Here is a 115343-nt window from a genome sequence, read left to right on the forward strand (position 1 = left end):
CAGGGATCCGGCACATCAATGGCTGCGGCATACTATTAAACAGTACTTTTTAAATCGAGAGTGATTTTCTGTAGTGTTAGCTAATTAAGCATATCAATGAGTATTACTTTATATTTGATTTAGCCGTTTAACGTGATGACTTGGTTAGAAGCTCACCATAATACGATGAGCTTCTAGAGCCTATTTAATGAGTTATTCCAAAGTGCCTATTTCTTTTGGCAATGTATTGGCGACATCTGAAAAGCTTGGTAGATGGCTCCATACATCAGGATCACCAATTACAAAAATATATTTCTTGGCGCGTGTTAGAGCGACATTAACTAGGTTGGGCTTACTCGCTGCCCATTGTGCGCCACCCTATTCACCGATACTGCAACCGAGTACAAAAATAACGGTATCATTTTCTTTACCTTGTAAGGTATGCACGGCGCCAATCTTATGTTTGGCTCAATGGTTGACCTTTTCTGGTGTGATTTTAACCACGGGCTGTTGTATAGCTGGTAGATCTGTTTCCTTGAGTAATTCGATTAATGCAGTTTTAACCGCATTAAAAGGTGTGATCACATAAATAGATTGTAGCGTAATATTTTCCTGCATTAGGCGAGATAATAACATGAATAGGCCTTTGCCGTGGCTATCTCGGTATTGTTTATTACCCGTATTCCCCTTTGATACAACTTCATGGTTTTTGAACTTGTCATTGATGGAGAGGCTGAGAATGCCGTCCTTTGGATCCGCATGGGTCATACGGTCATTGTCAGTCCTATTATTGGCAAGGCTGAACATAGGTTCAATACAATGGCGGTGTACCCATAAAAGAATACCAATCCAAATCGGGTTATTCATGACTTCTAACTGACAGCCCCATGAATTGATGTGATCCGCAATTTGTTGGATTGAGAAAGTTTGTGGGTTCCAATGGCAAAGATGGTTACTTCTTCATTACTGAAACGTTGTTCGCACTCTTCTTTAGCTTGCCCTGTTTCTGAACCGACAATATCTTGAATGAGCGAATTACTTAGATTTTTATCAAACTCACCAAGGTAAAGAATAAATGCGGTTGTTTTAGGCATTTTATATTGCTCTCGGTATTTATCACAAAGCCAAGGTAATTGGTTGTTCTTGTTTTCTGTAAGCACTTTTCGGGATATAGATAATTTTTTCTTGTGATTAATATCGGACGAGTAAGGGTGAAAAAATGCTATACGTTGACAACTACTTAAAATATCTATTGGTAGAGGTTTCGAATGCCTATTTTTCCACCTGTCATTATTTAAAATATTTTAATAGTTATTAGGATTAACTTAAATTAAATGAATTTTATAGACTTCACGTTATGAATGCTCTCGGCCTAAAACTGTAGTGAGTGAGGGTATTTATAAAGAAGAGAGAAGGGAAATTGGTTACCCGTAGCGCTGGTGAGTATTTGAAATAAAACAGCTAACTAAGAGAAGTTATAGTTAGCTGTTAATTGAGGATTACTTAGCGATTAATTCGCCAATTTTTACTGCTGCCCAGCCCGCAGGTGTGGTTGCTCCACCCACGATATTGGTCATTTCTGAAATCCCTTCTGGTACTGGGATATTCGAATTCACCGCAGCTTGCGTATATTCCGTGGAAATATCGGTTCCCACATAGTAAATGGATGTTAGGACTAATGTGCCACAGATAAACATTCTAAACATATTACGCTTACAGAATGGTGTCACCATAGCTAATAAAAACATCAATGAAGCAAGGTCAACGAAAGGTAATACTTTGTTGCCCGGTAGAACGAAAGCTAACACAATCGCCATTGGGATCAGTAATAGCCCAGTTGCCAACACGGAAGGCTCACCAATTAACAGTGCAGTATCCATGCCAATATAGAAATCACGGTTAGGGAATTTCTTTTTCAATTTTGCTTCAACGGCATCGCGAACAATTAACAGACCTTGGACTAAAATTTCGATCATTTTAGGCAGGAGTAACATTGCCGCAGACACGGTCACGGCGAGTGCAACAGATTCACTGATAGGATAGCCTGCCATCAATGCTAATACCAAACCTAAAATAAAGCCTAATGTTAATGGTTCACCGAATACACCGAATTTTTTATTAATCGTTTCGGGTTCGAGGTTAATTTTATTTAACCCTGGAATTTTCTCGATAATATAGTTTGTCACGATGCCAAACGGTACATACATAATACAAGTCAGATGAGGGAAGGAAATGCCTTGTAAATTATAATTACGTTGTAGATAAGGTGCAGTAATATCTGCCGCAACCAAAGTGGCAATAAAGATCACATAAGTGATACCAATTGATAGCCAGTAGCTTTCAGTACCCGCATACACTACAGAACCGACTAATAAAAATATCCAATAGTTAAAGATATCAATATTAATGGTTTTTGTGAGCTTAAATAAAACCATCACTAAGTTGATCGCAATAAAGCCTAGTACAACTGGCACCATAATCGGTGAGCCCCAGCCAATGGTGGAGGCAGTAGGCCAACCCGTATCAACCACGGTAAGGTTTAAACCCATCTTTTCAACCATCGATTGCGAGGCGGGTCCTAAATTCGATAGTAATAAGTTGATGACTAAGCCAACACCAACAAAACCGATGCCGACTAACATACCCGCTTTAAAAGCGGTGCCTACGCGAACGCCAAAACATAATGCAATAATGAAAAATATTATTGGCATCATAACCGATGCGCCCAGCCCGATGATGTTGTTGATTATATCCATGTCTTTCTCCCAATACTCGTCATATTTCGCGCTGTGGCGTTGTTGGCTTCATTCACGAACCCTAGTCACATACTTTTGTATGCTCCTAGGGATCCGCTCAATCGCCGCCTAGCCACAACACGAACTATTTAGAGTATTTATATGCTCGTCATATTTCGCGCGGTGGCGTTGTTGGCTTCATTCACGAACCCTAGTCACATACTTTTGTATGCTCCTAGGGATCCGCTCAATCGCCGCCTAGCCACAACACGAACTATTTAGAGTATTTATATGCTCGTCATATTTCGCGCGGTGGCGTTACTATCTTCATTTACGAACCCTAGTCACATACTTTTGTATGCCCTAGCGACTCGTTTGCTTGTCGCCTAGCCACAACGCGAACTATTTAGAGTATTTATATGCTCGTCATATTTCGCGCGGTGGCGTTACTATCTTCATTTACGAACCCTAGTCACATACTTTTGTATGCCCTAGCGACTCGTTTGCTTGTCGCCTAGCCACAACGCGAACTATTTAGAGTATTTATATGCTCGTCATATTTCGCGCGGTGGCGTTACTATCTTCATTTACGAACCCTAGTTACATACTTATGTATGCCCTAGCGACTCGTTTGCTTGTCGCCTAGCCACAACGCGAACTATTTAGAGTATTTACCTACTGCGTATTGAATAAAAAAATAAGCCTGATAGTGAAATAAGTTGTGGTTTATAATTACTCAAAATACATAAGGTTGTTTTTGTAGGGTATAGGGTGGCCCTGACAGGTTTCACCCTATCGTTTATTTTTTATATTTTTTGCCGATGTTCTTTTCGTTAAATTAATTATTTTTGTTGTTTTAAAAATATCTCAGCAAATAGTTTTGGCGTATTGCTGAATGCATCTAAAGTACTACCTGCCATATGCGGTGTGATGGTCACATTGTCTAATAAATAAAATTCGCTCTCCTCTTTTAATGGTTCATCATCAAAGGTATCGATAGCGGCACCCATAATGCGTTTTTCTTTGAGTGCTTGCAGCAAATCACGCTCATTAATTAAACCTGAACGCGCGGTATTCACTATTACGGCGGTGGGTTTCATTAATTTAAAGTGTTTTTCGTTGATCAAGTTTTGTGTTTCTGGGGATAAACGTGCGTGTAGCGAAATAATGTCGGCAACTTTAACCAAATCTTCAAGTGAATCAACTTTGGTGTAACCGTCAACAGCGTCAACGTATTTATCGTAAAATATGACGTTGGTATCAAAGCCTTTAAGGAATTTAGCCACCAGTTGAGCAATATGGCCAAAGCCAACTAACCCAATGGTTTTTCCACCAATTTCTGGGATCACATCCGCGTTGACGAAATCTTTACGCCAATATTTATCCTTCAATGCATCATGTGCACGTGCAATATTACGTGTTTCAGCCAACATCATACCAACCGTAAATTCAGCCACACTGCGTGCATTACGCCCTGGTGTATTCATTACCTTAATGCCTTTGTTCTCGGCATATTCTTTATTGATATTTTCAATGCCACCACGCAATACACCGATATATTTCAGTTTTGGTAGTTTATCGATTACTGCTTTATTCACAGGGGCGAACTGGGTGATCACTAACTCAACATCTTGTAAATCCGCATATAAATCCGCTGGTAAAATCACCGCTTCCGCACCGTGTTGCTCAACTTGCAAGTTATCTTCTTGCAGTTTTTCAATAGAAGGGTGTGCCCACTGACGAACGATAACCTCATAACCTTGTTGGCGTAGCTTTTCTAGCCCAGCCTCCATGGTTGGTTTATCAATAAATAGATCCGCAATTGCCAGACATTTCATGTTGTTCTCCAAAATTTTTTGTTGCCCTATGGGCTTAGCGCATTAACATCCCACCAGTCACATCAATGGTTGCTCCCGTCATATAACTGGCTTTTTCTGAAACCAAGAACACCCCAATATCCGCGATTTCAGCAGGGGAGGCGACACGCCCAACAGGAATTCGGTTCAGATAATATTGTGGGTCTTTCTCTAGGTTGCCGCGGATCATTTCAGTATCCATAATGCCAACTGCAATGTTGTTAACATTAATGCCTTGTTTGGCAACCTCACGCGCCAGTGATATTGAAAAGGCGACTAAGCCCGCTTTACTGGCGGCGTAGTGTGAGTGACCAGTCGTTGAACCATGAAACGCTGCTTGCGAGGTAATGTTGAGCACTGAGCCAGTGATTTGCTTATTTGAACATTGATTGATAAATAATTGGCTTAAATGGAAAACGGATTTTAGGTTGATGTTCATCACGTTATCCCACTCTTCCAGTGTAATATCTGCGACCATCCCTGTCGGCCAAATACCTGCATTATTAATCAGGATGTCGAATTGTTTGAAATGGGTGAGCCCCTGCTCAAATAATGCATCAATCTCTTGGCTGTCGCCTAAGTTGGTTCGGATAGCAACTACCTCAGTCCCATCTAAACCATTTAGCGCCTCAACTAGCGCTAATGCGGCTTCTGGATGGCTACGATAAGTAAAGCAGACGTTAACGCCTTCTTTTACCAGCGATTGCACCAGCTCACGTCCTAGTCCAGTCGCCCCACCAGTGACCAGCGCATTTTTACCGTGTAAATTGAGTTCCATGATCAACTAACTCCTTATTTAAGCATCAATGGTTTGCTGGGGGTTATGTGATTTCCATGTCGGTTGCATATCATCTAACATGCGTTTGTACATGGCGTATTTTTTGGCATAAACCGCTTGTTTATCCGTTTGTGGATGGATCACTTCAGACACTTTTACCATCGCATCACAAGCCGCAAAAACATCGGGGAAATAGCCTTCCATCACCGCTGCGGTCATGGCGGCACCAAGGGTACCGTGCTCTTTCACATCGACGATTTCTAATTGGCTCTGGAAGATATCGGCAAAAATTTGTAGCCAAACGGGTGAGTGAGTAATACCGCCCGCGATGCGGATCACATTGCTCAACTGTGGATTAATACGGCGCAGCCGCTCGACATGATAAAGGTGACTGAATGCAACTCCTTCATAGATAGCACGGAGGAAGTGAGCGCGTTGATGGAAACTGGTGACACCAACAAAACCGGCAGTGGCATCTGGAATGGTGTTGGAACCAAAAACAAACGGGAAGAACATCAATTGGCTTTCATCTGGCGTGGTGGAAGCCACTAATTGGTTACACAGTTCATACACTGAACTGCCTTTGGCTTCTTCAAGCTGCTTATCTGCCGCCATAAATTGGGTGATAAACCACTCTAAATTACTGGCAGATGTCGGGCTGGCTTCAGTAATTTGCCAACGATTTTCCATCGGGTAAATCGACGTCATAAACAAATCTTTATCAACCACCGGTTTGTCGGTGACGTATTCGTTGATGCTCCAGGTTCCTGCAACAATCGCCAATTTGTTGATTTGGTTGATACCTGAAGCCAATGACGAAGCGGAAATATCAAAGATGCCACCTGAAACTGGCGTGCCTGCTTTAAGGCCAGTCAGTGCAGCGATTTCTTCTGTGATACGGCCACAACAATCAGTTGATAGCTTGATTGGCGGTAGTTTATCTTTCCACGATAGCCCACCCCAAAAAGCGAGTAGTTCATTGTCGTAGCAACGATCGCGTACGTTAATCAAGTTAGTACCTGAGATGTCGGTCAGCTCTTGTGTGGCTTCACCCGTCAAATAAAAGCGGATCAGATCTTTCACCATAAAGATGTAACGCGCCTTTTCTAGTGTTTCAGGTTCATTATCTTGCAGCCAAGTGAGTAGGGCGACAGGTTGGCCTGCCCAAATCGATTGCATGGTTTTAGGTAGAATTTCACTTTCGAATTTAGGTGATTGATACCATTGTTCAACATATTTTTTTGCACGATTATCTGTTGAAATAATGCCATTACGAGTGGGTTTTCCCTGCTCATCAACTAAATAGAGACCATTGCCATGACCGGTTACTGAGATGCCAATAATATCGGCAGCATCAATAACTGATTTTTTAAGTACCTCTTTGATAACGAGTAAATTAGATTGCCATAACTCCTCAATATCCCTTTCAGTAAAAAAGGGTTTTGGGGTGATCATCCGAGTGGTATTGGACGCAATAGCCAGTACTTGGCCTTCGAGGTTATAGATAGCAGCCTTGGTCACAGTGCCGCCATTATCAATTCCTAAGATATATTTTTTCATGGAACTCCTCTAACCCTTCATATTTCGCACCACAGCGTCGCTGGCTGTATTTGGCTACCTGAGTCACATACTTATGTATGCTCCCTGGGATATCCTCATTTACCGCCTAGCTGTAGCACGAACTATTTTGGGTGGCTGTTACACCACAGATATTTCATACAACAGCTCTATTGTTTTATGTTGAATCGCTGTAGAGCGTATATTTTGGGTTTATCATTATTTTAATTATTTGAGTTGTAATGGTGTTGGCGTAGGGTTTACAACTCAAACTTTAATTACCACAATGTATGTTCACTGGTGGTAATGCCGTTAAAACCGGTATAAAAAATCTTTTCAACTAAGTATTTTCGTTTAACAAAGCCACCTGCAATAAATTGCGTATTGGCTTGGTTAAAACTGCGTTTTAATAAATCAAAACAGGTACAAGCATATTCAGCAGGTAATAACTCGATGGCATCGACATCCACGGAATAGTTTTTGACCATATTACTGGCCTGTTCTAGTGAGCGTGAATCAACGAGTAATACGCGAAAGATGGTGTCTAACCCTTCTTTTTTTGCGTAACGTAGGGCGGTAAAATTTGATGAAATAACACCATCCACCTTATAAAAATTCTTTAATACGGTGACGCCAGCTTGGTCAGGTTTAAATCCACCTAATAACTCCAAATGGACTAACACCTTTTTTCCCGCTTTATGGCATTTCCCAATCATCGACTGTAAATTGCCGATATCGGCGTCCGGCAATAAGATATATTCAGAGTGGCTAGCAAGTGCGCGCTCGAAATATTTATAGTTGCGAACCGATGGGATGATGGTGTTATTTAAATTCATGCTAATAATTCCTAATTTTTATTTTGATAGAGCGCAAATGCCTCTTCAGGTGATGCACCGAGATGGATGATAGCGTTAAGGCCAGCCACCATCGCGACAGGGTTAGGGTCTTGAGTGATGTTACGGCCGACAGCAACGCCTTTGGCTCCCATCTTCATACAGTGTTCAACAAATTTGAAATAACTCAGTGTATCGGTTTTTGGTCCACCGAGTGCTAAAACCGGTACCATTGATGCTTCGACAATCAAATAGTCGTCTGGTGTGCCAGAAAAACGTGTTTTGATGATATCTGCCCCTAACTCAACCGCAATACGCGCAGAGTCAGCAATCACTTTGGCTTCATTGGATTCAGGGCTCGTGACTGCATAGCCGTATGGCAGTGATTCAACGATAAATGGCATATTCCATTGCTCAGCTTGTTTGACCAGTCTTGCCGTCATAGCGTGAGTTTTCTCTTCATTAAATGCGCCCGGGAAGGTCATGCATACCATGCCATCAGCACCCATTTTCAGTGCTTCTTCGGCACCAAAAACTTGTTGGGTATCAGGCACGCTGTTGTCATACACATTTACCGTAGAATCAACACGTAGCACGATTGAAACATCATTAAAGGCATCTGCATAGTTTCTTGCCATACCATAAGTGATTAAGGCGCAATCTAAACCGTTAGCAGCCAGTTCAGGCATTTTCTTGATAGTGTTATCGATGCCAGCAGTTTTGGTGGAGAAAAAATAACCGTCGAGTGCCAGTGTGACGGACTTACCATCTTTTGCAAAAATTTTGGATAAACGGCGTTGTTTAGACATAATATTTCCTTTATAAAAAATAAAAAAAGCCCTCAGAGACCGTTTTGATCTCTGAGGGCTTTCAGTTCACTGACCCTGTGGTTTTCTGTTTTTCTTTTCGGCTTAGAAAAATAGAAAACCTAATCGGTATTTGATGACTTCTTTTTCATACTGATAGGTAATTTTCTTATTAGATGATTTTAATCGGAAAATTAATCTGTCAGTCAGTTTATTAAAGTTAGCTGGGTGTAAATTAACTAAGTTTAATAAACTGGGTATGGTTATTATCTCTACCATACCCAAGTTTGCGTTGTCTAATGGATGTTGCAAAATTGTGATAAGTGTCGCGTTAAACTTTTTGACATATCATCAAAAATGGTGTGAAAGCCGTTGCTAAAGGGGCAAATATGCCAACAACCATCCCAGCTACAGAGCTTTTCCTGGAAGCGGGTGTATTGTTTGCGCTAGGTAAAGCGGCGAACACCGGTGGTGTTGCAACGTCAGGTTTAGAAATGGCGCAAAATGCGGCTCGTATGGGTTGGAAAGCTGAGAAAGTTGATGCGCGTTTGCATCATATTATGTTAGATATCCATAACCACTGCGTCGAGTTCGGTGGTGAAGCCAAACAAACTAATTATATGCAAGGCGCAAGTGCAAGGCGCAAACATTGCGGGCTTTGTTAAAGTCGCAGATGCAATGCTCGCACAGGGTATTTTGTAATTATTTAGTTTAAACATACTCGAAAGGGCGGAGATAACAGTAATATACGCCCTTCGTCGTTATGTTTTAATACAGGGATAAATATCGAATCGATGATTTTTGGTTATGACCGCGGAAGGGGCTTTTTGACCAGCAAGAGGCTCAGCATAATCAGGTCGCTTCACCACGACACGACGTTTAGCTAAGGCTAAAGCGGGAGCAAGTAAAGCGTCAGCATCCTCATCAGCACCGACTAATGATTGAAAAACCCGCATTTCCTTTTTGACTAATGCACTCTTTTGCCGATGAGGGTACATCGGATCGAGATAAACCACATCGGGGGATGTTGTGATATCTGTTAGTGCAGTAATACTCGAGGCATGGATCAGTGACATGCGTTGTTGTAGCCATTCTCCAATCTCACTGTCTTGATAGCCACGTTGCAGTCCATCGTCCAAAAGCGCAGCAACCACAGGATGGCGTTCAAACATTTTTACATGGCAGCCTAGTGCAGCGAGCACAAAAGCATCTCGGCCAAGCCCAGCCGTTGCATCAATGACATTGGGCAAATAGTCTTTTTTGATGCCAACCGCTTTTGCTACCGCTTCACCACGCCCTCCACCAAACTTACGTCGATGGGCCATGGCACCAGAAACAAAATCGACAAAAATTCCACCCAGTTTGGGTTCATCTAATTTGCGTAGTTGCAAATTTTCAGGCGTGAGAACGAGCGCCATAACGGCATCAGCGCAATGAGCAAGTTGCCATTTATCCGCAAGTTGAGAAAGGGTGCCTTGGTCGGCGCCCTCTTCACAGATCAACTGGATCTTGATGTGATCAGCCATCGATACCATAGCTCTTCAACATCGCATCTAATTCAGGTTTACGACCGCGGAAACGCTCAAACAGTACCATTGGCTCCTCTGAGCCACCACGGCTCAGAATATTATCGAGGAATGATTGCCCTGTTTCTCGGTTAAAAATACCTTCTTCTGCGAAGCGTGAATAAGCATCGGCTGCTAATACATCGGCCCATAGGTAGCTGTAATAACCCGCCGCATAACCTCCAGCAAAAATATGGCTAAAGGCATGTGGGAAACGGCTCCACTCAGGTGATGGTACAACCGCAACTTTTTCTTTGACCGCGTAAAGGGTTGGCATGACTTGCGCGCCTTTCGCAGGGTCATATTCAGCGTGTAAACGGAAATCAAACAAGCCAAATTCTAACTGGCGTAGTACAAACATTGCCGATTGATAGTTTTTGGCAGCTAACATGCTGTCGAGCATTTCACGTGGTAATGGTTCACCTGTTTCATAATGCCCAGAAATAAACTCTAGCGCTTCAGGTTCCCAGCACCAGTTTTCCATAAACTGACTAGGCAGTTCCACTGCATCCCATGGCACACCGTTAATACCCGCAACGTCAGCCACATCGATTTTTGTCATCATATGATGCAAACCATGACCAAATTCATGGAATAGGGTGATCACTTCATCATGGGTAAACAGAGCAGGTTTATCGCCAAGTGGTTTATTAAAGTTACAAGTTAAATAAGCAACAGGATTTTGCAATGAGCCATCTTTGTGAACCATTCTTCCTGCACAATCATCCATCCATGCCCCGCCACGTTTGTGTTCACGTGCATAGAGGTCTAGGTAGAAGCTACCGCGCAGGGTATGGGTATCATCATACAGTTCGAAGAAACGCACATCGGGATGCCATGTTTCAACGTCTTTGCGCTCTTTGGCGGTTAACCCATAAATACGATGAACGACTTCAAATAAGCCTTCAATCACACGTTGTTCAGGGAAATAGGGGCGCAGTTGCTCATCACTGAGAGAGAATTTGTATTGTTTCTGTTTTTCACTGTAATAAGCGAGATCCCAAGATTCCAGCTTCTCAACACCATAATGTTCTTTAGCGAATGCCGTTAATTCTGCTAATTCATTTTTACCTTGTTGATGTGCTCGATCAGCCAAATTCGTTAAGAAATCCAATACTTGTTCTGGCGATTCAGCCATTTTCGTTGCGAGTGATTTTTCAGCAAAGTTTTTAAAACCAAGTAATTGCGCAAGTTCATGACGTAGTGCCATCAACTCATCGATAAGTTCACTGTTATCCCATTTTCCCGCATTTGGGCCTTGATCTGATGCGCGAGTGCTGTAGGCATAACTCATTTCACGGCGTAATTCCGCGTTATCAGCATAAGTCATCACTGGCAAATAACTTGGCATATCTAGGGTGAGTAAATAGCCTTCTTCGCCCTTGGACTCCGCCATCGCTTTTGCTGCGGCAATAGCGCTTTCCGGCATACCAGCCAGTTCGTTTTGATCTTTAATTAATTTTGTCCAACCCATTGTCGCATCAAGGACATTGTTGCTGAATTTAGAGGCAATTTCTGACAAACGTGCCACGATTTCGCCATAGCGTTGTTGTTTCTCAGGCGGCAGACCAATACCCGATAACTCAAAATCGCGTAGGGTATTTTCAATTGATTTTTTCTGGGGTTGGCTGAGTGAAGCGAAATGAGCACTGTCTTTCAGTGATTTATATGCCTGATATAGCGGCTCATGTTGGCCCATCCAAGTACTAAACTCAGAGAGCAGCGGTAGACATTTTTCATAAGCTTCACGTAGCTCTGGGCTATTTTTAACAGAATGAAGGTGCCCAACGGGTGACCACACACGGGAAAGTTTATCGCTTGCTTCTTCAAGAGGCTGACATAGGTTATCCCAAGTGTATTGATTGTTAGCTGACAGGATATTTTCGACAGTTTGACGATATTCAGTCAGAACTTGTTGAACCGCAGGAAACACATGCTCAGGTTCAATTTTAGCAAAATGAGGTAGTACAGAATCGGTTAATAATGGGTTTGTCATATAAACATCCTGTGATAGCAGGCTTGCGCTCGTAGGCCAAGGCTTACTGTAGTGACAATAAGTTAAACGGCTGACCCTCAGCTTAACGAAAGCAGCACGCCACTGTGAATATGTAAAATTATATGGGGGCGGAAATGAAAACCTCAATACACGATAGCGTTTTTTGTGCTTAATATTTATCAATAAATGTGACTATTTTATTCACTAAGCTTTGGAAAACAGACTATTCGGGCTATAATCGAGCTTCTACAGAAAGGAAGATCGTCGTCTCCGGTGAGGCGGCTGGATTTCAAATCCAGTTGGGGCTGCCAGCAGTCCCGGGCAGGTTCGACTCCTGTGATCTTCCGCCAAATCTACAATAATTCAGATTTCCTCTAATAGTGCTATTTAATTCATCATCTTAAATCTGTTTAACTAACTTCACTGTGGTTGCTTGCACCTGCAATTAGAATTTAGTAAATTAAATTTAAAATTTACTAAATAATGGGTGTTTTATGTTCAGCGACGATTTAATTGCATTAGCTTTAAAACTACTTTCATGTACCCAAAAGGACTTGGCAAACAATTTAAATGTATCATCAACACAAATCAGTAAATGGAAGAAAGGTGAGTATATGTCTCAGGACATGGAGGGACTTATTAGACAAAAATTAGGAATTGGAGATCTAAATCCTTCATTTATTTTATTAGTTGGCAGCGTAGATAATGCAAAAAAATGGCAAAAACTTATTTCATTTATGGCTGATTTAGCTCAGGAAAATGTAGAAACTGGATATGTAACAGCACCACTATTTGAGGAAACTGAGCTTTTAGCTTATGAGGTTATGCAGCTCTTTGTTAGCATGGGAGCTAAAATACCAGATCAATTTCCTAAAGAGCTAGACATAGATTTTGATGATGCCGAAAAATATGAAGAAATTGATGACTTGCTTGATGATAATCAATATACGATTATAATCAAAAAAATATTTAATGCATGGAATGATGTATATGGATTTTATGTGGCTTATATTTATGATTTAATGATGAATGATTCATTAGAGCTTTATAATACCGATGCAGTTAACATAGAATCTGAATTATTGTCTCTAGCTGCCACTAAGGTGGATATCGATATCTCTTTTGCACCAAAACTTCGTGAATTTATTTTTCAAACGAACAATGATTATACAAATTGGATCAATATCGTTAAAAATAAGGCATTTCAAGCAGGTATACCTTTGAGAGCTGAACTACTAAATTTAGTGAATAAAGATCATAATGAGTTAGGTTGTGAGGCAGAGGCTGAAAGCCTTGGTTTTAATAACAATCGTATTCATCCTGATATTTATATGAATGAAATACTGATAGGAATACGTTTGATCCATCAAGTTTTACCCAAAATAATGGAAAAATTAGAAATTGATGATTTCGTCGTTGATAATTCAGATTTGAGACTTTGATTTACTGGCATCGCGATGATTTAATCATTATTTGTATCTCCTATTCATGCCGTTAATGAATGGGAGTGAAAATTAATTTATCGTTCTAGCTGACTTATTTATTTTTTATGCGTATGCTTGTTTTTTGTAAATTGGAATTTAAGAAATGTGAATAATAAAACTCCATTTTTTATTCTACTTAGATATATTTTTATTTTTGAAATAATATTTTTTATGTTTCCTTCGGAAGGAAAGAAAGCTGTAATTAATGCAAGCAGGAAGAATATCAAGCTTGTGATTTCTAATGATGATATATTTTCCATACAACTTTTCCCACATCCAGAGCCACTCGCAGAAATTCCTGGTGCAATAAGTGCTATAAAACCATTAAATATACCTATAACAATAAAGATTAAAACCAGTAATATTTTCATTACACCTCTCATTTTTAGTGAAAATAACCTAGAATAATAGTTTTTAAAATTAATGGATTATAATCACTAAATTACCTGTTAATCTTGTTTAATCTAATAGTATGCTGATAATTAATCTTTAAACTTGAATTTGCTGTAATAACAGTTGCGACTCATTTTGGTGAGTAATAAGGTTATAATGTGGGTATTCACACACTAACGACAGCACCACGACATGACGTGCTACACTGCCTTTGCCTAAAAGTGTATCAATGTCATAAAGGTGTTCTGATAAACGAGACACATTTTGTAGCGCATAATTTTTGATACATTTTCCTTTATCATTATCCTTCACGCTACTATGCCAAATTTTATCTAATTGTTCCCCTGAATATTGGAATTCACATTGCACTTTTAATGCTTCAGAAAAAGAGTCTATATCCGTCGAAATTGGGCGTAGGAATTTTGCTTGAATAGGCGCGCGTAACCGTTCATAGATACCTTGAGGGGCAAGTAATAAACTAGCAGCTTCCTCACTCGCCGTTGCGTCTAGCTGAAAAGCTAAAATAGCGTACAACTTGGGTTCAAAGGGATTTTCGTATAGTGCCAATAGCCATTCACTAAGTGACTTGTGTGGCAACACTTCAACAGACTCAAGCGTCAATGATAAGCGTTCGGCTTCCTGTTTAATAAGTTCCTGCCAATTAGCCTCATTATCTTCAGCTTGCCAATATAGGGTAATTGGCTGAGTGAGAGAATGCTGATGGTAATACTCGGCAATTGGTGCAAGCAATTTTTGTATCACCGTTTCTTGTTTTTCCCATGAAGCAAGCGATTTCAAGGCATTTAGTGTCAGTATATTGTCTTTATTGGTTGGCAATGAAGATAAAGAAACACTTTCTTTATCTTCATCAACGTGAGTTAATCGTGTATGCGTGAGTATCCCAAGGTGCTTGCCCGCCCAATAGCGCCATTCTTGGTGAGCATCCTCTAACATATTGGTAAACTGCTGATGGCGATAAGATGCCAGTGAATAAATAAAGAATCGGATAAAGCCCACCAGAAACGCAGGACAAATAACGAACACAATCATCAGCATTGTATTGCTGGTCGTTGGCGATAACATTTCATTTGTGGATAAATAAAGACTCAGACCAAATCCGATTGCACCGATAAGCACCATAATGAATACCCAAAGCGCCAACCGAGGGGCTTTGGGAGCTGGTGGATTTTTTAAGGAAGGTATTTTCCAGCTCATCATGACTGTTCACCCGACGATGATAAGCTTGCGATAAGGGTACAACCACATTCGGTTTGAAAGCCATTCAGTGCCGCCTGACGACCTAATATCATAATACGCGTTGAGCCGGGTAAAATCGCATTAACGCCGTGACCTTTTTTGGGGCAATTGACTTTGTCCCCTACTAAAGCAATGGCTTTGCCATACATGACAGAGCCTGATGCTGAAATCACTTCACCACCATGAGTTGTTTTGTCTCCTAAACGAACAAGCGCGCGCATATTAAACTCCTTTTATTGATGATTATTCTGTTGTTTTTTATACTCAAACGTGCCATCCCACTCAGGGAGTTCAGCAGGGGGGAGGGGTACGATTTTATCGATATCGGGGAACTTGGCGGTTTCGTCAGAAGCATCCATTTCTTTGACTATTGATTCATAACGGGCGGAGCGATCGAGATCTGGTTTAATAGGAATATAATACATCGAGTTTTCCTTTACGTTAGGCTTAAAACCTTCAGCTAATGCCGAAGCTGATGCTCGATAACCATTTCTTACAGCTAACTGATGATATTTCATTCCATTGTCGAACTCCTTATCTACATCTAAATAATATGTTGCTAAATAATATGCAGCCTTTCCATGTTGTTGCTGTACGGCACAATCTAGCATTTTTTTGCCAATTTCAGGGAAAAAAGCTGGATTGTCTTGCATATTGTCTAGCCTTTTTGAAAGGAAGATATCACCAATGACAAATTGAGCCTCAGGGCTACCTAAATCTGCGGCTTGACGAAAATAAGCTAACGCTTTAGTACGATCAGCGACGACTCCATAGCCTGTATCGAGGTAGTGTCCCATTTGGTAATAACCATAGCTGATGTCTAATTTTGCCATTTTTTGAATAATGTCCCACACCTCTTGTGCAGGACCTTTGCCTTCAACTGGGGGGACTTTGCCATAACTAATTAAATTACTTAAGTTAAGCATCGCTTTAGGATGGTTACGCTCAGCAGCTTTACGGTAAAGCTCACCAATTTGTGCATAATCACGTTGATATTTATTGACTTTTTCAAGTTCACGGGCTTGTTTAAACCAAACATCGGCTTCAGCGTCAACGGGAGGCAATGTGTCTTTTTCATACACGCAGGTGAAGGCTAAATCGGGTTCTGTTTTTTGAGTCACAGTGACGTCCTTTTTATCAATGGGTTTACAACCCATCAATAGCAAACCTAATACGACGACAGCATATTGACTGGCTAGATGGTTAGAGGATAAAAAGGAACAAGTCATGATTATTGTCCTTCAACCTGTTTTTTATATTCAAACGTACCGTCCCATTCCGGTAATTCAGCAGGTGGTAATGGGACAATCTTATTAATATCAGGGAATTTAGCGTAGGGGTTTTTATCTAATTCATCATAGATTTTCTGGTAGCGCTTAACGCGTTCTGGGTCGATTTTTTGCCCTAAATAATCTAATTGATTATTTGGGTCATTTGTATTGAAAATCTTAGCTAATTTGTAAGCACTTTTCTCATATCCATATTTGGTTGATAATTGAAAATAATATAAAGATTTATTATTGTCTTCATTTTTATAATCTAATGCGAGTTCATAGGCAGCTTTGGCATATCCTTGCTCAGCAGCGCACGCTAACATAGAACGTCCAAGATCCAATCTAAATGATGGGGTATTTCGATATAAAAATTTATCACCTATCACATACTGTCCATCAGGATTTCCCATCACGGCAGCTTTAAGCATGTACTGGAAGGCGGCTTCTGAGTCCTGTTCAACGCCATACCCTTGCTGTAAGTAAGTTCCCATAATGAAATAACCAAAGGGAATGCCCATTTTGATTAAACGTTCAACAAGCTCAATCACTTCCTGCTGTCTAAATTGCCCTTGCGCTGGAGCTACATCCCCCGCTGCTATCAGCGCTTGCAGATTTCCTATAGCTTTAACGTGGCTTTTCATGGCTGCTTGACGATACAGAGAACCTATTTTCACATAATCTTTTTTACCTTTCTGCTTTTCTAAACTCCGAGCTTCCTTAAACCACATGTCAGCTTCGGGATCGAAAGGGGGAAAACGATCTTTTTCTTGCGTACAGGTAAATTGAAAGTTTTTTAAATTGTCATTTATTTTGGTGTTAGTCGCACAGCCGGATAGCCATGCGACCATCAATATTCCACCCAATATTTGCCTATATTTCATGATATGGCTTTGCATTATTGTGGCTCTTTTTGATATTCAAACGTGCCATCCCATTCAGGGAGTTCAGCTGGTGGTAGTGGGACAATCTTATTGATATCAGGGAATTTAGCGTAGGGGTTTTTATCTAATTCATCATGGATTTTCTGGTAGCGCTTAACGCGCTCAGGATCGATTTTTTGCCCTAAATAATCTAATTTATTATTTGGGTCATTAGTATTAAAAGCATCGGCTAATGTATAAGCACCTCGTTCATCTCCATATTGAGTTGCTTGTTGAAAATATATAAGCGCTTTTGAATAGTTATTGTCTGCCACCCAATAATTCATACCTAGACGGTAGGCAGCATTAGCATATCCTTGCTCAGCAGAGCATGCCAACATAGAACGCCCTAAATCCAGTCGATAAGATTGTGGTTTAGTGGCATCCATAAAACGTTGTCCTATCACATATTGACCATCAGGATTACCCATCACTGCCGCTTTAAGCATGTACTGGAAGGCGGCTTCGGAGTTCTGCTCAACGCCATACCCTTGCTGTAAATAGGTGCCCATAATAAAGTAACCAAACGGGATGTCCATTTTGATTAAACGTTCAACAAGCTCAATCACTTCCTGCTGTCTAAATTGACCTTGTGATGGGGCTACATTACCCGCCGCTATCAGCGCTTGTAGATTCCCCATGGCTTTAACGTGATTTTTCATGGCAGCTTGACGATATAGCGTCCCAATACGGGCATAATCTTTTTTACCTTTCTGCTTTTCTAAATTTCGAGCTTCCTTAAACCACGCATCGGCTTCGGGCTCGAAAGGGGGAAAACGATCTTTTTCTTGCACACAGGTAAATTGAAAGTTTTTTAAATTGTCATTTATTTTGGTGTTAGTCGCACAGCCGGATAGCCATGCGACCATCAATATTCCACCCAATATTTGCCTATATTTCATGATATGGCTTTGCATTATTGTGGCTCTTTTTGATATTCAAACGTGCCATCCCATTCAGGGAGTTCAGCAGGTGGCAACGGGACAATCTTATTGATATCAGGGAATTTAGCGTAGGGATTATTACTCAATTCTTGTTCAATCAGTTTATAACGTCTAACGCGTTCAGGATCGATTTGTTGACCTGTATAATCGATTTCATTATTTGGGTCATTTGTACTAAAAATACTGGCTAATTTATAAGCCCCTATTTCATGGCTATATTCTGCAGATTTTTGGAAAAAATAAAGTGCTCGAGAGTAATTACCTTTGTTTTTATAGCTTACTCCTAGGGTATAAGCAGCTTTTGTATATCCCTGTTCCGCAGAGCACGACAGCATTGCTTGACCTAAATCTAGTCGATAAGATTGTGGCTTAGTGGCATCCATGAATCGTTCTCCAATGACATATTGTGCATCAGGGTTTCCCATCACAGCTGCTTTAAGCATGTATTGGAATGCGGCTTCAGTATCTTGTTCAACGCCATAGCCTCGCTGTAAATAGGTGCCCATGATGAAGTAGCCAAATGGAATATCCATTTTGATTAACCGTTCAACAAGGTCAATGACCTCTTGTTGCCTGAATTGACCTTGTGCTGGGGCTACATAACCCGCAGCTATTAGCGCTTGTAGATTCCCCATGGCTTTAATATGGTTTTTCATGGCTGCTTGACGATACAGGGAACCAATGCGAGCATAATCTTTTTTACCTTTCTGCTTTTCTAAACTCCGTGCTTCCTTAAACCACATATCAGCTTCAGGATCGAAAGGGGGAAAACGATCTTTTTCTTGCGTACAGATAAATTGAAAGTTTTTTAAATTATCATTCATTTTAGGTTTCGCTCCACAGCCGAAAAGAAAAAAAACAGTAACGCAAATGGTTAAAATACGGGTCGAATTCAATGATTGCCTTAATCTAATGCTGACCATGATGTGTTCTCATCTAAAAATTCAATTAAGGAAGAAATTGGTTTTAAGTTATTAAGTTTTTTATCTTTATTTTCACTGATAATACTATTCCAATATCTATATGTTTGCTCTGGATCATCCGTTGCCTTTCCTGTATGCAGTTGCCACAAGTGTCGGCGCATTGGGGGAATTAGCCCTATTGGATCACTGTCTTGCAGTACGATATTGAGCTCGCTGTCAAAGCGCATACTGCGCAAGTTGATATTGCTGGAGCCAAGGGTTAAAAAAACATCATCCACCATCATCACCTTACTGTGAACATACACCGGTTGCCATAATGACGGCTTTAATGGATCTGGCTTCGGTGAGACTAAGCTACACACATGTACTTTTAAGCCTTCAATGTGTTTGGCGTTTACCGGCGCTGTTTTTTCTAATTCTGGATGGGCTTTACGGTGGTAATTAGGCACCACATCAGGACGACCTAGGGCTTCTAACATGCGGTAGGTCATATAGCTTCCTGATTGCAAAGCCTTTTCTTCGGTCGAGTTGGTGATCACAAACAGATATAGAGGTTTGTCATACCCCCGAGCTTGGCGTTCCTCAATGGCTTTTTTGATTTTTGCCACAAACGGAGGGTAACGAAAATATTGGTTTTCCATGTAGATATATTTACGCGCTAAACACAGGGCATTGTTATACAAAGTTTCCACTTCAAAACAGTTGTTTTGAGGCTGGGTGCGGCAAATTTGAGCCATGGTCGGTTTTAAGGGAAAATTCGGGTCTAAATCTAATCGCTGGTTAAGCGCGTTCATTTTTTCTCGGCTGAAACAATGCTGTGCCGCACTCATGGTGCTGTACTGATTGAGTTCTGGCTCGGGCCCAATATTTTTTTCCCATGCTTCTACAAAGTTATGATAAAGATGGGAAACGACCCCACCACAGACACAGGATGAATTATCTTGCCACGGGGTTTCCCCATCCCGTCCTTCGGACGCTCTAACCTGAATACCTTGATGGTCATCTTTATCCCAATATGCCGAAAGCATATTGTGTCCCATCACAAACCCCACGGCATTTTCAGGCTCTTGATAATCAATCACCACCACTTTTTGGTGATGGGTGGGGTATCTTGAGAGTAGGAGTTTTTGAAGTGACGAAGGGTCAGGATAATGCTCTTTTAATTTATCGTTAGCTTGTTGTATCGCATCATCATTTTCTTGCTTACTCAGTGCTGCGATTAAATCATCAAGCTCTTTGTTATTATTTTCATTCTTCATCTGGTCAAAGCGCTGATTGGCTTCTTTTCGGTCTTTACCCCATGACATTTCACGGTGTTCAACAATCAGATTACCTTTGCCGATAAGCTTTTTCTTGACGTTATAATGCCACTCTTTATCGTATTCATAATCTGCATCGGTCAGCACACTGGTTTTAACGCCGTCCGCACCATAGCCTGGGACATAATCCCCAAAAATATCTTTTTCCGTTCTCTGAGTTTTAAAGGCGCCGTAGCCAGGAAAATTCGGGTCAGTGAGTTGCCCGAGTTGGGTAAACCACACCAGAACACGCACTTTGACGTTACGAACCTCCGCCGCTTCTTTGAGTAAATCCCCTAAGCGCTTGGGGGTTCCCCCGCGGGTAATGTACATGGAGGATTGAAATCCCCATGTAATGATATTGATGCTGTGCTTGGCTTGCTCGATGGCAGAGGCTAAGGCTTTAAACGCACGTTCACCGTTGATGAGTGGCGCAAATCCAGTTTGTTGCGGTGAGTATTCGCCACTGGCAAACCATTGGGGCGTTAAGACAACACAGGTTCCCACACGCGGGACAATATTGATGGTTTGAGTGGTCTTCTTCATGTTCACAATACGTTCCTTATTTTGTGGTGTCATCGGGATTGAGTAGCGGATTTAAAAGCCGATGGAAGACACTTTTATGCGGTAATCCAGCTTCGCTTTTATCCATCATGTTCAGTGGTGGTTCAATCACTCTAAACCCTTGTTGGGCCACATCCTCTTCATCAGGCTCATCCTTTTCTGGCTGTAGGTGAATATCAAAATTTTCACCATCCATCAGTTCAACACGGTATTTTGCTATCGAAACATCATGCTCAATCTGAATATTGCCATGTTCATCCGTGACGCCTTGCGTCAATAGTGCGCCATTGGCATAGAGTGTATAGGGCTCAAACGCACGGCTCATCATCGCACTCTGCGGTGATGCACTCAGTTGAAAGCGCAAGGTTTGTTTTGGCATTGATTGTGGAAATTGTGGATGGGTGACATCCATAGACGCAGGGCCTTCAACCACCCAGTTGGTCGCTTTCACCGTTTGATTACTGGGGCTGCCGTACTCAATTTGCCCGCCTTTTAAACGAATATACGCGCCACCGCAGGTCAGCAATAGCTCGTCTTTAGCCGCGACGACCGTTTTGCCGCCGGTACTGGTGACCGTCATGTCCTTGAGTGAGGTCAAATGCATTTCATCGCTTTGCGCTTGGATTTCTACCCTGCCTTTCGCGGTAAAGGCTTTGATTCCTAGGGTGTGAGCAAACAAGCTGATGGCTTTGCCTGCTGCTAAGGTGATTTTTTTACCGACTGAGATATCGGCCTGTTTATGGGCGGTCAAGGTGATATTTTCACCGCTGCTCGCCTGTACGGTCTTGGGGGAGGTTAATGCGATACCCGCGGGCGCACTGAGTAATAGCGCCGCTTGTTGCAGTTCTTGAATCGATTGGGTGAGTAAGGTTTGCTGGGCGTTTAAATCGGCCAGCTCTGCTTTTGCGACTTCGGCTGCTTCCCGTAGGGAGCTCACTAGGTTCAACGCATCATCCAGTTGTTGCTTGGCTTCGCGCATATCCAGTTGTTCTGAAGAGGCTTTAGTGCGTAAATCGGTGCTGATAAACAGCCCTTTCCCCGCACGTATCGCCCCCCAGCTGTCGGTTCGCAGCTCAAAGCCATCACCGCGCTTTTCACGCCCTTGATTAACCAGATGCCCTAAATTGAGTTGCGATTTACCGCCGTATTCCGTGCTGAGCTTGATGTGCTCTTCCCCGCGCTTATCTTCCATGCGAAGCTTATTATTCGCCGGAGTACGAATGACGTTGCGGGTATTGTTTTTGTCAGTGATGTGGTCGGGGCGGTGGGAATCATGCAACGCATGGGCGATATACGGTCTATCCGGGTCGCCCTCATGGAACGCGACTGCAACTTCAGTCCCTTGAATTAATGGGAAGTGCATCCCGTAGGTATCGCCCGCATAGGGTTTTGCTAGCCGCACGGGCATGCTTTCATATCCCGTGGGTTTTTCATCACGGTCGGCATCGAATTTGACCCAATAAAACCCGTGCTCATTTTGATGAGCGTAAATATCATGAGATTTGGCACTGGTAATGCGCGCCATCAAAGTCCCTGCAATTACAGGGCGCGGCTTCAAGGTCGGTCGCCAACACAATGCTTCGGTGTACGGCGCGGCATCAAACTGAATCACTAACGCGCTGCTGCGACTGCCTGAAAAGCGTAATCGCGTGATTAAAATTTCGGATTGAAAATCCGTGGGTAAGGTTGACGGCAACTGGCTATCGATGACTTTAAAAATCATCAACGGCGTTAAGCGTGGTGAATTGCTTTTGCCTCGCAGCAGTGTTTGACGTGCGAGAAAGCGTTCATGGTCTAGCCGTGACCAAAAATGGGCGGTTTCGGTCTCGGGTTGGTATTTCTCACCGCGCTCAAGGTGGCGGGGTTTATAGTGATACACATCCCCGTAGTTGATGTCATCCCCTTCACCTCGCGTCATGTCCGTTTCAATGGATTGCAAGGTTTGCATCGCTTGGCGGTGATTATAATCTTTGGTGGTCACACTGCGTTCCACCACTTGGTGGCATAGTGATAACTCCCACACACTTTCCACGCCATTGTCATTCATCCCTGATGGGCTATTGAGGGGCAGCTTGAGGTCATACACATAGGCACGCTGGCTATCCCCAAAATGAATAACTTCGGTTTTGGTATCCGGCTGCAAACTGAAGGAGTAGAAAATCCCCACTTCACTGAGTAAACGTTCAATAAACTGCCAATCACTCTCATTGATTTGGTTAATTTGCTCTCGCTTGGGGTATTGGCGTTGCAAATGAAACTCAAACTCCCAGCCTTTCATGTCATGCTCACGTAAAATGAGGTCAATGACATCCGGCACCGATTTATTGAGGAAAAAGCGGTGAGAGCGCATTTGATGGCGTAGTAGCGATACGAATGGCTCAATCACAATTTGGTATTGTGCTTCATCCGCTGAACCGGAAAGCCGTTTAAAATGGGTGACCACTCCATGAATATGCTTTTGTGGTTCATCCAGTGTATTTAAAGCCGTCAATGGGATGGTGGGAGATGAAAAAGTAAAATGGGCTGTACGACGAAGAAATTGTTGCGCTTGCAGGTTTTTCTCGGTGGAAGTAAAGGTAATTTGATAACGGTAAGTTTCACTAATCGCTTCTCGACCGATGAAGTGCTCAACATCCAGCGTAAATTGGCAATCTTGTATTTTTAAGTGATAACGATTATGAGATTGAAACGTGCGTTTAACTGTATCCATCAGGCTCATTGAATGTCCTTTTGAGGCTTTTCATGGCCTACGCTGGATAACCAAACTTCAAGCGCTGCCAAATCAAATGTGATATATTTAACTTAAGCTAACATTAAGGGTAGGCAAATAACAAACTAAATATAAAATAATTTGATGAATTCGACATAAAAAAGATTAATCTGAAATGACTGATGTTTTTCATGAATAAACTTTATTATGAGCGACTCATTTTCAAATACAGTATTTGATAGACTCGGACTTCACTTTCATTTGGTGTAACCAGAAAAATGAGAGTGAAGCGAGTTAGCCAGTTCTGATAATGTGATCACCAAAACTGCGACTAAAATTATTTTGCTAACGGCTGTTCGACCGCAAGAACTCCGCTTTGCCCATTGGCAGGATATTGATTTAGAAAAAGAGATTTGGGAGATACCTGCTGAAGTCATGAAAATGAAGCGAGCGCATGTTGTACCGTTATCAAAACAGCCGAACGAGCTATGTAATTCACTTAAGCCGTTATCAGAACATTATGAACTCGTATTTATAGGTCGTAACGACCATAGAAAGCCGATCAACAAAGAAAGCGTGAATCAGGTTATTGAGTTGCTGGGATATAAAGAAAGGCTAACAGGGTACGGCTTCCCGACACAATGAGTACGATTCTGCATGAAAAGGGATTTCATTCAGCATGGATTGAAACCTAGCTTGCACATATCGATAAGAATGCGATCCGTGGTACGTATAATCACGCTTAGTATATGAAAAGGTGCAGGGAAATGATGTAGTGGTATGCCGACTACATGGGGGGAGTTGGAGGGGAGTTTGATAATGTGGCCAGTGTGAGTTTTAAGTCATGATTGGTCGTCTTTACTTATGGATATAAAGACGACCATATTTATTAGAGATTGCAAATAATATTTAATATATTATTTATTCTTAACATTATGGTTTATTTATAATGTTGTTGAATCTTTTGCACAGTCGCAAACCCACGTTTTGCTTCTTTCTCGGCAATTTCAACAGACAAACCAATGTAAGCTCGAGGGTCTAACATTTCTTTGATTTCATCATTGCTAAATGTGGCTGAAATGATCTCATTCTTAGTTAAGTTCGTATAAAAATCCTCACCATCAGCAGCGGTTTTAATCGCTTCGTCATAGAGTAGTGAGTGAGCTTTATCTTTACCCAATTTTTCAGCCATTTTCATCATAACGTATTCAGTATTATCTAATCCTTTATTTCTGAGGGCGTTATGTAGCATTCTTTCTTCATGAGGCACAATAGTTCTAGACAGCTCTTCGGTTCTCAACAAGATCTCCGTAGTGAGCTCTAATGCTTCTTCAATTAGGCCATCAAACAGCATGTATGAACTGCTATCCCCTTCATATGGTCTTACCGCAGAGTACATACCCACACTTGGCAAGGAATACAATTTCTGTGAGTTAGCAATGATCCCTTTGGCTAATTTAGGGTTAATTTTATGTGGCATGGTACTGCTACCCACGGTGCCTTTAGTAAACCCTTCAGAAACCTCAGCGATTTCTTCCAATGTTGTGCTATAAACTTCTTCACCAATTTTATGACAGATGTTAGCCATCAACGCTAAGTTAGCCATATATTCTAATTTATGGGTACTAAGGTTTCTTGATGGTACTTCCATCGCTTCCATGCCCACTAACTCGGCAACCCTTTTTTGTACCTTTAAGCCGACACCCGGCATTGAGTTAAATGCCCCAACAGCACCACCCATCATGATAGTAAATACACGCTTTTCACATTCTTGCATGCGTTGATAACAATCAATGAAATCACTGATCCAGACAGAAACCTTATATCCATAGGTAATCGGGATCGCATGGCGGCCATGGGTTCTTCCTGGCATTACCATCGATTTGGTTTTCAATGCTAAATTAGATAAGTTTTCAATGATCTCGCCTAACAGCAACATAAACTTATGATGTACCGTCTTCATCATATACAGCTGTGAACTCTGCTGTATATTCTGCGTGGTAATTCCATAATGGATATATTTACCGCTCTCTTCGGAACAAGCATTTACCAGTACTTTTAAAAAAGGTACAAAGCCATGACCGATTTTTTGATAAATACGGTTCATTTCTTCGAAATCAATATTTTCGATAACGGCTTTTTCTTTAATTTCATCCGCTGCTGATTGAGGAATAAAACCAAGTTCGGCCTGAGCCTGAGCTAGCATTGATTCAAACATTAACCAAGTTGAATATTTGGCTTCATTCGATAACAGGTCTTTTATTCCACGGTCATCAATCGTTTTACTTTTAGAATCGTATAACGCTCTCATTTTGTATCCCTTCTTTATTTCTTCATTGCTTCATCAACAGCATTACGAACAAACTCAACTTTTGGACCATAGACAACATGGACATGGTTTGCCGATGGGAAGAAGAATGCAGTACAACCAGATTCCAACATTAACTCTTTATCAATTTGATTCACTTCTGCGACGTCAATACGCATACGGGTAATACAGTTATCAACATGACGAATATTTTGTTTACCGCCTAAAGCGTTAATCAGTTTTTCTGCAATCTCGCCATAGCGTTTTTCTTTAATTAAGGTATTTTTCAAATTACTTGATTCTTCTCTGCCTGGTGTTTTGATATCAAATTTGATGATCGCCCAGTAGAAGATAAAGTAAGTTACAACAGCTAAACAGCTTCCAATAATAACTAAGAAGATCCAGTTCGTGTGTTCATACAGCAAGCCAAAGATAGTAAAGTCAAACACCGTTCCTCGGATATAGCCGATTGCAACACCTGCTAAAGAGAGTAAAACTGCACCAATACCAACAATGATTGCATAAACTAAATATAAAAGAGGTGCGATAAAGACGAAGGTAAATTCTAATGGTTCGGTCACGTTACCTAACATGGCTGTTAAGACCATGGTCACCAGCATTGATTTAACTTCAGCACGGTTCTCTTTTTTGGATGTCTTATAGATGGCTAAGGCAATAGCAGGGAATAAGAACAAGGTCACTAACATCTGCTGTTGAGCCATAAAACGAGTCAGGCTTGGCATCATCGCCCAGTATTCACTGTTTGGTCCTTGTTTGAATAACACTTCCGTCATGGCAGGAACAACACCGACAAACGTCTGTCCATCAATAACGTAAGAACCACCTGCTTCTGTAAATCTAAATAAAACGTTCCAAACATGGTGTAAGCCAAATGGAATAAAGAGTCGTTCACCACCCGCAGTAAAGAATGGTCCGACAGGGCTGAGGATCACGGCGGATAATTTCATCAAGCCAAGAACCAAAATTTCCCAAATAAAAGGTAAGACAGCACCCACTGCGATCATTAAACCAATCATAATAATCGAGACAGATTTTTTACCTGAGAAGAAGGCAAATGCAGTCGGTAACTCAAGGTTATAGAATTTATCGGTCGCCCAAGCAGCAATTAATCCAGTGATTATCCCGCCTGCGGCGCTAATATTCATGGTTTGTATGCCTAACACCTTAATTTGTCCAACCTGAGTCATAATGGCAGGGTCAGCAAGCTTACCTGTCAGTACTAGCCAGACATTAATGGTTATGATTAATGTTAGGTAGCCAACGACAGAGGCAAAAACAGCAATGCCTTTATCTTTTAAGCTCATGCCATAAGCCACCCCCATTGCGAAAAGGAGCGGGATGTTGTCAAAAATAACACCTGCAATTGAACGAATACTGACTAATAACGCATTAACGGTCTCATTCCCCAGAAAAGGAAACCGAGCTATCATGTAGGTCTGAACTAAAGCACCGCTGATACCCAAAATCATACCAATGGGCGCCAAAACACCGATTGGAAGAAGTAAGGTTCTCCCAAAACGTTGAATTGATTCACCAAACTTTCTTTTGGCCATATTTTTTTCCTTATGACTTCGAATATGAAATATATTCTAAATAATTCGAGATGCAGTTAAGCGACAAGCAAAAAAATCGCTATGTGCTTAGAAAACGCTGCAACTAGAAGTATGACGAGTATAAAAGGGATACTAGCATCGGAGATCGAGTAAAATAAATGATGTTGCGGTTTTAAATATTATCTTAGGTCATTAATTATGACCTGGGTCATTTTATTTTTTACAATATGAAAAAAATTTACTTTAAATAGTCTAGGGATAATATTGTTGCTCAGATTAAATAATGGTTAAAATTATTTAAGTTAAGTAGATATAATAAAAAATACATAGGCAACTTCTGTAGATGAAAAAATTTTCGTTTAACTTTATTGATACTTTAGCAATTCGAGATGTCGATAAGTAACAAATCAACGTAGTCACTATATTTTAACGAAAAGCAGGATATTTTGAAATATGACAAGTGCAGCTTATTTTAAAGCAAATACTCTAATTCATTGATCAATAAGTCAACTAAAATAAAAAAGCCGGTTCTGGATTTAGTATCATCGATCTTCGTGTCATAACTATCTGAAAAACAAAATAGAGTATTATCTGCATAGCTAGTAAGCTCATTGGTATGAAATGCAGTCATACTAATGATATTTGCCTCTTTTAACTGCACAATCTTCGCGGTTTCAATGATTTTTTTTGTTCCCCCAGACAGAGAGATAAAAATCACTGTATCGTCCTTGGTCACTAAGCGTGTGAATGAATCAGAAAGGTTGTAATCATTAATAAAAAAGCAATGAAGTCCCAGTGCAAACAACATATGTTCAAGATAAAAACCTACCGCTTTACTTGTTCCCCTAGCAACAATAAAAATGTTCCTAGAATGACGCAACGTTTTGGCACAATTAGCAATTTGCTCCTCATTGATCAATGTAAAACTTTTATTAATGTTTCTTTCTAGTTGTTTTTTGTAAGATGACGGGGTTATTTTTTCTGTTTTATTCTTGCTGAGAATATAATTATTAATTTGAAATTTAAGCTCTTTAAAACCACTAAACCCTAATTTTTGCGATAAGTTAATGATCACCGTTTTTGAGACAAAGGTTTTAGCCACTAATTCATTAATATTTAAATAAGGGATATCAGTAATATTATCGGTAAGATATTTTAAGACTTTTTTTTCGCTAATTGTTAAGTTATCGTAATTTTTTAAAAATTCCAACATACCTTACCGCCCTATTCAGTATAAAAACAGCATCAAAAACCGGTTACTTAATCAATTTTACCGTTTCATCAATATCTATTTCATCTTCTGAGAAGATCAGCGTTGTGCCATGTAACGTGGTGATCGCCAATTTTTTTAATGAGCGCATATCACCCGCTTTAATCTCTGATTTTGGCCTAATACTATTCATTAAAGCACCTACAGATAATACGGTATTTTCTTTATTAATTCCTGTGTCAGCAGGGACTTCTTCACTGTAAACCTTATAAGACTTAATAGATGTCAGCTTAATACGTTCACCAGCAATATAAATATACTTGCTTTCAGGTATCACTTTAACAGCGTAAGCCGATAACCCTTTATTATTTGTTGTTGGCTCAAAGGTGACCGCTGCATTTTTCTTAATCAAATCAGGATTGGCGACCTTAATCACATGAAAATAGCGGTTATCGCCGTTTTCATCTTTGATAAACCCAAAACCTTTATCTTCAAACCACGTTGTGATTTTTCCATTCATCGCCATTACCGCCTATTTAATGATGTCATTACAGCTTGCAGTATAAAGCACAATGAGAGTGCAAACTATGCCTTTAATTTAGCTTGTTACCTAAAAATTAGTTATTTTAAGCTAAATAATTCGAGGTGCAGCTGAGTCACAAATCCATGTATTACCATCGTTTAACAAAACACAGCAACGTGAAGTAAGACGAGCATATCCATCCTCATACTTCGATTAGGCCGTGAAATCTTCACAATTATCGATACCCTTATTGCCCTACAATACCATACTGAAATAGAGCCTCTCTACCAAGACGATCAACAAATTCGGTGTTACTCAGAACCTTGGCTGACGTTAGTTAGAAGAAGCGAAAGGGGCAGGGTGAATATTACGGCACTGCAAGATTGACTGAAAAGAGGCTAATGAAAAAGTAGCTGTTTTGTTATTTGATTTAATATCAGCTTAATCATGAAAGTCCACGTTGTGCCAAATGTGGAGATTGTCTCTCTATATGGTTCTATTCAATGTTATTGTGCTTTATATAACTCACCTGAGTGTGATGAAAAATCACCCATGTTATTATTGCTGAATTAACTCCAGCGCTATGTGACACGTTGCCCCTGATTTTATACTACCGCTGACCTGCAACAGAGGATCCCGACAGAAGAGAGTGACACCATGAAAGCTACCGATGAAATCCGCTTCGCTGAGTGGCAAATTTGGCCTCAATTGAGGATCCTACTGCATCGCGGTAAACCGGTTAAAATTTCTGCTAGAGCCTTTGATGTGCTGGTTGTTCTGGTCAGTGCAGAAGGTGAAGTCGTCAGTAAAGACAGGTTGCTTACTCAGGTATGGGGTAATGAAATTGTTGAGGAAAATAATCTTCAGGCGCAAATTTCCGCAATTCGCCGCGTGCTTGGCCGTGATCGTCATCTTCTAACGACCGAATTTGGTTCCGGATACCGCTTTAATCTTTCATCCAGACCTCCAGTAATATTGCCAGAGCCAGCCAGAAAATCTCCCGTTGTTTTCCCCTTCCTGACATCAATTTTAGGGCGTGACCAAGCTGTACAGGCGGTCAGCGCCTTAATGCGTCAGCATCCTCTGGTCACCATCACGGGTCTAGGCGGCGTGGGTAAGACACGTCTTGCATGGGAAGTCGTTAATCGGGTCCGCACAGAGTATCCCGATGGTGTGTGTGTGGCTGAACTGGCACACATCACCGACGCCTCCAGTCTTCTCTCTGTTTTCTCGCAGGCCTTGCATCTACCATTGGCTGCTATTCATAACGACCATGATTTATCTCACCAGCTTGCTCGACGCGAATGCCTGCTGATGATTGATAATGGCGAACATGTGATTAAAGAATTAAAACCGGTGATTGCCCTGCTACTGAATGCGGCACCGAATATTACTATGTTGCTTACCAGTCAGGTGGCAACAGAGATGGCAGGTGAGCAACAGTACCTCTTACCGCCACTTCAGGTTCCGGAAAAAGAAGAGACCGATTTTCAACGTTTGCTGCTGTTTCCCAGCGTCCGCCTGTTTATTGAACGGGCTCAGGCCCAGCGATTTGATTTCCATCCGTCAAATGCGGAACTCTCTGTGATAGGTGAATTATGCCGTCATCTTGACGGGCTCCCCCTAGCAATTGAACTTGCTGCCTCTCGGTTGCCCATTATGAGCGTCAGTGAGATTTATCATTGTTTGGAGGATCGTTTTCAGCTTCTGAGTAACAGGCAAAGCGTTCGGGTATCCCGACATCAAAAAATCAAGACTACGCTGGAGTGGACTTATCAATTACTCAATCCACGTGAACAGAAATTATTCTGCTCTTTGGGGATTTTTACCGATATGTTCACGGTAAATGCGGTTATCGACTTCTTGCAGTCCCCTGAAGAAAATGGTTGGCAGATTGTCGACGATCTCCAACGATTACTCTCTTTGTCACTGATTCAGGTCAGTACTCAGGTACCCGTTACCCGTTTTCGTTTACTGGAAACACTCCGCCAGTTCGCTTGCGATAAACTCAGGCAGCAAGGCGAATACCCAAGGCTTGCCGCTCAACTTGCTGATTATTGCCATCGCCAAGCGGAGCAAGCTCAGCTTGATTGGTATAAGCTGCCAACGAAACAGTGGCGAGCACGTTATGACTCTGTCCTTAATGATTTACGCAGTGTTTTGCAGCACACCTTAACTGAAGGGGCTGATCAAGCAAAAGGGCTTGAGATATTACAGGCCATGACGCCGTTCTGGATTGAATATTCACTTTATAATGAATGCCAGCGTTATATTTATCCGTTGCTCGGTGAAGCGCCTTTAACATTACAGCAGAGAATGAATCTCAACGCAGCAGCAGGCAAAGCGTCTACTTGGGCAAAAGGGCCTACTCCTGAAACTTGCCTCACTTGGCAAACGGCGCTGACACTTGCAGAACAACTCGACGATAACGAGATCCGCTTACAGGCTTACTACGGACTATGGTTGTATAACTTGCGAACCGGAAAACTGGATCAATCGCTTCACCATGCGCAGTCAATGTGCATGCTTGCGCGAACGATTAATGATACTAACGCGCTGGCTACAGGGTTGCGAATCTTGGGGGTATCTTGGCATTTTTTGGGTCAGCATGCTCTCGGTCGCGATTATCTGCAACAATCTCTGGATAGGTTTGCCATTGACGGTTCCGGTCACACTTTCCGTTTTGGACTCGATCAGGAAACTGCCGGTGAGGCATTTTTATCCCGTGTACTCTGGGTACAGGGGGAGTATAGAGCCGCTAAGCAGGTGGCATGGCGAGCAGTGAAAAAAGCGGCACGTTTGCAACATATTTGTTCGCTGTGCTGCGCACTGGCCGAAGGTGCCTGCATGACAGCCGCGCTGGATCGTAATCCACGTTGGGTAAGAAAGGCCGCTATCTGGCTTATTGAACTGGCAGAAAAGCACGATCTCTATTTTTGGAAAACCTACGGTGAGTTGTTTCTCCATTGGGCTGAGCAGTTCAGCCATCCCGCTATCAAGCAAACGACATTGTTTAACTCGCTGCGTGCTATGGGATTAGACTGGCAGTACTCCCCTTTATTATCAGAAATGGACACCAGACTGTTACAGCAAACCCCGCATGAAAATTGGTGTACGCCCGAACTGATACGTCTTGCCGCCACACACTTACCTATCTACGCCCAGCGCCAGCAACTGGAACTGGCACTGAATAAAGCACACCAGCAACAGGCATATGGGTGGGCTTTGCGCATCGTTTGTTCGCTGGCGACGCTACAGGCTGAAACGGGTGACAACGTGGGGGCAAAACAGTTAATCATGGAGGTGCTAAACCATATTGATGATTCTCAACACTCGACAGATATCAGAAATGCGGTCGCGCTATGTACTCGTCTGGGGGGATGAAGTGTTGCGTCTGATGGCGATTAACATACCCAATATCACCAGCCCCGCCCCAGCAGCAACGATCAATGTCCAGTTATGCGTGCTCTCCCATAGCCAGGTGGCTGTCAGTGAGCCGCATGCACCACCTATAAACATGACGCACATAAAGAGTGTATTAAGACGGTTTCGGGCATCGGGGGACAAAGAATAAATGGTGTGTTGATTGGCGATCAGGACACATTGTTCTCCCGCATCCAGTAACAGAATCCCCACCACCATACCGGCTATACTGTTCCAGCCCCAGAAAACAGCCCAAGCCAGTAGCATGAGTACCACGCCCAAGATAACCATTCGGAAAGGGCCTTGACGATCGCTGACACCTCCTGCCAGAGGCGCGCACAGAATTCCGATTAACCCCAGTGCTGCCAGCGATCCCGTTATACCCGCACCGTAATGGTAGCGATGAGCTAGCCAGAAAGGCAGTGCCGTCCATAGCACACTGAAGGAAGCAAATAATAGGGCCTGTGTCAGTGTGGCATTCCGCAGCAGTGGCTCGCTTTTCCACAGCAGCCTTAAGGAACGCAGTACCGCGAGGTAGTTAAATTTCGGGGTGGGCAACGACTGAGAAGGCAAAATACGGGCGATGAAAAATATCGCCAGCAGTGTCATGATCGCGCCCGATAAAAAGACCCCCCGCCAGTCGAAATACTGACCGATAAAACCGCCAATAGCCCGTCCCGCGAGAATTCCAGCCAGAACACCGCTCATTACCGTGCCCACCGTTTTACCGCGTGACGAACTTTTTGATAGCGAAGCCGCAAGCGGTACGATTTGTTGGGCGACGGTTGCTGCAACGCCCGTCAGGAAGGAAAAAAACACCAGTACTGATGCTGTTGGAGACAGTATCATGCCGACCAGTGCCAGAAACAGAACTTGTGCCTGACGCAGGATAAGTCGTTGACGTTCTATATAATCGCCCAGTGGGATCAGTAAGAACAAGCCAGCTGCATAACCTAACTGGGTGGCCATGGGGATCAACGAAACCGCTTTCCATTCATTAGGAAAAGAGCCGGCAATCAGATTCAAAACGGATTGATTAAAATAAATATTAGCGACAACAATACAGCAGATAATTGCCAGCATTAGGATCCTGACTGAAGAAAGCTCGTGGCTATCACGACACATGTTCACACCTCGTTCTAAACTCAATGTTGTCCACTCTATGCAATGCCAATCTTCGATTCTTTGATCACTTTTTTCAGACGTCTGAATTTTGCTCCCCAAGCGTCTGAAACAGAAATTTGCGACTAATGTTGTTCACATTAATCATGGGTCATCATGTAAGGAGCAGAAAATGGATTTAAAACTGGCAGGAAAAGTGGCTCTAGTAACCGGGGCCCGAACCGGTATTGGTTTCAGTATTTGCGCAGAGCTGGCGGCGAATGGCGTGCATCTGGTCATGGTTGCTAGACAAAAAGCGGAATTGATATTAGCAGCACAAAAAATTGCAGATAAATACGGTGTAACGGTTCTGCCTATTGCTGGGGACGTCACGGATCCTGAACTGCCTGAGCTGGTGGTCAAACAGGCCGAAAGTGTTTTTCAGCACATTGATTTGCTCGTAAATAATGCAGGAAGAGCCCATGCGGGCACGCTGCTGACCACATCAGAAGAAGAGTGGCAGTCGATGACAGAAACTAAATTTTCTGCAATGCGACGTTTTTGTAAGGCCGTCATCCCCAGAATGCAGGCCCGAAACTGGGGACGGATTGTGAATATTTCCTCTATTGGCGGGATCTATCCAAACCCGCAACTGACGGTTTCGCATGCTCTGAGCGCGGCAATCAATAACCTGACCCGTAGTCTGGCACTGAGTGTTGCACCTAATGGAATTTTGGTCAATGCAGTGGGGGTGGGCGCTGTCACAACCGATAATTGGGCCCAGAATATGCTGCCGAATGTCCGCAATCGTCGTTCTGAGCTGGCTGACAAAACGGATAAGGAGGTTATGGCATTACTGGGTAAAGAAAAAACACCTGTAGGCCGTTTTGGATTGCCGGAAGATATTGCGGCAATAACCGCATTCTTACTGTCTGATCGGAATCAGTTTGTTACCGGTCAGACCATTGAGGCTTCAGGCGGGGCTGACCGGTTTATGTAATATGCCGGATGCTCCTTACAGACGCTGACTGATTCATGGGTATTTTCGAGTCAGCCAGCGTGGCAGAGTGTTTCAAGCAAAGAGCAACAAACACTATCAATCTCAGGTTTGATTGCTACACTCAACATCACGATACTTTTATTTCGTGATTCTCTAACCACTATACCCTCAAAAACTAATTTGGGGGCATTAATGGGCGCACTGCTATCTATCCAACTCAGTAAACTTATTTAATATCAATGCTATTACCCATAAAATGAGACTTCCGTGATCTACTTAAGTTAATCCACCCTTTTAAATTTAATATATAAAAAGCTATTCATAGTTAACTTAGTTCAATTGAGATTATCCCATATCACTTCTTGTTGGAGGAGTCACTGGGGTACCCCATACTTTTCGTTTTTCTATGTCATAGATAGGGATTACAGGGGCTTTATTATGGTTCTTAATGGTATAAAAATTAAAGCGTCAAAGCCGCTGGATCATATTCTATCATCAATGTATCTTGCTTCATTAAATCAGATTGATTGTAAGACTCTAAAGTTAGGTTGGTTTTACTGCCGTAATAAAAAATTAGGATAAAGGTATTAAGGAGTGAGTATGAGTTTATTTAAAAAAGATGTCACTAACCGGGTTATACAGAATATCATTATAGAAAGGTTAAAAACAGATATATCAATAAACAGAAATGAAATTATTGATATAATTATTTCTAAAAACTCTTTTTTATTCAAAGAGATTGAACATGAAAATGGGATAGAATGGGTTATTGGTAATATGGTGGACTGGTTTTCTGCATCCTATACATTAAAAAAATTACCGGCTGATTTTTTAGAAGATTATGAGAAAGTAAAGATGAAGTCTAAAGGTCGATATATTTCATGCTTCCAGCTTAAAAAATAATAATTTAAATACTAATCTCATGTAAGGGGGAGGCAAGGGGCCATTGAAGGAAGAAACTATAAGATAACAACAAGTAATAGCAAACAAAAAGCTAGTGGAATGGAATTATAAATAATATATTGGATTTAAATATCGGGTTAGATTGTTGATTCCGGTATTCTAGCACTGGAAGAATTCGCTCTCATATGGGCTGAAAAATGCCCGTAAATTAGCAAAAGAGGCTATGCACATGGATATTGGAGAAGCTTGAACACATTTATTTGGATGATATTCGTAAAGTGATTTATGTTAGCTTTTGAGGGCTGATATGATGAATTCCGCTACTTGTATCTCCGGTATTTTATAACCGCAGCATGGCAGCTTTTTGAACTAGAAAACTATCGTTTTCAATGCCCTTTGGGGGGCATTTCATATTCTCACCCGCAATGAACTAGGCGAGGTGATATCATTATATAAATTATCATATGGTGAAATCTACTATTTGAGAAACCTTATCCTTAATTGAGTACTTTATCATTCACTCATCATAATGATGACTTATGTAATGCCATGATAAACGTTGGTTGGTATAGAAAGGTGTTCGTGGTAAGAACACCTCTAGAGGCATACTAAGAATAAATCCAACTAAAAGATAATAATATTAATTTGATACTATAGTGATACCTTTAGCTCCGTTGATCTTTTTCCAATATAGTAAGAAGGCGCTCTTTTGTCGTCCTAATATGTTTTTCGAGTAAATCAACAGCGCTCTCGACTTCATCTTGTCGTAATGCATTAATGATGGAATGATGCTCCTCCCAACCATGATGGGTTGAATCACTTTCAAGCCACCTAACTCTTTGTAATTGAAGCATCGCATCTTGTATACCTTGGATAATAAAATCATTATTAGACAGATTGGCAATCCATAAGTAGAACTCATACCCTATTTGCTCAGATTGCTCTGGTGTACTTTCTGAGGTAAGTGCGCTTAATATTTTTTCTATTTTTATGAAATTGCTCTCTGTAATGTTGTGACCCCCAAGTCTTATCGCGGCTATTTCAAGAATTTTTCTATAGACGAATAATTGTTCAATCTCGTTGATATTAATCGGGGAAACTAGCCATGCGGACATTCAGGATACTAGCGATATAGCAGCAATGCTTAATTAGCCTATAGTGGAGTATAATTGATTGAAAGCGTAGCCGTGAAAAAATACCAAATGGCTACGTTATAAGATAATCAATCATCCATATCATATTCTTTTTCGCATTATCTACTATTCAATATATTGCCCGAAAATTAGCTAATGTGCATTTTTTAATAATTTGGGTAAATAGATGGGATTCTGAGTTAAGTTAGAAAGCCAAATACATTAATGCCCCAATGTAATTGCTATATTACATTGGGGGATAAATAGATTATTGAGGTTGACGAGGAATGACGAGTACAGGTTGAGTGATGGCATCTAACAAACTGCGAGTTACTGAGGTATTGAGTAGCCGACTCAGTGAGGACAGGTGTCGATGTGAAATAATAAGTAGATCGCCATTGAGTTTTGCCATCTGCTCAGGGATCACCTCGATAGGCGTACCCGCGGCTAACACTCCTTGAGCTTGGAACCCCATGCGCTTTAAAGCTTGTGTAACTAGGTTCACTTGCTCTTCGGCTAATATTTCTTCCCGCTGAGCGGCGGGATACTCATTACGTTCATCACTCTCTATTCTTAGCCCTGTTCGACTAAGGGCAAAAGTACTATCGATAACAGTGAGTACGATGATCTCCGAAATACAGCCTTGTAAGCGCTGTATATACTGCAACGCATTGTGGCTATGCTCAAAGCTATCTACAGCGAGTAAAACTTTATCAATCATGGCGATATCCTTCCATTTGCTTAGGCTGAACCTTTAAAGTTCGATTCCCCTTTTTTCCAATAACCTTTTGCGAATAGGGCTGTTTTTGGGATCCCAACTTCATTAATGAAGTGGTTTTTTAGGTAAACCGCGACTTGTTGCTCACAGGCTAGCCATACTTGCCCTCGAGCTGCTGGTAGTTGACAGCGACTCACTGCTTGGACAAGAGGACTGTTCATCACATTATCGAAATGACGAGTACGTATCGACCAGCTATTGACTTGTAACCTAGGGTCATCAATACGTTGAATTTCTTGTCTGTCACTAACCTCTGCAAACCAAAATACTAAAATCGTATCTGATAGCGTATCAAGGATACTGTTCATGGCGGGCAGTGCTGTTTCATCACCTAATAAAAGTACCCAGCGTGTTTCCGGTTGTAAGCGAAAACCCCCAGAGCAAGGACCAGCAAACCCAAGTTTGTCACCTAATACTGCATTTTCAGCCCAACTGGCAGCCGAGCCTTCGCCATGTAAAACCATATCAATATCTATGGTTCGAGTAAATTCATTGGCGCCTCTTATGGTGTAAGCGCGACCTACTAGTGTATCTCGGTAAGGGAAAAAGATTTTCATCCAACTAGCCGGCTCATGAGTTCGCGGATCATCAATAAATTTATCTATATCATCGCCACATAAGGTGATACGTTTCATTTTGGGTGTTATCTGCCTTATTGCACACACCCTCGCTTCCCGTTTACGGCGCGTATCCTTTTCAATCATTTCATCAACCATTTTATTCTGTGTCGTGTGCATAAACGGTTCCTTCTATTTGATATCGTTGACGGATAGGTTTTATTGGCATCCAACCGATCATAAAAGATTGGTATAATTTTGTGCTCTATTGCCTTTCATCCAATGTGTTGATGCTCACATCCACTGACATACCGACACGTAGCGCTTTCATTACAGCCGCATGTTCTTTATTACTATCAAACATTATTTTGACGGGAATACGCTGTACAATTTTGGTGAAGTTACCTGTTGCATTTTCAGGGGCAATCGATGAAAAACTCACACCAGATGCAGGCGCAATACTGTCGACATAGCCTCTGAGTGTTTGATCAGGAAAGGTATCAATGTTGATATCGACAGGCTGACCATGGGTAATTTTTTCCAACTGAGTTTCTTGGTAATTAGCGATGATATAGAGCTTATTTTGTGGCACGATGGCCATTAGGGAATCACCTGGTTTAACGAATTCACCCACACGCAAACTTTTCTTACCAATAACACCACTAATTGGAGCTGTAATACGGGTATAGGAGAGATTCAATTCCGCCATTGCTTTTTTAGCTTGAGCTAATTGCAATTCCGCATCACTATCAGCTTGTTTTGCTTGTAAAACTTGCAACATATTTTTGGCTGCTTTTAACGAAGCTTCCGCTTGTTTTACACTTGCAGACATGGTGTGAACACGGGTTGTCGCTTGTTGGGCCGCCTGTTGCGATCCCGCACCAGTGGCTGCTATTTTGTGATAACGCGTTTGTTCTTGGCGGGCAAATTGGAGTTCAGCTTGTGCTGATTGAAGCTGTGCTTGTGCCGCTGCAATTAAGGCGTTTTGTCGCGTAAGATTCGCTTTAGCATCCTCTTGACGAGCCAAAGCGGATTGCTCTTGCGCTGTCGCTTGTGATAATGCAACCTGAAATTCACGTTGGTCGATAACGGCGAGTAATTCGCCCTGTTTTACCCACTGATTATCTTCAACTAAGACTTTGCTAATCACGCCTGCAATTTGTGGGGAAATACGTGAAATATCAGCACGAATATAAGCATCATTTGTACTCTGTATTGTTGTTTTAATAAAAAACTTATTAATTAATAAACCCAGAGTCATGATAATAATGGCCAGTATGACCATAGATTTTTTATTAACCATAAACTTTATTTTACTCATTCTAAATTCCTGATAATCAATGGCTACGCAGCGGTAACAGAGCGCGGCGGATAAATACGAGTTGGCATAAACATAACCAGCCCCACGAGTAATAACGCGAGTCCTGATACCAGCATATAAAGATCTGAGCTTGCCAATACATACCCTTGTTTTGTGGCGAGCTGTGTAAGTTCTCCCGTTGAACTCAGAGAGATATCTCGGTATGTTGAGCCAAAACCATCAGTGATGATGTTTGAATGGAAATCACCGCGTTGTCGGTTCAATAACGCAATCGCTCCTCCAGCCGCGGTAGCCGCAAAGCCTTTTACCGCGTTAAACCATGCCGCCGCAAAAGGGCCATCTGTTGGTAGCAATCCCCCTGTTGCGAACATTAATAAGGGGATAATTGCCATTGGCTGAGCAATTGCCTGTAATAATGAAATGACGCGAAAAGTATCGCCGTTCCATTCCGGTGTGACTTGAGACGCTAGTAAGCAAGCTGTAGCCATGAGTATTAGGCTTATTGCGAGTATCCAGCGGCAGTCAACTCGTGGTGTATTACAAATCATGGCGACAACTGGCAAAGTAATCAGCTGAGGTAGTGATACCCATAGCATCATGTCGGAGATCTGTTCCTGCCGATATCCTTGAATAACCGATAAATAGCTGGATGTGATGTTGACTAAAGAGACCATAATCAACAGCACACCACCTAATGTGATCAATGAAAAAGAGAGGTTTCTTTTACCTAATAACTGCAAGTTAAAAAAAGGTAGAGGGTGATACCATTCATTCATTAAAAATAGGGCTAACAACCCAAGGCCACCAACCAATAAGACATATATCAGAGGGGAATTTAGCCAATCGAGCCTTTCGCCTTGAGAGATACCGATGGTTAACATAGCAAGGGTACTTACACCCAGTAACAGGCCGCGCCAGTTAAATTGTTTCAGCCGCTCTAGCCGTAGCGGATCCTGTGGTAGACCATAACCAATGCACAGGGTTGCAATAGCCATTAATGGGATATTCCAATAGAAATAACCGCTCCATCCCCAATGAAAAGCAAAAGCGGCAGCAGTGGCGCCAAATGTTGCACTCCAAGCAGAAACCCACCCGTAAGCCCCTAATCCCAGCACTTTGATTAGTGGTGGCATAAAACGCAGTACAACGGTCATTAGCATGGGGGGAAGTGCACCACCCGCGAAACCTTGCAAGCAACGCACGGCCAGTAGTAAGGAATAGTGCTCAGCAAACAACGGGGTGATCAGTCCACCAATCAGATAAATTGTACACATGAATAATGCGACGCGTCGTAAAGAAAAAGTTGGCCAAAAACAAGGGGTAAAGCCAGAGCCAATGACAAAACCCGTGACATAACAGGTAATTAGCCAACTACCAGTATCGATATTGAGTGATATAGCACCTTGAATATCTGCTAAAGCAAATTTGCTTGCATTCTCGCCGATCCCACTTGCCATAACAGCCAAAAAAACACCAAATAAACCCATCCAAGTGCGTCCATTAATTTCGCTTGCACTAACGAGCCATTTGTTTTTGTGGTGCGACGTAATAGACGCATCAACCATTCCACTCTCCTACAATGTCAGTCATCACACTTTATTTTCGGAGATAGTATCTAAATTTTTTTGGATTGTTTAAAATGAAATCATGTAATTAAGTTATTGCATAAAATGCAATCCAGGAATTAGGCTAAAACAGGAGATATCATGCCACAAAAGGTTGATTTTAATCTGATTTATGCATTGAATTTGCTGCTTGAAGAGGGAAGCGTGGTCGGTGCAGCAGAAAAAATGAACCTAAGTGCACCTGCAATGAGCCGAATTTTGGGGCGTATTCGTGAACAATTTAATGATCCGATTATGGTCAGAGCAGGGAAAAATCTAGTACCAACACCTCGAGCATTAGAATTAAAACAGCGGCTTACTCAGATTATCGAACAAGCGGAAGCCCTAATTCAGCCAAGTGAGATATTTGATCCAAAAACTTTAGAAAGAACCTTTACGATACGCGCAAATGATATTTTTATTGGCGCACTTGGCGGCGGATTATTAGAGACTCTACGTGAAATGGCGCCACGCAGTAGCCTAAAGTTTATTGCTGAAAGCGATATTGATGATGATGCCTTGAGAACAGGTAAGGTAGATTTGGTTATTGGTTCTTCGCGTAATTGGCACCCAGAAATTAAGGCTCAAAGTTTATTTACTAGCACATTTCAAGCGTTAGTACGCCCCAACCACCCAATCATCAGAAATGTGACACCGGAAACATTAACCCATTATCCTCATATCAGTGTTTCAAGGCGTGGTCGAACACAAGGGCCAATTGATGATGCGTTACGTGATTTAGGTTTGCAACGTAATGTGGTATTGACCTTACCTAGCTTCCATTCAGCGATGATGTTGACGATGAAGTCAGATTATATTCTGCCATTACCTCGTCATGTCCTTCTGGGGGTGAGTAATATTGGGTTGCCGTTAGTGGAAATCGAATTGCCTCTTGAATTGGAATCCGTATTTATTGTTCAGGCATGGCATCCTCGGTTGGATAGAGACCCTGCTCATCAGTGGTTGCGGCAAACGATTAAGCAATATTTCTTGAAACGGGAATAATTAACAGCACCCGAGCCATTATTATATGACCGATGTGAGGGGATAGGGTGCTTTATTCCAGCATAATAATAGATAGTTCCGCATTGCCAGTAACTTTACCTGTCCAATACTCATTGGCGCCTAACATACCAGTAAGTAACATAACGTATTTTAAATAATCAAAATAGATAAATTATCAACCTACTATACTGGTTTGGTAGGTTTTTTGTGGTTTGATTTTAAGTTATATCGATATTTTTTAGCGGCTGGTATTTTATAATACTGCCGCCTGCTTTTGGCATTTAATGAATTTTTTGGGAATTATTTCAATGTTCCTAAGCCACCAATGATGAGGTTTAGCCCGTCTATAAAGCGTTGGTCATAGTTATCAGAAAACAATGTTGCTTTAGCCTCCCATGTATATGGGTACTTATCATTCGATAATTTATTGAATTCATTTAATTTTTCTTGTAGATCATTGCCGTTAGAAAAGAGAGCCGCTTGCTGCTCAATACAGCACCCTAAAATAAAATAGAACACGGTCATGGTGCAGCTTGCTGCTTTGTCGGCGGACATTCCTGACTGTACGAATGTTTTGATTAATGCGTTATTAATTCGTAATACATTATCTGAAATTGCATAGGTTCCAGCGAAAACACGGGCGCCATCTCTGTGTTGTAAGAGCGCTTTTCGTAACTGAGTTGTGATCTTCAGTAAATTAGATTTCCAATCATCACTATCGCACTCATTGAGTGCAACCTCCGCAACAATGTGATCTGCCATGCCTTCGACCAATGATAACTTATTGCTGAAATGCCAATACAGTGAAGCGGCTTTGATATTCAGTGCGTCCGCAAGCTTGCGCATCGTTAATCCATCAATACCTTCTGTTTCTAAAAGTTGAAGCGCGGTCTCAAGTATTTGTAACCGTGTGATTTTTGGAGTTTTCATAAATAATTCTCATTTAGCTCTTTATTCCCTAACAATGTTAGTTTAACATATTTATCCAACCTAACAATGTTAGATTGCAGGTGTTATTTATTGCGTTGCCAATCGGTGTAAGTATAGAGGTCCATAGAATGACGACAAATGAGACTAAACAATTTTCAAGAAAAATCATTGGATTAACACCTTGGGTTAGTCTGTTGTGTGTCGGCGTATTAGTTGCTATGACGACCCTCAATTGGGATCGGTGGCAAAGTAATCGACGCTATCAAGAATCGAATAATGCCTACATTAAATCGGACTCTGCAATATTGAAATCAAGAATGACGGGGTATATCTCACGTATTTTGGTGGAGGATTATCAATATGCCCGAGAGGGAGAAGTGATTGCAGAAATTAACAACCAAGAGGAGTTGTTAAATCAACAGATTGCTAAAGCTAACTATGAAAAAGCACAGCAGCAACTCAATAATCTTGCGGATGAAATTAAAGAGTATGACCTGACCATTGAAAAATTATGGAACCGTTATAAAGCAGCAGGTATTGAGGTTTCTCAAATGCAGCGTAGTCCTTTACTGCGTAAAGAATTAATTAAAAGTGGGGCGATCACTTCTCAAAATCATCTTGATGCTCAATCAGATTTACAGCGATTAATAAAATTAGAGCAAGCAGCTAAAGCCGAATGGGAGCAAGCAAAACAATCTAAATTAGTATTAATGCAACAAGAAAAGATCCGTCTGGCAGAACGAGATATTGCATTAGCAAATTATCAACAAGCAGAGACGCAAATTTCGTATGCGACGATTACTGCACCTTTTGATGGGCAATTAAATAAAATTAAGCTGAATGTAGGCAGTTTGGTAACGCCAGGCACCGAAATTGTCACCGTCACACCGCGTTCACAGCCTTATGTCATTGCGCAGTTAAAAGAAACCCAATTAAAAAATGTTCAGTCGGGGCAGTCTGTAGCTATTTCAGTGGATGCTTTTCCTGATATGACATTTAGTGGCGTAGTGCGTGATATTGGAGCACAAAGTAGCGGAGAGTCCGCTTTAATTCCCGCAGATAATAGTAGCGGGAATTTTACAAAGGTGGTTCAACGGATCCCTGTTTATATTAGTTTATTATCAGAGCAATCGGCGATAGATAAGTTGCGTCCGGGTATGTCGGTCATTGTGAATATTGATACTCAGAGTACGCAGTCACAAGGAGACTGAGATGAGATTAGCAATATTGCAAAATAGCAAAGAAACTAATCCGCTTTTTGTTGTGATCTCCGTATTTATCGGCGCGATATTGTCGACGTTATTTGTACGCATGTTCTCTTTATCACTGGCGGATATTCGAGGCATTTTTGGGGTAGATGTACAAGAAGGCTCATGGATTAATGTCTCTTTAAACGCTGCGCAATTAATCAGCATGACATTGACGCCTTGGTTTATGGTCGTGCTGGGTGCCGAAAAAATATTAATGAGTACCAGTATTGTTCTATTAGTGAGTTTTTTGTCATTTCCATTATTAGGTGTAGATGGTCGCTCACTTATTGAATTCGTATCAATTCATTTTGTTATTGGTTTTTGTTTAGGTGTGTATTTACCGATGACAATTTCATTGGCTTTACGAAACCTACAACAGAATGTCTGGTTAATCGTTATGGCCGCGTATAGTTTGCGCGTCTCTTTGGGGATGGATGCGGGGGTCGGAATTTCAGGATCTTTTATTGAAATTTTTGGCTGGCAGTGGATGTATTGGGTCTGTGCCTGTTTTGCCTGTTTAATATTTATCTTTGCATGGAAGGGAATGCCGTTAGTCGGAATTAACCATGATTTTTTGGCCCAAACAGATTGGGGAGGCATGGCGCTGAAAAGTGTCAGTTTGGTTCTACTGTATATTGGTGTTGTGCAAGGTGAAATGTTTGGTTGGTATGACTCTGGATTGATTGTTTCTTGTCTATTAGGAAGTGTGATTCTTTTTACTATTTTTATCGTTCGTTCATTCCTTTTTAATCAAACATTTGCTCATCCTGGTTGGCTAGCAAATCGAAACTTGTTGTTGTGCTTTATTGTTTCCTGCCTATACGGTTTTTTAATGCTAGCGAACTCTCTATTTATTCCTTCATTTTTAACGACAATCAGTGGGTTAAAACCCTATCAAATAGGAGAAGTGACTAACATTGCTTTTATCGCTTATCTCTTATTTAGCCCAATAGCAATTTGGTTGGCGCGTAGAGTTGATTCACGATTACTAATGGTGATTGGTGTAACGATTATTGGCGGTGCTAGCGTATTAGGAATGCAGGTGGATTATCAATGGCGGGTTGATGAATTCGTACCACTCATGATTATGCAGTCATTTGGCGAATGTTTAGTATTGATAGGTTTAATTGCTTCATTTGTTGTTAATATTAAGCCTCAGGATGCATTAAATTTAGGCGCATACATCTCTATTGCCAGGGTATTAATGCCGGCTATATCGGGTGCATTAATGAATACTTATTTACGGGTAGCTTTTGATGGGCATTTCGAAACTAAAAGAGCTTTTATCCAAACAGGAGAACAGAAACTATCTTCGGCAGACACGTTCAGTGTCGTTTTATCGTTAATCAGTCGGGAGTCAAGTGTAGGTTCTTTTATCGATGGTTTTGCCATGACATTACTCATTGCAATTATGGTATTGTTTTTACTTATATTCTTAAAACCAGCGCCTGAAAATAGTATTGTGCCTGGAAAAGAATGACTCACAGGCTCGTTGTGAGAATATTATCGTAATCATTAAAAAAAATAAAATAGTCATCACGTCCCAGATTTTTAGCAATATAATCTACCTCGGTAATATAGCCTTGAGTGGGTTGTTCGATCTTTTTTGTTACCTCTAATTTACTCGCCGAATAACCTGTAGGACTAATATAAAAATCATTTACTTTTCGACTATTTTGAGGCCTTGTAGCCTGTTCATCTGCATCAATGATCGTTAGCATCATATCAGAACCGCTTTTATGCTCGGTCGCGATAAAAAGCGATACGGCATAGGCATCAACACCTTCAAAAAGAAAAGTCAATATCTCAGGGTTTCTTGGCCCCGTCACGGTACAGGTTAGCAAGACGGAAGGTTATCTGTCTGATTACTTGTATATCCAATAATATTTGTTACATATCCATAAAACATAGTGACCTCAACTTAAATTTAAAAAATTAGGATGTTAATATTTAATTAATAGCTATCAAATAAAAATAGCCGAATATTGAAACGAACTATCATAAAGAATAAAAGATTTTTCATTTCAATTGGCCAGTTAATGAATGAGCATAATTAACTGGCCAATTGAACCTTATAAAAATAACAGTTGGATTATCGTTTTAATCTAATATATAGCGGTAAGATTACTTTTTAAATATAACATAAGATTTTAAATGTTCTATTTATTCCCACAAAAACAATAAAATGCTTTTTAAATTTAGAGATAGATAATATAAAAGCTATAATAGTGACTTATTCAGGCGTGATTAGTTATTTTCATATGGTCGACCTCTCATAAAGAGTAAGGGCGAGTTTAACTCGTCTATTATTAATTGATTATATTTATTGGATGTTGGTAGGAATAAAATATTTTATAATGATAGAATGGAAGGGACATCACTATAATGTTTAGATTTTGTTAATCTAAACATGTATATTGAATAAATACTGTTGTTTAATATAGCAACATTACAGATTATCTATCATAGATAATTCCATTATTTCTTTATGATAAATAAAAGTTAGCGCTGTTATTTATTTGGCATTAATAAAGTCAAATAATGTTAAATAATGATTAAAAAGCTATAATGAATTCGATTTACGTCAAGTATCAATGTGAATATTATATCAACGATTAATAGATACAGTCATTTTATGCTTATTAAATCAATTATCTTGCATGTTTCCATCGGTTATTGCATTTTATTGTGGAAGAAATTCGCTATTATCTCTTCTGTAAAAAACAGGTATGGTATCTCCATTCAAATATTTATATGGGCAGTCATGTTCACTTTATTGTTTGATTTTAAACGGTTGGAATTAAGTCAGCTGCTGATTTTTCATGAAATGCTCATGACACAAGGTCGTTAATCTATCTAACCTTAGACAAGATTGTTTTTTATGCAGAGATTTATTTCTTCAGTTCTTGTGATGAATTTTAACTTAATTGTAGGAAGGGAGTATATGGAAGAATAACGTTATAGAATATCGCTATAAATAGCCTCATTATAATCACCATAGACTATAGATAACACTGAATCTTCTCGTTTTTCTTGTAATGCAATTCTTCCATATGACTTTTAATGAGCGATTGATCGTTTTATTCAATGACTCTTACTGACTTGTTATAACCGTAAGAGAAACATGACCAGAAGCGCTTTTAGGTATAGGATTGATAGTATCGCTCATCATTATTAGCTGATTATTTTTTTCTATTCTTGCACTGATTCCTAACTGACTTCTTAATTTATTCATTTCAGATGATAGTCTGATTTTAAATGTCAAAAAACGCCCTGATTTTTTAGTTTTAAATTGAAAATTATCGCTTGTAATACTCTCATTTTCGTTTTTACCGATTGGTGAAAGAGAAAGGGTAACTAATGAATCATTAGGGATATCAATAGATTTGGAATGAATCGTTCCCTCAATGATAGATAACTTATTATTTTTATTTTCAGTTAAGTTTTTTGTACAACCAGACAAAAAAAAGACCAATAGCAATAAATATATTGATGATGTGAATTTGTTATTGCGGTTAATTAGTTTCATTTCTATTCTCTTGATTATAAAATAGTGCGGTTAAATACCTTATTGAAAAAACATTGAACATAAGAATATATCCCTTTCTTTTGAGGGTTGAACATTGAGCGATTAGCTTCTGATTTTGTGCCTGTATATAGGATACCAACCCTAGGTAGGGTCATGATTAAATTTTCATCAAGCTCTATTTTTTTAAATGATAAGCGAAGCTGTCTGACTAACTTATAATAGCTGCTTTCAGTCACAATCGTTCCGCGTTTTTCCCAAATCTCATACATAATTTCTCGTTTACTACTGGTTTTATTCAGTAATAGTTTCAATAAGCATGACTCATTCTCTGAAAGATTAATCGTTTTCTTACCGCGAGAGAGCGTTCGCTTGAGAGGGTTGTAAACAACATATTCCGATAAAATAATAAGGGGTTCTTGCTCAATTTGATCTGTCTTATTCATATTATTTTTCCATATATATAATTTCATCGACAAGTTATTTGCCATATCCTAACGTTCAAGATAGTGTGCCACAATATAAAAAAACGACACACAATAAGATTTTTATAAAAAAAAGACGATTTTTAATAAATCCAGATGATTTTTTAGGATGGCTTAATTTATCGCTATGCGCTCAGTTATATATATCAATTTAGTATATTTATTTTTTATATTTTATTGAGCGGGGTGTTTGACTAAGACTTAGCATGATAAGAAATATGCTAAGTCTATAAATTTCGAATAGGATTCTTATCAAATCTTTGTGAAGAAAGGAAAAAACGATAATATATTAACAATACGATAGATTAGACGAATGAAAGCTCATCATCACCATCATCTTCTAGTTTGTTATGGCCTATCTGATTATTCATTTGTTCTGTCAGTGGTTGGAGCATAAATTTTACCGCATTAACACGATAAAATGCGTGATTGAACGTTTTCTTGAGTAATTCTTGATTATCAAAGGTATCGGGCTTTCCGAGTAATTGTATGGCGCCAGCAATAAACCTTTTTTTTTCTTCAGAAGAGAGTCTATTGAGTTTTTTACAAAGCGCTAAGAAGTTTGTTTTATGATCTTCCGAGTTTTTAATATCTTTTGGATCACTGACTCTCAATGTTGTAAAAAATGTTTTAATATTTTCAATCTCTTGAGTCGTTAGCTTAAGCTGCTTGGTATTTTCGATTGTTTTAGCTTGCCATGTATTTTTGACTTTATTGACTAACGTTGAGCTGTCGTGATTTGTGGGTAGTGTATGCTCTGATGGTGTTTTTAAATGATTATTTTTTAGCGGCGTAATCATTGGTTTCTCCTTGATTAAGGTTATTCCTCATCGTTTGGTAGGCTATTTTTCGTTCTGCTAATACTTGACAGCGGCTTGGAATCGATAATAGTTGTGGTAATAGATGTTTTACGGCGATAGAAGGCGAAAAATGAATAATTTCATTGCCTATTTCTAAGGCGATATCCTCATTTTGACTTGGTATAAATTTAATATGAGCATTTTTTTGAAGGGAGTTCTCTTGTAATGAACTCGGTAAATACAAAATAGCGGGTTCCATATTCGATTGTTGAATGAAATGTTCAGCAATGATTGTTTGTAATAGTTTATCGTGGAAAAATTCAGAGAGTTGATGTAAAAGTTGTTCTTTACTTTGACTTAATTGTTGCTGAAAGCGTTTCTCGCTCATCTCAATACTTTCAATCATATTCGAGAGTAACTGTTTTAATCCATCTTGATAACCTTGTTGATAAGCAACATGACGGATATGCTCTATTTCTTGCTGAGCTTTCTGATAGTTTTCGGTTACTTGCTTGTGAGCTTGTTTTGTTATGTGTTTTGCATAGCGAAAGGCACTAATTGTATTATGTTTTATGAGTACTTTTTCTCTTGCGGTTTGTTGAATATCAGGCTGCATTTTTTCGGACATAGTGACAAGTCTCTTCAATAATATTCCAAGGTAATATTGCTTTTACGGCGGAAGGGATGAGTTGGCGCGTTTTATAGCTAAACATATGTTTTAACCTGTCGGTATATACTGCACCGAATGGAATTAATTGAGCAAAAAGTTGTTCTGCTCCGAGAGCCAGTAGTCTCTGTGGTGAGGGAATATTTACTCCACTCACTTGCCAAAGCGGGTTAGCAAACTGTTGGCGTAAATCTGAGTAAACGGTGAGTTTTCCCCACCAAGGAAGCTCTTCCTTATAGAGAATTGTGCCTAATCCAAGCGCAACCTTCGGGAGGTTCGCCCATTCTTGTAAGAGAATATTTGGCAATATCATCGTGGTACGATCCGGCCAAGGCATCGGGTATTGTCGAATTAATCGATGGTTATGTATTTTCTTTAATATTGGAGGCAATTTATGGTAATGAATATGACTATATTCAGGATGAAAATAGCTTCCTGGCGCTAAGAAAATATCCGTTTTTAAAAGCAATGATATATTACTCTCCGACGCCATGGGTTTTTACCTCAGTCATATTATTTGTATCTGCCTTAGTCTTGAAAAATGGCTGCCGACGCCAAACAAATATTAATAAACCAATCACCATGATGACTGACAGAGAAATGACCGTAACCCAAACTGGATTCAACAGAGTTTTAGGTTGATGGCGTGTTTGATGTTGCAGTGGTGGTCGTTTAACGACGACAACAGACACATTGTCATAGCTGGTTTCTGCGAAACTATTGGTTAGGAATAATTTGATTTTATTCATCATGAGTTTGGGGTCTTCATTACCTGAATAGGTCACCAGACTGGATACTTTTTGTATTTGTTTTGTGGCGCTATTGCTGCTTAGAGGATAGCTAACATGTACTCTAGCATTGACAATATCAGGGATGGTTAATAATGATTGCTCTAAACGTTGTTCTATTAATGATAATAGTCGGGTTCTCTCTGCTTGTGGTGACGCCACTAAAGAATCTCCAGGAAAAGCTTGGATAATTTCAATGGGATCTTTGGATGGCAAATGATATTGTCGTAACAAATCAACGGCGATAACAAAGTCATTAGGCGCGATTCTAATTGAGTCTCCTTGCTTATTATCTTGTTTACGTGAAGCATCAACGCCGTGTTCTTGTAACACAGCGAGGACTTCGTTACTTTGTCGTTGGCTAAGGTGGCTGAGTAATAATTGGTCATCACAACCGACCAAGAATCCAATCATGCCAACCAAGAGCAGTTTTTTGACTATATTCATGGCTTATTGGGCTTTTAATAATGTATCAATGGCATTGGTTGCTTTGTGGGTGAGTGTGGAGACAAAATTGAGCTCTAATGCATATTGTCCAATGGCATCCTGCATTTTCAACATCTCCACGGGATTGCTGACATCTAGACTATTTCCCTGAATAATCAGTTGCTGCTTTTTATTTTTTACCTCAACAGAATATTGTGCATATAACTCTTTCACTTTATCTTCAAGTGATTGGCTTGAAGTATTGTCTGAAATGTTATCTGGTGTTGGTGGTAACATAGTATGGTTGGTGATTTGCATGATATTAGTTCCTAAAAAGTAGAGCATCACTTAACTGATGCTCTTCGATATAAATTAAATATTACGAATAATCGCTGAGGCTGTATCTTTAATAGATTTCATTAAGCTACTTTGTAATTGACGTGCCATATTATAGTTACCGCTTAAAGCCGTAATTTTTCCGAGTACTAATGGGTTATCGACTTCTAATTTTTCACTTTTACCATCAAGCATATTTTTTAATTCGTCAGCTAATTCCTTAGCGCGAATACTGACATTCGCACTACTGCGATACATCATCCCCCAGTTATGATCACCTTTAACTGGTGTTTCAAACGCGGATGAATCCCAATTACCGGTAGCACTATTAATACCTAAAATATCTGATGTAGATCCATCTGACATATATCACCTCATTAGTTAAGAGTATTTGAATTAAACGACCAATGGTTATGACCTAAAATAATGAAGCCTTGATCGTTACGGATAAATGATTTTCCTGCTAACTGATTAGTCGCCAAAGATACTGAAAACTGAATATACTTATTTCCCCATTTATGAGAAAAACGTTCAGCTAGCTGAACAATTGAAGACGTTTGCTTATCATTAAGATTTCCCTGAATAATAAAAATAACGTGATTATCTTTATTTATTTTTTTCCATGGAACGTTACTTTCAGTCAAACCAAGTTCAGCTATCTGGATTAATGCTTTTGACTCTATTTCTATCACCTTACTATCGGTATAACAGGTAAGATTGTAATCCCCCCGAAAAATCGCAGCAGTTATTTATAGAAAATTCTATTAAAATAAACTCAAGGAGTTTTCTATGCGTAAATCAAAATTCACTGATAGCCAGATATTGGCAATCATTAAACAAAATGAAAGTGGTATGCCCGTTCCAGAACTCTGCCGAGAACATGGTGTTAGCTCTGCAACATTTTATAAGTGGCGAGCTAAATTCGGCGGTATGGATGCTTCGTTGATGAAGCGAATGAAAGAACTCGAAGACGAAAACCGTCGGCTCAAAAAAATGTATGCGGAAGAACGTCTCAAAGCTGAGATTCGTTTGGAGGCGCTTGAGGGAAAGTTATAAAGCCATCTCATCGTAAGGAGATGGCTAAGGCTGCCGCAATTAAGTATGACATAAGCATTCGCTTTGCTTGCTTGTGCATGAATGTGAGCGAAAGCTGCTTTTACTATCAAAGTAAACTTAATGCTGAAAACGATCAGATTGCTGACTGGCTAATACGCCTAACCGAAAACAAAAAACGTTGGGGGTTTGGTCTATGTTTCTTGTATTTACGCAACGTAAAGGGCTTCGCATGGAACCACAAGCGCGTTTATCGAATTTATTGTGAGTTGGAGCTTAATCTTAGAATTAGGCCTCGCAAACGCTTAAAACGCGATAAGCCTGATGCCCTCAGTGTGCCTGTAGCCATTAACCAAGTATGGTCTATGGATTTTATGTCAGACAGCTTAGCCAGTGGCCGCAGCATTCGAACCTTTAATGTCATTGATGATTTTAATCGTGAATGCTTAGCGATTGATGTTGATTTATCGTTGCCTAGCGCACGAGTTATTCGGTCGTTAGAACAAGTCATCGAGTGGCGCGGTAAACCCAAAGCGATACGATGCGACAACGGACCAGAATATATTTCAGGAGAGCTAATAAACTGGGCAACACGGCAGCAAATTACCTTACTTTATATTCAGCCTGGCAAGCCTACACAAAATGCTTACATTGAACGCTTTAACCGAACAGCTCGTCATGAATGGCTTGATTTAAATATATTTGAGAGCGTTGAGCACGCTCAAGAACTTGCCACACAGTGGCTTTGGACTTATAACAATGAGCGGCCGAATACGGCGATTGGAGGAATACCCCCGAGACAGCGATTACAGGTAGCTTAAACTCTATAAATAGTTACTGTGAAAAGTGGGGGGATTACAAGATGGCTTTTTATTATATTATCAATAATTTTCCTATCTTTAGATAAGGCTTGTTCTTTGATTATACGTATAACGGGTTGGCAAGGATTGGATAAATCTACTTTTAAAAGGTTAGGTATATAATCATAAATGTGGTTTTCAATCTCACTTTCAAGATCATTGATTTTTTTTATGTGATATTTATCAGCATAATTTTCTTTATTTAAACGCTGTACACTCCAATCGGCATCACGCTGTGTTTGTACGAGAATTAATGCATCTCCTTGTCCATCTCGAGTGGCGATGATGGGGTAATGGCTATCTTGTAGTATGTTTTCTAGCATATTTATTTTTTTTTCTGAATTATTTGTAGGGTATAGATAAATACCCACAAAAGAAATAAACAATAGAAAAGTACAGATAAAAATGGTTTTGCGTTTTTCAGTAAGAGACGTTAAGTTATTTTTTTTATCATCACAAAACACGCTATACGGTATACTTTCTTCTATATCGGTTAATTTCCATGGCATATCAAGTGCTTTAAAAGCAATCGGGAATATATCAGCAAGCATTAATTCTTGATAAACAATGGGAATAGTAAATGATTTAATCCCATCATTAATATTCAGGCTAAATATTTTTTCTTGTATGTTATCACTGCTGTTTGTTGGGTCTTGTTCTGTCACGACAGCGAGTTCATAATGCTCAGCAGCACTAGGAATATAATAGGTAGTAAAGCCATTATCATCGACTTCTGCTCTGTATTGAATATTGGGGTCGATAACAATAAGATGAGCATCTGCTGTTAATACCAACTCATGCCCACTCATAGGGCCGCTAGCAATTTTCATTATACAAGCGCGGCTATTTGTATCTGTCATAAAATGAATTCCACGGATAAGAAATTAGTATCAGTAAAAAGTATTACTTCATTTTTGTCAGTAGAATTTATCTTAATCATTCTGACTGATTGATTTGTTTATTAGGTATGAGTTATTCCGGAATATTCCCTTGTATAAAAAGTGCATTTTCTTCAATTTAGCTATATCGAATCTTTTTAAATAAAAGTATAAGCATCATGATTGATACGAACATTGCTGCACTACTCGAAAATAAAGAATGTTGTTTTTCTTTGCAGGATAAGTTGGTTTTGGCTGTTCCTCATTCAGCTGAAATGGGGATAAGTTTCAATTCATCGTATTCAGGGAAGAGAATTAATATTGAAGAGCAGTCTTTATTTGTTTGTTCACAATTAGAGTTCGATTCTATTATTAACAGAAAAGATTGGTTAATTTATTCATTAGAGCTTTCAGAGGTAGTAGAGATCCTTGCTGTTATTGATTCTGCTATGAAGCAATCATTTCTCTTAGAAAAGGAGATGATGGAACCGGGGAACAGAAATAGTGATGTTATCTTTATTTCTAATGATTACATTTATGATCTTACAATCAAAGATATTGTTATTGGCTTGATTATTCAGCAACAGCCTGAATTCAATTTATGGTGCAACATATTAAGGCGTTATGAAGCATACGGCATTATGCGATTTTTACTTTCCGCCGCCGAAAAAGATAAAAATGCCAATATTAATCAATTGTGTAAACAGTATGGTATATCGGCCTCTTATTTTAGGCAACTGTATCGAGAAAACTTTAATAAAACAGCAAAAAGAAAAATTATGAGTGTTCGTATGGCCTCAGCCATCTTAAAGCTTATTGAAAGTGATAATTCTATATTAGATATCGGCCTTGAAGCAGGTTATTGCTCAGCTTCTCATTTTACGAATGATATAAAAAAAGAATTAGGGTTAACCCCTTCAGATATTAGGCATCTTGGAGTGAAACTATATGAAAAGTAAAAGAAGTGGGATGATATTAGTATCGCTACTTTTACTCAGTGTAAATGTTTTTTCAGCGCAAACTGAAATTATCATGGCTGAACCTGTTCAACAGGAGATGAATCAAGAAACGTTTGTTGCGAATAATATTATGGTCGGCAAAGTTTTTGATGCTATAGCTGAGCGACTTAATAAACCGATTATTCTTAGCAAACTCGCGGCACAAAAGCGGATAACGGGTAATTTTAATCTGGCATATGCAGATGAGATGTTTAAGGCGTTAACGCGCCGTATCGCATTGGTTTGGTATGATGATGGTGCCGCTATTTATGTTTACGATAATAGCGAGATGCGTAGTGCTATTATTCCTATGAATAATGCAAGTAGTCATCAAGTTCTCAATTATATTAAAAAAAATGGCATCTATGACCAGCGCTTTCCTGTTCGTACTCAAGGAGGAAACAGCTTATTGTTTGTTTCGGGCCCTCCTTTATATGTTGAATTGATACAAGCCGCGACAGCCTATCTTGATGAGCAAGTAAAACAAGAAGCTCTTTCGGGTGGGGAGCTTGCCGTTATTGCGGTCAAATATGCTTCGGTGACAGATAGAACTTATTCATTACGCGGTAATAATATTACTGTTCCAGGTATGTTATCAGTCATCAGTGAATTATTTAAAAATACCCCTGTAGGGACTGTACCAACGCAAAAAATTGCATCGGCACCAAAAGATAACATAGGAGATGACATTGATGCCTTGATGGATGCGCCGATTGGTGAGGCTGTAGAGCCCATGCCTGCATTCAATGGTACTCGTAATCCATCTAATGTTCCTTTTTCATTAGTGGCACATCCAGATAGTAACAGTTTAATTGTTAAAGGTTCCCCTGAACAAATTCGTTATGTTCGCCAATTAGTCAGGACATTAGATACTCGGCGCCGACAAGTTGAATTGTCGTTGTGGATCATTGATATTACACGCAGTGAATTAGATAACTTAGGTGTTAATTGGGAAGTTGGCACCATTAATACCGGTAACAGTTCGTTTTCTTTTAACCGCAGTACACTGTCTGATAGTACAGATTTCTTATTGCGTATCGATGCGCTAAGTAAAAGTGGCAATGGGCATATTGTGTCTCGCCCCGTGTTATTAACTCAAGAAAATATTCCTGCTTTATTTGATAACAACACCAGTTTCTACGCTAAGTTACAGGGTGAACGTATCGCCACTTTAGAGCAAGTCACCTACGGCACGATGGTCAGTGTGATGCCACGCATTTCAGCGGGTAACCATGTGGAAATGGAAGTGAATATTGAGGATGGTGCTGAAAAACAATCAAAAAATGGTGAAACGTCTAATGTTGAAGGGCTCCCTTCGGTCAATCGAACAACGATTAATACCGTTGCTCGTATCGCTCAAAACAGTAGTTTATTGATAGGCGGATATACTCGAGAACAGATTGTAGAAAATGAAAGTCATATTCCTTTATTAGGCGATATCCCATTGGTTGGTCGTCTATTTAGCCATTCATCAATGAATAAACAAAAAATGGTACGGCTATTTTTAATCCAACCTCGTTTGTTGGATGAAAATGAAGTATGGGATGGCCGACAATTTTCTGAAAACCTTCGCATCAAACAACATGACAAACAGTTACATAGCACCATCCAATTTTTAAAAACCTATATGGGGGAATCATGGCAATAGCGCCTTTGGGTGGTGGTGCCCGCATGTTAGGAGGGGCACAAGAAAAGAGTCGTTCATCCAAAACGGGTGATGATTCGGATGAGGTATTACGTGGGCAAGGGGTGATTGATAGCTCCGGAGAATATGCGTCGATGTCGATGTTAGCAGCGAGCCATGTAAAAAGAAGTAGTGGTAAGCAAGATGATACGGAAGATTGGATGCAGTTTGCTGAACGTATCCTTGATGAGAATGCGGATGAAACTATTTTAAATGTTGAGGGCATACTCAATCGTCAATTTATGACACCTAAAGAGTTAAAAGCATTTTTATTGCGTTTTTTCTCCGACCCCAGCGATTTATTAATGGCGTTGGCAGCATTAATTAATCGTGGAAAACTTAAGCAAGAGCAGCTTGAACAACTCAAAAAACTGGAAGAGCAACTTCACCAAGAAGATATCGATAGAAGTACGCAAGCTGGTGTGAATATCGCCCTTATTGCAAAGGCTTTTGCGCAAAAAATAAAACAGTCGGCGGGAAACTTGCGTATGTTATACCGTGAGTTTTTGGCTTATGAAGGTCCTGTTGTTTATTTATATGAACAATGGGTGGAAGAGATGGAAAGCCAAGAACGTGAAAATATTATGCGTTATTTAAGTCGTGCATTGGCTTGTGATCTGCAAGCGCTTCCCTTAGGTGACATTAATATGGGTGAGTTCGGTAACTATTTTATTCGTGTAGGACGATTAAGAGAGTTACAGTCATTAGACCATGTATTTATCCAACAATTTTTTCAATCAAATCTATTTAAGCACCATCGGCAATTTATTAACGAAAAATTTGAAAAAGAGCTTAGTAAATTATTTACGGCAGGTATTCGAAATCACACTAATTTCAATGAAGGTTTATTATTATTTATTTCTTCCCAGTTAAGCATGATGAGTACTGATTTGCGTGCTCGATTTTTGCAATTATTAATTTTGGCATTTGCAACAATACCCGTTAGCGTCTTTCAATCATTGGAAGCGCGCGATGAATTAATAAATCAATTGAAAGATTGTATGCATTATGTGATGGCACAAGAAGAATTAATGATGCGTAACTATTTTCAAAGGGAGGATTTTTAATCAAATGAATAAGTTTACTGGATTTCTTTTAGCGATCCGTAATCGACCAGAATTGATGGTATTAGTGATTATGGTGATGGTCATCGCGATGCTCATTATTCCGTTACCGACGATATTGGTCGATTTACTGATTGGCTTGAATATTATGATCTCAGTACTTATTTTTATGAGTTCTTTTTATATTACTCGGATCCTCAATTTTCAATCCTTTCCCTCAATTTTATTAATCAGCACATTATTTCGCCTTGCTTTATCGATTAGTACGAGTCGACTGATCCTATTAGAAGCTGACGCTGGGGAAATTATTGCCACCTTTGGTGAGTTTGTTATTCAAGATAACTTGGTTGTTGGGATGGTCGTATTTGCGATTGTAACCATCGTACAATTTATTGTTATTACTAAAGGTTCTGAACGTATCGCGGAAGTGGCTGCCCGTTTTTCGCTTGATGCGATGCCCGGAAAGCAAATGAGCATTGATGCTGACTTACGGGCAGGAGTTATTGATGAAGCAACGGTCAAAGAGCGCCGAGGTGATTTAGAAAAAGAGAGTCAGCTATTTGGTTCTTTTGATGGTGCGATGAAGTTTATTAAAGGAGACGCAATAGCTGGGATTGTCATTATTTTTGTTAACTTAATCGGTGGGATTTCCGTTGGTATGGCACAACAGGGAATGGATATCTCTTCTGCGCTGAACACGTTCTCATTATTAACCATCGGTGATGGACTTGTTGCGCAAATCCCTGCGTTACTTATCTCTATCAGTGCTGGTTTTATTGTCACCCGAGTGGGTGGCAACGATAAAAACTTGGGACAGAATATTGTTTCTGAGTTATTTGCCAATGATTTTACGATCCTCATTACCGCACTCATTGTTTTATTTATGGGGTTCTTACCTGGGTTTCCGACAGCGATATTTATTTTCTTATCAGCGCTCTTATCGATAATATTTTTTGTCCGTTTTTGGAAAAAACGTAAAGATAAAACTTATCAGCAGACACAAGCTGAGCGTGTTAATGTGGGTACAGAGATAACTGAAGGAGAAACACAAAGGGAAAACAGTGCTATTGAGGAAGAGTATATTCCTGAAACGCTACCCATTATTATTTCTGTCAACCAACAATATAAAAAATCACTTGAAGAGAAAAATTTCTTAGCGCGTTTTAAAAAGGATGTGTTTATTCGCTATGGCTATCGAATACCCGATATTGCCATTAATTACTCACCGATTGTACCTAATAATAAAATTATCATTTTAATAAATGAAGTCAAAGCAGGTGAGTATGATATCTGTTTTGGCGGTCATCGTTTATTAACAGTGAATGATGAGCTGGAATATTTAGGGATCGAGCTAATACATTTTACGGATGAGTATGGTGCGGTGAGTTCTTGGATTATTAATCAAGATATCGAGCAAGTTGAACAATTAGGATTGATGATACGCGATGATGTAACAGAAATGATTGATTGTGTTAGCACGCTTTTATTACGTCATATTAATGAGTTTTTCGGTATTCAAGAAACTAAAAATCTACTTGATGATTTAGAAAACAAATATCCAGAGTTATTAAAGGAGTGCTATCGGCATTCAACAGTGCAAAAAGTCACGGAAGTTTTTCAACGTTTATTAATGGAAAAAATTTCAGTTCGTAATATGAAATTAATCATTGAAACCCTTGTCCAGTGGGCGCCAAAAGAAAAAGACAGTTTGATGTTAGTCGAGCATGTTCGAACGTCGATGTCGCGTTATATCTCTTCCCGTTTCGCTGTTGAAGGCCGCTTAAATGTATTAATGGTGAATTCTGTATTTGAAGACACCATTCGCCAAGGTATTCGGCAATCGGCTGGCGGGGTTTACTTGCATCTCGAACCCGAAACAACCAATGAATTAATTCAATCTGCGGAATTAGCCCTTGAAAACAGCTATCTCTCAGCTCGGGATATTACGGTATTGGTTCCTGTTGATATCCGCCGTTTTGTGAAAAAAATCCTTGAAGGACGCTTTCCTGAGTTAGAAGTTCTCTCATTTAATGAGGTTTCTGACATGGTGAAAGTGAATATTATTAAGACAATATAAGGAAATTTCTTATGAAGTATCGTTTTGTTGAAGCATTAAATTCATTTTTAAATGACATGGGGCGTAGTGATTTAATTAATCCTCAATTAGATTGTCATTCAAATATTCAATTAGAAATGAATGATGCACCAGCGATTAATATTGACCTTTCTAGTGATGACGTAATTATTTGGTGTCATTTAGCGGAGTATAGTGCAGCAAGGTTTGATTCTGTCAGTCAGAATTTGCTAAATATTGTACTGGTCAAGTCCAAGTGGACACTTTTAATTGATAATTTTCATACTCAACAGGGCTCACATCCCCGTTAGCTGTATGAAGCCTTTTTACGTTATAATACTTCATGTAAGCCGTAACATCCGCAACCATTTCTTCGTAAGTTGCGTGATGGACTTTTAATATCCAGTCATGCTTTAAGCTTCCAAAGAAGCGTTCAACTACTGCATTATCCCAGCAAGCGCCTGTGTCGCCCATTGATTGCTTTATACCCATTCTGACTAAGGCTTTCCTTAGCTTTTTACTGGTGTATTGCGAACCGCGGTCGCTATGGAAGATAACTCCCTTAGGGTGCTTTCTTAGCCAATAAGCTTGTTGCAATGACTTTAAAACTAAGTCTGTCGTCATGCGTTTACTGATCGACCAGCCAACAATACGCCGCGAATAAAGATCCATGACCACGCTTAAATACATCCAGCCCTGTGCCGTTTTTAAGTAGGTAATATCACCCGCCCATACTTGGTTGGGCCGTTCTGGGTTAAAGTCCATACTGACTAAATTCGGCGCAGCCAAATGACGTTTATCGCGCTGTGTTGTTACCTTGTAAGCTACGCGCTGCCTAACGACAAGGTTAAGCCTTTGCATGATGGAACGCGTTTTATAACGACCAATAGCGAAGCCATGCTGATTCAGTTTTTTCATTAATTCACGGCTACCCAAGCTTTCACGGCTGTCTTTAAAAAGTTGCTTAGCTGTGCGATACAACATCAGTGTATCCTCAGTAATGAGCTGTGCTGGGCGTTTATCCCATGCATAGTAGCCTGAACGACTAAGCCCAAGCGTCTTACAACTTAAGCCTACTGGGTAGCCTTCTTGCCGTGCTTGGTGAATAAACTTAAAGTTTATTTCATTTCCTTGGCGAAGAAGGCCGAAGCCTTTTTTAATATTTCTTTCTCCATGCGCAAACGCTTGTTTTCAGCGCGTAGTTTGCGTAGCTCAGCACGCTCATCATCAGATAGAGCAACACCGCTGGCTTGGTCTTCAAAATGCTTTTTCCAAGCATAAATTTGGTTGGGATTAACACCTACGGCCTGAGCCGCTTCAACCACGCTGTAACCTTGCTCCGTCACCAAGGCAACAGCTTCTTGTTTGAATTCTTTGGTGTAGCTATTATATTTACGTTTCTGATTCATAATCACTCCAAGTCAGACAACTTCTAGTGTCTCAAATTGAAGTGTCTATTTGAATTAGACCAGAACATATGATAATTCAATATCCACCACGTAATTTTCAACCAGGTCAACCGGCATTAAATCTTGTCGATGATGTTTTCGTTCTGTCTGCGGTCATGAAAGAAACGGCATTAAGTCATGCCCAGCAGTTTGCTGATAGTTTCGAAGAATTTTTTGAACGTAGCAATTTGTTCAGAACAGCATTAGTTGGCTAACCATGAAACTATTTGATTACTGCGCGCACCCAGCGCGCATTCATGGCTGTTTGATGGAAGCACCGTTACACGGTGTTTTTATTGGCGAAATTTGTATTGTTGAACGTTCTTTAGCCTCAAGTGAATGTCTCGCAAAAGCACAAGTTGTCGGCTTTAAAGAAGGGCTGACAGTGCTGAGCTTAATTGGTCGAATCCAAGGATTAACTCGCGAGGTTGTTATCCGCCCAACAGGACAATCTTTTGTGTTTGCAATGAATGAGCAACTGTCTGGCAAAATCTTTGATGCTGCCGGTGAGCAGGTTGGTACACTCGGTGAACCAGTAAGGGAAAGTGTATTAAATGAATCGAAGTTAATGCGTATTGATAGCCCACCTGTCAGTGTCACCTCAAGGCGCGCTATTGATGAACCTCTCATTACTGGAATTCGAGCAGTCGATGGTTTATTAACTTGTGGGTTAGGGCAACGCATTGGTATTTTTGCGGCCGCAGGCAGCGGCAAAACATCGTTAATGAATATGATCATTAACCACGCTGAAGCGGATATTCATGTGGTGGCTTTAATTGGGGAGCGTGGTAGAGAGGTTATTGAATTTATTGATGAACTGCAAAACTCACCTCATGCAGGTCAGACTATTTTAATATACGCGACCTCAGATAGTCCTCCAATTGAACGCTGTAATGCCGCTTTACTGGCGACAACAATTGCGGAATATTTTCGTGACCTTGGACGCAATGTGTTGCTTTTTGTGGACTCCATGACTCGTTATGCAAGAGCCTTACGGGATGTTGCATTAGCTGCGGGTGAATTACCTGCTAGACGAGGTTACCCCGCGTCTGTTTTTGAACAACTTCCCATGTTGCTTGAGCGACCCGGACGTCTCCAAAAAGGGTCGATAACCGCGTTTTACACGGTGTTACTCGAAAGTGAAGATGAAGCAGACCCTATTGGTGATGAGATCCGTTCGATTTTAGATGGGCATATTTATTTAAGTCATAAGCTAGCCGGAAAAGGGCATTATCCCGCTATTGATATTCTGCATAGTATTAGCCGCGTCTCCTCGAAAGTAACAACAGAAAAACATCAACAATTCGCGATTAAAGTCCGTGAGCGGTTATCGCGATTAGAACAAATCCAATTGTATTTAGAGCTTGGAGAATATCAGCGTGGTGAAAGTATCGATAATGATAATGCGTTAGATAAAAAAGAGGAAATAGAGCAATTTTTAAAACAAAAAATCAATGAAGCAGAACATTTTGATGCAATGTTAAATCAACTCAGTCATTTGGCATCCTAATGATTAAAGACCTCCTTGCACTCAATGAAAAACGGTTTGAAAGCGTTTTGCAGGAGCAATTGAAATTGCAATCATTCATGAATGCATTGCAACAACAACGTACAGACATTCAATCACGAATTAATGTGTTGAATACACAAACGGGTTTATATGAATTATCGGCGGAATTAAACAAAGTTGCTTTTTGGGAGCGTCAGCGACTAAAAGCCGCCTTGTTAGCTGAAATTGCCCACCTTGAATATCAAATTGAATCGATGAGTGCCGAGTTAACCAAATATGAACAATCACGAAAACATCTTGTTCAGCGTATGTTCACTTTACGTAACAAGTGCGAAAAATTCCGAAATTATCTCAAGCAGCAACGAATTGCTCGGTGTTTAAAATTAGAACGTCAGCAACAAAATGAAATTGAGGAGTTGTCCGTTTATGACAACAATAAAATTGGAACTGAATGAATCTAATGTGGTACCGATAGATAAGCAAACGATGCCAGCCGGCAATGGAAAGCCGCTCGATAATCTATCCGTACTCAAAAAACAGATGAAAGCATTGGCAGCGAAGCACGCTCACCGTTCGACACCGAAAAAACACCGTAAAAAGCTGGCTGAAGAGTGTATCGTGCCATTATTGATGCAGTTGCCTATTCACTTACGCCATACGGAAACAGCCGAAAAGCTTATGGCGTTTTGCCAATTAGGGTTAAATGTCGAGAAGGGGGCTGACGAAACCTTTCAGGGAGAACACTTAGCGGCAGAGATATTGCCGGTAGCAACGGTCAGCATGTTGCAGAAGGACGGCGGTGGAATATTCGGGAATTTCAATAACACTCAACAGCATCATTTCCCCAAAAGCCAGTTAAAAGCCACCCCAGAGAAACAGGCGCTATTCGGTGAAACCATCAATAAAAATATTGCCGACAGCTTGCAGCCTTCTTTAGCGACACAACAAGCCAAGCCACAACGTATTGTTCAGCAATTGGCCTCGTCAAACTTGCTATCGCCGATAAAATCCCGAGATATACCACAGACTAATATTGATTTGACCCATGTTGAGACGTCACAAGTGCCTGCTCAACCTTCGGTCATCACGCCTAAAATACACCATGGTATTCAATCTCCCTCCCTGTTATCTGAAATACAGGATGGCGTTCAGTGGCCTGTCACCTTATCTGAAACTGCTCCCACGACTCAGTCATCTACAACACTGCTTGACACTCAGCATGCCTCTTCATTGGCTTTCGCAGAGGCTCATCCAACAGAAAATGTCACGTTAAATACGTTCACTGCGCCTTCTCTGTCGCTTGAAAAACAACGAACAGCGGTAACTGAACAGACAATTAATGTGCCAATGGATACCGAGAGTACTCAGTCTACGCCAGCGTCTCAGGTTCAGTCGCTGGCAGAGCGCCTTGATGTACTTGAACAACAAAATGGGACTTTACCTGCACCGATGAATGCAAACATACAGGTTCATACAACAGCTCAAGCGCGGCAATCCACAACAGTGGCGATGAATACGGCACAAGTTAGGGCTGAGATGACTGAGCAAATGACGGAAAAAGTCGCAAAAATTGAAGGACGCAGCCTCACTTATACCTTTAGTCGATGGCAAAGTAGTCCCGCGGTGACGTTTGAATTGAATCCGCGTGGTGGAGAGTTACTCGCCAGTACAACTAGTCAGGAAGTTCATCAAGTATTACGTGAAAACCAACACCTTTTTCGTGGTGAGCAGCCTTTATCGATTCGTTATGAAGGTCAGCAGCATGAAAAGCAACGCCAACAGCAGCAAGAACACACTGAGCCAGAAGATAACTAATTATGTTGAATATTCGTCGTATTAGCCCACGAGAAGTGCAAATGCGCGCTTGGCAGCAGCGTTATCAACCTGATGCCGATGTCGTTGTACCTAAATCAGGGGAGCGTTATTTTCGTCTGACGTTAGGGGGCGAGAAGGAAACCGTACAGGTGCTCGTGCATGTCGGTGAATGGTGTGATTATCGTTGGCCAACATTGATACATTATGCATGGGATGCCCTTAATGAGGCAGATTTGGTTAGCTTGTTTCATTCTGAATACCCTAGGACTCTTTTTTTCTCCGAACGTTTCCGTTGCCGAAATATTGAAATTATTGATGATGAGAGTGTCACTCAGCATTGGTTATGTGTGCATGAGTCTCACCTAGGAAAAGTGTTGCTGTCCTCTCCAATTAATGGGGTAGCACGGCAACCAGTCGAAAATCGTTTTATAGAATGTTTGCGATTACAAGCAGATTGGATATTAGGCCATAGCGATATCAGCGTGAAGCTGTTGCAATCCATCGAATTACACGATGTGTTGTATATCCAAAAATTACAACTGCATATGTCAATTGCAGGGCGTCTGTTTGCCCGTTTTCAAAAACAACAAGAAGGCCAATTTATGATTGAGGAAATGATTGATTCGGAGACTGAAAATAACACTGAGGCGTCAACGGAAGCACTGATTGATGAAGTCGTGCAACCATTTGATGTAAATACGTTATCGGTCAAACTGACATTTGTATTAGGTCACAGTGAAATCACGATTAATGAGTTAGCGAATATGCAGCTTGGCTCAATATATTCCATTGGTGAGAATAAAGAGCGCGAAGTTAAAGTTTATGCAAATAAACAGTTTATTGCGGAAGGGGAGCTAATCTATATTGGCGATAGTGATGAGTTAGGTTTAGAAATCACCCGTCTTGGCAATTTAGGCGATAGAAGGCTTTAATATGTCTATCGTATCTAATGAAATTCCGCTATTAGCTGTTATTTCTCTTGCTACATTACTGCCGTTTCTTATTGCGGCAGGTACCTGCTATCTCAAAATATCTATTGTATTAATTATGGTACGTAATGCGATGGGGGTACAGCAGGTACCGTCAACGATGGCATTAAACGGTATTGCAATGCTGTTATCTTTATTTGTCATGATGCCCGTTGTTCAAGATATTAATCATTATATGCGTGAAGAAAAAGTGGATTTTACGCGTGTGGAATCGGTCGATAATTTTGTTGAAGGTGGATTAGGCCGTTATAAAGCATATTTACTAAAATATTCCGATCCTGAACTCGTCAATTTTTTTGAGTCCGTACAAAAAGGCACGAATGAAGAAATTAATTATATAGAAGAGGGTCAGACAACACTTTTTTCATTATTACCTGCTTATGCATTAAGTGAAATTAAATCTGCATTTGAAATTGGTTTTTATATCTATTTGCCTTTTGTGGTCATTGATCTGGTGATCTCTAGCATTCTTTTAGCGCTCGGTATGATGATGATGAGCCCTGTCACTATATCAGTGCCGGTAAAATTGATTTTATTTGTAGCTATTGACGGGTGGTCGCTCATTTCCAAAGGACTAGTGATGCAATACTTTGAATTAGCACAACAATAATGAGGAAATGCCATGGATGCAATTATTTATAGTAGCAATAAGGCGATGTTACTGATTGTTATATTATCGGCACTTCCTATTATTGTTGCGACGGTTGTCGGCTTATTTGTTGGCCTGGTTCAAACGGTGACGCAACTTCAAGAGCAAACATTACCTTTTGGTATTAAGTTACTGGCAGTGTTTGGTTCTTTATTTATGATTTCAGGTTGGTTGGCTGATAAAGTCATGAGCTATGCGCTAGAAGTATTCACAATGGCAATTCCTGCCATAGGGTCGTTAGGATGAATCAAGATATATTGTCTTTTTATTCATCGCTCTATTTTACGTTTCAACAGCAATTAACCATCGTCGCGATTGCTTGGATACGAATTGCGCCTACCCTTTTTTTTCTGCCATTTCTCAGTAATAAGTTACTGAATAGCAGCGTGATTAAAAGCTGTGTCACGATTTATATTGCATTAGGATTATGGCCTTTTTTATCTGCCCATGAATTTCAATGGGAGAATGTCAGTGTTGTTGAGGTGGTTGTTTATGAATTGACGATAGGGGTCGTGATCGCGTTTATGTTAGCGTTGCCGTTTATGATTGCGAGTGTTATCGGTGAGCTAATTGATACGCAACGCGGTGAAACAATCAGTAGTATTGTTGATCCTGCAAGCGGTAGTGAATCATCTGAGCTGGCTGTCTTCATCAGTTATATCATCTGTATGATCTTTCTATCGCAGGGGGGAATGGTATTATTAGTCAAAACGTTTGCTCAAAGTTATCAAACCCTTCCTTTCGCGGCTGGATTCACTCAATTTAATAGTTTACCTATAGGGGAATGGATTAATCAGATGGTGGTGAAAGGGGTTACATTAGCATCCCCTATTTTAGTCACTCTATTTATTAGTGAAGTTGCGCTGGGGTTATATTCCCGATTCTGCCCTCAACTTAATGCCTTTTCTTTATCATTAGCAATCAAATCAATTATCGCATTTATTGTCTTTTTACTCTATTTTCAAAATGAAATACCAGAAATTTTAGTCAATTTAATTTCACTTTCGACACTGAATGAAATTTTCAATTCTTCGATGCCATAATCGAGAGAGTATAAGATGGCAGAAAAAACCGAACAGCCTACTGAGAAAAAAATTAAAGACTCTGCCAAAAAAGGGCAAAGTTTTAAAAGTAAAGATAGTGTTGCCGCATTAGTTTTAGTTGTGAGTGCCTATGTGATTTCAGGCGCCACCAGTTTATTTGAAATTGGGGGCTTGATGAGGCGTCTTTTATTATCATCTAATGACATTAATATTGATAAGCTATTTTCAGAATTTATTGGTATTTTTTTTGTGATTGTTTCTCCGGTGCTATTAGCGAGTTTTCTTTCAGGTTCAATAATCTCCTTATTACAGAGCCGCTTTCGTTTAGCAACAGAGGCAATAAAAATTGATTTTTCTAAATTAAACCCTATTTCTGGGATAAAAAAGATATTTTCGCTCAATTCACTTAAGGAGTTGGTTAAAGCCTTTCTATATCTCATTGTTTTTTCAATTTCTGCGAGTGTCTTTTTTTTCTTATGGCGACACGATATTTTTTTACTTTATCGGACCACAATAAATGGCATGATTTATCAGTGGGTTGATCTCTGTATGAGTTTTGTTGTGGTTTTTTTAGCCGTGGCGTTACTGATCATTATTATTGATGTCATTACCGAGTTTTTCCTATTTATTAAAGGCTTAAAGATGGAAAAACAGGAGGTAAAAAAAGAGTATAAAGATAATGAAGGTGACCCTCATTTAAAAAGCGCGCGTAAAGGTTTGCATCATGAAATACTGTCTGAAGAAGTAAAAGCAAATGTCCGTAATTCAACCTTTGTTATGGCAAATCCAACCCATATCGCGATGTTAATTTATTATGATGATAATATAGCGCCATTACCTTTTTTATTATTTAAAAGTCGTGGTCTACAGGCCAAAATGATTATTAAATATGCAGAGCAACAAGGAATACCGGTTGTCAGAGATATTCCATTAGCACGAAAAATATGGCGTTATTATCGAAAAGACAGTTTTATTGATGAACATTGCTTACAAGATGTTATGCAAATCATTAATTGGTTATTACGTATTGAATTAGAAAAAATGGGAATATTTGTTGATGACGAATTGATGAGATTAATTAATGAAGAGGAAGTGACTCAAGAAAATAACCAAAATTAATTGTTTGCTAATAATATCGTTTTTTATAAGAGAATTAAACATTGATTAATTAAGATGCAACTATCACTGTGGAGCATCTTATATCTTCAATAACTTATGGGGTTAATATATGAAGAGTGAAAAAGAGCAACAACCCGTTGATATGGATGAGTTACTTGAAAGTATTACGTCTGCTTTAATGAATGGCTCAACATATAAAGATATTCATGGTATTTCACAAGATATGATGGATGGAATTTATGCCTATGCATATGAATTTTATCAGCAAGGTAAATTAAAAGAAGCGGAGACTTTTTTTCGTTTTCTCAGTATTTATGACTTCTATAATACCGATTATGTCATGGGATTAGCGGCTGTTTATCAATTAACTAAACGTTATGAAAAAGCCTCTGAATTATATGCGTTAGCGTTTGTTTTAGCGAAACATGACTATCGACCATTATTTCATGCAGGCCAATGTAATTTAATGTTGAAAAAGAGTAGTGCTGCTTTGCATTGTTTTGAGAGTGTTTGTGACAGTAGTACCGATAGTGAGTTAAAAGCCAAATCGCAGGCTTACCTTAATGCATTGAAAAAGAATCTTGAAAAGACTGATTCAGCGCAGGAAGACTCTTCAATAAAGTAGAGGAAATAATATGGCATCAATGACAAATATAACATCTGACAGAATAGGTTTAGTTAAAGTCTTTCAACAAGGTGTTAATCCATTAGAAATGGGGGAAAACATCGCTAAAGCGGTGTTAAGTATGGAGGTTGCATGCGAAGAATTAACATCCAATGAACAAATGAAACGCAGTAAGCTAGAAAGCCAGCCACAACTGCAAGAACCGAAAAAAGGGGTGAATGCCAGAGTCTCCATGTTGGAGGCCTTCTCGTCGATACGTAAGATATTAGGTGAAAATAATATCAATGAATTACGTAATCAACTGCACCAATTAAATATTGAATCGGAAGCACTAAAACAACAAGGGGAATCCTTATTAAATTCGTTTTCAGAGAGTACCAAAAAACTGGAAACAAAAAAACAAGAAGTCGCGTCGATTAAACAAGCAGTAGAAAAAGTTGAAACTCGGTTAAATAAGCTGACAGTAACCCAAAATCAGCGACAGACCGATATTGATGATAATACTCAGCAACAAAACGCAGTGAATAAGGAATTGGTCACGGCAAAATCAAACCTATCCTCATTAGCAAAAGAACCTAGAACAGCAGAGACACTGTCAAAGTTTCATCAATTAACGCAGTTAGTTAACACGCTAACATCCGAACTGGCTCATTTACAGGAAAAAGGGCAACAGCTTATTTTGCAGCGGAATGATGTGACCGCGCAAATGAGTCAGGTAGAGGCTGAACTCGCGGTACTTAGTCCACAACTTGAAGATGCGTATAAGGTTCTCACTGGGCTTGCTCAGAGTGCCGATAGTGATCGAAGTGTATTAAATAATTTTATTGATACCGCCCCTCGCCCTGTTGAAGTGGATGGTGAGAAGTGGGAAAACACCCTTGCGTTATTAACGATGTTGACCGCATCGCTGAAAAAAGCGATGAATGAAGACTCTATTCGTAGTATGAAAGAGCAGGAAGAGGTGATGGCTAAGATCAGCGAAGCCTCTCGTAAAGATTCAGAAAAAAAAGCCAAAGAAGCTGAAGAGGCTCAACATAAAGCTGACGCTGCGAATAAAGCGGCATCATGTGCCAGTAAGATTTTTAGCTACGTCATGTTAGCAGTATCGGTTATTGCGACAGTTGCAACATTCGGCGCGGCTGCCCCATTAACACTCGCTGTTGCTGCCATCGGTATCGCAATTTCGGTCACTGATATCGTGTTGGAAGAGACGGGTAATGCCAGTTTAATGCAGATGCTAGCAACGGAAATTTCAAATGTTGTCACGGATATGCTGGTGTCGTTTGGAATGTCTGTGGAAGAGGCGAAAAAGATTGGTAGCATTGTTGGCATGGTAGTTGCCGCTGTCGCTTTTCTGGCTCTCTCTTTGGTTTCTATGTCCTCTTTTGTGAAAAACATCGCCAATACCGTAAAAACAGTCGCCAAAGTGGCGGCAAATTCACTTAAAACGGTCGTAAAAAGCACAGTGAAGGCGATAACGAATACGATCATCAACCTCGTTAAAAAGCTACTCAGCAAAATAAAAACGTTAGGTAAAGCCGCGGATGACATGGTGGTATTAACGAAATTGACTAAATTGACGGATGCGGCGGAGGAGTTGCAAAGTACAGTCAAAACCGCCAATCAGGTCGCGAAGAAAGCTCGTGATATCAAAAATATTGCGAAAGCAGCCGATAGAACGCATGAACAGGCTGATAGTGCGAAAAGTGCAGCGAAAAACGTAAATAAGATCAATGAACAGACTGACGGCATCAAAGATACGGTGAAAACGGTTGATAAGATGCATCAGCAAGCAGATAGCGTCAAAGATACGGTGAAGGTGGTCGATAATGCCGCTGATCGGATTGATGATATTGCTGAGATCGTTGATACAGGGAAAAAACTGGGAAAACAGAGTCTATTAGCGTCACGCGTAGAGGTCGGTGCGAAAGGGGCTGGCGTTGCTACGTCAGTAACAAGCACGGTCACTGTTGGGGCATTACGTTTAGAAGGGGCGGCACAATTACGAGAGCTTAAGAAGTTATTCGCCAAAATGATGATGAATGATGAAATTATTAAAGTTCTCGATGAGTTGCTGGAGTCCCTGATTAAGATGCTGTCAAAGCAATACGAAGTGTTTAATCACCTATTCACTGACACGCTGACATCACTGAAACAATCCAACGACCGTAAAGCCAGTGCAATCAGTCTCTCTAATTATGCCTAATTCTCATCAAGGAGCCCTATTATGACGACAATTTCATCACCAACGCAGTTTTCTATGCCAACTCAAAAGTTAGACAATCTTGAGGGGGGAGCTGTTTTGACGGGTCGTGATACTCAAACGCTGTCAACACCAGCCGCTGCACCGCAAGTCTCTATCAGAGATGCCGTTGAGATTACGGTACCAAGATCACAAGATAAGCCGTTATTAAAGCGTCCTGAGCAAGCGACTGTTCACCCATCGCTTCTGTTTGATGCGAAAAACATGAATAAGGCGGAGCTTGAAGAAACATCGAAAGTGATCGGTGGTTTTTCATCGGCTTACGCCAACCTTCAAGCGCATATTGCGGTAACGGCAACCAAAGTTGAAAACGCCGTAAGAGAAGTGATCGCGGAAGAAAATAGCAAGTTGGAAAAAATGTTTCCAACGATAGCGAATTTGGACGAAAGTGAGATCAAGCAATTATCTCAAGGGGTTAACTTAATGCTGGCGGCATCTGCAATTAAAGATGTGCAAGTGGCTCAAGCAAATAGTGAAGATGTAAAACCTGGAATTCAGTCTTTTGATGCAATAAAAGATAGCCAATTTATCGGCATTATGAGTAGCGATATTTTAATGGAGCTACGTAATCTATTGAGTCAGATTAAGTCGATCATTAATACGACAGACCGCCAACTGCAAGCCGATTTTTTAAAGTTAAAAGCACAAATGGTGCAGAGCGCGGCAGATACGACGATCAAAGAAGGTGAGAAAGCGTTTCTTGGCGCGGTATTAGGTTTTGCGGTATCGATGGGGGTCACGCTGGCGGGAGCGGCATTACAAACTAAGCAGTTAGTGAAGCAAACGAAAGCGATCAATATGCATGGTGTGGCAAGGAATCAGCATACTTCGAGCGCGCAGGATTCGATTGAATTGAGTCGTGCATCAACCATCAAAACGACGAATAAGGCCCTGAATCAGCAAAATGATTTGGCAAGTTTACGTCACCAAGATGCCGGAAGACGTAGTCAACTAAAAGCAGATGAGCATCAAACAAAACTGGATAAAATCACCAATCAAACACAAAAGAAATCCAGCATTATTGAGAGTGTGACTCGTCTATCTGATAACGCGGGGCAGCTAGTGACATCTGCTGTGCAAATGGATGTGAAGGCATTGGAAGCACAAAAAATGGTCTTGCAAGATATTGGTGATACTGCACGGTCTATCGCCAATGATAAAGAGAAGCAGATCGATACGGTTTTGGATCTGATGAAAAAAGTATTCGATATCCTTAAAGACGTTATTGAAGGGCAGATCAGAACTTTCCAAGCTGTTGCAACGAGGGGTTAAATCGATGAGTATGAGTGAAATTAATCCAATGCTCCCACAGTGTAATCCCATAACCACTTCCGCTAACAGACTCACGGCACAGAGCAATTTACAGCTCAGCCCAGTAGGGGGGAATTTTGTGGTCGATAGGGCAACGAACCCAGAAGAGCAAGCAGAAGCAGTCTTAAAATATCATGATGTGCATGTACCCGAAAAAATTTACCAATACACAGATAGGCAAGAAACGGAGGAAGACATTAAGGTAAAATCCCGCTTAGTTGAACGCGAATTAAAAAATACCACAGATTTCTATAATAGTGCTTCCACTAAAATTGCAGCGGAGGTTATTCAAGACGGTCGATCTCATATAACCAGTATTTTTAATGTCATTAATGATGTGAATTTAGATTATCAGAAAAGTTTTGGTGAAATTACTAAAGCGGCAACCCAATTTATGGAGAAAGTTAATAAGGGGTTGGGCGCGATTAGCCAATGTTTAGATAGTGGTAGTAATGGTTATATTAAGTTTAATAAGCAAAAGTTTTTTAATTTACTAAAGGATAGTTTGCAAGATTATACTTATGCGCACACTAAAAATTTTTGGGAGCACAGTTTAAGCATAGATAACATTAATAATGTGATTAAGCCTATGGCTCGCTTTGATAGCAAACCGGGTATGTTAGCTTTTTGGCAAAAAAAATTGAATGGGCAAGGCTTTTTAGTTAAAGAAATAGACCATGTTATCTATATTTATCCTGATATGCAGCCGATAAAAGATATTTATGAAACCGTTAATCCAATCATGGGGGCGAGTACGCCAGAAGGGGAGATGATGGTGCAGACTTTCCAAAGTATGCAAACGGCGATAGATAGTAAAAAGAATGCGGTTAATAATAGCGTATCGCGTTTATTAGAAACCTTTCGACAAGATAATAGCCATTTTGAGACACTGACTCAGTTGTTAATTCAATTATTAAAAGACCTATTTCAATATAATGTTGCTTTTGCCAATACCTAATTGGTTTTAATTTTCCCATTATTTAAATGAGATATAATCATATTATATCTCATTACCTTCAGATATTAATGATAGAAATATAATGAAGAGTAATATTCTATGCGACCAAATTCATTAGCGCCTTTCAATAGCTATATAGATACACATTCGACTAAAAGAGTGGGTGTCACTAGCCAAAATATGTTCATGGCAAATCATATTGGGAATGTTTCTAGTGTAGCAGAAACCTCGCCGCTACAAGCTAAACAAACTATGGCTATTCAAGCGGATAGTATCGCGTTACATCGACAACTGAATGATGTTAAAGCGAATAAAATAGCAGAGATGTTAGGCAGTGAAGCCTTAAAGTATCATATCACTCCTGAGAGTATTCATCATATCTTACAGGAAGATAGAAATCATATTAATGCCGTATTAACCTCCTTTTCATTATTAAATAGAGAGGAAATAACCCCTGCCTTAATCAAGCATACGGCAAAAGTGGTTTCAGCTGCATCGGAGAAGTCAAAAGCAGTAGCAAGTCAATCTCTCAGTAAAGAGTTACAAAATATCTTAGCTAAGTTGCCCAATCAGGCCAATACCCTTAAACAGCGCTTTTTAGCTGAGTATGTTACACCTGCTATCAAGGCAAAGCTGAATGAAAATTACACGGATAGCCAACTAAAATCGATGGCGGGGCTGTCGCCTGAACAGTCTGTTGATGATGCAACATTGGTCACTCATTTTTTAACGGGCTCACTGCTGCAAGGCAAAACGGCGCGCTTTGATAACGCGATGCAAGCTTATCAAAAACATAATCTCTGGGCAGATAAAAATGCCTGCTTGGAACAAGGATTCCGTGCCTTAGAGGAGCATATTGAGACAATCGGTTTGAATGTGCCAACGACCCCAGCCGCATTGTCGTCACCTGAATCAAAAATGACCGAAAAGCCTCCGGTCACTCAGCGAAATGTCCCGCTATCTTCTGCCGCCTCACCGCAGCCAGATGATGTGGATGGTATGCCGTATCGTACCAGCGACCAAGCATCAGCACCGGTCATCAATAATTATTATATAACCAATAACTATGCATGCCCTCATTGCATTAATAAGGTCTCTGATACGCCGAGTCATTATGCTAATGCGACAGCAACGGTAACCATTGACGGTGTCACCACGTTACCGACAGCCCAGAGTCAAACCGTTACGCCCAAAAGTGCAGCATCGGCGGCAGATGCGCCGACAAGCTACCGAACTGAATTGCATGTTCAGCTCAACGATGAAGGAAAAACGGTTAAAGGAAGTGGCTCGTTACCACAGAATAATGTGGTTCAGACTGACTATAACGCGCCTTCTCAGCAGCCGTTAAAAGATAAACCGAGTGATGAACTATCAGAGACGACACGGCAGCCAGTAGAGGGTAAGGCAGCGCCTTTGCTGCAATCCAACCAAGAAAAACAAGCACCGGCGTCCTCTTCTCGACAGCAACAAGTGGGGGGATATACACGTACAGCGGAGGGAAAATGGCTATCAAACACCCAAAAAATCAACCCGTTTGTGCTCACCAGTCGGGGATTTAACCAAAGTACAAATCCTTTGGAAAGGCAGCGGTATCGGGCGGGTGACTCGAATACTGAGAGTACAAAACTGTTTGCTCAAAACCCGAAGGAGCCACCGCAGAAAGCCGTGGATGGCATTGGCGACCAGCAGTTGGAAGAACATGTGACACAACTTACCGATCACCTCTTTGATGCTCATATACAAACGGTGAGCAATTCACGCTTGGTGGATACGGCCAAACAAGTGGTCGTTGAATTAAGCAATATGCTTGATGTCGCGAAGGGTTCTGCCATGGAGCTGAAAAACAACGCATTAGATCCTGAATTAGACACACAAAAATCGTTAGGCAATAAACAGCCGTTGGACGAGCAATCGACAGCAAGTACGCTATTAAAGGGGCATATCAGTGGAGTCTATCACGCGAAGGTGGCACAGGTTGTAGAGGAGCAGCCAATGACAGCTTCTGAGATTGAAAAGGCGCCCGCCGAACCTATTCGAGAGATAGCGCCCTCGAAGGAAAAATTAGATGGTGATACGACGGAGAAGAAATATCGTTGGCAGGTTAATACGGATAATAGGGTATATACGACGTCAGGTGGTCAGGCGAGAGATTTGTCGCGGAAAAAACACTATATCGGCAATGACCAGCGGTTTAAATTAGGAAGTGGGTCATGAGTACCCGTCATTTAATTCATCAAACATGGCTTACCGAGCAAATAAAAGCGATCCGCACCTATTCGGGTATCGATAAACCCATTGAGATGGATTCAGCATTAATTTTAGACTTGCATATCGATTCGTTGGAAATGCTCGAGTTAATTACGGCTATTGAAAATTATACTGGCCAACCATTAAACGATAGTATCTGGGTAAAATGGTATCGATTACAGGATATTGTCGACTACCTTTCTCAAGGGAATACCTTGAAATAGTGTGTATATAATGACCTGAATGACAAGGATGTCCGGGTCATATTAACGATGAACCACGCGCGCTATCAATAATGAATATTAAGTTCTTTTCTAATTAATATTAAATTTTAACCACATTAAACTGCTTATTTATTCTATTAAAAAATATTTTTAGTATTGATATTAAAAAATAGCTCCCTACTCGCATTTTCACAACATTAACAGTCACAAAATAAATCCTATTTAGCCGGTTAAAGATCATTTAATCAAAACTCAAAAGACAGTCATGCTATTGGTGAATCGTTATCAAAGGGCGAGTTAATTTTACGAATGGAAGTGGGTGTCAGGTCATCATAAAACGATGTGTTTTCAGGATTTAAATGAAAAATTTATTTTAAAATAATAAAAAATAGAAAATGAAAAATAACGACCTCAATTGAGTAATTTTATTTATGTTCTTTATATAACAATAAGTTGATAACAATAAAATATATTTTATAAAATAAAAATTACATTAATTTATCATCTCATGAAATCGATCACAGAATGTACGATTCGTTAAATATATATTTCGAAATATTAATTTCATTATCTGGAGATGGGAATGAATGCGATTTCAGCGAGATATACTTTTATTCGCCAAGTTGCTCTTGAAGCCGGCAAATTAGCGGTATCCTACTATTATGACCGAAACCAACTCAACATTGAAAAGAAAAAAGAGGATGGGCAGGACTTAGTCACTATTGCGGATAAAAATACTGAACAATTTATTCGTGAGAAAATTCACCAACAATATCCCCTCGATACTTTATTTGGTGAAGAAGGGGGTTATACACAAGGTGCATCAGAATATACTTGGGTCGTTGACCCTATTGATGGTACTAGTGCATTTATTTTTGGGTTGCCTTCTTGGTGTATTTCGATAGCCCTCTTGGATGAACAACAAAATACACAAATCGCGGTTGTTTATGACCCCGTACAGGATGAATTATTTCATGCAATGGCGGGTCATGGGGCTTATTTAAATCAATCACCTATCAAAGTTAATGCGGTTCAATCCCTGAATGAAGGTTTGCTTGGTGTCGGGATTTCAACTCGCATATCACCTAAATACATTATTCCTTTTTTAGATAAATTACTTCATGAAAAAGGGATGTTTGTCCGCAATGGTTCTGCTGCATTAATGTTGGCTTATGTAGCCGCAGGCAAGCTAATTGGTTACTACGAACCTCATCTAAATTCATGGGACTGTCTTGCAGGCTTATTGTTAATTCAAGAAGCCGGAGGGGTTATGAATAATTATAGAGCGAAAGATAATTTTCTCCTTAAAGGAAATTATGTATTGGCATCGAGTCCAAAGATATATCAGCAACTCGAATCATTTAGAGAATAAAATAATAAAACCACGAAAAGGCTAATAACATGAGTTCTAAATTTTCTTTTTTTGATATAAAAAGGCTACCGACAGGAAAAATTCCCCTCTCTGTACAACGCGATTTATGGTTAAGAAAGTTTATGGAGCCATTCTTTGTGATGTGTTTGGCTTATACAGGGATCTATTTTCTTCGCTATAATTTTAAAGCCGCTACCCCGTTTATTATTGAACAAACAGATTTCACTTTGAGTGATTTGGGCACGGTGGGTTTTGGTTTCTCTATTACTTATAGTCTAGGCCGTGTGCTCCTTTCCTATTATATTGATGGCAAAAATACGAAGAAAATACTCAGCTTCTTACTTATGCTGTCTTGTGCATCTTCATTTGCGATCGGCATGTTTTTACTGTCATCAGGGCATTCTCTTGGTATTTTTATTTTCTTATGGGCACTCACGGGGTTATTTCAGGCTCCTGGAGGTCCTTGCTCTAACTCAACCATTAACCGTTGGACACCCAGAAAAAATCGGGGTCGGTTTATCTCTTGGTGGAACGCATCACACAATATAGGTGCTATTTTGGCTGGGCCAATCGCCTTATTCGGGATGGAATATGCTTTTAACGGTAATGTGGCAGGGATGTTTATTTTCCCGATTTTATTTGCGGGTGTCATTGCTACATTTGGGATGTTTTTTGGTAAAGATGACCCATCAGAATTAGGTTGGAACACACCAGAAGAAATTTTTGACGAGCCAGTTTCTAAAGATGATACCGCCGCAGAAAGTATGTCAAAGTCAGAAATTTTCATCAAATATGTTCTGAAAAATCCGGCAGTTTGGTTTCTATGCTTGGCTAACCTCTGTGTGTATACCATTCGTATTGGTGTCGATAACTGGAGTGTCGCCTACGTTAAAATGGCACTTGATTGGGATGATATCTCTGCTATTGGTACGATTACAGCGCTCGAATTAGGGGGATTTTTAGGCTCACTCACTTGGGGGTATGTCTCCGATAAAATGGGGGGACGCCGTGCATTACTCGGTATGTTATGTATGATCTCCGTCATCTTCCCATTAATTGCTTACCAAAATATGTCCAGTGTCTGGGGCATTTATATTGCACTCTTTTTTGAAGGCTTCTTTATTTTCGGACCTGTGATTTTGATTGGTATTTCAATCATTGGCTTTGCACCTAAGTGTGCAACGGCGGTGGTTAACTCAATTCCGGGCTTTTTTGGTTACTTATTCGGTGATGGGATGGCTAAAGTCCTAGTTTCTCGTATCGCAGACCCAACTGGCAACGGTATCTCGGTAGGTGGATTTACACTTCATGGCTGGTCGGATACTTTCTATCTGTTATTTGCTGCAACCGCAGTAGGGATAGTGATGCTGGGTGTCGTGGCTATCTATGAAGAACGCAAGATCCGTCGCGATAATCGACTCATTCAGTAAAAGTGTGGTGACTCCCCCATCGATAAGATGGGGGCGTTTTTTGATCAATGTTATTCGATGTTGAAGAAACATTCATAGACATGCTGTAAGTGGTCATGCATGCATCTTGCTGCTTCTTTTGGATTTCTATCTAGAATCGCATTGACGATTAATTGGTGATCTTCGTTCATCGTTTTGGGTAAATCAATATCGGCATAGTGAGATTCCATGCGGATAAAACGTGTTGATTGGCGCATATCCCACAGATGTTCCATCATACTATGCAACACTTCATTTCCTGTCATTTCACTGATCAGCAAATGAAAACGTTTATCTTCGCGCAAAAAGTTTTCGTCATTGTCTTTCTGCTTGATGAGATCTTTCATTATTTCTTGTAATTCAGCGCATTGCTCATCTGTTGCATTACGAGCTGCGAGTTCTGCAATCATAGTTTCGAAAGATTGCCTCGCTTTCAACAAATCACGTAAGCTGAATTCGGTTTCATCTTTTTCTGGTGTTGCACTGACGGTTTCTTTTTTAGATTCAACCTGTGGTAATGGATTGGCGACATAAACACCATTTCCAACTCGAATTTCAATCCAACCTGTCATTTCTAATGCAATAAAGGCTTCACGGATGGATGATCGGCTGACTTCCATCTGTTTTGCAAGTTCTCGCTCAGAAGGCAACGGCTCTCCTGCGTTGAAATCGCCACGTTTTATACACTCAATAATAAGGTTTGAGATCTGGCGGTACAATCGTTCAACTTTCAGTGGGGCTAATGCCATGTTAATTCCTCGGTATTCTCATCCTATCGCCACATATCATACGCTCTAATCGCTGCTAGCTACTAATCTGAATGATAAAAAAACAGATTTGTGAGCCATATCAAGTTAATTTTTTTCAAATTCAATAACTATAATGCCGGCCTGACCACCTGACAATCAAGCCACCAGTCATTCAGGTATCATACAATTATAATTACTTTTTTGAGGATGTAACTATGCAGAGTTCAGCATCTGACATAACACCCGATAATATTGCAAAAACCGCCAGGATTAAGAAAATTCAACGTATCTCGTTACTGCTGCTGTTTTTGGCAGGGATCATTAATTTCCTTGACCGAGGTTCGCTTTCGGTTGCTAACGAAGCGATTCGTGCTGATTTAGGGCTTTCAGCAACTCAATTCGGTGTTTTATTATCTGCTTTTTCATTGTCTTACGGTATTTCACAGCTACCATCAGGTTTATTACTCGATAAATTTGGACCTCGTATTGTTTTAGGCGCAGGGTTGATTTTTTGGTCAACAATGCAAGGCATGGCGGGTTTGATCCAAAACTTTTGGCAATTTATTGCATTACGAATTGGCCTCGGAGTGGGTGAAGCGCCCTTTATGCCGAGTGGTGTAAAGGTCGTTAATGATTGGTTTAGTGCGAAAGAGCGAGGTATTCCGATGGGAATATTTAACTCCTCTACGACGATTGGCCAAGCTTTTGCTCCACCAATCTTAGTTGCGCTCATGTTGGCTTTTGGCTGGCGAATGATGTTTATCATCATCGGGGTTGCAGGCATTCTGATTGGTATTTGTTGGTATGCGTATTATCGCAACCGTGAGTCATTAAAGCTGTCAGAAGATGATTTGAAATATCTCAACTCCGGCCGTGATGAAACCCCAAAACAGAAAGTGACGCTTAAAGAGTGGGGCGCCTTGTTCAAAAAACGTACTGTTTGGGGAATGATTTTAGGTTTCAGTGGTGTGAACTATACGGGATGGCTATATCTTGCTTGGTTGCCGGGGTATTTACAGGCAGAACGGGGATTAAGTCTCGCGAATACGGGATGGGTTGCCGCAATTCCATTCTTATTCGGTTCGCTCGGTATGTTAGTCAATGGCATGGTGGCAGACCGCTTAGCCAAAAAAGGTTATTCATTAATGAATAGCCGCAAAATTTTAATCTGTTTAGGACTGATTTGTTCCGCGGCTTGCACGCTCTTAGTTGTGCAATCGACTTCCACCACTATGGCGGTCGCATTTATCAGTTTAGCGCTGTTCTTTGTGCATTTTGCTGGCACTTCTTGCTGGGGATTAGTGCAAGTGGTGACGCCTAGCAAAATGGTCGCTTCCGTCAGTAGTATTCAAAACTTTGGTAGCTTCATTTTTGCGTCATTCGCACCGATTGTTACTGGTTGGGTATTAGACACCACGGGTTCATTTAATTGGGCGCTAATCGTTTGCTCTATGGTGACATTCGCGGGCGCATTAGCTTACTTCTTCATCGTTAAAGCACCGATCGAAGAAACTGTTACACAATAAATTTAAGGGCACGATACGGTGCCCACATTTTTGAGGTGAGTGATATGGAACAAACATGGCGTTGGTATGGCCCTAATGACCCGGTTTCTTTGAGTGATATACGTCAAGCAGGGGCTACGGGCATCGTGACAGCACTGCATCATATTCCGAATGGTCAGGTGTGGAGTATTGAAGAAATTCAAAAGCGTAAAGCAGAAATTGAAGCGGCGGGCCTTGTTTGGTCTGTCGTGGAAAGTATTCCTGTTCATGAAGAAATCAAAACACACAGTGGCGATTATGAGCAGCATATTGCGAACTACCAACAATCGATTCGTCATTTGGCCGCCTGTGGCATTGATACCGTGTGTTATAACTTTATGCCCGTGCTTGATTGGACTCGCACAGATTTAGAATATGAATTACCAGACGGTTCAAAAGCATTACGTTTTGACCAAATTGCATTTGCCGCATTTGAGCTGTATTTGCTACAGCGCGAGGGGGCAGAACAAGATTACAGTCAAGAGGAAATCGCTCAAGCGAAAGCCTATTATGAAGCGATGAGCCAAGCCGATATTAATAAACTGGTTGGAAATATTATTGCGGGCTTACCTGGGGCGGAAGAAGGCTATACTCTTGAACAATTTAAAGCCCATTTGAAAACATATGCGGGTATTGACAAGGCGAAGCTACGTGAAAATATGGCGTACTTCTTAAAGGCGATTATCCCCGTCGCTGAAGAAGTGGGTGTGAAAATGGCTATTCACCCGGATGATCCACCACGTCCAATTTTAGGGTTACCGCGGATTGTTTCTACCATTGAAGATATGCAATGGCTGAAAGATACAGTGGATAGTATTCACAATGGTTTTACCATGTGTACCGGTTCTTACGGTGTAAGAAGTGATAACGATTTAGTTAAAATGATTGAGCAATTTGGTGATCGTATTCATTTCACTCATTTGCGTTCAACCTGTCGGGAAGACAATCCGAAAACCTTCCATGAGGCCGCTCACCTAGGGGGGGATGTGGATATGTTCGCCGTCGTGAAAGCGATTTTAACAGAAGAAAATCGTCGCCAAAAAGCAGGTAACATGCGTCGTATTCCAATGCGCCCTGACCACGGTCACCAAATGTTGGATGATCTGAAAAAGAAAACCAATCCAGGTTATTCTGCGATTGGACGTTTGAAGGGATTAGCAGAGGTACGTGGTGTTGAATTAGCGATTAAACGCGTGTTTTTCCCCGATTTAAAATAATTGCATTTGCTAGGAAGGTTGGGCAGGCTAGCCCAACCTCTTTAGTAACAATTAAATTATCCCTTCTTCCTGCAACACATTATGAAAATGCTGCACTTCTTCAGGGGTTGCTTGAATACGCTGCATCGGGAAATCAAGTACATAAGGAATATTCTGCTGGGCACTGGCCACCGCGAGTACATAAGTTTTACCATTTGATTCTAAAACGATAGGTGCACTTGTTTTCTTGCCTGAATAACCTGTCGATATTTGTTTCCCATTCAATTCACGCTGATAAGTGGCAATGATTTGTCGATTGGCATTAATGACCTTGGCAGGGATAGCTATCAGTTGCAAAGGCTGGCTCCCGACAGATAATAACTCTTTTCTTATTTTGCTGATGCGTATTTGGGCACGAATAAAAAAGAAGATACAAAAAATAAATAAGCCAATTAATGCAATAGTGGTAACAAAGCGAAGCATGACATTATCGACAGCAACATCTACGGTTAGCTTTGACGGATCTGTCGCATCCATGAGTGGCATGACTGCAATGTCTCCACCGTTCAATCCTACGAAAGTGAAGTCATGGGAGACGACATTGTGTTTATAACGCAACTCAACTTTACAGTTGGTGATCACCAATAAGTTCGTTTTGCAGGAGCCATCAATATCCGCATCAACGGGAACGGCATTCTGGCCAATTTTATAGTCATAAGCGATGTTAGGTAGCTGATACGCACTGAATGCGGTTAATGCGACTAGGAACACAATCAAAAATAGCGAACGAATCATGCCGCCATCGCCTGATAGTGGTGTTAATTTTAGTGATCGTTGTGGGAAGGCGTTTAAAACTTTATCTGAAAGTTGAAGATTATTTTGCACAGGTAAAATATCCATTTATGTTAATTTTTAGAGAATTATAAAGATTTGCTGAATAATAATAATGAGATAATTACCAAAAAACACATCAGGTTTACCTGAAAACGTTTTAGTATAGATGGTCTTTATTTGACGCTATCTTAATGTGCAGCCTACTCAGTACTGATAAAAGGAACCGAATGATGAGTGGTGAAAATCTTCAGCATGAAAATTTAAACAATAAAAAAGTCATTATTGTGCATGGTTATACGGCATCGCCTGAGAAAAATTGGTTTCCTTGGTTAAAAGCACAGCTTGAGCAGTGTGGGGCTAGCGTATTCGTTCCTGCTATGCCTGATCCACAAGCGCCTGATCCCCAACGATGGTTGCAGTTTTTACTGGATGCAAATATTAAATTGGACACAAATACGGTGTTGATCGGTCATAGTCTTGGTTGTGTTAGCGTATTACGTTTCCTCGCGGAGCAGCGACAGCGGGTAGGTGGTTATATCTTCGTTTCTGGTTTTACTGATGAGCAAAAAACATTGCCTGAATTGAAACCTCATACTGAGTTTATATTCGATTACCCTTATTTGAAATCATTAGCTGACTATCGTGTTTCTGTGATCTCAAATAATGATCAGATTGTTTCCCCGCAGTCATCGAGAACATTAGCGGATAATTTAGAAACAGAGGTTATTACGGTGGAAAATGCAGGACACTTTCTCGATAGGGAAGGGTTTTGTGAGTTTCCACTGATATTGGCACTGTTAAAAAATTGGCGTTGCTAGCGATGCCCAACCAGTAAGACGGCGGGAGTTGAACCCCCGTCTTTTTGGACAAACGGTTAGCCTACTCTCTTCTCAATTGAGCCGGAAGCTAAGTTCCCTTTGTGGAAGCTGGCTTGCCTTGGTGAAATGCGTGCAACCGCTTCAGCAGAACAAGAAGCATCCACGAGGACAAAGCTGGCATCATCGCCTGCAACTGGCCACACTTGCTTGCCTTTGTTATCCAATGGCAATGTATTCCCCGTCGCGATTGCGAGTGAACGTGATAGAGCATGTTCATCTGGGCGCGTGTAAAGTTGAGCGTATAAATTGGCTTTTTCTAACATGTCGCCTAGGCCAAAAGGAGACCAATGGTCAATAACGCTATCGGTTCCAGACATCACAAATACACCGTGTTCATTCAGTATTTTCAATGGCATATGTAATGTACCGATAGGAACCGTAGTGGCGATGCTAATCTGTTGCTCAGCAAGGCGCTGCGCTGTGGTGTTGGCTTGCTCTGGTGTCAACGTTGCGAGAGCAAAGGCATGGCTGATAGTGACTTTACCGCGTAAACTGCGGTTTTTATCCACAGTATCAATCATATAATTAATGGCTGCTAAGCCCGCAGGGCTGGTTTCATGAAGATGAATATCAACGCCTTTATTGTAATCCAATGCAATTTGGAACAGGGTATCGAGTGATTTTTCCATCGCACCATCGACGTGAGTTGGATCGAGTCCACCAACATAATGTGCCCCCGCTTGCATTGCTTCACGCATTAAAGGTTCTGATTTGGATAATAGCAAGCCATGTTGTGGGAAAGCGACGATTTCACAGGTTAGGTCCTGCTGATGTTTATCAAGAACCTGTATGAGAGCCTCAAGATTTTTAAGCCCTGAAACGGGTTCGATATTACAATGGCTACGCGCGATAGTTGATCCCTTAGATTGGATCAAGCTGATCAGCGCGTGAGCACGCTCTTGTGTGTAAGGTTGTAACTCAGGGAGTAATTTTTGCTCCAGTGCAATCATATCCAGTATGGTTTTGCCTTCACGTGATTCAGGAGCCTGCCAAGGACCACCATAAAAAGTTTTATCAAGGTGAATATGCATATCGCGAAAAGCGGGGAGCATAAGCTTATTATTTGCACTGTATGCGGCTAATTGGCTATTCTGATGTTGTGTATTTGGCAGAATAGCCACGATTTTACCTTGCTTGATCTCGAGCGTGTGTAACGCTGTTTTCGTGCCGACGACAGTATTATCACGATAGTTAAACCCTGTCTCAAGTAACACATTATCAAGATAATAGTGGCTATCTGTAATCTTTGACGTCGTGCTTGATGGGACTGAATCGGTTTCAGCGATAGCAATACCTGACATCGCACCAAATAGCGTGCAAGTCGCAGCCAGTTTTGCACTCGTAGAAAGGAACTCTCTTCTGTTGGATTGCATAGAAACTCCTTAATTAGGCAGTTTTCAGGTTGCTGAACGTCGCAACCTGAAATGGTGTGAAGTTAGCCTTGAATAATATGAGTACCTGTTTCGCCGCGTAAGGCTTGTGGCAATTTTTCAGGTGAGGTAATAATCACTCGCTTGCCACCGTTGGCGAGAAACGACAGGCTAGCTTCTATTTTCGGTAGCATACTTCCAGCGGGGAAATGCCCTTCACGCATATAGCGTTGCATCGCGGTTGTTGTGGTTTCTCCAAGTTCCTTTTGTTCTGGTGTTCCAAAGTAAATACAGACTTTTTCAACCCCTGTTGTGATGATCAAAATATCGGCTTGTAACTCTTTTGCGAGTAGCGTTGTGGATAAATCTTTATCGATAACGGCATCGACACTTTGAAAGCCTCCATGGCCATTTTTGACCACAGGGATCCCACCACCACCAGCGGCAATAACAACATAGTCATTTTCAGTTAATGTACGGATAGCCGCGGATTCGACGACACTTTTGGGCTCGGGTGATGCGACTACACGGCGGTATCCACGTCCTGAGTCTTCAACAAAATGCCAATCAGGGTTTGCTTGTTGCAATTTCTCGGCCTGTTCAGCGCTGAAAAATGCCCCTATAGGCTTGGTTGGCGATTGAAAATTGGGATCATTTTTGTCGACTTCAACTTGAGTGACTACAGTGACCGCTTGACGATTATGGCGCGTCACCAATGCGTTAGTCAGTGCTTGTTGGATTAAATAACCAATTCCCCCTTGGGTATCGGCGACACAATTGGCTAATGGTGTCAAAGGTAGCCCTTCAACGGTATGTGCGATTTCGGCGCGGCGTAAATCCAATCCGACTTGTGGCCCATTTCCATGAGTTAAAACGATATTATAGTTTCCTTCAAGCATGTCACAGATATGGGTAGCCACTTCTTGTATGGCTTTTTCTTGAGAATCAATCGACTGGCTGTTGTTATCTTTGATAATACTGTTGCCCCCGATGGCAACAACCACGAGTTCTTTCATTGTTATTGTATCCTGATACAGAGTGTTAGAGTCGGTGTGCTAGGCACACCGACAATCGGAGGTTAGTGGCATCACACTGATTTACTGATTTTTTCAGCTTTTTCAGGTTGTTGCTCTTCTGTTGTTTTGCCTTTATCCAAAAAGTATTTCATGACAAATAAGCCCGCCATCATGAGGTAAGCGTATACAAACATCAAGGCTGAGCCTTGTGCTATTCCTACCATTGGCGAATGAATGATTCCGAAGAATACGAGTAGTGCGCCGACGGCAGCGGCAATTGCACCACGTAGTGGTTGATTAAGAATGGCGAAGATAGCAATACAGCCCCACAGCATACTGGCTAGCGGTGCACCATTGCCGAGGTGTACGAGACCTTGGTAATACACCCCTTTGCTCAACAATACATCGGTTCCGATCTGCGCCGCTGAAGTCCCTGCTGCTCCCATCATGCTATTCATCATGGTCAGTGCCCAGTTGGCAATCCAAGGGAATAAACAAATAAAGATAACGGGGACTTCAATCTTGGGTGTTTCTCGCACCACTTGGTTCGCCGTAACAACCCCGATAAATACCAGAATAGGTACGATCGCTGTCATTGGAATAATGGCTAACATGAAAGCCCCCAAACCAAATAACGGAACGATGAACATAGTGATCCCAGAAGCTAACGTATAGCCAATACTGGCTCCCATGGCTTTCCAACCCGCATGACCTACGTACACCGTCACGGGGAATGGGTTCCCCATAAAGCAACCTACAGTTGATGATAAACCATTGGCTAGCATGACCTTACGTGTATTGTATTCATCACCAGCAGCGTGGGCACTTTCAATATTTTCGAGGTCAAAGATATAGTTTGCTAAGCCTAATGGAACCGCGGAAGCTAAGTAAGGCAGCGCGTGCGGTAGACCTTGTAAAAAGCTATCAATATGGATGCCTGGTGGGTTAAATCCAAATGACTCGACGGAGGATTTAATCGCAGCAGGGCTTTGTAATCCTGAAATCCATGCCAATACGGTACCTGCGATCAGAAGCAATAAGCCTGTTGGTATACGGGCAAAGATCGGTTTTTTACCAAACCAGTTGATAAAGATGAGCAGTAAAACGATAAATGAGACAGTCGGGGCTTCAAATGCTTGTAGCATTGGGTTCATGGCCAGTAACAGCAAACCTAGCCCAGATAAACAGGAAAGCAAGACAGTGCGAGGGATCATTTTACGGATCGTTTCACCGAGGAATGAGCCACCAACAAGGATCATTGATTCCACAAAACACCAAACCAGTGCAATCTGAATGGCAAACTCCGCATTTTGCGTAGTTTGATAGACTGGCATGATGACTAAAAAGGTGACGGTAAAAATAGAGGGTGCACTTGGGCCAGACGGTAGTGCGGTAACATCGTCGCGCCCAGTTTGTTTGGCAAGTTGCTGGCCAAAATAAGCATAGCTGACACTCGCAAGTAAGACGGCAAAACCAAAAGCGGGTGCAATACGTCCATAAACAATATCTTTTGGGATACCGACGACAAAGATCAGTAGCCCCATCATTGTGAGCAGATTAGTTAAGTTATTGGTCATTAGCCCGAAGTAGGCCGCCCAGTCACCACGTTTCCACTTTAGTTTCGTTACACTCATGGAATGTATCCTTCAAAGAAGAGACTGCGGGGGCAGTCATAATTAAAAACCCTATTTGCTCTGGTGAATCACAACTCATTAGTCTGGATTGCCCAACCGAAGTTGGGCTTATTATCTGTGTGACTAGGCGTATTTTTCGGCGTAAGACAACATCGCTTTTTCAAAGCAATCAAACGGAGGGTGAACAATACCCGCCCCAATCATACCGATACCTGCATCTTTATGGGCAATTGCGGTATTGATGACCGGAAGGATACCGCTGGCGGCAACCTTAGTGATATCAATGGCAGTAGGAATACCCATAAAGCCAAGCAGAGGAATCGTCACATTTGGGTTTTCACCTAAAGTGATTTCACGCATCTGCCTTGAAAAATCAATAGCTTCTTCAACGGTACCTCCGACAAGAGCAACAATGGCAGGCGCTGTTGCCATGGCGAAGCCACCAATACCATAAGTCTCAGTAATTGCGGAGTCTCCAATATCGAGGCCAGAGTCTTCAGGTTTATAACCTGCAAACATAGGACCAATCACTTGTTGCGATGGACCCGTAAACCATTGGCCCGGTAGCCCACTGATACGTAAACCGAACTCATAACCGTTACGTGCCATGGTCGTGACGACGGTGCTGTATTCGATACCATGTGCCGCATCCATTGCCGCTTTACACATCGCCATCCAAGTTGGGCCTGAGAAATAATCACTACTTGCCACAAAATCAAATACTTCTTTTTGTTGAGCAACAGAAAAATCAGTTTGGATGATATACGGTGTTAATGCTTGGATGAGCAGTGTGGTGCCTGCATTATTACGGTTATGACATTCATCCCCCATATGCAGGGCTTGCGCTAACATTAAGCGCAGGTCTATTTCACCAGCGAGCTTCATCGCGTCACGTAGCATTGGACCTAAAACATCACGCATCCAGTTCAAGCGGTCGATAACACTTTGGTCATTGGCCCCCATCCGCAAAATTTTTGCCATTTGCTCACTAAGGTTAGTGAAAGCGCGATTACCATACGTTTTGTTTTCAACAATGTGCATAAACATGGAGGCAGAGGTCACTCCCGCCATGGAGCCTACACAGTCGTGTTCGTGACAAGGGGAGAAAATGATCTCACCAGAAGCGGCAACACGTTCAGCATCCGCTAAATCTTTCGCTAGACCTTCAAATACTAATGCGCCTGTCACCGCGCCTTTCATCGCACCGCACATGTCTTTCCACTCAACAGGAGGACCTGCGTGTAAAATAGTATTCTTGGTCATTCCTGGTACAACATTAATGGCTTGATCATAGCCGACCAACATCGGTTGTGATTGAATGATACGTTCCAAGGCTTGCGCGTTAGCCGCTGCAATCTTTTCTTGTAATGCGGCGTTACTTTCAATTTTGTCTAATGCACGGATGACGGCAACGTTACCTTGCCCAGGCGGTGTCCAATTCAAATGTGTTACGGGAACATGTTGTTTTTTCAGGTCATCGCTAAACATTTCAATGCCCACATTAATCACATTTAATGGTTGTTTAAATAATGAAGTCATTATGCTTTCTCCCCTTTCCAGACAAATTCACGCGCTAACAAACCGGTGTTGGTGCTACTACTCGCCCAAATGACACCTGCATCAGTGAGCATTTTCACCTGTGCATCCATTGATGGTGTATCTTGATCAGTGCCTAAAACATACCCGAGGAGCACCAGTTCACGGTTATCTTGTTTCGCAATCTCTTTTGCCGCTTTGATAGCATCAATCATCACCCCAACAGGGTCTGCATGAGAGCCGTAACCCAGAACAAAGTCCATGACGATAACACCGACTTCAGGGTCGCGCGCTTCTTGCAGTAAACGCTCTATGCGGTTGGTTGGGTCGATCATTGGGTGAGGTTTGCCATTGGTAAAATCATCATCACCAAAGTCAAGGAAAGTATGGGCAACACTTTTGTTGAGATCTTTTAAGCGGTAATCAGGGTTCGGTTGAATATTACTGTAGACATCATCATATTTTTCGAGTGCAGCAAACATGGCTTCATCACATAACGTGCCGCCACAAAAAAGGCCGCGAATATATTTTTGTGTGGGTGATAGTTTTGCTCTCACTTCTTCAATTAGAGGCCAATTCAACGAATGCAAATCCAACTCTTCTTCTTTGACGCCAGTGAGAAGCACCGCTTTTAGTGCCGCCTCTTTAGTTCCTTTTGCGAAGCTTAAACCGGGTTTATCTTCTGGCGTGGGTTGATTACCGAGAAAACAAACGACAACCGGTTTGTGGCATTTTTCTGCTTGAGTTAAGACTTTTTTGGCAACGGTCGCCGCTGGTGGTTTAGAAACTAAGACGATTACTTGAGTATCATCATCCTCATCCAGCATTTTCAGCGCATCAATCATCATGATCCCGCCGATCTTTTCACTGAGATCACGACCACCCGTTCCGATCAGTTGTGAAATCCCAGCGCCAAATTCATGAATACGGACACTGAGCTCTTGGCTGCCTGTTCCGGATGCACCGATAATACCGATACTACCGCGACGAACGCTATTGCCAAAGCATAGTGCTGCACCATTGATGATTGCAGTACCGCAATCCGGACCCATCATCAATAGGCCTTTACTGCTAGCGAGTTGTTTTAACGCGAATTCATCATCGATTGAGACATTATCAGAGAACAGCATGACGTTAAGATCATTTTCAAGTGCGATGCGTGCTTCACGAGCAGCAAATTGACCATTAACAGAAATGACCGCTAGGTTGCTGTCTGGGATGTGGCTATGTGCGGAATGAATCGTGGCATATTTAGCTTCATGTTGTGAGCCACCTTGGTTTTTCTTATTGAACAGCTCTTCAATCGCGATGAGTGTTGCTTCATTTGCTTCATCACTCGTGCCTTTAATGACAATCATCAAGTCGCCGTTTTTGGCTGCTTCCAATTCAGCGGATAATAACCCTAGGTTTTTCAGTACACCTTTATTCATTTCTGTTGCCATGGCCACAAATGCCTGCTCAACGTTGTCGAGTTGGTTAGCTTTTGTGGAAATAGACATCAATGATACAGAATCAAAATAGGTATTCTTTTTGATGACAACTTTAGTCGACATACTTTTCTCCAAAATAATGGGTAAGGTACAAAGCATCACGAATGCCAAATAACATGTCGCTACCCGAACTAGACCCGATATCTAAAATCTTTTGATACTGCGGATAAATATTTCTCTCATCTGCTGTTACTAACATCTGAATAAGTTGCAGCAAGTTTTCTCTATATTCGCGATTGAGCGCCTTTTCTAAGGTGATGGCACTAATTTTAGTGGTGGCATCTTTGGCACGGCGGATACCTTGTTCAAAAAAAGGGTGTAGATGCTGTGCTGGGTGATGCTTGAGTAATAAAAACGCCATTAATCCAACTAAATAGTCATCCCCTGAAGGAGTAAGACCAATCCCGAGCCCAACAAATTGTTGGATAATAACAGGCAAGTTTTGATGCTCTGCTTTCTTTAATGAATCGATTAATTCGTTACGTAATAAATTTAATTTGTTAGCGAGACTAGAATAAAATAAATTACACCCATGATAACTCAATAAAGCGTGACCACTTTTATTCAATAGTTTATCTATTTCATTAATATTAAAATTTAAAAATGTAAAATAGTCGTCGCTATTTATTTTCTCTGGAATAAAACTAATATTATTAGGCTGCCATTGATGACATAAAGAGAATGACAGAAAGTAATGGTCGCCAAAATAAATTTTTTTATCCGATAAATAAACGTTTTCTCCTTCTTTGATATTTAATTGAGAAAGATCACTATTCAATAATCGACAACTGTTAGGGGCATTATCTAATTCGGCGCTCAGTAAGGTAAAAAGTGAATGATTAATCGAAATATTGATCGCCTTACGGAAAACCTGTTCTATGTGGCCTGATAATGAAGGCTGATTTAACAGATTGAAAAATGTTATATCAGCCGAGAGTCCATGCAGTTGTTGTCGTTGAGCCTTGATGTTATTCACAAGCCTCCTTGTAATGCACTATGCACCGGCTGCTATCAGTAATTCAGCAATTTCGTGATAGCCTTTTTCGCGCGCTAACTCTAATGGTTTTTTACCGTATTTGTCGGTCATATGCGGGTTGGCACCGTGCTCTAGCAAAATTTTGACAATCTGCTGCTGTTTTTCACCGCCATCATTCAGCACGATCGCTTCCAGTAGTGGTGTCCAACCGACAAAGTTTGTGTGGTTAACATTAATATCTGTTTTTTCGAGCAATTCTCGCACAATGTCGACATGGCCTTTTTCGCTTGCAGGCGTGATGCCCACACCACCAAAGCGAGTCAATAAATCAAGGTTTGGCTTAGCGGGGAGTACGATGCGTAGTAATGTTAAATCATTATTTAAGCAACTTAATAAAAAAGGATTAAAACATGTTTGGTCTTGTTTATTAATATCTGCACCTGCATTAATCAGGAAAGTCACACACTCATAATGTTTATTGAGACTTGCATTCACAATAGCAGTACGGCCTTGGCGGTTGGTTGTATTGATATCAACGCCCTTTTTCAGGCAGTTTTTTAATAAATCTAGGTTGCCTTGTTCTGCTGCGGATAAAAACTCTTGCTCTAATGTCATGTTTTTCCCCTTATTAAATTATTTGATTTCAGCATCAAATAACGAAATAGATAAAGACAATATTTAAATGTGACCCAAGTAAATGAAGCGTCATGGGCATATTTATGATGAATTAAGCATAGCAAGCAGGTGAGATAAATAGAATCCATTTAAAATTAATTCATCAATAGCTACTTTTATTGTTGATTTTAAATCAACAATAACGATTTTTTGTGCGTGATAGCATGATTTTTTGTCGCTTTTGCCGTGTTTTTGGATAAAAAATAAGCAATATAATGAAATTTTGTTTGCTAATGAGAAGGGGAAAAAAGGATTTGATCAATTTTGTGATATAACTCAAATTAAAAGTTTTTAAACTGTTAACAATGTAAAAGAGTTGATCGAGATCAGCGAGATTGTTAATAGAATTTTTTATTATTCATTTCAATAAGATTAGCTATTTTGGTTATAAATAGTTGGTTTCGTATTACATCGGTTTTTGCCAAAAAAGCAAAAATTTTTTATCGCTCGGTATGTATGCCGATTTCTGTTAACCTTGAAAAAATGCTTGATAAATAACCTAAAATTACGGGTTATTAAATATAATTCACATATATTCGTCATACTTCAAGTTACGTTATTGTTGCGGATGCTCACACACACCAGTTATCAACCGTAAGCTATCCATCTTTTGTTGCTTAACTGTAATGCGAAGTATTTTGATTATAACTTTTTATTTTGATTGATTTTAAGCCTATTTTGGACACCAGTATGAACTCTATATTTACCGAAGAAAACTTACTGACTTACACGACAGCAGCTAAATATGCGAGCTTTAGTAAAGCAGCAGAAGAGTTAGGAATAACCACCTCCGCCGTCAGTTATACGATAAAACGTATCGAAACCTATTTAGATGTTGTGTTGTTTATCCGGGATACGCGTAATATTGAGTTAACCGAAGCAGGCTATTATTTTTACCGTAAAGCAACTGATTTATTGAATAACTTTCATCTTATTAAGAAGAGTATTTATTCCATTGAACAGGGGATTGAAGCGCGTGTACGGATCTGTATTAATCAGCTGCTGTATACGCCTTATCATACGGCGAAGCTGCTGCAAATCCTTAAAAAACAGTTTCCAACTTGCCAAATTACAGTCACGACTGAGGTGTATAACGGCGTATGGGATGCCATTATTAACAATTTGTCGGATATTGCGATTGGCGCACCAGGCACACTAATGGATGGTGGGGGAATTGATTACACTGAAATTGGGGCTATCCACTGGCAATTTGCGATCTCTGCGACTCATCCATTAGCATTGATGCCTGAACCTATCGCAGAAAGTCAGCTACGTTTATATCCAAATATTATGGTTGAAGATACCGCACTCACTATCAATAAACGGGTTGGTTGGCTGCTGCATGGTCAAGAGGCTATTCAGGTACCCGATTTTAATACGAAATGCCAGTGTCAGATATTAGGGGGAAGGGATTGGTTTTTTACCTGATTATATGGTTAAAGAACACGTTAAAAATGGCCTATTGGTTATCAAACAGATTCAAAATCCAAGACAAGATTCGCATATGTTACTCGCGACCCAACACTCTGCAACAGGATTAGTGACACAATGGATCCGTAAAGAATTCACGGCCAATGGTATCTTGGCCAAGCTATACAGTGATCTGCTTAAACCCATTAGCCACTAAGTCCGTTATGCGGTGCTAGAATTTATTCCGTCGCAACGAGTAACGCTTTATAAATCGCATCAGGGATCACGCTACCATGCGTTTTGTCTGGGTAGAGAGAAAACTGACAATGGCGCCCGTGGTTTGCAATTTCAGCGCACAATTGGCGTGCAGTAATCCAACTAGAACGGGATTGATAATGTTTAATCTGCTCTTCACTAAGGCGTGATAAATCAGGTTTCTCCTCTAAACCCCCCAAGGTAATAAATAAAGGCGCTGCATTGTGTTCTTGGGTCAGTTTATCCCTATTTATCATTTCACCTTTTCCCCACCATAATGAGGGGCTGGCTGACACAAAGGATTGAAACGCTGTCGGGTGATTTTGATAAGCCATCAAAGTAAATAGTCCACCGAAGGAGTGACCAAATAGCGTTTGTCTTTGTTTATCAAAAGTGAAGTTTTGCTCAGCCCAAGGACGAATTTGTTGATCGAGGAACTGATACAGTTCATCGGCGCCTCCGCCGTGTGTAAACGCATCACCGGAAACGCGGGGAGTATAATCGTAGTCGCGTAATTTCTTGGGAAAAGCCTCATCGGTTGGGTAACCGATACCAATAATAATAGGCAATTTATCCGCTGGGAGTGTTTGGATTGCGCGATTCACAGCTAACGGAAATAATCCATTACCATCAAGCATATACAAAATAGGCCTTGTTGTTCCAGCGGAATGAGGAACTGCGCTAAAAATTCGATAGCGACGCTTTTCGTTAGCCGAATTTTCGTTGGTCATGTCATGATGCTGAACTGCATAAAACTGACTCACTTGCTCATCTAACTCGGGGATCTTTTGCGATGGACGAGCAGCGGCGGGTGTTATTAAGCTGATTGAGAGTAATAAACTCGAAATAATTAATTTATTTAGCATAGTTTGTGAAAACAACATTGATGAAAGCGGATACCGAGCAAGGATATTCTTTAATTGATTGTCTTTTTGGCTCTTCGCCAACTCGCACTCAAATGACGGAGAAAACTTGCTAGATATCCACCTAAAATAGTTAAAATAAATTAAAAGCTCACATTGACGTTGGCCCAGTAACGGCGTCCATCTTCAACATCCCAGTTGCCACCATTTGTGTCAATCTTAGGACCTTTTTCATTAGCGATATTCAATACGGCTAAATTGAGCTTGGTATTTTTAAGTAACTGATAAGTCATGCCTACATCCATTGTAGTGTAGCCGCTACGGTAGCGCGGTGCCGTATAGCCATTACGCTGTGCCGCCCAGATTTGCTTACCTTCATAATGTGCACGAGTGTATAGATTCAAGTCTTCACTATATTGCCAATCGAGTTTGGCATTAGCGGTGTGTTTTGGTGTCTTATCCAATGGATAGCCTTTCAAAGATATGCCATTGCTTAGCTTTTCATCATCACTTTTACGCTCTGAATCAACATAAGTGTAGTTTAAGCTAAGTTTCCAATCTTCTGCTAGAGGAATACCTGTCGCGACTTCGACACCTTTGATATTGGCTTTACCTACGTTGTCATAAGTGTAGAGTTTTAGACCTGTAATTGGATCCGGTTCACCTGTGTAGTAACTGGTGAGTTTATTTTTAAAATCAGTATTAAAGAGCGTAAGGCTCGCATTGAAACCTGACTCGTGGTCATAGGCAATGCTGATCTCTTCACTCAGGCTTTTTTCTGGTTTCAGGTCTTTATTACCATAAATAATCCCTTCCCCTTTTTCGGTTGATGTTCCATAGTTTGGGCTCACTTCACGTAGTGTTGGGGCACGGAAGGCTTGTGATACGCCACCTTTAATGGTGATTTCGTCAGTGAGATAATAGATAGCATAACCACGAGGATTCCAGTGGTTACCATAAAATTCATGATGGTCTAATCGTAACCCGCCAGTCAGGATAAGGTTTTCTGTTGCCGTAAACTCATCTTCAATAAAGAAGGCATATTGGTCAGCACTGAGCGTCGTATCTTCCGTTGTTTTTTTTCCTGTTGCCGAAGTGTCTTTTAATTTAGCATGTTGGAATTGTCCACCGACAGTCATGATATTATCAGGAAGGAAAGCGACCACTTTTCCATCGACAACAGTATTGGTGATTTCAGGCACACGAGCTTCATAGACAAAATGGTAATCACCCGCGCTATCTTTGACTTCTGACTTGGTATGGCGTTTAGTTTGTTCTTGGTAAACACTTAATTCGGTGTTAACGAGATCCCAATCCCCTTTATAGGTTAAAGCAAAGTGATTTCGGTTATTGTGGAGCTCTGTTTTAGTATTTTTCTGTTTTGACTCACCACGCATTGTATATTCGGCAAGTGATTTACCCGGTGTCGAGTCACGTTCTTGGGTGGTTCTACCCGCCTCAAGCAAAAAGGTTTGGTTATCCAGAGGAGTAAACGTTAGTTTGGCGGTGAGACTACGATTATCACGTTTGTTATGGCCGTCGGTAATCTTGTCTTCTTGACGATAGTCACCACCTCCGTACAGTTGTAAGCCTAATTTATCTTTGACCAGCGGCCCTGATAGGTAAAAATTGCCATCAGTCGAATCGCCGCTTTCGCTGTTTTCTTGCAAAATACCACCAATGGCGACATTACCATGCCACTCATTAGTGACTTTTTTGGTAATGATATTGATAACGCCACCCATTGCATCTGAGCCATATAGAGAGGACATCGGACCTCGAATCACTTCAATACGTTCAATCGCTTCCACTGGTGGCATAAAACCGGCTTCAAAACCACCACTACCATTTGGGCGTGATTCACGGCTATTTTGACGGCGTCCATCTACCAGTATTAAAGTATATTCGCCGGGTAAACCACGAATATTGATATCTTGCTTATTGGCACTACCGACAATACTGACACCTTCTACATCTTTAACTGCATCAGCTAAGTCGCGTACCGGTTTGTTCTGGAGTTGTTCTTTTGAGATAACCGTAATACTTGCAGGGGCATCGCGTAACTGTTGTGAGTAACCAGATGCAGAAACAATCATTTTATCTGAGTCTTCTTGAGCGAGCGCATTAAAAGATGAGATGGCGGCAATAACCGCGGCTGCTAGACGTGTGTAGTGGCAGTGAATAGACATAAAATCCCCTAGTAAAATACAAATGCAAATGAGAGTGATAATCATAAACTATACTGATGTTACCACTGAAATAGACAAGAAATAAATATGAGATTGGCGGATTCTATAAAATTAAAAGTTTATTAACAGGTATGAAGTAAAATGATAAATAAAGAGTAACCTCAGTGTTATTGAGTATTTACACAATGGTGAATAGGTTAATGATAATAGAATTAAAAGAGTGACTTTATTTATAAATAAAAATAATAAATTTCAATTGGTTATTTATAAGGATCTCAAATTAACGCTAACGCAAAATACCAAAATAAACTCAATTGACATTATTAATTTGCTCACTTAATGTCAGAGATAAACATGATGTTGTGAATATGGATAACCTTTAATGATGTCGACGTCCGCGCCAAATTCGCCAATACCACTGCTTCGAATTTCTATCTCCATGTTTTTTTCTTATATGACCATCGGTTTACCTTTAACGGTTATTCCGCTTTTCGTTCATCAAGAACTCGGATTTAACGATGTCTGGGTAGGGATTGTGGTCGGTGTGCAGTTTTTAGCAACGGTGTTGACAAGAGGTTATGCAGGGCGTCTAGCCGATCAAAAAGGTGCGAAAAGAACGACTCTCCAAGGTATGAGTGCCTGTGGCATATCGGGGGTATTTTGCCTGCTAGCCATATTGTTGCCAGTTTCGTCAATCTACCAACTACTCTTACTCATTATTGGACGTTTAGTGCTAGGTCTAGGTGAAAGTCAGCTTTTAACAGGTAACTTAACTTGGGGAATGAGGCTTGCAGGTGCAGAAAATGCTGGAAAAGTCATGTCTTGGAACGGAATGGCTATTTATGGTTCATTAGCGGTTGGCGCGCCATTAGGGCTTATCATTTATCAGCAATATGGATTCATGGCAGTGGGGGTGATAGTCATGCTGTTACCTTGTATCTCTTGGCTAATTAATGGGTCTGTTCGTTCTGTTACGCCTTTACAGGGGAACTTACTTCCTTTCTGGTCTGTCATTCGTAAGATCTGGAAAATGGGAATGATATTAGCGCTAAAAGGCATTGGTTTTGCGGCGATTGGTACATTTATTTCGCTTTATTTTGTGTCAGAGCAGTGGGGCAACGCCGGCCTTGCGATGAGTGCATTTGGCTGTGCTTTTGTGTTGGTGCGCGTATTTTGGGGAGGATTACCGGATAGAGTCAATGGTTATCGCATTGCGCTAATTTCGTTATTAATTGAGTTTATTGGTCTGATAACATTGTGGTTAGCTCCCGTATACGGCATCGCGTTATTCGGTGCGGCATTAACAGGTGCTGGCTGCTCCTTGATTTATCCCGCGGTGGGCACGGAAGTGGTTAAAGCTGTTGCACCACAAATGCGAGGTACCGCATTAGGGGGGTATTCTGCATTCCAAGATATTGCTTACGGTGTGACTGGACCACTTGCAGGAATGGTAGTCGCTACGTTGGGTTATAGAGGTATCTATTTAATTGCGGCAATGGGCGTTTTGATTGCCTTAATGATGACGTTATCAGCGTTACGCCATATTCATCGGATAAGAGAGTGAATTTTGGCTGATGAGGAAACATGATGAAATAGGCAAAACCAAATCACATCCATCATAAAAGGGTGTGATATGGTGAATGTATTGCGTAGCCAAAAGGCTACGCAACCAACAAGGAAGACTTATTTTTTAGCGTTTTTAACTTGCTCAACAAAATTAGCCTTAGTCTCTTTTTTACAAGCCTCAATCACGAGAGGTGTTAGGGTTTGAATACCATCAACATCTAGCACGGCATCTTCGACTTTATCTTTTTTCGTTAATAACTCACCAAAGCCGACAGCGGTTGGATAAAAGTTATCATCGATCGCTAAAAACTCTTCACATGTCCATTCGTTTAGGGGCTTAGTATCGTTTTTCTTCTCTTCAGCCATGGCGGAAAGGCTCGTTAATGAAGCAGCAATAATACCGACAATAAAATATTTTTTCATAATTTCACCTTAATAATTAACGATCATTGAATGAGTTTTTCATAAAAGGTTCTAATCTGGATATAAATGCTTATCTCCATTTCCTAATCATCATAGATGATGAAAAATAAAAAACAAAGAGCGCAAAATGACGGTATTTATATGATTATTTAAATTCTATCAATAGTGATTTATTATTTGAAAATAAGACTAAAAGTAGTCATTTAATGATAATTAAATAAAAAGATAATTAAGTTTTATTTAATTAAAAGCGTTTTTACTTTTATTAAAACTATTTATAGGTATACTTTTTTTATCGACAAAAAATAAAATGTAATCTTGTTATCGATTATTGACGGGGACCTATTTCGGCACCGTCATTTCAACACCAGAAGGAAGACAGTTGTTCGCCTAGATCGGCTTGCGGTTATCGATTTAGGTTCGGGAGTTTCCTGTAATACAACATCCATTGCCTATGTTGGCAAAGCGGAGAAACCTTTCTATGTCTTTAACGAGTAAAACATCTTGTGTCATTACAATTTCGGATGTTCCCACAACCAAACGAATTTTAGTTATTGATGTTGGTGGTACACATGTCAAACTGTATACCGCCCCTAACACCCCTGCTATTGAATTTGTTTCTGGTCACACTATGACGCCAGAGCAATTTATTCATGATGTCAACCAATGCATTGATACGCGTTTATTTGATGGCGTCAGCATTGGCTTTCCATCCCCTATCTCTGGTAATCGTATTCTCAAAGAACCCGTTAATTTAGGACGTGGTTGGGTTGATTTTAATTTAGTGAATGCATTCCCGTGCCCTATTCGTCTGATTAACGATGCTGCCATGCAAGCTGTTGGTAGCTATGAAGGTGGCAGCATGTTGTTTTTAGGATTAGGTACTGGGTTAGGCAGTGCATTAGTGGCTAATCAGCAGCTACAGCCAATGGAAATTGCCCATTTACCCTATCGAGAACATGACTACGAATATTATGTGAGCGAACACTATCGTGAATCGGTTGGGGATGAGACATGGCGGCAGAGTGTGCTAACGATAGTGGATTTATTTTATCAAGCCTTTATGCCGGATTACATTGTGATCGGTGGGGGTAATGTGCATCAGTTTGCTGAACTACCTGAGCATGTACGGCGTGGCGATAACGACAAAGCTTTTCTTGGTGGAATCAGAATTTGGGGGAATAACCTATGAGTCAATCATCTGTAAATCAACTGCAATTAGGTTTTATTGGGCTTGGCAGAATGGGGGCCGCGATGGTGCGTCGCATCCAACAAGCCGGTATTTCGTGTGTTGTTTATGATCAAAATGCAGCGATTCGTCAGCAATTACCCGACAGCGTTGTTTTTAACCACTCACTTGAGGAATTGGTGAAAAACATGCAGGCACCCCGACATATTTGGCTTATGTTGCCCGCAGCGGTTGTCGACACGGTCATTGCTCAGTTAAAACCGTTACTCGAAAAAGGTGACACACTGATTGACGGTGGAAACTCCCATTTTACTGAAGATATTCGTCGTGCTAATGCATTGAAAGCCGACGGCATTCACTATATGGATGTTGGTGTCAGTGGCGGTGTATGGGGAGAAGAACGTGGTTATTGCCAGATGATTGGTGGGCCAAAAGCGCATTATGAATATTTAGAACCGGTTTTTCGTGCATTAGCGCCTGGCGTCGATGCCGCACCACGTACTGAAGGTCACCAAGGCGAACCGTCACCAGCAGAACAAGGCTACCTACATTGTGGCCCGAGTGGTGCCGGTCACTTTGTTAAGATGGTGCACAATGGTATTGAATATGGTTTGATGGCGGCTTATGCGGAAGGACTGAATATCCTTAAGCATGCAGATCAAGGGCTTAATCCTGTTGCTGCGGATGCGGAAACTGCGCCACTGGAACACCCTGAATATTATCAATATCAATTACCTGTTGGCGAGATCAGTGAATTATGGCGCCGCGGTAGTGTGGTTGGATCTTGGCTACTTGATCTGATCGCACAAGAGATGCACCAATCCCCTGACTTGGAGAATTATGCAGGACGAGTTTCTGATTCGGGAGAAGGCCGTTGGACATCAACCGCAGCTATCGATTTAGGGGTTCCTGCTCCAGTCCTGACAAGCGCTCTGTATTCACGTTTTGCTTCTCGTGATAATGATTTATTTGCAGATCGCGTTCAGTCGGCAATGCGTCATGCTTTTGGAGGACATAAAGAAAAAGCAGCAGAGCAGGGGGGAGATAAATGAGTCGTCTTTCATTGGTAATATTGGGGGCAAGTGGTGATCTGACCAAACGTTTATTAATGCCGTCATTATTTCGTTTGCATAGATTAGGCCTGATCCCTGAACTCAATATTATTGGTTACTCAATTGATAAATGGGATCGCGAAGCTTTTTTACAGCATATTCATAACGCTCTGGCTGAATTTATTGCCGATTTTAATGAAGCCGAATGGACATCATTCAGTGAGCACTTAGATTTTGTCAGTGGTTCACTTGAAGCATCGGCTTTGCAAGCGCTAGAGAGCAAATTGACACCATCGGCACTGTTTTATCTTGCATTGCCTCCTACCTTATTTGGGCAAGCAGCACAGGCGATAGGTGAGGCAGGATTATCCAAAGAGAGTCCCGATAACTGGCGTCGTATCTTAATTGAAAAACCCTTTGGCACAGATCTCGAATCAGCAAAAGCATTGCGTGAACAAGTTCATGCTTATTGGGATGAATCACAGGTCTATCGCATAGACCATTTCTTGGGAAAAGAAGCGACACAAAACTTAATGATCTTCCGCTTTGCAAATCGTGTCCTTGCCCCTGTTTGGAATGCAGAACATATTGAGCAGGTACAAATTACCTATGCCGAAACCCTTGGTGTAGAGAACCGTGCGGTTTATTACGATCATTCAGGGGCAATGCGTGACATGCTGCAAAACCATCTTATGCAGCTACTAACCCTGACTGCAATCGAACCGTTAGGCCGCTGGGATGGTGAAATTCTACGTGACCATAAGGTTGAAGTACTCAAGTCCGTTAGGCCTACGGATGATATGGAGGCGAACGATTGGGCGGTTCGAGGACAATATTGTGCTGGGCAAGTGAACGGTGAAACGGCAACAGACTACTGCAATGAACCGGGTATACCTGTCGACACTAATACTGAAACTTTTGCCGCATTACGAATTGAAATTGATAACTGGCGCTGGAAAGGGGTGCCTTTTTATTTGCGTAGCGGTAAACGCCTTGCGAATAATTACGCTGAAATTGCGGTGCAATTTAAAGCGCCAGCAGGCGCATTACCGGAAAATGTTCAGGTTGATAATAATTGGCTGGTGTTCAGATTAGCTCCGACGATGGGGATGGATATGCATATGACGGCGAAATTACCGGGTATGCATCTAAATACACATGGCATTACCCTCAGTGCACCCTATACACAGCCTGGACAATATGAGGTGTCCGCCTATGAGCAGCTTTTAATCGATGCGCTCCATGGTGAACGCGCGCATTTCTTGCGTTTTGATGAGGTTGAGTGGGCGTGGCGGATTATCGATCCTGCATTAAAAGCATGGCAGAAAGGTATGCCTGATTTGTATAAAGCGGGAACTCAAGGGCCGGATACGCAATCACGAATTATGCGTACAGGGCATCAATGGCGTTCACTCTTTGAACAGGAGAGTCGCGAATGATAGCACAGCAAGCACCGGGGGCACCCGGTAGCACCGCAACTTGGACGAGTAGTGCAAAAGATATGGTAGGCACTGCGATAGGACAAGGGCGTGTGTGGTTTACTGTCGGGTATGGGATTTTAAATGAAGTCTACTGGCCTTCTTGTAGTACTCCGCAAATTCGAGATTTAGGGTTTATTATTGCTGGGGATGATTTTTGGTCAGAAGTTAAGCGAGTTCATCAATATAGCTTAACCACGCCATCATCTGCTTTACCTATTCCGAAAATCGTACATCAACATGAACGTTATCGTCTTGAGCTGGAAATTATCACTGACCCAGCCCGAGATGTATTGCTGATTCATTATCACCTTGAAGGTGAGGGACTGCGGCTATACCCACTCTTAGCACCACATCTTGGAGGGGATGGCGACAATAATTATGCTTCAGTGACTCCTGCGGGTTTGGCGGCTCAGAAGAATGGACAATACCTTATTTTGTCTGCTGAAAGTGGTTTTGCTCGTGGCAGTGTGGGTTATGTGGGAAGTTCTGACGGCTGGCAAGATTTTAGCCAAAACGGTGGAATGCATTGGGAATATCAACAGGCAGGTCCTGGTAATGTCGCAATGTTGGGAGAGTTGAATCGTAACTCAGGAGTACTCGCATTAGCTTTTTCAGATAGTGCACAAGGAGCTATAACTCTGGCAAATAGCTCTCTTGCCGCAGGTTATCAGGAAGCAAAGCGCCAGTACGCTTATTTATGGGCTGAATGGAATGAAACGGTCAATTTTCCTGAACTCGATAAATTACCGAAAAAGTTATCCGATGCTGTGCGCACCTCAGTTGTAGTATTAAAGACGCACGAAGGTAGAACCTTTCCCGGCTCACTGGTGGCGAGTTTAAGTACACCATGGGGGGATACCCATAAAGACCCTGGGGGTTATCACCTTGTTTGGCCGAGAGATTCGGTTGAAGTCGGCTTTGCGATGCTAGCTTGTGGGTTGATTACGGAAGTGCGAGCTTTACTGGCTTATTTGATAGCCATTCAGCAGCCTGATGGGCATTGGATGCAGAACAATTTTACTGATGGTCGCCCTTATTGGCAGGGGATTCAACTGGATGAAGTCGCACTACCGGTACTATTTGCCGCAAAATTACATGAGCAAGGCTTACTTGGCGAAATGCGTGGGGCAGCGGTGCATATGGCACGTAAGGCACTCGCTTTTATCGCACAATATGGACCTGCTAGCCCACAAGATCGTTGGGAAGAGAACTCAGGAATTAACCCTTTCACATTATCAGTCTCGATTGCTGCATTGGTGGCTGGAGCGAAAGCGGGTTTCCTTGAGGAAGGTGATAAGCAATACGCTATTGATTTGGCTGATGATTGGAATGAGCGATTAGAATCTTGGGTCTATGTCTCTAATACGGAACTTGACCATGAATTGGGTATTTCAGGACACTATATCCGTTTAAATCCGAATTGCCATTCAGCCCGCTTTGGCGATGTGATGCTACGTAACCGTAATAATGAAACAATTAACACGCGTGCGTTATTGGGGATGGAATATCTCTATTTAGTGCGCTTAGGGCTACGTAAAGCGTCAGATAAACGTATTCAAGATACCACCAAACTGGTGGATAAACAGTTATGCGTGAACTTGCCGGCAGGTCCATATTATTATCGTTATAACGAAGATGGTTATGGTGAACATGAGGATGGACGCGCATTTGATGGAAGTGGTGTAGGTCGCCTATGGCCATTACTCAGTGGTGAACGAGGCCATTATGCCGCGGCCTGTAAACAAGATATTCAACCTTATTTAAATGCGATCTTAGCCTCGGCCAGTACTGGCGGTATGTTGCCCGAACAAATCTGGGATAAAGAAAGTATTCCAGAAAGAGGGTTATTAACGGGCAGGCCGAGTGGTAGTGCGATGCCACTGATTTGGGCACATGCGGAATTAATCAAACTAATTTACGTGCAAAAAACGGGTGTGCCTATTGAACAGTTGCACTCGGTGAGTGAGCATTATGGTCAAAAATCGCTAGCGCCACGGGCACGTCATTGGCGTGATAATTTGTCTTGCGGGGCCGTGCCCGCAGATCGTGAGCTATGGATTGAAGCGCAAGAGCCATTTGTTCTGCATTATGGTTATGATCATTGGCAAAATATTAAAGAGCAAAGCAGCCAGCCACTTGGTTTAGGGCTATATGGTGTTGCATTAGATGTCAGCGCATTAGCAGGAAAAACGATCCAGTTTACACGTAGATTTGATGCTAAGGGTTGGGAAGGCCGTGACTGGAGTATTGATATCGAAGCATAAATAATCGTTTATGCATTCAATCTTTCAAGCGGGCATTTAATCATGCCCGCTTTCTTTAATATAAATTAAATCAGCAAATTGATTGTAAACAGCAACGCATGATTGAATGGCGAGATGCAGGGGAATGACAGGGTAGTGAGAATTTAAAGCCGCATCGCGGCTTTAAACCTCATTGAACACTCATTGGGTTAGCAGTCTGCGATACACTTCTAAATATGTTTCAGCCGACTTTTGCCAACTCACATCCCGAGCCATTGCGTTTCGTTGTACTTGCTGCCATTGTGCTGGGGAATCCCATAAAGCAAGTGCACGATCAACGGCGGCCTTGAGGTCAGAGGCATGGCTTTCATTAAACACAAAACCAGTTGCTTCTCCGCGCTTGATAGCTTCTAAGGAACAATCTGTCACGGTATCAGCAAGGCCTCCGGTATTACGTACTAGGGGGAGAGTGCCATAACGTAATGCATAGAGCTGAGTCAGGCCACAAGGTTCAAAACGACTTGGCACCATTAATACATCTGTACCTGCAATGATTTGGTGGGATAGCGGTTCATCATAGCCAATGATGCTGCGGATCTGATCAGGATATTGCGATTGTGCATGACGATAGGCATTTTCAAGATCATGATCGCCGTTACCCAGTAAAATAAACTGACTCCCTGAACTCAGTAGATCCGGTAAAATATCAAGGATCAGATCTAACCCTTTTTGGCGGGTCATACGGCTGACAACAGCAAAAATAGGCTTGTCAGTCTGTTGCGCAAGACCGAGAGACTTCTGTAAAGCAAGCTTATTTTTCACCTTATTTTTTAAATTGTGTGCACTGTATTTTTGCGCAATGAATGTATCACTTGAAGGTGACCATACTTCCGTATCGATGCCATTGAGAATGCCGCTGAGACGTTGTTCATGATTGAGTCGATTTAGCAATCCATCTAGGCCATAAGCATAATGTGGATTTAAAATTTCTTTGGCGTAGGTTGGGCTAACGGCATTGGTATGGTTGGCATAAAATAGACCGGCTTTCATAAAGGAGAGCTGACCAAAAAACTCCATTCCTTCAACATTATAAAACTCAGGGGGTAACCAAAGCTCATGGATATGATGAGGGGAAAATAGCCCTTGGTAAGCAATATTATGTATTGTAAACATACAACGAGCAGGGTATCCGTACGCGGCGAGATAGGCACAAGCAAGAGCGGCATGCCAATCATGTGCATGGATAATTTCCGCTTGCCATAGGGGGTCACAGCCTCTCGCAAGTTCTGCTGCAACAAAGCCTAATAGACCAAATCGACGGTAATTATCTTGATATGCATTATTATAACCATCGTGATAAGGGCTGCCTTCGCGCTGATAAAGATGCGGCGATTCAATAATATACAGTGGCGTGCCTTGGTATTGACTATAAAATAAGGTGATTTCACCAGCAAATGTATTGAGTGTGGTGACTTTCTGTTTGTCGGACACTTGATTGATGATGGCAGGAAAGCCTGGAACTAACACCCTTGCATCTGCACCATACTGTCGCTGAGCTGGCGGAAGTGCGGCCACAACATCAGCCAACCCACCTGTTTTTAATAAAGGGAAAAACTCGGCACAAACATGTAATACTTTCATTTTTACTCCTTATTGATTTGTGGTTGGCCGTAGGCTCAGGTATAGCGTTGATAGAGGGGGGAGTGTTAATTCAATAGAATGATCATAACCATGAGCCTTAATGGGTTGGGTCATAATGTGGGAGGTCGATTGGGTTTCTTTCCCCCCATAGAGTTGCTCGCTTGTGTTTAATAAAATTTGGTATCGACCCGCTTGTTTGACGCCGATACGATAATGAGGGCGAGTTACAGGTGTAAAATGACTGATCACGAGCAGTGGATCTCCATTTTCTGCATAGCGAATAAATGCAAAAACGGCGTTGTCATCGTCATCGACGATCACCCATTCAAAGCTTTTTTCATGGTGATCATTATCGTAAAGTGCCGGCGTATTACGGTAAATTAAATTGAGAACCTTCACCAAGCGTTGCACACCAGAGTGTGGGCTAGTTGGAATATCAATTAGGTGCCAATCAAGTTCACTATCATGATCCCATTCGCGCCATTGGGCTATCTCCCCACCCATAAAAAGTAATTTTTTGCCAGGATGCGCCCACATAAATCCATAATAGGCGCGTAGGGTGGCAAATTTCTGTTCGGGCGTACCTGACATTTTGCGTAATAGCGATCCTTTGCCATGCACCACTTCATCATGGGATAAAGGGAGTATGTAGTTTTCAGCCCATGCGTACATGACACTAAATGTCATTTTGTTATGATGATATTTTCGGGCGAGTGGATCAAGTTGTAGATAACTTAAGGTGTCATGCATCCACCCCATATTCCATTTGTAGTTAAAACCGAGTCCACCAAGGGATGGCGGCAAGGTAACGCCCGAAAAGTCTGTCGACTCTTCAGCTGCCATGAGGCTATTAGGCTGGATTTTATGCAATCGCTCGTTGGTCTCTTGTAAGAAGCTAACGGCTTCGAGATTAATATTGCCTCCGTATTCATTGGCAATCCATTCGCCGTCAGGACGGCTATAATCACGATAAATCATGGAAGCAACAGCATCGACGCGTAAGCCATCAAAACCAAAGCGATCAACCCAATATATCGCGTTATCAGATAAAAACTGACGCACTTCACGGCTACGGTAGTCGTAGATCAGAGTATTCCAGTCACGGTGTTTGCCTTCTTTTGGGTCAGCGTATTCATAAAGTGGCGTCCCATCAAAATTGGCGAGTCCACTGCTATCAGAAGGAAAATGGCCAGGTACCCAATCAAGAATAACATTGATACCGAGCTTGTGTGCTTTATCAATAAAATCAATTAAATCTTGAGGAGAACCAAAGCGGCTGGTAGGGGAATAAATCCCCAATGGCTGATAGCCCCAAGAGCCATCAAAAGGGTGTTCACTAATGGGCAATATCTCTAGGTGGGTGAACCCCATTTCTTTGACATAAGGCAGTAATGTGTCTGCTAACTCACTGTAACTTAACCATGTTGTGCCATTATGTGAGCGACGCCAAGAGCCAAGGTGAACTTCATAGATTGAAATAGGGGCATTACGTTGGTTCGCCTGAATTTGTTGCGGTGTAGGTATAGATTTTTTGGGCAGTGGAGAAATGATGGATGTGGTATCTGGCCGTAATTGGCTACGAAAAGCATAAGGGTCAGATTTTAATTGGAGTTGCCCCTTTGCATCTAATATTTCATATTGATAGTGAGTACCAGCATGGATAGCAGGAAGAAATATTTCCCAGATACCGCTTTCTGGATGGTAGCGCATTGGATAGCGACGACCATCCCAAAAATTAAACTCACCCACCACTGAAACCCGTTGCGCATTTGGTGCCCACACACAAAAATGGGTACCTAAGATATCATCCAACTGCTTGATATGTGCACCTAATACCTCAAATGAGCACGTTTGAGGAGAACCTTGAGTATTCGAGTCATGGAGTAATGTGCCGAAACGATAAGGGTCTTCAATGATTTGTTGCGAGTCACCCCAGTCAACCTGCAAGATATAGGTAAAGTTAGCATCTAAGTCTGCTGCGTTACCAACAAAAAAACCACGTGGGTCAACGCGTGATAATTGAATGACAGGGGCGGCGGTTAGCCTGTCAAGGACGGTGACTTGCTGAGCATTGGGTAGTAATACTCGAAAATATGTTTTTCTCCCTTGCTGATGCATACCTAAGAAGGAGAAAGGGTCACGATAATTTCCGGCAAAGAGTTGATCAACGATCAGAGCTTGAGTTGAGGATACCTTCGTTTCTTTCATTACCTCTCCTGAATCAAAGCAGTCGGGGCTAACAGTCTTCTATTATAGTTCTCATTATGAACGATAGAATGATATTTATTGTTTCATGCTCATCATTTTCTAGTGATACTGAAAATTATTTTGATCATATAAGGATGATCTAGGGTATTCAGATACTTTTTATTTATTATTATTCTGCACATGTATTATTCAAATGTAACAGCAACTAATTCTGATATATCAAAACATTGAGTTGGATCAATATCAAGTAAATTAGCGATACTTTATATGCGAAATATGCGAATAAAGCCAACGCGCAATAAAGCTGACGAGTGCTGATGGAAATCATCAAAAATCGATGTATTAAAAATAATCTTTTTTTATTATCATAATAATTAGCGGTAAGAAAAGTCAAATCTAATAATCTTTAAAATTCATTAAGTTAAGTTGATTCTATTTAAGATGCTCACCATTGAACATTCTCATCATTTAATGATGATAATGTTAATATCTAATTAAGAATAAATTTTGAAATTAATAATGCTAAATGGAATTCTCTATTGCTTTATTAGCATTAGTTCGTAAATATAAGGGCAGTGATTAATAAAGCGTGAGACCCTGAGAGTTATTATGGATCAACCTACAAATTCAGCAGAAACCAATCAAAAAACGAAGAAAGAAACACGTCGAAAAGTGTGGATGGTTATCGCTTCAATTATTATTGTTCTTCTATTTGTTGCCTATGGTGCATATTGGTTTCTTGTATTACGTTTTCAAGAATATACCGATGATGCCTATGTCTCTGGTGTGCAGGTGCCGATTATTGCGCAAACAACAGGCAACGTGACTCAGGTTAACTTTGAAAATACAGATTTAGTGAAAGCCGGTGATGTGCTGGTGGTTCTTGATAAAACCAATGCACAGTTAGCCTATGAGCAAGCAAAACACGATTTAGCGACCACTGTGCGGAAAACGAAAGAGTTGTATATCAATGGTGATGAGTATTTGGCGCAGATTCAAAAAAATCGTATCTCACTTGCGCAAGCACAAAAAGATTATCAACGAAGAGTTGCTTTGGGTCGCAGTGGCACAATTTCGAAAGAAGATTTACAGCATTCTCAAGAAGCCGTGCAGTTGGCGCAAGCCGCACTGGATATATCCATTCAACAATATAATGCCAACCGTGCCCTGTTGCGTAATACCGAGCTGAAAAAACAACCCGCTATTCAACAGGCGGCTGACAATGTGCGTAATGCATGGATTACCTTGCAACGCACTGAAGTAAAAAGCCCTATTACTGGTTATGTTTCACGCCGTAATGTACAAGTCGGTTCTCAAGTTAGCCCACAAGGTTCTTTGATGGCTGTTGTTCCAGTGCAACCTGTGTGGGTTGATGCCAATTTTAAAGAGACCCAACTTGAGAAGGTGCGTATTGGACAGCCTGTCACTCTAACCAGCGACTTTTATGGTGATGATATTGTGTATACCGGCAAGGTTGTTGGCTTAGATATGGGAACAGGAAGTGCCTTCTCTTTGTTACCCGCACAGAATGCAACGGGCAACTGGATCAAAGTGGTACAGCGTTTACCTGTTCGTGTCGAATTAGAGCCGGAGCAGGTCGCAAAATATCCATTACGTATCGGGCTATCAATGAATGCAACGATTGATATTAAAGACCAAAATGGCCCTGTATTAGCTGAGATTCAGCGTGAAACACCGGCTTTTGAAAGTGACGTATTGGTGTTAAAACTGGCTGATGTCGATGCAGTGATCGACACCATTATTAACGAAAACGCGGATTAGCCCGAAAGGAGTGGCTGTGGCAGATATTCAACCACTAAAGGGCGCAAAGCTGGTATGGGCAACGATTGCATTGTCGTTAGCAACTTTTATGCAGGTGCTAGATTCGACCATTGCTAACGTTGCTATACCAACAATTGCAGGTGATCTCGGTGTTTCTATGTCTCAAGGAACATGGGTTATCACCTCATTTGGGGTTTCTAATGCTATTTCTATCGCGATTTCTGGATTCCTTGCCAAACGGTTTGGAGAAGTCCGCGTTTTCCTATGGGCAACAGCGTTATTCACCGTATTTTCATTACTCTGTGGTTTCTCCGACAGCCTTGGCATGTTAATTTTATTTCGTGTTTTACAAGGTGCTGTCGCAGGGCCTGTGATCCCCCTTTCACAAAGTCTGATCATGCGTTGTTATCCACCCAAAATGCAAAATATGGCGCTGGCATTTTGGTCAATGACAATCATTTTAGCCCCCGTATTTGGCCCTATTTTTGGTGGTTATATCAGTGATAACTTCCATTGGGGCTGGATCTTTTTTATGAACGTACCGTTAGGTATTTTCGTGGTTATCGTCGGTTCTATTATTCTTAAAGGAATGGAATCGAAAGTCGTAAATGTACCGTTTAACGTGATTGGTCTGGCATTACTATCCGTAGGGGTGGGTTGTCTTCAGGTACTACTGGATAAAGGGAAAGAGCTTGGTTGGTTGGCATCGAATGAAATTGTGATTTTAGCGGTTATTTCAGCGATTGCTTTAGTCTTCTTGGTGATTTGGGAACTGACCGACAAAAACCCAGTGGTTGAATTATCCCTTTTTAAATCACGTAACTTCACCATTGGGACGATTTCTGTCAGTTTGGCCTATATGGCTTACTTTGGTGCCATTGTGCTCTTGCCTCAATTATTGCAAGAGGTCTATGGTTATACCGCAACATGGGCTGGATTAGCGCTCGCACCAATTGGTTTATTACCCGTCTTATTTTCTGCGCCCGTTGCTAAGCTATCAGATTTCTTAGATATCCGCTGGATAGTGACGTTTAGCTTTGTGTTTTATGCGATTTGTTTCTTCTGGCGAGCGTATACTTTTGAGCCTAGTATGGGCTTTTCAGCCGTTGTTTGGCCACAATTGGTACAAGGAATGGCGGTTGCCTGTTTCTTTATGCCATTAACCACGTTGACCCTGTCTGGTTTACCGCCAGAGAAACTGGCTTCGGCATCAAGTCTGGCAAACTTTTTCCGTACACTCGCGGGTTCGATAGGCACTTCAATCACAACAACGATGTGGAGTGATAGGGAATCAGTTCACCATAGTCAGTTAACGGAATACATTACAGACTATAATCCAGAATCTTTGCAGATGTATAAAGAGATGGGAGCACATGGTTTAAGCCATGAGCAAACATCGGGTTTCATTGCGCAAGAGATTACTAGCCAAGGATTAATCATTGCTGCAAATGAAATCTTTTGGTTATGTGGATGGGTATTTATCGGGCTGATTATTACCGTGTGGTTTGCTAAGCCACCATTTGGTAATAAGGCTTAAGTGCATAAAATAAGGGCGTGAATGTATCACGCCCTTATTGTTTTGAATATTAGGGATAAACAATATTCAGGGTGGCTGTTGTTTTTAGGGTGCCTTGGCTGGCTTTATGCGGATCCCAAGCGTAATAGTAAACGGCCATAGGGATACTAAAGTTCGGTTCTAACTGACCCCCCGCATTCACATAGAATAATGATGTTGCATGACCACGAGCGTTTGGGTTTTGTGAAATCACGATAGGGCTATTTGGATTACTGGTTTTAACTAAGCGTAGGCCGATACCTTGGGCCGCATTAGCTGTTTTATCAATCAACACGGTATTATCTGAGCTGAGCAGATTATTGCTAGATAAAAAGATATCAATTGCTCGTTCCGCTGTATTATTCGCCCCCCCTAGGTTTTCACAACGCATATTTAATGCAAATGGGGTATAGCCTGCCTGTGACTCATTAATGACTTGATGACGGCTGAGTGTTGGTAATGTCACAACAAGGCCTGCATTTTGAAAAGCGCAAGTGGTAAGTTTAGGCGCATATTTCAATATTAGCGGCTGGCCGTACATATCTTGGTCATCGTAAGGCCAATTAAACCCATTAAACAACCATTGCAGGATCTTAATAATTTGCTTAACAGGCCATAGTACAATGTCAAAAAATGACATGCCACTTAAGTCTGTAACAAATAAAATATCATGCAGATGAGCAGTATGACCGGCAATCAGGGTGCCTTGTTTGGGTTCAAGGGTAAATTTAATCGTTACTGGAGTATTAAGTTCAGAGGCATTGTGGCGACCTGAGTTCTTCAGTTTTCTATTTGGGATATCATTAATGATTTGTGCTCTGACATGATATTTCCCATTCATGAAACTCAAAATCGTCGCATATTGGTTATCGGTATTGAGAATTTTGGTATAACCGAACTCGCTGTTACGAGTGGAACAATTGAAGCTACCCACATACTGGGTTGATATTGTGGTGGTCCATTCTGGCGTAGCGGGGGTTAGTTTATCGGACAAATCAATACTGATCGGCGAGGCATAGCGAATACCTCCACCTCCCTCATGACAAATTGCTTGGCTATAACCACTAAATGCAATCAAGACTAAAAAAAGAAAATGTTTCATCATGACATTCATCTCGTTATTGGCAAACGCCAGTTATGCCATCAAGGTTGTCAGGCAGATTGTGAATGGTGCAAGTACCATTATTCAGCCGAATAATGACCGACTTAGGAAAGGTTTCTGCTTTTAAATACAGCATGCTGGCTTGCCCTACATAACCCAAGGCTTCGCCTTGAAGGTCAGTAACTTCCGCGCCAAAAGGAAGCGCACTGCCATTTTTTTGTACTGCACGACTGATCCAAGAAGAACGGGTATCTGTTTTAAATTTAATTAAATTCACCGAGCCTTCTATCGGGGCACTATTCGCAATATTACCAATAACTTCAGCACCTTGAGTATTTTCTGTATTTGACAGAGTGATGGTGTTTTTACGATAAGGGGTTGCATAAGGCACCAATGCCAACCCTTCTTTATTGGTAATAATACTTTGGTCACCATTGACCATGAGTCCTTGCGCTTTTGGGGCTTTCACAATGGTCATTGTGTTACCAATCTCATTGGAGGCAAGAAGTTCCCAAGGTATGGCAACTAGGCTACCACGAGCGTTTAGACCGGTTTGGCGATAGTCATTAGATTCACTTATAGAGCTACCAATAGTGGAGATATTTGAACGATAAGCAACGTTGGCGCTTGCCATATTTTGGCCGCCTTGTTGATTACTTCCAGATAAGGAGTAGCTCAAACGATTTGATTCCAGAGCCGTGCCACTTAGAGACACCGTACTTTGCTGATAACGAGAGTCAGTCGCCGTGAATCCCGTACTCACCCACATATCATTATCAAACAAGGAGAGCGGGAAGCTAATTGAAACATAATAGCGATTTTCTTCTTTGCCTTTGCCATCGCGTACTCGGCTTGCTGAAAGAGAGTAACTCATATTTGCATAGGCGTTTGAATAACCTAATTGATATTCACGCGTGGTTGGGGTGGTTGACCAATAGTCTCGTTGAGAACCCGAAATATATAAGGTTCCCCAATTTTCTGGTAAACGTTGGTTAAGGTTAATGGTGAAAGTATTCTTAGGGCGTACGCCACGCATAGAATCCCATGTATTCATATCAAAAACAGGTGCTTCACGATTAGGTTGCGTTTCTGACTGCTGTTTTTCTATGGTTTCTTGATAAAGGCGATACCCTTCATGAGCATGGATAGCGTCACTGAAACTATAGTAACCTTTCGTGGAATAACGATAGGCTGCTAAGGTAAAGTTTGTGGCGGTTGTATTTAAAAATTTACTGTATGACACCCTCATACTTTGACCTGTTTGAGTATCACTAGGTAGCTTCGTTTTGGCATGGGTGATATCAACGGCGACCGCACCAATAGGAAAATTCCAG

Annotated in this window: 98 protein-coding genes, 1 tRNA gene and 3 pseudogenes (1 of these 102 only partly in view); 44 read left to right on the forward strand and 58 right to left on the reverse strand. The window is 41.0% G+C overall.

Annotation, left to right across the window (positions count from 1 at the left end; genetic code table 11):
* Window positions 1-447: 447 nt before the first annotated feature.
* The 8 genes from M1F03_RS00485 to M1F03_RS00520 form a co-directional block, all read right to left on the reverse strand.
* Window positions 448-846, reverse strand: coding sequence for a hypothetical protein (locus tag M1F03_RS00485; protein ID WP_251464836.1), 399 nt, complete (start codon window positions 844-846; stop codon window positions 448-450).
* A 5-nt stretch (window positions 847-851) separates the two neighbouring features.
* Entirely contained in the window at window positions 852-1073 is a 222-nt protein-coding gene (locus tag M1F03_RS00490) for a hypothetical protein (protein ID WP_251464837.1), read from the reverse strand.
* A 405-nt stretch (window positions 1074-1478) separates the two neighbouring features.
* Entirely contained in the window at window positions 1479-2735 is a 1257-nt protein-coding gene (locus M1F03_RS00495; RefSeq protein WP_154624588.1) for a PTS galactitol transporter subunit IIC, read from the reverse strand.
* 821 nt (window positions 2736-3556) lie between these two features.
* Complete coding sequence (locus tag M1F03_RS00500; RefSeq protein WP_060561511.1) at window positions 3557-4552, reverse strand: 2-hydroxyacid dehydrogenase; 996 nt, start codon at window positions 4550-4552, stop codon at window positions 3557-3559.
* Between the two features lie 34 nt (window positions 4553-4586).
* Window positions 4587-5348, reverse strand: a complete 762-nt coding sequence (locus M1F03_RS00505) for an SDR family NAD(P)-dependent oxidoreductase (protein WP_163860480.1) — start codon at window positions 5346-5348, stop codon at window positions 4587-4589.
* An 18-nt stretch (window positions 5349-5366) separates the two neighbouring features.
* Window positions 5367-6908: an FGGY-family carbohydrate kinase gene (locus tag M1F03_RS00510; protein ID WP_251464838.1), complete on the reverse strand. Its 1542-nt coding sequence runs from the start codon at window positions 6906-6908 to the stop codon at window positions 5367-5369.
* Window positions 6909-7183: 275 nt separating this feature from the next.
* A complete protein-coding gene (locus M1F03_RS00515; protein WP_004916012.1) occupies window positions 7184-7741 on the reverse strand; it encodes a glycerol-3-phosphate responsive antiterminator in 558 nt (185 codons plus the stop codon).
* An 11-nt stretch (window positions 7742-7752) separates the two neighbouring features.
* Window positions 7753-8547, reverse strand: a complete 795-nt coding sequence (locus M1F03_RS00520) for a class I fructose-bisphosphate aldolase (protein ID WP_004916010.1) — start codon at window positions 8545-8547, stop codon at window positions 7753-7755.
* Window positions 8548-8891: 344 nt separating this feature from the next.
* Between M1F03_RS00520 and M1F03_RS00525 the strand changes: the two are divergent.
* Window positions 8892-9246: pseudogene (locus tag M1F03_RS00525) on the forward strand (glutamate dehydrogenase); the annotation flags it as partial.
* Window positions 9247-9305: 59 nt separating this feature from the next.
* Here M1F03_RS00525 and rsmJ read toward each other — a convergent pair.
* A complete protein-coding gene (rsmJ, locus tag M1F03_RS00530; protein ID WP_251464839.1) occupies window positions 9306-10070 on the reverse strand; it encodes a 16S rRNA (guanine(1516)-N(2))-methyltransferase RsmJ in 765 nt (254 codons plus the stop codon).
* Window positions 10063-12105, reverse strand: a complete 2043-nt coding sequence (gene prlC / locus M1F03_RS00535; RefSeq protein ID WP_154624688.1) for an oligopeptidase A — start codon at window positions 12103-12105, stop codon at window positions 10063-10065. Before prlC ends, rsmJ begins: the two co-directional genes overlap by 8 nt.
* A gap of 255 nt (window positions 12106-12360) precedes the next feature.
* On the opposite strand from prlC, the gene M1F03_RS00540 reads away from it, so the two are divergent.
* Both M1F03_RS00540 and M1F03_RS00545 read left to right on the forward strand, forming a co-directional pair.
* A tRNA-Sec gene (locus M1F03_RS00540) sits at window positions 12361-12455 on the forward strand.
* Between the two features lie 144 nt (window positions 12456-12599).
* Window positions 12600-13547: an XRE family transcriptional regulator gene (locus tag M1F03_RS00545; RefSeq protein WP_251464840.1), complete on the forward strand. Its 948-nt coding sequence runs from the start codon at window positions 12600-12602 to the stop codon at window positions 13545-13547.
* A gap of 98 nt (window positions 13548-13645) precedes the next feature.
* Here M1F03_RS00545 and M1F03_RS00550 read toward each other — a convergent pair whose 3' ends face one another.
* The 9 genes from M1F03_RS00550 to M1F03_RS00590 all read right to left on the reverse strand — a co-directional run bounded on the left by M1F03_RS00550 (window position 13646) and on the right by M1F03_RS00590 (window position 23881).
* On the reverse strand, window positions 13646-13960 hold the full coding sequence (locus M1F03_RS00550) for a hypothetical protein (protein WP_249999585.1): 315 nt from the start codon (window positions 13958-13960) through the stop codon (window positions 13646-13648).
* Window positions 13961-14078: 118 nt separating this feature from the next.
* Window positions 14079-15200, reverse strand: a complete 1122-nt coding sequence (locus M1F03_RS00555) for a hypothetical protein (RefSeq protein ID WP_251464841.1) — start codon at window positions 15198-15200, stop codon at window positions 14079-14081.
* On the reverse strand, window positions 15197-15460 hold the full coding sequence (locus M1F03_RS00560; RefSeq protein ID WP_249999589.1) for a PAAR domain-containing protein: 264 nt from the start codon (window positions 15458-15460) through the stop codon (window positions 15197-15199). The genes M1F03_RS00555 and M1F03_RS00560 overlap by 4 nt, the downstream gene beginning before the upstream one ends.
* Window positions 15461-15472: 12 nt before the next feature.
* The gene (locus M1F03_RS00565; protein WP_318840048.1) at window positions 15473-16468 is read right to left on the reverse strand and encodes a DUF6396 domain-containing protein; all 996 of its coding nucleotides are present in this window, start codon (window positions 16466-16468) and stop codon (window positions 15473-15475) included.
* A gap of 2 nt (window positions 16469-16470) precedes the next feature.
* The gene (locus M1F03_RS00570) at window positions 16471-17409 is read right to left on the reverse strand and encodes a DUF6396 domain-containing protein (protein ID WP_251464843.1); all 939 of its coding nucleotides are present in this window, start codon (window positions 17407-17409) and stop codon (window positions 16471-16473) included.
* Window positions 17409-18350 (reverse strand): DUF6396 domain-containing protein, encoded by a 942-nt coding sequence (locus M1F03_RS00575; RefSeq protein WP_251464844.1) that lies wholly within the window; start codon window positions 18348-18350, stop codon window positions 17409-17411. The genes M1F03_RS00570 and M1F03_RS00575 overlap by 1 nt, the downstream gene beginning before the upstream one ends.
* Window positions 18350-19201, reverse strand: coding sequence for a DUF6396 domain-containing protein (locus tag M1F03_RS00580; protein WP_251464845.1), 852 nt, complete (start codon window positions 19199-19201; stop codon window positions 18350-18352). Before M1F03_RS00580 ends, M1F03_RS00575 begins: the two co-directional genes overlap by 1 nt.
* Before the next feature lie 80 nt (window positions 19202-19281).
* Entirely contained in the window at window positions 19282-21144 is a 1863-nt protein-coding gene (locus tag M1F03_RS00585; RefSeq protein ID WP_251464846.1) for a phospholipase D-like domain-containing protein, read from the reverse strand.
* 16 nt (window positions 21145-21160) lie between these two features.
* Window positions 21161-23881: a type VI secretion system Vgr family protein gene (locus tag M1F03_RS00590; RefSeq protein ID WP_251464847.1), complete on the reverse strand. Its 2721-nt coding sequence runs from the start codon at window positions 23879-23881 to the stop codon at window positions 21161-21163.
* 300 nt (window positions 23882-24181) lie between these two features.
* On the opposite strand from M1F03_RS00590, the pseudogene M1F03_RS00595 reads away from it, so the two are divergent.
* Window positions 24182-24615, forward strand: a pseudogene (locus M1F03_RS00595) (tyrosine-type recombinase/integrase); the annotation flags it as partial.
* Between the two features lie 197 nt (window positions 24616-24812).
* Here the strand turns inward: M1F03_RS00595 and M1F03_RS00600 are convergent.
* From M1F03_RS00600 to M1F03_RS00615, 4 genes are all read right to left on the reverse strand, one after another.
* Window positions 24813-26183: an adenylosuccinate lyase family protein gene (locus M1F03_RS00600; RefSeq protein WP_154623533.1), complete on the reverse strand. Its 1371-nt coding sequence runs from the start codon at window positions 26181-26183 to the stop codon at window positions 24813-24815.
* 14 nt (window positions 26184-26197) lie between these two features.
* Window positions 26198-27754, reverse strand: a complete 1557-nt coding sequence (locus M1F03_RS00605) for a PTS transporter subunit EIIC (protein ID WP_251464848.1) — start codon at window positions 27752-27754, stop codon at window positions 26198-26200.
* A gap of 472 nt (window positions 27755-28226) precedes the next feature.
* Window positions 28227-28967 (reverse strand): MurR/RpiR family transcriptional regulator, encoded by a 741-nt coding sequence (locus M1F03_RS00610; protein WP_154598569.1) that lies wholly within the window; start codon window positions 28965-28967, stop codon window positions 28227-28229.
* Window positions 28968-29010: 43 nt separating this feature from the next.
* Complete coding sequence (locus M1F03_RS00615) at window positions 29011-29490, reverse strand: cold-shock protein (protein ID WP_154622039.1); 480 nt, start codon at window positions 29488-29490, stop codon at window positions 29011-29013.
* A 654-nt stretch (window positions 29491-30144) separates the two neighbouring features.
* On the opposite strand from M1F03_RS00615, the gene M1F03_RS00620 reads away from it, so the two are divergent.
* The gene (locus tag M1F03_RS00620) at window positions 30145-32871 is read left to right on the forward strand and encodes an ATP-binding protein (protein WP_251464849.1); all 2727 of its coding nucleotides are present in this window, start codon (window positions 30145-30147) and stop codon (window positions 32869-32871) included.
* Here the strand turns inward: M1F03_RS00620 and M1F03_RS00625 are convergent.
* On the reverse strand, window positions 32848-33993 hold the full coding sequence (locus M1F03_RS00625; RefSeq protein WP_251464850.1) for an MFS transporter: 1146 nt from the start codon (window positions 33991-33993) through the stop codon (window positions 32848-32850). The genes M1F03_RS00620 and M1F03_RS00625 overlap by 24 nt on opposite strands.
* A 235-nt stretch (window positions 33994-34228) precedes the next feature.
* Here M1F03_RS00625 and M1F03_RS00630 point away from each other — a divergent pair, with 235 nt between their 5' ends.
* Both M1F03_RS00630 and M1F03_RS00635 read left to right on the forward strand, forming a co-directional pair.
* Window positions 34229-35011, forward strand: coding sequence for an SDR family NAD(P)-dependent oxidoreductase (locus M1F03_RS00630; RefSeq protein ID WP_318840049.1), 783 nt, complete (start codon window positions 34229-34231; stop codon window positions 35009-35011).
* A 600-nt stretch (window positions 35012-35611) separates the two neighbouring features.
* Window positions 35612-35914 carry a hypothetical protein gene (locus M1F03_RS00635; protein WP_151207081.1) on the forward strand — a complete coding sequence of 101 codons (303 nt, stop codon included), beginning with the start codon at window positions 35612-35614 and terminating at the stop codon, window positions 35912-35914.
* Window positions 35915-36579: 665 nt separating this feature from the next.
* On the opposite strand, the gene M1F03_RS00640 is transcribed toward M1F03_RS00635, so the two are convergent.
* From M1F03_RS00640 to M1F03_RS00660, 5 genes are all read right to left on the reverse strand, one after another.
* The gene (locus M1F03_RS00640; RefSeq protein WP_251464851.1) at window positions 36580-37029 is read right to left on the reverse strand and encodes a GntR family transcriptional regulator; all 450 of its coding nucleotides are present in this window, start codon (window positions 37027-37029) and stop codon (window positions 36580-36582) included.
* Between the two features lie 286 nt (window positions 37030-37315).
* Entirely contained in the window at window positions 37316-37768 is a 453-nt protein-coding gene (locus tag M1F03_RS00645) for a universal stress protein (RefSeq protein WP_251464852.1), read from the reverse strand.
* Window positions 37769-37788: 20 nt separating this feature from the next.
* Window positions 37789-38562 (reverse strand): siderophore-interacting protein, encoded by a 774-nt coding sequence (locus M1F03_RS00650; RefSeq protein WP_251464853.1) that lies wholly within the window; start codon window positions 38560-38562, stop codon window positions 37789-37791.
* Window positions 38563-38647: 85 nt separating this feature from the next.
* Window positions 38648-39703 (reverse strand): HlyD family secretion protein, encoded by a 1056-nt coding sequence (locus M1F03_RS00655; protein ID WP_251464854.1) that lies wholly within the window; start codon window positions 39701-39703, stop codon window positions 38648-38650.
* A 23-nt stretch (window positions 39704-39726) separates the two neighbouring features.
* Window positions 39727-41268, reverse strand: coding sequence for an MFS transporter (locus tag M1F03_RS00660; protein WP_318840050.1), 1542 nt, complete (start codon window positions 41266-41268; stop codon window positions 39727-39729).
* A 141-nt stretch (window positions 41269-41409) separates the two neighbouring features.
* On the opposite strand from M1F03_RS00660, the gene M1F03_RS00665 reads away from it, so the two are divergent.
* Window positions 41410-42312: a LysR family transcriptional regulator gene (locus M1F03_RS00665; RefSeq protein WP_251464855.1), complete on the forward strand. Its 903-nt coding sequence runs from the start codon at window positions 41410-41412 to the stop codon at window positions 42310-42312.
* A 300-nt stretch (window positions 42313-42612) separates the two neighbouring features.
* Here M1F03_RS00665 and M1F03_RS00670 read toward each other — a convergent pair whose 3' ends face one another.
* A complete protein-coding gene (locus tag M1F03_RS00670) occupies window positions 42613-43242 on the reverse strand; it encodes a TetR/AcrR family transcriptional regulator C-terminal domain-containing protein (RefSeq protein WP_004926195.1) in 630 nt (209 codons plus the stop codon).
* 128 nt (window positions 43243-43370) lie between these two features.
* Here M1F03_RS00670 and M1F03_RS00675 point away from each other — a divergent pair, with 128 nt between their 5' ends.
* Window positions 43371-44453, forward strand: a complete 1083-nt coding sequence (locus M1F03_RS00675) for an HlyD family secretion protein (RefSeq protein WP_318840051.1) — start codon at window positions 43371-43373, stop codon at window positions 44451-44453.
* A 1-nt stretch (window position 44454) separates the two neighbouring features.
* Window positions 44455-45972, forward strand: coding sequence for an MFS transporter (locus M1F03_RS00680; protein ID WP_251464857.1), 1518 nt, complete (start codon window positions 44455-44457; stop codon window positions 45970-45972).
* 1 nt (window position 45973) lies between these two features.
* On the opposite strand, the gene M1F03_RS00685 is transcribed toward M1F03_RS00680, so the two are convergent.
* The 10 genes from M1F03_RS00685 to M1F03_RS00730 form a co-directional block, all read right to left on the reverse strand.
* A complete protein-coding gene (locus M1F03_RS00685) occupies window positions 45974-46294 on the reverse strand; it encodes a hypothetical protein (protein WP_251464858.1) in 321 nt (106 codons plus the stop codon).
* Window positions 46295-47586: 1292 nt separating this feature from the next.
* Window positions 47587-48021: a YbaY family lipoprotein gene (locus M1F03_RS00690; protein WP_251464859.1), complete on the reverse strand. Its 435-nt coding sequence runs from the start codon at window positions 48019-48021 to the stop codon at window positions 47587-47589.
* A gap of 14 nt (window positions 48022-48035) precedes the next feature.
* The gene (locus M1F03_RS00695; RefSeq protein WP_154635688.1) at window positions 48036-48464 is read right to left on the reverse strand and encodes a winged helix-turn-helix domain-containing protein; all 429 of its coding nucleotides are present in this window, start codon (window positions 48462-48464) and stop codon (window positions 48036-48038) included.
* 344 nt (window positions 48465-48808) lie between these two features.
* Window positions 48809-49303, reverse strand: a complete 495-nt coding sequence (locus tag M1F03_RS00700; protein WP_163860487.1) for a hypothetical protein — start codon at window positions 49301-49303, stop codon at window positions 48809-48811.
* Entirely contained in the window at window positions 49281-49931 is a 651-nt protein-coding gene (locus tag M1F03_RS00705) for a hypothetical protein (RefSeq protein ID WP_251464860.1), read from the reverse strand. The genes M1F03_RS00700 and M1F03_RS00705 overlap by 23 nt, the downstream gene beginning before the upstream one ends.
* The gene (locus tag M1F03_RS00710) at window positions 49909-50463 is read right to left on the reverse strand and encodes a hypothetical protein (protein WP_251464861.1); all 555 of its coding nucleotides are present in this window, start codon (window positions 50461-50463) and stop codon (window positions 49909-49911) included. Before M1F03_RS00710 ends, M1F03_RS00705 begins: the two co-directional genes overlap by 23 nt.
* Window positions 50447-51205: a type III secretion system inner membrane ring lipoprotein SctJ gene (gene sctJ / locus M1F03_RS00715; protein WP_154623058.1), complete on the reverse strand. Its 759-nt coding sequence runs from the start codon at window positions 51203-51205 to the stop codon at window positions 50447-50449. The genes M1F03_RS00710 and sctJ overlap by 17 nt, the downstream gene beginning before the upstream one ends.
* Window positions 51206-51208: 3 nt before the next feature.
* On the reverse strand, window positions 51209-51502 hold the full coding sequence (gene sctI / locus M1F03_RS00720) for a type III secretion system inner rod subunit SctI (protein ID WP_154623057.1): 294 nt from the start codon (window positions 51500-51502) through the stop codon (window positions 51209-51211).
* A gap of 54 nt (window positions 51503-51556) precedes the next feature.
* Window positions 51557-51886: an EscF/YscF/HrpA family type III secretion system needle major subunit gene (locus M1F03_RS00725; protein WP_154623056.1), complete on the reverse strand. Its 330-nt coding sequence runs from the start codon at window positions 51884-51886 to the stop codon at window positions 51557-51559.
* Window positions 51887-51897: 11 nt separating this feature from the next.
* Entirely contained in the window at window positions 51898-52212 is a 315-nt protein-coding gene (locus M1F03_RS00730) for a PrgH/EprH family type III secretion apparatus protein (protein ID WP_318840052.1), read from the reverse strand.
* Window positions 52213-52309: 97 nt separating this feature from the next.
* On the opposite strand from M1F03_RS00730, the gene M1F03_RS00735 reads away from it, so the two are divergent.
* A protein-coding gene (locus tag M1F03_RS00735; RefSeq protein ID WP_374195714.1) for an IS3 family transposase occupies window positions 52310-53394 on the forward strand; the annotation gives its coding sequence in 2 pieces (ribosomal slippage) (window positions 52310-52571 and window positions 52571-53394; 1086 coding nt in all).
* Here M1F03_RS00735 and M1F03_RS00740 read toward each other — a convergent pair.
* Window positions 53391-54293, reverse strand: a complete 903-nt coding sequence (locus M1F03_RS00740) for a PrgH/EprH family type III secretion apparatus protein (RefSeq protein ID WP_318840053.1) — start codon at window positions 54291-54293, stop codon at window positions 53391-53393. The two genes, M1F03_RS00735 and M1F03_RS00740, sit on opposite strands and share 4 nt — an antisense overlap.
* 197 nt (window positions 54294-54490) lie before the next feature.
* On the opposite strand from M1F03_RS00740, the gene M1F03_RS00745 reads away from it, so the two are divergent.
* From M1F03_RS00745 to M1F03_RS00765, 5 genes are read left to right on the forward strand one after another with little or no spacing between them, the layout of a single operon-like run.
* Entirely contained in the window at window positions 54491-55270 is a 780-nt protein-coding gene (locus tag M1F03_RS00745; RefSeq protein WP_251464863.1) for an AraC family transcriptional regulator, read from the forward strand.
* Window positions 55260-56957: a type III secretion system outer membrane ring subunit SctC gene (gene sctC / locus M1F03_RS00750; RefSeq protein WP_251464864.1), complete on the forward strand. Its 1698-nt coding sequence runs from the start codon at window positions 55260-55262 to the stop codon at window positions 56955-56957. Before M1F03_RS00745 ends, sctC begins: the two co-directional genes overlap by 11 nt.
* A complete protein-coding gene (sctW, locus tag M1F03_RS00755; protein ID WP_163860488.1) occupies window positions 56948-58060 on the forward strand; it encodes a type III secretion system gatekeeper subunit SctW in 1113 nt (370 codons plus the stop codon). The genes sctC and sctW overlap by 10 nt, the downstream gene beginning before the upstream one ends.
* 4 nt (window positions 58061-58064) lie before the next feature.
* Complete coding sequence (locus tag M1F03_RS00760) at window positions 58065-60134, forward strand: EscV/YscV/HrcV family type III secretion system export apparatus protein (RefSeq protein WP_251464865.1); 2070 nt, start codon at window positions 58065-58067, stop codon at window positions 60132-60134.
* 11 nt (window positions 60135-60145) lie between these two features.
* The gene (locus M1F03_RS00765; RefSeq protein ID WP_318840054.1) at window positions 60146-60442 is read left to right on the forward strand and encodes a hypothetical protein; all 297 of its coding nucleotides are present in this window, start codon (window positions 60146-60148) and stop codon (window positions 60440-60442) included.
* Here the strand turns inward: M1F03_RS00765 and M1F03_RS00770 are convergent.
* Window positions 60378-61540, reverse strand: a protein-coding gene (locus tag M1F03_RS00770; RefSeq protein WP_130574490.1) for an IS3 family transposase whose coding sequence is annotated in 2 segments (ribosomal slippage) — window positions 60378-61276 and window positions 61276-61540 — 1164 coding nt in all. Because the reading frame shifts where the segments join, the coding sequence is not laid out codon by codon here. The two genes, M1F03_RS00765 and M1F03_RS00770, sit on opposite strands and share 65 nt — an antisense overlap.
* 68 nt (window positions 61541-61608) lie before the next feature.
* Here M1F03_RS00770 and M1F03_RS00775 point away from each other — a divergent pair.
* From M1F03_RS00775 to uhpT, 17 genes are all read left to right on the forward strand, one after another.
* Window positions 61609-61794 carry a hypothetical protein gene (locus M1F03_RS00775; RefSeq protein ID WP_318840055.1) on the forward strand — a complete coding sequence of 62 codons (186 nt, stop codon included), beginning with the start codon at window positions 61609-61611 and terminating at the stop codon, window positions 61792-61794.
* A gap of 2 nt (window positions 61795-61796) precedes the next feature.
* A complete protein-coding gene (gene sctN, locus M1F03_RS00780; RefSeq protein WP_251464866.1) occupies window positions 61797-63089 on the forward strand; it encodes a type III secretion system ATPase SctN in 1293 nt (430 codons plus the stop codon).
* A complete protein-coding gene (locus tag M1F03_RS00785) occupies window positions 63089-63544 on the forward strand; it encodes a hypothetical protein (RefSeq protein ID WP_154623048.1) in 456 nt (151 codons plus the stop codon). The genes sctN and M1F03_RS00785 overlap by 1 nt, the downstream gene beginning before the upstream one ends.
* On the forward strand, window positions 63516-64904 hold the full coding sequence (locus M1F03_RS00790; protein ID WP_318840056.1) for a hypothetical protein: 1389 nt from the start codon (window positions 63516-63518) through the stop codon (window positions 64902-64904). The genes M1F03_RS00785 and M1F03_RS00790 overlap by 29 nt, the downstream gene beginning before the upstream one ends.
* A gap of 2 nt (window positions 64905-64906) precedes the next feature.
* On the forward strand, window positions 64907-65836 hold the full coding sequence (locus M1F03_RS00795) for a FliM/FliN family flagellar motor switch protein (RefSeq protein WP_163860492.1): 930 nt from the start codon (window positions 64907-64909) through the stop codon (window positions 65834-65836).
* Between the two features lies 1 nt (window position 65837).
* Window positions 65838-66503: an EscR/YscR/HrcR family type III secretion system export apparatus protein gene (locus M1F03_RS00800; protein ID WP_196713916.1), complete on the forward strand. Its 666-nt coding sequence runs from the start codon at window positions 65838-65840 to the stop codon at window positions 66501-66503.
* A gap of 12 nt (window positions 66504-66515) precedes the next feature.
* Window positions 66516-66788, forward strand: coding sequence for a type III secretion system export apparatus subunit SctS (gene sctS, locus M1F03_RS00805; RefSeq protein ID WP_251464868.1), 273 nt, complete (start codon window positions 66516-66518; stop codon window positions 66786-66788).
* Window positions 66785-67585: a type III secretion system export apparatus subunit SctT gene (gene sctT, locus M1F03_RS00810; RefSeq protein WP_154623043.1), complete on the forward strand. Its 801-nt coding sequence runs from the start codon at window positions 66785-66787 to the stop codon at window positions 67583-67585. Before sctS ends, sctT begins: the two co-directional genes overlap by 4 nt.
* Window positions 67586-67600: 15 nt before the next feature.
* Window positions 67601-68704 carry an EscU/YscU/HrcU family type III secretion system export apparatus switch protein gene (locus tag M1F03_RS00815; RefSeq protein WP_251464869.1) on the forward strand — a complete coding sequence of 368 codons (1104 nt, stop codon included), beginning with the start codon at window positions 67601-67603 and terminating at the stop codon, window positions 68702-68704.
* 109 nt (window positions 68705-68813) lie between these two features.
* Window positions 68814-69329 carry a type III secretion system translocator chaperone SicA gene (gene sicA, locus M1F03_RS00820; protein WP_154624776.1) on the forward strand — a complete coding sequence of 172 codons (516 nt, stop codon included), beginning with the start codon at window positions 68814-68816 and terminating at the stop codon, window positions 69327-69329.
* Between the two features lie 10 nt (window positions 69330-69339).
* Window positions 69340-71535, forward strand: a complete 2196-nt coding sequence (gene sctE / locus M1F03_RS00825) for a type III secretion system translocon subunit SctE (RefSeq protein ID WP_272661300.1) — start codon at window positions 69340-69342, stop codon at window positions 71533-71535.
* A gap of 21 nt (window positions 71536-71556) precedes the next feature.
* Window positions 71557-72864: a hypothetical protein gene (locus M1F03_RS00830; protein ID WP_251464871.1), complete on the forward strand. Its 1308-nt coding sequence runs from the start codon at window positions 71557-71559 to the stop codon at window positions 72862-72864.
* A gap of 4 nt (window positions 72865-72868) precedes the next feature.
* Complete coding sequence (locus M1F03_RS00835) at window positions 72869-73861, forward strand: hypothetical protein (RefSeq protein ID WP_251464872.1); 993 nt, start codon at window positions 72869-72871, stop codon at window positions 73859-73861.
* Between the two features lie 99 nt (window positions 73862-73960).
* A complete protein-coding gene (locus M1F03_RS00840) occupies window positions 73961-76075 on the forward strand; it encodes a hypothetical protein (RefSeq protein ID WP_251464873.1) in 2115 nt (704 codons plus the stop codon).
* Window positions 76072-76332, forward strand: a complete 261-nt coding sequence (locus M1F03_RS00845) for an acyl carrier protein (RefSeq protein ID WP_154624771.1) — start codon at window positions 76072-76074, stop codon at window positions 76330-76332. The genes M1F03_RS00840 and M1F03_RS00845 overlap by 4 nt, the downstream gene beginning before the upstream one ends.
* A 583-nt stretch (window positions 76333-76915) precedes the next feature.
* A complete protein-coding gene (locus M1F03_RS00850; protein WP_230085850.1) occupies window positions 76916-77704 on the forward strand; it encodes an inositol monophosphatase family protein in 789 nt (262 codons plus the stop codon).
* Between the two features lie 29 nt (window positions 77705-77733).
* Complete coding sequence (gene uhpT / locus M1F03_RS00855; RefSeq protein WP_163860499.1) at window positions 77734-79134, forward strand: hexose-6-phosphate:phosphate antiporter; 1401 nt, start codon at window positions 77734-77736, stop codon at window positions 79132-79134.
* Between the two features lie 50 nt (window positions 79135-79184).
* Here the strand turns inward: uhpT and M1F03_RS00860 are convergent, their stop codons facing one another.
* Entirely contained in the window at window positions 79185-79901 is a 717-nt protein-coding gene (locus M1F03_RS00860; RefSeq protein ID WP_154623683.1) for a FadR/GntR family transcriptional regulator, read from the reverse strand.
* 215 nt (window positions 79902-80116) lie between these two features.
* On the opposite strand from M1F03_RS00860, the gene M1F03_RS00865 reads away from it, so the two are divergent.
* Entirely contained in the window at window positions 80117-81427 is a 1311-nt protein-coding gene (locus tag M1F03_RS00865; RefSeq protein ID WP_163860500.1) for an MFS transporter, read from the forward strand.
* A 44-nt stretch (window positions 81428-81471) separates the two neighbouring features.
* Window positions 81472-82662 carry a mannonate dehydratase gene (gene uxuA / locus M1F03_RS00870; protein WP_154623681.1) on the forward strand — a complete coding sequence of 397 codons (1191 nt, stop codon included), beginning with the start codon at window positions 81472-81474 and terminating at the stop codon, window positions 82660-82662.
* A 51-nt stretch (window positions 82663-82713) separates the two neighbouring features.
* On the opposite strand, the gene M1F03_RS00875 is transcribed toward uxuA, so the two are convergent.
* Window positions 82714-83526, reverse strand: a complete 813-nt coding sequence (locus tag M1F03_RS00875) for a hypothetical protein (protein ID WP_251464875.1) — start codon at window positions 83524-83526, stop codon at window positions 82714-82716.
* Between the two features lie 179 nt (window positions 83527-83705).
* Here M1F03_RS00875 and M1F03_RS00880 point away from each other — a divergent pair, with 179 nt between their 5' ends.
* Window positions 83706-84293, forward strand: a complete 588-nt coding sequence (locus M1F03_RS00880; RefSeq protein ID WP_154623686.1) for an RBBP9/YdeN family alpha/beta hydrolase — start codon at window positions 83706-83708, stop codon at window positions 84291-84293.
* 56 nt (window positions 84294-84349) lie between these two features.
* Here M1F03_RS00880 and M1F03_RS00885 read toward each other — a convergent pair whose 3' ends face one another.
* The 7 genes from M1F03_RS00885 to M1F03_RS00915 all read right to left on the reverse strand — a co-directional run bounded on the left by M1F03_RS00885 (window position 84350) and on the right by M1F03_RS00915 (window position 92990).
* Window positions 84350-85726, reverse strand: coding sequence for an amidohydrolase family protein (locus M1F03_RS00885; protein ID WP_154623679.1), 1377 nt, complete (start codon window positions 85724-85726; stop codon window positions 84350-84352).
* Window positions 85727-85788: 62 nt separating this feature from the next.
* Complete coding sequence (locus tag M1F03_RS00890) at window positions 85789-86739, reverse strand: carbamate kinase family protein (protein WP_251464876.1); 951 nt, start codon at window positions 86737-86739, stop codon at window positions 85789-85791.
* Window positions 86740-86810: 71 nt separating this feature from the next.
* The gene (locus tag M1F03_RS00895) at window positions 86811-88373 is read right to left on the reverse strand and encodes a xanthine permease (RefSeq protein ID WP_154623677.1); all 1563 of its coding nucleotides are present in this window, start codon (window positions 88371-88373) and stop codon (window positions 86811-86813) included.
* A gap of 123 nt (window positions 88374-88496) precedes the next feature.
* A complete protein-coding gene (locus M1F03_RS00900) occupies window positions 88497-89912 on the reverse strand; it encodes a DUF1116 domain-containing protein (RefSeq protein WP_154623676.1) in 1416 nt (471 codons plus the stop codon).
* Window positions 89912-91462: an acyl-CoA synthetase FdrA gene (gene fdrA, locus M1F03_RS00905; RefSeq protein ID WP_251464878.1), complete on the reverse strand. Its 1551-nt coding sequence runs from the start codon at window positions 91460-91462 to the stop codon at window positions 89912-89914. The genes M1F03_RS00900 and fdrA overlap by 1 nt, the downstream gene beginning before the upstream one ends.
* Entirely contained in the window at window positions 91452-92375 is a 924-nt protein-coding gene (locus tag M1F03_RS00910) for a DUF2877 domain-containing protein (RefSeq protein ID WP_251464879.1), read from the reverse strand. Before M1F03_RS00910 ends, fdrA begins: the two co-directional genes overlap by 11 nt.
* An 18-nt stretch (window positions 92376-92393) precedes the next feature.
* On the reverse strand, window positions 92394-92990 hold the full coding sequence (locus tag M1F03_RS00915; RefSeq protein ID WP_251464880.1) for an ankyrin repeat domain-containing protein: 597 nt from the start codon (window positions 92988-92990) through the stop codon (window positions 92394-92396).
* A gap of 750 nt (window positions 92991-93740) precedes the next feature.
* On the opposite strand from M1F03_RS00915, the pseudogene M1F03_RS00920 reads away from it, so the two are divergent.
* Window positions 93741-94677, forward strand: a pseudogene (locus tag M1F03_RS00920) (LysR substrate-binding domain-containing protein).
* A 22-nt stretch (window positions 94678-94699) separates the two neighbouring features.
* On the opposite strand, the gene M1F03_RS00925 reads toward M1F03_RS00920, so the two are convergent.
* Together M1F03_RS00925 and M1F03_RS00930 are read right to left on the reverse strand one after the other, a co-directional pair.
* Window positions 94700-95662: an alpha/beta hydrolase gene (locus M1F03_RS00925; RefSeq protein ID WP_251464881.1), complete on the reverse strand. Its 963-nt coding sequence runs from the start codon at window positions 95660-95662 to the stop codon at window positions 94700-94702.
* Between the two features lie 59 nt (window positions 95663-95721).
* Window positions 95722-97767: a TonB-dependent receptor domain-containing protein gene (locus M1F03_RS00930; RefSeq protein WP_251464882.1), complete on the reverse strand. Its 2046-nt coding sequence runs from the start codon at window positions 97765-97767 to the stop codon at window positions 95722-95724.
* A 385-nt stretch (window positions 97768-98152) separates the two neighbouring features.
* On the opposite strand from M1F03_RS00930, the gene M1F03_RS00935 reads away from it, so the two are divergent.
* Window positions 98153-99331 carry an MFS transporter gene (locus M1F03_RS00935; RefSeq protein ID WP_196713954.1) on the forward strand — a complete coding sequence of 393 codons (1179 nt, stop codon included), beginning with the start codon at window positions 98153-98155 and terminating at the stop codon, window positions 99329-99331.
* A 119-nt stretch (window positions 99332-99450) separates the two neighbouring features.
* Here M1F03_RS00935 and hdeA read toward each other — a convergent pair whose 3' ends face one another.
* Window positions 99451-99756: an acid-activated periplasmic chaperone HdeA gene (gene hdeA, locus M1F03_RS00940; protein ID WP_154623420.1), complete on the reverse strand. Its 306-nt coding sequence runs from the start codon at window positions 99754-99756 to the stop codon at window positions 99451-99453.
* 481 nt (window positions 99757-100237) lie between these two features.
* Here hdeA and M1F03_RS00945 point away from each other — a divergent pair, with 481 nt between their 5' ends.
* From M1F03_RS00945 to M1F03_RS00960, 4 genes are read left to right on the forward strand one after another with little or no spacing between them, the layout of a single operon-like run.
* Complete coding sequence (locus tag M1F03_RS00945; RefSeq protein ID WP_154622635.1) at window positions 100238-100948, forward strand: ROK family protein; 711 nt, start codon at window positions 100238-100240, stop codon at window positions 100946-100948.
* On the forward strand, window positions 100945-101997 hold the full coding sequence (gene gnd, locus M1F03_RS00950; protein WP_251464883.1) for a phosphogluconate dehydrogenase (NAD(+)-dependent, decarboxylating): 1053 nt from the start codon (window positions 100945-100947) through the stop codon (window positions 101995-101997). Before M1F03_RS00945 ends, gnd begins: the two co-directional genes overlap by 4 nt.
* Window positions 101994-103436 (forward strand): glucose-6-phosphate dehydrogenase, encoded by a 1443-nt coding sequence (gene zwf, locus M1F03_RS00955; protein WP_154622637.1) that lies wholly within the window; start codon window positions 101994-101996, stop codon window positions 103434-103436. The genes gnd and zwf overlap by 4 nt, the downstream gene beginning before the upstream one ends.
* A complete protein-coding gene (locus M1F03_RS00960; RefSeq protein WP_247047708.1) occupies window positions 103433-105742 on the forward strand; it encodes a glycoside hydrolase family 15 protein in 2310 nt (769 codons plus the stop codon). Before zwf ends, M1F03_RS00960 begins: the two co-directional genes overlap by 4 nt.
* A gap of 180 nt (window positions 105743-105922) precedes the next feature.
* Here the strand turns inward: M1F03_RS00960 and glgA are convergent, their stop codons facing one another.
* Together glgA and glgB are read right to left on the reverse strand one after the other, a co-directional pair.
* A complete protein-coding gene (glgA, locus tag M1F03_RS00965) occupies window positions 105923-107362 on the reverse strand; it encodes a glycogen synthase GlgA (protein WP_251464884.1) in 1440 nt (479 codons plus the stop codon).
* Between the two features lie 9 nt (window positions 107363-107371).
* Window positions 107372-109570 carry a 1,4-alpha-glucan branching protein GlgB gene (glgB, locus tag M1F03_RS00970; protein WP_251464885.1) on the reverse strand — a complete coding sequence of 733 codons (2199 nt, stop codon included), beginning with the start codon at window positions 109568-109570 and terminating at the stop codon, window positions 107372-107374.
* A gap of 609 nt (window positions 109571-110179) precedes the next feature.
* Between glgB and emrA the strand changes: the two genes are divergently transcribed.
* On the forward strand, window positions 110180-111352 hold the full coding sequence (emrA, locus tag M1F03_RS00975) for a multidrug efflux MFS transporter periplasmic adaptor subunit EmrA (protein WP_154623247.1): 1173 nt from the start codon (window positions 110180-110182) through the stop codon (window positions 111350-111352).
* Window positions 111353-111368: 16 nt separating this feature from the next.
* On the forward strand, window positions 111369-112889 hold the full coding sequence (locus M1F03_RS00980; RefSeq protein WP_163860509.1) for a DHA2 family efflux MFS transporter permease subunit: 1521 nt from the start codon (window positions 111369-111371) through the stop codon (window positions 112887-112889).
* Window positions 112890-112938: 49 nt separating this feature from the next.
* Here the strand turns inward: M1F03_RS00980 and M1F03_RS00985 are convergent, their stop codons facing one another.
* Both M1F03_RS00985 and M1F03_RS00990 read right to left on the reverse strand, forming a co-directional pair.
* Entirely contained in the window at window positions 112939-114012 is a 1074-nt protein-coding gene (locus tag M1F03_RS00985) for a fimbrial protein (protein WP_251464886.1), read from the reverse strand.
* Between the two features lie 13 nt (window positions 114013-114025).
* Window positions 114026-115343, reverse strand: the 3' portion of a protein-coding gene (locus M1F03_RS00990) for a fimbria/pilus outer membrane usher protein (protein ID WP_251464887.1). 1175 nt of this gene lie beyond the right edge of the window; 1318 of the gene's 2493 nt are visible here — the last part of the coding sequence; its start codon lies beyond the right edge, outside the window; it ends in the stop codon at window positions 114026-114028.

The organism is Providencia sp. PROV080 (genome assembly GCF_033688105.1).
Classification (GTDB): Bacteria; Pseudomonadota; Gammaproteobacteria; order Enterobacterales; family Enterobacteriaceae; genus Providencia; species Providencia zhejiangensis.

Coding starts and splice junctions, on each gene's coding strand:
- sctI (WP_154623057.1), bottom strand. CDS start 51,502: ATGCAAATCACCAACCATACTATGTTACCACCAACACCAGATAACATT.
- M1F03_RS00510 (WP_251464838.1), bottom strand. CDS start 6,908: ATGAAAAAATATATCTTAGGAATTGATAATGGCGGCACTGTGACCAAG.
- M1F03_RS00570 (WP_251464843.1), bottom strand. CDS start 17,409: ATGCAAAGCCATATCATGAAATATAGGCAAATATTGGGTGGAATATTG.
- sicA (WP_154624776.1), top strand. CDS start 68,814: ATGAAGAGTGAAAAAGAGCAACAACCCGTTGATATGGATGAGTTACTT.
- M1F03_RS00560 (WP_249999589.1), bottom strand. CDS start 15,460: ATGCGCGCGCTTGTTCGTTTAGGAGACAAAACAACTCATGGTGGTGAA.
- M1F03_RS00695 (WP_154635688.1), bottom strand. CDS start 48,464: ATGAATAAGACAGATCAAATTGAGCAAGAACCCCTTATTATTTTATCG.
- M1F03_RS00590 (WP_251464847.1), bottom strand. CDS start 23,881: ATGAGCCTGATGGATACAGTTAAACGCACGTTTCAATCTCATAATCGT.
- M1F03_RS00485 (WP_251464836.1), bottom strand. CDS start 846: ATGAATAACCCGATTTGGATTGGTATTCTTTTATGGGTACACCGCCAT.
- M1F03_RS00850 (WP_230085850.1), top strand. CDS start 76,916: ATGAATGCGATTTCAGCGAGATATACTTTTATTCGCCAAGTTGCTCTT.
- M1F03_RS00915 (WP_251464880.1), bottom strand. CDS start 92,990: ATGACATTAGAGCAAGAGTTTTTATCCGCAGCAGAACAAGGCAACCTA.
- rsmJ (WP_251464839.1), bottom strand. CDS start 10,070: ATGGCTGATCACATCAAGATCCAGTTGATCTGTGAAGAGGGCGCCGAC.
- M1F03_RS00890 (WP_251464876.1), bottom strand. CDS start 86,739: ATGAAAGAACTCGTGGTTGTTGCCATCGGGGGCAACAGTATTATCAAA.
- M1F03_RS00930 (WP_251464882.1), bottom strand. CDS start 97,767: ATGTCTATTCACTGCCACTACACACGTCTAGCAGCCGCGGTTATTGCC.
- M1F03_RS00585 (WP_251464846.1), bottom strand. CDS start 21,144: ATGAAGAAGACCACTCAAACCATCAATATTGTCCCGCGTGTGGGAACC.
- M1F03_RS00505 (WP_163860480.1), bottom strand. CDS start 5,348: ATGGAACTCAATTTACACGGTAAAAATGCGCTGGTCACTGGTGGGGCG.
- prlC (WP_154624688.1), bottom strand. CDS start 12,105: ATGACAAACCCATTATTAACCGATTCTGTACTACCTCATTTTGCTAAA.
- M1F03_RS00690 (WP_251464859.1), bottom strand. CDS start 48,021: ATGAAACTAATTAACCGCAATAACAAATTCACATCATCAATATATTTA.
- M1F03_RS00775 (WP_318840055.1), top strand. CDS start 61,609: ATGATAATTCAATATCCACCACGTAATTTTCAACCAGGTCAACCGGCA.
- M1F03_RS00860 (WP_154623683.1), bottom strand. CDS start 79,901: ATGGCATTAGCCCCACTGAAAGTTGAACGATTGTACCGCCAGATCTCA.
- sctW (WP_163860488.1), top strand. CDS start 56,948: ATGGCAATAGCGCCTTTGGGTGGTGGTGCCCGCATGTTAGGAGGGGCA.
- M1F03_RS00815 (WP_251464869.1), top strand. CDS start 67,601: ATGGCAGAAAAAACCGAACAGCCTACTGAGAAAAAAATTAAAGACTCT.
- M1F03_RS00515 (WP_004916012.1), bottom strand. CDS start 7,741: ATGAATTTAAATAACACCATCATCCCATCGGTTCGCAACTATAAATAT.
- M1F03_RS00985 (WP_251464886.1), bottom strand. CDS start 114,012: ATGATGAAACATTTTCTTTTTTTAGTCTTGATTGCATTTAGTGGTTAT.
- M1F03_RS00710 (WP_251464861.1), bottom strand. CDS start 50,463: ATGGCGTCGGAGAGTAATATATCATTGCTTTTAAAAACGGATATTTTC.
- M1F03_RS00895 (WP_154623677.1), bottom strand. CDS start 88,373: ATGAGTGTAACGAAACTAAAGTGGAAACGTGGTGACTGGGCGGCCTAC.
- glgA (WP_251464884.1), bottom strand. CDS start 107,362: ATGAAAGTATTACATGTTTGTGCCGAGTTTTTCCCTTTATTAAAAACA.
- M1F03_RS00545 (WP_251464840.1), top strand. CDS start 12,600: ATGTTCAGCGACGATTTAATTGCATTAGCTTTAAAACTACTTTCATGT.
- M1F03_RS00900 (WP_154623676.1), bottom strand. CDS start 89,912: ATGACTTCATTATTTAAACAACCATTAAATGTGATTAATGTGGGCATT.
- M1F03_RS00555 (WP_251464841.1), bottom strand. CDS start 15,200: ATGATGAGCTGGAAAATACCTTCCTTAAAAAATCCACCAGCTCCCAAA.
- M1F03_RS00660 (WP_318840050.1), bottom strand. CDS start 41,268: ATGGTTGATGCGTCTATTACGTCGCACCACAAAAACAAATGGCTCGTT.
- M1F03_RS00740 (WP_318840053.1), bottom strand. CDS start 54,293: ATGACAGATACAAATAGCCGCGCTTGTATAATGAAAATTGCTAGCGGC.
- M1F03_RS00745 (WP_251464863.1), top strand. CDS start 54,491: ATGATTGATACGAACATTGCTGCACTACTCGAAAATAAAGAATGTTGT.
- M1F03_RS00835 (WP_251464872.1), top strand. CDS start 72,869: ATGAGTATGAGTGAAATTAATCCAATGCTCCCACAGTGTAATCCCATA.
- M1F03_RS00960 (WP_247047708.1), top strand. CDS start 103,433: ATGATAGCACAGCAAGCACCGGGGGCACCCGGTAGCACCGCAACTTGG.
- sctJ (WP_154623058.1), bottom strand. CDS start 51,205: ATGAATATAGTCAAAAAACTGCTCTTGGTTGGCATGATTGGATTCTTG.
- glgB (WP_251464885.1), bottom strand. CDS start 109,570: ATGAAAGAAACGAAGGTATCCTCAACTCAAGCTCTGATCGTTGATCAA.
- M1F03_RS00600 (WP_154623533.1), bottom strand. CDS start 26,183: ATGAGAGCGTTATACGATTCTAAAAGTAAAACGATTGATGACCGTGGA.
- hdeA (WP_154623420.1), bottom strand. CDS start 99,756: ATGAAAAAATATTTTATTGTCGGTATTATTGCTGCTTCATTAACGAGC.
- M1F03_RS00520 (WP_004916010.1), bottom strand. CDS start 8,547: ATGTCTAAACAACGCCGTTTATCCAAAATTTTTGCAAAAGATGGTAAG.
- M1F03_RS00675 (WP_318840051.1), top strand. CDS start 43,371: ATGACGACAAATGAGACTAAACAATTTTCAAGAAAAATCATTGGATTA.
- M1F03_RS00670 (WP_004926195.1), bottom strand. CDS start 43,242: ATGAAAACTCCAAAAATCACACGGTTACAAATACTTGAGACCGCGCTT.
- M1F03_RS00830 (WP_251464871.1), top strand. CDS start 71,557: ATGACGACAATTTCATCACCAACGCAGTTTTCTATGCCAACTCAAAAG.
- M1F03_RS00550 (WP_249999585.1), bottom strand. CDS start 13,960: ATGAAAATATTACTGGTTTTAATCTTTATTGTTATAGGTATATTTAAT.
- M1F03_RS00680 (WP_251464857.1), top strand. CDS start 44,455: ATGAGATTAGCAATATTGCAAAATAGCAAAGAAACTAATCCGCTTTTT.
- M1F03_RS00785 (WP_154623048.1), top strand. CDS start 63,089: ATGATTAAAGACCTCCTTGCACTCAATGAAAAACGGTTTGAAAGCGTT.
- M1F03_RS00610 (WP_154598569.1), bottom strand. CDS start 28,967: ATGTTGGAATTTTTAAAAAATTACGATAACTTAACAATTAGCGAAAAA.
- M1F03_RS00790 (WP_318840056.1), top strand. CDS start 63,516: ATGACAACAATAAAATTGGAACTGAATGAATCTAATGTGGTACCGATA.
- M1F03_RS00760 (WP_251464865.1), top strand. CDS start 58,065: ATGAATAAGTTTACTGGATTTCTTTTAGCGATCCGTAATCGACCAGAA.
- sctN (WP_251464866.1), top strand. CDS start 61,797: ATGAAACTATTTGATTACTGCGCGCACCCAGCGCGCATTCATGGCTGT.
- M1F03_RS00840 (WP_251464873.1), top strand. CDS start 73,961: ATGCGACCAAATTCATTAGCGCCTTTCAATAGCTATATAGATACACAT.
- M1F03_RS00575 (WP_251464844.1), bottom strand. CDS start 18,350: ATGCAAAGCCATATCATGAAATATAGGCAAATATTGGGTGGAATATTG.
- M1F03_RS00705 (WP_251464860.1), bottom strand. CDS start 49,931: ATGTCCGAAAAAATGCAGCCTGATATTCAACAAACCGCAAGAGAAAAA.
- M1F03_RS00885 (WP_154623679.1), bottom strand. CDS start 85,726: ATGCAATCCAACAGAAGAGAGTTCCTTTCTACGAGTGCAAAACTGGCT.
- M1F03_RS00500 (WP_060561511.1), bottom strand. CDS start 4,552: ATGAAATGTCTGGCAATTGCGGATCTATTTATTGATAAACCAACCATG.
- M1F03_RS00845 (WP_154624771.1), top strand. CDS start 76,072: ATGAGTACCCGTCATTTAATTCATCAAACATGGCTTACCGAGCAAATA.
- sctE (WP_272661300.1), top strand. CDS start 69,340: ATGGCATCAATGACAAATATAACATCTGACAGAATAGGTTTAGTTAAA.
- emrA (WP_154623247.1), top strand. CDS start 110,180: ATGGATCAACCTACAAATTCAGCAGAAACCAATCAAAAAACGAAGAAA.
- M1F03_RS00650 (WP_251464853.1), bottom strand. CDS start 38,562: ATGCACACGACACAGAATAAAATGGTTGATGAAATGATTGAAAAGGAT.
- fdrA (WP_251464878.1), bottom strand. CDS start 91,462: ATGTCGACTAAAGTTGTCATCAAAAAGAATACCTATTTTGATTCTGTA.
- M1F03_RS00765 (WP_318840054.1), top strand. CDS start 60,146: ATGAAGTATCGTTTTGTTGAAGCATTAAATTCATTTTTAAATGACATG.
- M1F03_RS00640 (WP_251464851.1), bottom strand. CDS start 37,029: ATGTCCGCATGGCTAGTTTCCCCGATTAATATCAACGAGATTGAACAA.
- M1F03_RS00635 (WP_151207081.1), top strand. CDS start 35,612: ATGAGTTTATTTAAAAAAGATGTCACTAACCGGGTTATACAGAATATC.
- M1F03_RS00655 (WP_251464854.1), bottom strand. CDS start 39,703: ATGAGTAAAATAAAGTTTATGGTTAATAAAAAATCTATGGTCATACTG.
- uhpT (WP_163860499.1), top strand. CDS start 77,734: ATGAGTTCTAAATTTTCTTTTTTTGATATAAAAAGGCTACCGACAGGA.
- sctC (WP_251464864.1), top strand. CDS start 55,260: ATGAAAAGTAAAAGAAGTGGGATGATATTAGTATCGCTACTTTTACTC.
- M1F03_RS00615 (WP_154622039.1), bottom strand. CDS start 29,490: ATGGCGATGAATGGAAAAATCACAACGTGGTTTGAAGATAAAGGTTTT.
- zwf (WP_154622637.1), top strand. CDS start 101,994: ATGAGTCGTCTTTCATTGGTAATATTGGGGGCAAGTGGTGATCTGACC.
- M1F03_RS00580 (WP_251464845.1), bottom strand. CDS start 19,201: ATGAATGATAATTTAAAAAACTTTCAATTTATCTGTACGCAAGAAAAA.
- sctT (WP_154623043.1), top strand. CDS start 66,785: ATGAATCAAGATATATTGTCTTTTTATTCATCGCTCTATTTTACGTTT.
- sctS (WP_251464868.1), top strand. CDS start 66,516: ATGGATGCAATTATTTATAGTAGCAATAAGGCGATGTTACTGATTGTT.
- M1F03_RS00490 (WP_251464837.1), bottom strand. CDS start 1,073: ATGCCTAAAACAACCGCATTTATTCTTTACCTTGGTGAGTTTGATAAA.
- M1F03_RS00620 (WP_251464849.1), top strand. CDS start 30,145: ATGAAAGCTACCGATGAAATCCGCTTCGCTGAGTGGCAAATTTGGCCT.
- M1F03_RS00945 (WP_154622635.1), top strand. CDS start 100,238: ATGTCTTTAACGAGTAAAACATCTTGTGTCATTACAATTTCGGATGTT.
- M1F03_RS00935 (WP_196713954.1), top strand. CDS start 98,153: ATGTCGACGTCCGCGCCAAATTCGCCAATACCACTGCTTCGAATTTCT.
- M1F03_RS00605 (WP_251464848.1), bottom strand. CDS start 27,754: ATGGCCAAAAGAAAGTTTGGTGAATCAATTCAACGTTTTGGGAGAACC.
- M1F03_RS00865 (WP_163860500.1), top strand. CDS start 80,117: ATGCAGAGTTCAGCATCTGACATAACACCCGATAATATTGCAAAAACC.
- M1F03_RS00495 (WP_154624588.1), bottom strand. CDS start 2,735: ATGGATATAATCAACAACATCATCGGGCTGGGCGCATCGGTTATGATG.
- M1F03_RS00725 (WP_154623056.1), bottom strand. CDS start 51,886: ATGTCAGATGGATCTACATCAGATATTTTAGGTATTAATAGTGCTACC.
- gnd (WP_251464883.1), top strand. CDS start 100,945: ATGAGTCAATCATCTGTAAATCAACTGCAATTAGGTTTTATTGGGCTT.
- M1F03_RS00800 (WP_196713916.1), top strand. CDS start 65,838: ATGTCTATCGTATCTAATGAAATTCCGCTATTAGCTGTTATTTCTCTT.
- M1F03_RS00880 (WP_154623686.1), top strand. CDS start 83,706: ATGAGTGGTGAAAATCTTCAGCATGAAAATTTAAACAATAAAAAAGTC.
- M1F03_RS00625 (WP_251464850.1), bottom strand. CDS start 33,993: ATGCTGGCAATTATCTGCTGTATTGTTGTCGCTAATATTTATTTTAAT.
- M1F03_RS00645 (WP_251464852.1), bottom strand. CDS start 37,768: ATGATTGATAAAGTTTTACTCGCTGTAGATAGCTTTGAGCATAGCCAC.
- uxuA (WP_154623681.1), top strand. CDS start 81,472: ATGGAACAAACATGGCGTTGGTATGGCCCTAATGACCCGGTTTCTTTG.
- M1F03_RS00795 (WP_163860492.1), top strand. CDS start 64,907: ATGTTGAATATTCGTCGTATTAGCCCACGAGAAGTGCAAATGCGCGCT.
- M1F03_RS00665 (WP_251464855.1), top strand. CDS start 41,410: ATGCCACAAAAGGTTGATTTTAATCTGATTTATGCATTGAATTTGCTG.
- M1F03_RS00700 (WP_163860487.1), bottom strand. CDS start 49,303: ATGATTACGCCGCTAAAAAATAATCATTTAAAAACACCATCAGAGCAT.
- M1F03_RS00565 (WP_318840048.1), bottom strand. CDS start 16,468: ATGACTTGTTCCTTTTTATCCTCTAACCATCTAGCCAGTCAATATGCT.